Below are 113804 nucleotides of genomic sequence, written 5' to 3' on the forward strand. Positions count from 1 at the left end.
TCGATCGACCTCCTCGCCGAGCACCCCGCCACTTCCGCGTGGCCGCCGGCCGCCCGCGGAGACCTCGACACGGCCCTGAAGATCCTCGACGCCATCGAGCCGGCGGCTCCCCGCACGGGCGCCACCGGCCCCCGCGCGTCCCGTGAGTCGCCCGAGTCCGGCGATGGGCGGTTCGCCCGCGCCCCCCACACCGCCCGCGACCCTCTCACCACCGACGCCCCGTACACCGCCCGCGACCCCTACACCGCCTACGACGCCGTGCGTCTCGGCGCTCCCCTGAGCGCGGTCCGCCTTCTTCCCGCCGGGGGCTGCCTGGACCGGCACGCCCGGGCGCTGGCCCGGGGTGACGGACCCGCGCTCGACCTGGTGGCCGCCGAGCTGGAGGAGCGCGGATTCCTGCTCTTCGCCGCCGAGGCGTACGCGCAGGCGGTACGCGTCCACCGGGACGCGGGCGCGGCCCGCACCGCCCGTACCCGCGCCGTCGCCCTGGCCCGGCGCTGCCAGGGGGCCCGCACACCGGCCCTGTCCGGTCTGGTCCTGGGCGAACTCACCGCACGCCAGCGGCAGATCGTCACCCTCGCCGCGGCGGGCCTGAGCAACCGGCAGATCGCCGAGCGCCTCACCCTGTCCGTCCGGACCGTCGGCAACCACCTCTACGGCGCCTACACCCGGCTCGGCGCGGGCGACCGCGGCGCCCTTCCGTGGCTGGTGGAGCAACCGGCCTGACCACCCCGGGCCCGGGAGGGGAGTCGGGGCCGGGCCCGCTCACGCCGCGCCGAACGCCGTGAACGCCCAGCCCGTCGCCTGGTGCAGCGCGTCGTCCGGCAGCGCGGCACGGGCGTCCCGCAGGGCCTCGGCCAGGGAGAGGCCCGCGCTGACGCCCTTGTGCAGGGCCAGCATCAGCGGGACGACCGCCGCGTCGTTGACGGGTGCGCTGCTCGCCAGCACACCCGCCGTGCCCAGCGGCAGCAACGCCGTGACCAGGCCGAGGAGTTCGTCCGCGCCGACCGAGGCGAGCCGGGCGGTGTCGCAGCTGGAGAGGATGATCCGGTACGGGCTGCGGGCGAGCCGCTCGAAGTCGTGGACGATCAGCGGGCCGTCCGCCATCCGCAGGGACGAGAACATCGGGCTGTCGCCGCGGAACGTGCCGTGCGCGGCGATGTGGGCCAGCGCGGCGCCGTCCAACTCCTGCAGCACACGCGAGACATGGGCGTCCTCCTGCTCCAGCACGACCGGCCTGCCGTACCGCCCGGCGACCTCCGGCACCTCCGCCCCGCAGGACGCCAGCCCCGGGCCCCGCACGAGGACCTGACGCCCGCCCGGGGGCGGTTCGGTGTCCCGCGCGCGCAGCCAGCCGCCCGCCGACGGCGACACACTGACCACCCGCTCCCGCAGCGAGGGCAGCAGCGCCCATGGAACCCGGTGCAGCCGGGCCGGCGGCACCACGACCAGCGGACCCGGGCCCAGCTGCCTAGCCGCCTCGCCGAGCAGCAGTTCCTCCAGCCTGCGTCCCGCCGCCTCCACCACCGGCAGCCTGGCGTCGGCGCCGGGGTGGGCCAGCCGACGCAGCCCGGCCTGGACGTGCTCGGCCTCCCGCTCGGCCTCGGCCAGCAGCCCGCCCGCGAACCGGCGCACCCGCCCGCCTCCGCACAGCAGCACCTGGACCCGCCCGTCCAGCACGGCCAGTTCGACCAGCCGTCCGTCGCCCAGCCGCTCCAGCAGCCGGCCCGGGTCGAGCCGGTCGCCGCCGAAGCGGTCACCGCCCCAGGGCGTGACCCCGCGCATGTGCAGGGTCCGGGAGCGGATCTCCCGCTCCAGGCGGCGCTGTTCGCGTTCCAGCGTCGGCACCGGCCTGCCGTCCATCCGGGCCGCGTCCGCGCGGGCGGCGATCACCCGGAAGGCGGTCAGCCCGCTCAGCAGGGCCGGGTCGGCCGGCGGCCGGGTGGGCGGCGTCGACAGCGCCGTGGCCCGCCACCGCTCGCTCCACACGAGCAACTGCCGTGGCCCGCCCCGCTCCAGACTGACCTCCTGGGCCAGCGCCGCGAGCTCGGCGCCCTGCGCGGTGGCCCGGGCCCTCAGCTCCGAGGCGCCCAGCGTCGTGCGGTGGTCGTCGAGGACGTCGAGCCCGCGCCGGCAGGCCTCCAGCACGCCCCGGCCCGAGCCGGTGGCCCGCGCCCAGAGGGCCTGCGCCGCCCAGCCCGTCATCCGGGCCAGCGGCGGCCCGCTGCGCCGGCTGCGGGCCGCGATCTGGAGGTACCGCTCGGCGTCCGTCGTCCAGCTCAGGTCCAGCGCGATCCGGCCCGCCAGCAGCCACGCCTCCGGTGCGGCGGGCGCCTGGAAGGAGGCCAGCCGCTCGGCGAGCCGGACGGCGTCCGCGACCAGCCGCCCCGAGCCGCGCCCGGTGGCCACCCGCGCCTCGATCAGCACCAGCCGTGCGTGCGTCTCCCACCAGGTGCGCCGCTGCCCCGCGAAGAGCCGCTCGGCCACCGCCGCGCGCGCGATCGCCGTTCCCGGATCGCCCGCCAGCCGCGCCGCCCTCGCGGCCGCCAGCAGCAGCTCCGCCTTGCGCGTGGACTGCCCCCCGATGCCGTCCAGCACGGCGATCGCCGCGTCCGCCTCGGCCAGCGCCTCCGGCGCGAGACCGGCGGCCATCAGGACCTCGCAGCGCCGGATGTTGAGCATGAACGTCGGCGTGCCGAGCTTCGCGTACCGCTCCTCCGCCTCGTCGAGGAGCCGCAGCGCGGCCGGAACGTCCCCGGAGCGGAAGGCGGCGAGCCCCCGGCTCTCCACCGCGTCCGCCTTGTCGTGCTCCTGGCCGGTGGTCTCCCACAGCGCCTCGGCCGCCGTGAAGTCCGCCTCGGCCCGGTCCACCGCCCCGACGGCCAGGTGCACGGTGGCGCGCAGGGTGAGGGCGCGGGCCGTCCAGATGACGTCGTCGGCCTGGCGCAGCACCGGGATCGTCCGGCGCAGGTCCTCCAGCGCCTCCCGATGATGGCCGAGGACCCACAGGGAGTAGGCCCGCCGGTACATCACCCGCGCGCGGGTGTGGCCGGAGCCGCGCTCGACCCCCCGCTCGAAGGCGGCGAGCCCCTGCCGGGTGCGGCCCGCGTGCACCAGCGCCACGCCGAGCGTGCCGAGGACGTCCGCCTCCCGCTCGGCAGAGTCCGCGCGCGCCGCGAGGTCCCGGGCGCGCCGCAGATGGTCCAGGGCGAGACGCATGTCGCCCCAGTCCCGCTGCCAGATGCCGATCACCTGGTGGGCGACCGAGGCGTGCAACGGCGTCGGATCGGTGTCGAGCACTCGTTCCGCCCGCGACAACGCGTCGCCCGGGGCGGCGAACACCATCGGCAGCAGTTCGAGAACCGAGTCGTTTCCCGCTGTCACTCCACGGATGGTAGTGCTCCGGCCTGCACGCCACACCGGTTCGGCACCGTATCCACCAGTAACAATTGGACGTCGTGTCAACGGCATCGGCGTCGCCGGGGGGCGCGCGGCCGCAACCGCACCACCCCCATCCGCCGTCGCACCACCTGTATCAGACGGCCGTCCCGCGGGTCTTGCTGTCGAACCACCGGCTGTAGGGGAGGACATGCCATGGCACCTCAGCGATTCCACGAGCAGTTCGACCATCTCCGACGTGCGCTGCCCGACGTCCCGTTGGCGATGGGACCGGACGACTCCGCCGAGTTCATCTACGAGAAGGGCGTCGTCATCGCGCGCGACGGCGAGGAGGCCCGGGTCGTCGAGGACGCGGTCCGCTCGCACTTCACCGCGACCGAGGGACTGGTCCCGGACCATGTGCGCCGGGCGGGCCCGGAGACCAACCGCTCCGGCATCACCCGCATCCGGGTGGGGGACCCGGGGGAGGGCGGCCGGGGCGCCGACCACACCGTCGCGGGGGCCCTGCGCGCGCTGCGGGAGACGGAGGGGCGGGCCGGCCGGCGTCTGATCAGCCGCAACCACCTGGTGTCGATCGCCGTCAACGCCTGCCCGGGCGACGAGCCGGTGCCCGCCCCGCGCAGCGCCCGGCCCAACCCCGCCCCGGCGGCCCGCGCCGCGGAGGCGGCGGAGGGCGCCGCTCCCGTCGGCGTGCTCGTGATCGACACCGGGCTCACCCACGACTACCGCTCCTACCCGCTGCTGGCCCGTACCGAGGGCGACGCCCAGGTCAGGGAGACCGACGAGGAGGGCATCCTCCAGCAGTACGTCGGCCACGGCACGTTCATCGCCGGGCTCGTCGCGGCCGTCGCGCCGGACACCGACGTCACCGTGCGGGGCACCCTCAACGACGCCGGCGCGATCCTGGAGTCCGAGTTCGGCGAGCGGCTCTTCGACGCCGTCGAGGACGGCTGGCCCGACATCATCAGCCTCTCCGCGGGCACGTCCAACGGCCGGGTGGACGGCCTGCTCGGCGTGGCCGCGTTCATGGAGGAACTCCGGGACCGGCAGACCCTGTTGGTCGCGGCCGCCGGCAACAACGGCAGCGCCGCGCCCTTCTGGCCCGCCGCCTACGCCTCGCTGCCCGAGTACGCCGACGCGGTGCTGTCGGTGGGCGCGCTGCGCGGCGACGGCGCGTTCGGCGCCTGCTTCAGCAACCACGGCCCCTGGGTGCGGGCGTACGCCCCCGGCGAGCGCCTCACCAGCGCCCTCACCGGCTTCGACACCCCCGTCCCGTACGTCTACCAGCACTCCACCTACGAGGCCTGCCGCTACGGCTTCACCTACACCTGCACCTGCCGGTCCCCGCGCCACACCGGTGTGCTGAGCGAGGCGCAGCAGGTCACCCCGGGCAAGCCGGACCAGGTGATGTTCGAGGGCCTGGCGTCCTGGAGCGGCACCTCCTTCGCGACCCCCGTGGTGGCCGGGCTGGTCGCGGCCCACATGACCGCGCACGGGCTGACCGATCCACGGGCCGCCGCCCGCCAACTCCTCGCCACCGGTTCCGAGTTCGCCGAGGTGCGCGGTGCGCACGTGCCGGCCCTGCTCCCGCCCACCTGGGAGCCGGTCCAGGTCGGTCCGGCGTGAGGGCGGCATGACGTCGGACCGGGGCCCCGCCACGGCGTACGATGACAGGCCGTACACGAGGGGTGGGGCCGTGGACCGTACTGATGTCGGCGCGCTCGTCCAGTCCGCCGTCGACGGTGACACGGCGGCCTGGAAAGCGCTGGTGGACGGGCTCAGCCCCTTGGTGTGGTCGGTCGTGCGCGCGCACCGGCTCTCCGACGCCGACGGGCACGAGGTCTACCAGACCGTGTGGTTCCGCTTCGCCCAGCATCTCGGGCGGATCCGGGAGCCGCACAAGGCCGGTTCGTGGCTCGCGAGCACCGCGCGCAACGAGTGCCTGAAAGTGATCAAGAGCTTAAGGCGGCTGACCCCCACCGACGATCCCCTGCTGCTCGACCGGGCCAGTGAGGATCTGACGCCCGAGCAGTCGGTCCTCGACTCGGAGGAGGCGGCCGCGCAGAGCGAGCGGGTGCGGTTCCTGTGGCAGGAGTTCGAAGCGCTGGGCGAGCGCTGCCGACAGCTGCTGCGGGTCCTCATCGCCTCGCCGCCGCCCAGTTATCAGGAGGTGTCGGCCGCCCTGGGCATCGCCGTCGGCAGCATCGGACCGATGCGCCAGCGATGTCTGCGCCGCCTGCGCGCCCGACTCGACGCACGGGGAGCCCTGTGAACGGCATGAACGGCAGCAACGGCATGAACGGCAGGAACGGCAGGAACGACGAGGAGCAGGACGACTTCTTCGGCGAAGTCCCCTTCGTCGACGAGGAGTTCGACCACGACCGGCTGGAGGAGGAGCTCCGCCAGGCAGCCGCCATCCTGGACCCGGTCCCCGCCGAGCTGCGGCGGGCCGCCATCGAGGCCTACGCGCTGCACGACCTGGACGCGCGGATCGCTGAGCTGACGTTCGACTCGTTGGTCGACGCCATCCCGGTCCGGGGAGCGGTGGACGTGCCCCGCATGCTGACCTTCCACACGGGCGGTCTGACGGTCGACGTGGAGGTGACCGACGAGGGGCTGATGGGTCAGCTGCTGCCGCCCCAGACGGCCTCGATCGAGGTGCTGCACGGCCCACGGGCGGGCGCCTCGCTCACCGCCGACGACATGGGGCGCTTCGCCTGCGACGCGCCTCCCGGCGGCCCGTTCGCCCTGCGGCTGCGCACCGCGGCGGAGGTCGTCGTGACGGAGTGGCTGCGGGCCTGACACCCACGGTCCGGGGACCGCCGGGGCCGCCACCGAGAGGCGCCGGAGGCGAGGGACGGGGCTCGGCGGCCTCCGGACGGCGGTGCTCCGCCGTGCGGCGGCCCGGTCGTCCCCGACGACGGGCCGCGGCCCGGCAGCCGACCGGCGGCATGTCCCCGAGGACACGCCGGCGCCGGGTGCGGCGGCCGATCGGCCGGGCGGTCTCCTCCGTGGCGTCGTCCGCCGTCGCCGGGTTCCGGCGGCCGGTCGGGGCGGCGGCGGGTGCGGGGTCAGCGGGTGACGGCGTCCACGAGGGCCGCGAGCGCCGAGGCGAGGCGGGTGAGCCCCGGTCCGGCCGGTCCGCCCGGCTCGGTCATGTACGTGTCCCGCCGGATCTCCACCATCAGCGCGCTCACCCGCGGCTCCTTCCCGTAGTGCGCCAGGGGCACGTACGCCCCGGCGAACGGGCTGTCGAGCCCGATCTCCGCGACCGCCTCCCCGAACGCCTTCCGCGCGGCGGCGAGCAGCTCCGGCGGCGTGTGGAAGGCGTCGGTGCCGAGGCAGACCGGCGGGCGCGGTCCCTCGCCGTGCAGCTCGTAGGGCAGCGGCTTCGCGGGGTAGGAGTGGACATCGACGACCACGGCCCGTCCGACGGCCGCCAGCCGCTCGGCGACGGCGTCGGTCATCGCCTGCGCGTACGGCCGGAAGTAGCGGGCGACGAGCGGCTCGGGGTCGGTGCCCGGCGACCGCAGCACCTCGCGGTGCGTGGTCCGGGTGTACACGGCCCCCATGCCGACGGCCCGCATCTCCTCGCGCTCGTCCGGGAACCGCTCCGGATCGACGACCAGCCGCGACAGCCGGTTCACGAACCGCCAGGGCGTCACTCCCGCCAGCCGGGCCGCCGCCTCGGCGATCTCGGCGGTGTGGGAGTCGGTGATGTGGTCCAGCTCCCGCTCCAGCGCCGCGTCGTCCAGCACGATGTCCGCCCGCACCCCGGCCGGTATCTCCCGCGCCGAGTGCGGCACATGGAGGATCACCGGTGAGTCGGCGGCGCCGGGGAGGAAGGAGAAGGACGACGGTGCGGCAGGGGTCACGAGGCTGCTCCCGGGGACGTTGTCGGTGGCGTGGCGCATGATCAAGATGCCACACCGACCCGCCGGGTGATCTGCACGGCCGCTGCCGTCACGGGCGCAGGCGAAATGGGGACGGCGGACGAGGGACGGCGGGCGGGGGGACGGCCGACGGGGGACGGGGCCGGGGACGTGGCGACCGGGGACGACCGCCCGCCGGACACACGACCGCCCCGGCCGGGAGAGGCCCGGCCGGGGCGGAGGTGGGAGTTCCGGTGCGTCAGCTCAGGGACGCCAGGGCCTCGTTCCAGGTGGTCGACGGGCGCATGAACGCCGCCGCCTTCGCCGGGTCGGGCTGGTAGTAGCCGCCGATGTCGGCGGGCTTGCCCTGGACGGCGTTCAGCTCGTCGACGATGGTCCGCTCGTTCGCCGCGAGGGTCTCGGCGAGCGGGCCGAAGGCCTTGGCCAGGTCCGCGTCGTCGGTCTGCGCGGCCAGCTCCTGCGCCCAGTACAGGGACAGGTAGAAGTGGCTGCCGCGGTTGTCGATGCCGCCGACGCGACGGGTCGGGGACTTGTCCTCGTTCAGGAAGGTGGCCGTGGCGCGGTCGAGCGTGTCGGCCAGGACCTTGGCGCGGGTGTTGCCGGTGAACTCGGCGTACTGCTCGAAGGACGGCACGAGCGCGAAGAACTCGCCCAGGGAGTCCCAGCGCAGGTAGTTCTCCCTGACCAGCTGCTGGACGTGCTTCGGCGCGGAGCCGCCGGCGCCCGTCTCGAACAGGCCGCCGCCCGCCATCAGCGGGACGACCGACAGCATCTTGGCGCTGGTGCCCAGCTCCAGGATCGGGAACAGGTCGGTCAGGTAGTCGCGCAGCACGTTGCCGGTGACGGAGATGGTGTCCTCGCCGCGGCGGATGCGCTCCACCGACAGCTTGGTCGCCTCGACCGGGTTGAGGATCCGGATGTCCAGGCCCTCGGTGTCGTGCTCCGGCAGGTACGCGTTGACCTTGGCGATCAGGTTGGCGTCGTGGGCGCGGGTCTCGTCCAGCCAGAACACGGCCGGGCTGCCGGTGGCGCGGGCGCGGGTGACGGCGAGCTTCACCCAGTCCTTGATCGGGGCGTCCTTGGTCTGGCAGGCGCGGAAGATGTCGCCGGCGGAGACCGTCTGCTCGATCAGCGCGTTGCCGGCCTGGTCGACGAGACGGACCGTGCCGGTGGTCGGGATCTCGAAGGTCTTGTCGTGGCTGCCGTACTCCTCGGCCTTCTGCGCCATGAGGCCGACGTTCGGGACGGAGCCCATGGTCGACGGGTCGTAGGCGCCGTGGGCGCGGCAGTCGTCGAGCACGGCCTGGTAGACGCCGGAGTAGGAGGAGTCCGGCAGCACCGCGAGGGTGTCGGCCTCCTGGCCGTCCGGGCCCCACATGTGGCCGGAGGTGCGGATCATGGCCGGCATCGAGGCGTCGACGATCACGTCGGACGGCACGTGCAGGTTGGTGATGCCCTTGTCGGAGTCGACCATGGCCAGCGCCGGGCCCTCGGCGAGCTCGGCGTCGAAGGAGGCCTTGATCTCGGCGCCCTCCGGCAGGGACTCCAGGCCCTTGTAGATGCCGCCCAGACCGTCGTTCGGGGTCAGGCCGGCCGCGGCGAGCACCTGGCCGTACTGCGCGAAGGTCTTCGGGAAGAAGGCACGCACGACGTGGCCGAAGATGATCGGGTCGGAGACCTTCATCATCGTGGCCTTGAGGTGCACGGAGAACAGCACGCCCTCGGCCTTGGCCCGGGCGATCTGCGCGGTGAGGAACTCACGCAGCGGCGCGACGTGCAGGACGGAGGCGTCGACGACCTCGCCCTCGAGGACCGGGACGGACTCGCGCAGCACCTGGGTGGAGCCGTCGTCGCCGACCAGCTCGATCCGCAGGGAGCCGGCCTCGGAGATCACGACCGACTTCTCGGTGGAGCGGAAGTCGTCCACGCCCATGGTGGCGACGTTGGTCTTGGACTCCGGCGACCAGGCGCCCATGCGGTGCGGGTGGGTCTTCGCGTAGTTCTTGACCGACGCGGGGGCGCGGCGGTCGGAGTTGCCCTCGCGCAGGACCGGGTTCACGGCGGAGCCCTTGACCTTGTCGTAGCGGGCCTGGATGTCCCGCTCCTCGTCGGTCTTCGGGTCGTCCGGGTAGGCCGGCAGCGCGTAGCCCTGCGCCTGCAGCTCGGCGACCGCGGCCTTGAGCTGCGGGATGGACGCCGAGATGTTCGGCAGCTTGATGATGTTGGCCTCGGGCGTCTTGGCCAGCTCACCGAGCTCGCTCAGCGCGTCCGGGATCCGCTGGTCCTCGGTCAGGTACTCCGGGAACACGGCGATGATCCGCCCGGCCAGTGAGATGTCCCGCGTCTGGACGGCGACACCCGCCTGCGAGGCGTACGCCTGGACCACCGGCAGGAAGGAATACGTCGCCAGGGCCGGGGCCTCGTCAGTGTGCGTATAGATGATGGTCGAGTCAGTCACCGGGTGCTCCGCTCCACGTCTGCAACATTGCTCGACATCAAGATATCTCGTGACCGGCGTCGGCTCGACAGGGGTCTCCCCGCGCCCCGGGATGTCCGGATGTTCCGCCGGGGCAACCGGAACGGCCGTTTCGGTGGTCGTGCGGGCAGATCGTCGACCCCGTCCGGCGGCCGGACCGACCGCCCGGCCGCCCCAGCGAAAGCGGACCATGAGATAGCGCGGCAGAGTGACGGCCCCGGTGGCCGCGCTGATCGGCACGACGGCAGTCCTGGCCGGGGGGGGGGGGGCACGGCCTCCGCGGACGCCGGCGCCGGGCCCGGTGACGTCCCGGGGGCGGGGGCCGAGACCCTCGGCGACCCCGTCTTCCCGGCCCTGGGCAACCACGGCTACCGCGTCGGCGCCCACCACCTGAACCTCTCCTACGACCCCGCGACCGCTCTGGTCGACGCCACGGCGACCCTGGAGCTGCGCACTACCTGGGTGGCGTCCTCGTCCTGTACGCCCTGCGGCAGCTCATCGGCGAGGACGCCTTCCACGCGGTCGAGCGGGCCTTCCTGGCCCGCCACCGCGACTCCTCGGCGTCGACCGAGGACTACATCGCCGTCGACCGAGTACTACATCGCCGTCGCCTCGCACACTTGCGGACAGCACGTGTCCGGCTTCCTGCGGGACTGGCTGTACGGCACGACGACACCGAGGATGCCCGGCCATCCGGACTGGACGGTGACCCCGGTGACGCCGGCCCTCACCGCCCCGCGCCGGCCGGCGGACGCGCGTCGGCACGAGAACTCCGCCACGCTCTGACCTCGCGGCCGACGTCCTTGGCCCGCCGTCAGTCGTGCAGGGCTGCCATCCCGCCCTGCACGAGGTCGTCGCCGGTCCGCTGCTGCGGGATGACGACCGTCCCCGACTGCAGCGCCACCGTGCGGGCCGGCGCCGGGATCCGGATGCCCTCCTGGCGGTAACGGCGGTGCAGCCGCTTGATGAACTCGTGCTTGATCCGGTACTGGTCGCTGAACTCGCCGACGCCCAGGATCACCGTGAAGCCGATCCGCGAGTCGCCGAAGGTGTGGAAGCGGATGGCGGGTTCGTGGTCCGGAAGCGCGCCGTCGACGCCGGTCATGACCTCCGCGATGACCTCCGAGGTCACCCGTTCCACATGCTCCAGGTCGCTGTCGTAGGCCACGCCCACCTGCACGAGGATCGTCAACTGCTGCTCGGGACGCATGTAGTTCGTCATGTTCGTCTTGGCGAGCTGCCCGTTGGGGATCACGACGAGGTTGTTGGAGAGGGCGCGCACGGTCGTCTGACGCCAGTTGATGTCCTCGACATAGCCCTCCTCACCGCTGCTCAGCTTGATGTAGTCACCGGGCTGGACCGTCTTGGAGGCCAGGATGTGGATGCCCGCGAACAGGTTCGCGAGGGTGTCCTGGAGGGCCAGCGCGACGGCCAGACCGCCGACGCCCAGGGCGGTGAGCAGCGGCGCTATGGAGATCCCCAGCGTCTGGAGCACCACCAGGAAGCCGATGGCCAGGACCAGGATCCGGGTGATGTTCACGAAGATCGTGGCCGATCCGGCGACCCCGGAGCGCGAGGAGGTCACCGACTGCACGAGCCCGGCGACGACCCGCGCCGCGGACACGGTCACCACGAAGATCAGCAGCACCGTCAGGCTCTGGTTGGCGGTGTGCTGGACGGCCTTCGTCAGCGGCAGCACCGCGGCCGCGGCCGCCGCGCCGGCGGCGATCATCGACCACGGCACCACGGTGCGCAGCGCGTCCACGACGACGTCGTCGCCGCTCCACTTCGTGCGCTTGGCGTGCTTCGCCAGCCAGCGCAGCAGCGTGCGGGACAGGAAGGCGGCCAACAGGCCGGCGGCCAGAGCGATTCCGGCGATGGCTCCGTCGTCCAGGGTCAGGGCGCGGTTCACCGGTCACCTCCGGGAAGTCGGTCCGCGGCACTCGTGGCCGCCGACGGCCGGATGTGAAGTCTCGTCACGATGTCACCTGTTCGGTTCCGGGATGTGCGGTCGCGCCCGCCGTTCGCACCGGGCGCGACCGCTCATCCTGCCGTATCCGGCACGGGAGTTCGTACCCGAGGATCCGGTCGCGGTGGCGGGATCCTGCAGCTCAGACGATTCCCTCGGCCAGTTCGGCCTGCTCGCGGTCCGATCCGTAGGCCGCGGTGGTGGGCGTCCCGTACGAACGGCGGGCCACGTACCACCACACGGTGGCGAGGAGCAGTACGGCGGCCAGGGCCACGGACGCGTAGTTCATCGTGTCCACCGTCACCGGCGACGACTGGGGCAGGCAGAACAGGACCGTCACACAGGCCACCCACACCACGGCGATCCACCCGACCGGGCGGCTCCAGCGGCCCAGATGCCACGGTCCCGGCCGGAAACGGTCCCCGGCGCGCAGCCGCAGCAGCACCGGGATGGCGTACGCGGGCGTGATGCCGATGACGTTGATGGCGGTGACCGCGCCGTACGCCGTGGCCGAGTACAGGGACGGCAGCGCGAGCACGCCCGCTACCACCACCGACAGCCATACGGCCGCGACCGGCGTCTGGGTACGGCTGCTGACCTTGCGCCACAGGTCCGAGCCCGGCAGGGCCCGGTCCCGGCTGAACGCGAAGACCATGCGGCTGGCGGCGGCGACCTCGGCGTTCCCGCAGAACAACTGGGCGGTGATCACCACGAGCAGCAGCGCGCTCGCGCCGTTCGTGCCGAGCCCGTCGAGGAGGATCTGCGCGGGCGGCACACCGGTGTCGGTGGCGCGGGTGGCCGCGTAGTCCTGGATGGCGAAGGTCAGCCCCGCCAGCAGCGCGAAGCCCGCGATCCACGACACCCAGATGGACCGCACGATGCCCTTGGCCGCCGCCACCGAGGCGTTGGAGGTCTCCTCGGACAGATGGGCCGAGGCGTCGTACCCGGAGAACGTGTACTGGGCCAGCAGCAGCCCGATCGCGGCCACGTACACCGGGTGGTGCCAGCCGGTGTCGTTGACGAACTCGGTGAACACGAAGGACGGCGACCGGTGGTGGTCCGGGACGATCCACAGGGCGCCGACGATCAGCGCCACCCCGGCCAGATGCCACCAGACGGAGACGGAGTTGAGGACGCTGACCAGGCGGACGCCGAACAGGTTCAGCACGGCGTGCAGCAGCAGGATCGCCACGAAGATCAGCATCGTCTTCTCCGGCGTCGGCTCGAAGCCCCAGCGCAGATGGCCGAACGCGCCCACGAACAGCGCCGCCCCGTAGTCGATGCCGGCGATCGCGCCCAGCAGGCCGAGCAGGTTCAGCCAGCCGGTGTACCAGCCCCAGCGCCGGCCGCCGAGCCGGTCGGCCATGTAGTAGAGGGCGCCGGACGTCGGATAGGCGCTGGTGACCTCGGCCAGCGCGAGCCCGACGCAGAGCACGAACAGACCGACGCCCGCCCAGCCCCAGAGCATCACCGCGGGTCCGCCCGCGCCCATGCCGAAGCCGTACAGGGTCATGCAGCCGGACAGGATCGAGATCACGGAGAAGCTGATCGCGAAGTTGCCGAACCCGCCCATCCGGCGGGCCAGCACCGGCCGGTAGCCGAGTTCGCGCAGCCGCTGTTCCTCGTCGGGACCGGACACGGCGGGTAAGGCGGGTAAGGCGGGCAGGGCCGCGGGGTCGGGGATGCTGGACATGACAAACCTCCGAGGGGGTCCGGGGACGGGGGGCCGGGCAGGAGCACGGGGGAGGGAAGGGAGGGGGGCGCGCGCGGGGACGCGGACGGCCTCAGGAGCCGGGCCCCCGCGCCGGGGACCGGCTGCGCGTACGGGCCTGGAGGAACACCTGCACGGCCTCGGCGTGACCGCCCGGGGCCGCGACGCGGTAGGCCCAGGGGAGCGGCGTGCAGTACGGGCCGATCGCGTCGAACACCTCGGCCGCGTCGGCGAAGCGGTGCGCACCCCACAGGGCGTGCGCGAGGTGGTTGAGGTCGAGCGGCGAGCGCTCGTCGGGACCGGCGCGGTCGAACCACCCCTCCCGGGCCCGCAGCGCCTCCCGGGTCGCCTCCTCGGCCACCCAGTGCAGGTCGAGGGCGGCGGCGCGCCCGTCGCCGCGCCGGTAGCGCTCCGCCCGGACGTACAGCGGCAGGACGTGCAGCGCGGATCCCGGCGGGGCGGTGTCGGCGACCAGCTGGGCGAAGCCCGCGGCCCCGGCCAGCCGCCCGGAACCCGCCTGCGTGTACAGGAACTGGAGCATGCGGTGGTGCGCCTCGCGGTTGTGCGGGTCACGCCGGCCGGCCTCGTCCAGCAGCCCCCACGGGCCCGGGGGGAGACCCGGCTCGGGCGGCGCCGCCCGGTGCTCCTCCCACAGCAGCTCGCGGTCCAGCTGGGCCAGCGCCAGCAGACACACCCACGGCACCGGGTCCTCCGGCGCCGTCCGGGCCGCGCACTGGCTCAGGTCCCAGGCCTCGATCCACAGCTCGTGCGCCCGCAGACGGCGCTCGCGATGCGCCCGCAGGGCCCGCTCGACGGCGACCCGGGCCTGCATCACCGTGGCCGGCACGCTGTGCGGCTCCTCCGCGAGCCAGGCCCGCACCACGTCCGTGCCGGCCGCCGCGGCCGCCAGCACCTGGGTGCGCCGCGTCCACTGCCACCACGCCGTGGTGTGCTCCAGGAGGACGCGCATCGACAGCCAGCGCCCGGTGCGGACCTCCTGGAGAGCGGCCCGCAGGTCGCCGTCGGGCCCGGCGGGGTCGTACGCGGGCCGCGCTCCGTCCCGCGCCATCAGCCACCCGCCCGCGGGCACGGCGGCGGCACGACGGCAGGGTGGAGTGACAACAGCCCTCCTCAGGGCGGTGGGTCGAGCGGCGGACGGGGAGATCGCGTCGGTCGGCCGTCACTATAGAGGCGGCGCCAACCCCTCACACTCGTTTCTCGCTCGATCCAACTCTCCTTTTGCACAACTGATGTGACTGGCCGTCAGCCAGTCAACGAGGTCCGGTCGCCGCTGGTCGGGGGCCCCTTGACGGAAGCCGGGACCCGACGGCAGGCTGTCGCTCGGTGATCATCCGAGCGATCACCGAGGGAGGCCACGATGACGGGTCCGGTGCTCGCCGTCGACCAGGGCACCTCCGGCACCAAGGCCCTGGTGATCTGCCCCGAACGCGGCGTGATCGGCGCCGGGTTCGCCGCCGTGCACCCCCGCTACCCGTCCGGCGGACTGGCCGAGGTGGACCCCGAAGCGCTCTACGAATCGGTCGTCGCCGCCGGCCGCCGGGCCCTGGCCGAGGCCCGCGAACCCGTCGTGGCCCTCGGCCTCGCCAACCAGGGCGAGACCGTCCTCGCCTGGGACCCGGCCACGGGCCGCCCGCTCACCGACGCCCTCGTCTGGCAGGACCGCCGGGCCGCCTCGGTCTGCGCCGAACTCGCTTCACACGCAGACGAGTTGAACCACCTGACCGGTTTGCCGCTGGACCCGTACTTCGCCGCCCCCAAGATGGCCTGGATCCGCCGTCACCTCACCACCGAGGGAGTCGTCACCACCAGCGACTCCTGGCTCGTCCACCGGCTCACCGGCGCCTATGTCACCGACGCCGCCACCGCGGGCCGCACCCAGCTGCTCGACCTGGACCGCACACGGTGGTCGCCGCGCGCCCTCGACCTCTACGGACTGTCCGGCGAACGGCTCCCGGACATCGTCGACAACGCCCGGCCGGTGGGCACGACCCGCGCCTTCGGCCCGCAGATCCCGCTCACCGGCCTCGTCGTCGACCAGCAGGCCGCCCTGCTCGCCCAGCGCGTCACCACCCCGGGCGTCGCCAAATGCACCTACGGCACCGGGGCGTTCCTCCTCGCCCCCACCGGCGGCACGGCCCGCCGCAGCGCCTCCGGGCTGGTCGGCTGCGTCGCCTGGCGGCTCGGCGGACGCACCGCCTACTGCCTCGACGGCCAGGTGTACACCGCCGCCTCCGCCGTCCGCTGGCTCACCGGCCTCGGTGTCATCGGGGGCGCCGCCGACCTCGACACGGTCGGCGCCACCGTGCCCGACAGCGGCGGCGTCACCTTCGTCCCCGCCCTCGCCGGACTCGCCGCCCCCTGGTGGCGCGGCGACCTGCGCGGCTCCCTCACCGGACTCGGCCTGGACACCGCCCCGGGGCACCTGGTGCGCGCCCTGTGCGAGGGTCTGGCCGCACAGATCGTGGCGCTGGCCGAGGCCGTGGCGGCCGACCTCGGCACGCCCGTGTCCACCCTGCGGGTCGACGGCGGGCTGACCCGCTCGGCCCTGCTCATGCAGACCCAGGCCGACCTGGCGCAGTGTCCCGTCGAGGTGTCCCCGCTGACCGACGCGACCGCCCTCGGCGCGGGCGCCCTGGCCCGCCTCGGCGTCACCCCCGGTCTGAGCGTCGCCGACGCGCTGCCCGACGGCAGGCCCTCGGCCGTGTACGAGCCCCGGGTCCCGGCGGCCGAGGCGGCGCGCCGGCTGGGCGAATTCCGGGCCGCCGTCGGCACGTTGCTGGAGAGGGAGCCGGCGTGACGGTGACCGCCGAGGGACCGCTGCCCACGGCCCCCTACGACGTCGCGATCGTCGGCGCCGGAGTCGTCGGCTGCGCCGTCGCCCGCGAACTGGCCCGCCGGCCCCGTCTGAAGGTCGCCCTCGTCGAGGCCCAGGACGACGTCGGCCAGGGCACCTCCAAGGCCAACACCGCGATCCTGCACACCGGTTTCGACGCGGTGCCCGGCTCGCTGGAGGCCCGCCTGGTCCGCGAGGGCGCAGCCCTGCTCGCCGCGTACGCCGCCGAGTCCGGCATCCCCCTCGAACCGGTCGGCGCGCTGCTCGTGGCCTGGGACGAGGAGCAGCTCGCCGCGCTGCCCGGCCTGGCGGAGAAGGCCGCACGCAACGAGTACAACGACGCGCGCCTGCTCGGCGCCGACGAACTCTACGCGCGCGAACCGCACTTGGGACCCGGAGCGCTCGGCGCCCTGCACGTGCCGGGCGAGAGCGTCGTCTGTCCCTGGACGACCCCGCTGGCGTACGCCACCCAGGCCGTGCGGCACGGGGTGGACCTGCACCTCGGCTCCCCTGTCCGGCACGTGGACCGGCAGGGCGACACGTATGTGATCGGCACCGGCCGGGGCGCCCTGCGCTCCCGCTTCCTGGTCAACGCGGCCGGTCTGCACGCCGACACGCTCGACCGGATGCTCGGCCACGACGACTTCACCGTCACCCCGCGCCGCGGCCAGCTCATCGTCTTCGACACGTTCGCCCGCGCGCTCGTCCGCCACATCCTGCTGCCCGTGCCCACGGCCCTCGGCAAGGGCGTCCTGGTCGCCCCCACCGTGTACGGCAACGTCCTGCTCGGCCCCACCGCCGAGGACCTGGACGACAGACGGGCCACGCACTCCACGGCCGACGGCCTCGCGGGGCTGCGCGCGCAGGGCCGCCGCATCCTGCCCCGGCTCCTCGACGAGGAGGTCACCGCCGTCTACGCGGGACTGCGCGCCGCCACCGAGCACGACGACTACCGCATCACCGCCCACCCCGGCCGGGCCTGTGTCACCGTCGGCGGGATCCGCTCCACCGGTCTGACCGCGTCCCTCGCCATCGCCGCCCACGTCGTCGAACTGCTCGAGACCGAGACCGGCCTCGACCCGGGACCGGTGCGCGCGCTGCGGCCGGTCCGGGCGGACCGGCGGGCGACCGGCCCCGAGTACGGCGTCCTCGTCTGCCACTGCGAACGCGTCTCCCTGGGCGCGATCCGTGACGCCCTCGCCCAGCCGATCCCGCCCCGCACCCTCGAAGGACTGCGCCGCCGCACCCGGGCCCGCGCCGGACGCTGCCAGGGTTTCCACTGCGGGGCGGCCGTGCGGGCCCTGCTGGAGGAGGACCGGACATGACCGCGGAACACCGGGTGGACGTCCTGGTCGTCGGCGCGGGCCCCGCGGGCCTCGCGACCGCCGCCCGGCTCGCCGCCGCCGGAGCGGGCCGCGTCGAGGTGCTGGACCGGGAGCCACGGGCCGGGGGAGCGCCGCGGCACAGCGCGCACGGCGGCTACGGCACCCTGCTGCATCCCCTCACCGGCCCCGCGTACGCCCGGCTGCTGGTCACCGCGGCCCGGCAGGCCGGGGCGAGCGTCCGCACCGGTGTGACGGCCCTCGACTGGGCCGGCCCGCTGGCCCTGCACACCCTCGGCGCCGACGGGCCCGGGACGGTCACCGCGCGGGCGGTCGTCCTGGCCACCGGCGCCCGCGAACGCCCCCGTGCGGCCCGGCTGGTGCCCGGCACCCGCCCGGCCGGCGTCTACACCACCGGCGAACTCCAGCAGGCCGTGCACCTCTACGGCCAGCGGATCGGCACGCGCGCGGTGGTGGTCGGCGCGCAGGACGTCTCGTACGCCGCCGCCGGCACCGTACGGGCCGCCGGCGCCACGGTCGTGGCGATGCTCACCGGACTGCCCGGCCCGCAGACCACCCTGACCCGGGCCGCGGACTCCCGGCTGCGCCACGGCACTCCGCTCCTGACCGGCGCCACGGTCACCGAACTGCTGGGCCGCGGACGCCTGTCGGGGGTGCGGGTACGGCACCGTGACGGCCGTACCGCCGTACTGCCCTGCGACACCGTCGTGTTCACCGGCGACTTCGTCCCCGACCACGAACTGGCCCGGCGCGGCGGACTCGCCCTGGACGCCGGCACCCGCGGCCCGGCCGTCGACGGCACGCTGCGCACCTCACGCCCCGGCGTCTTCGCCGTCGGCAGCGTGCTGCACGCCGTGGAGAGCGCGGCGACCGCGGTCCGTGAGGGCGTCCACGCCGCCGGCGCCGTCCTCGACCACCTCGCGGACGCCGGTCGCCTCGCGGACGCCGGACGCGCCGACGCCGTCCCGCTCCTCGTGGACCCGCCCCTGCGCTGGATCGCCCCGAACCGCGTCACCCCGGGGGACCGGCTCCCCTACGTCCTGCGCACCGCCACGCGACTGGCCCGCCCCGTCCTGCTGGTCACCCAGAACGGGCGCGTGCTGCACCGGGAACGACGGTGGACGGCCGTCCTGCCGCACCGCACCCTGCGTCTGCCGGCCGACTGGACCCACCGCGTCGACCCGCGGGAAGGTCCCGTCCGCGTGAGCGTCCGCCCGTGAGGCCGCCGCGGGCCCGCCGGTGCCTCAGATGACCTTCATCCGCACCAGCGCGCCGAGCGTCAGCGCCCCCGGCACCAGCGGCAGCCACACCGTGATGATCCGGTAGCCGAGCACCACGGCCGTGGCCACCGCCACCGGACCGCCCGCCGCCACCAGCGCCACGATCAGCGCCGCCTCCACCGAACCGATCCCGCCCGGCGTCGGGACCAGCGCGACCGCCACCGTCGCCGCCAGGTACGCCACCGCCATGTGCGCCACCGGCACCGGCAGCCCCAACGCCTGCCCCACCGCGGCCAGACCGGCCGCCTGGAGCACCGGGAACGCCAGCGAGCCGCCCCACAGGGCCAGGGCCCGGGCCGGGCGGGAGTGCACCGAGCGCGCCTCGCCGAGCGCGGTGCGCAGGAAGGAGACGACCGCCGACCGCAGCCGCCGGACGAGGGCCAGCGCGGCCGCCACCACCAGCACGGCCGCCCCGAGCCCGAACAGCAGCGGACCGAACGCGCCTGCGGGCAGCAGGGAGCCGAGCCGCAGCGCGTCGGGGAAGGCGAGCAGCAGCACGGCCAGCAGACCCACCCGGGCCACGCCCTCCGCCAGCAGATACAGCGCGAGGGCGGCGGAGGAGCGGGCCAGAGGCACCCCGCACACGGTCATGAAACGCAGGTTGACCGCGCTCGCGCCCAGCCCGGTCGGCAGCAGGTGGTTGGCCGCTCCGGCCGCGAACTGCGCGGCCAGCAGCCGCCGTCCGGGCAGCCGCTCCACCACCGCGCCCTGCCGGGTGACGGCCGCCGCCACCCATGTCAGGCAGGTCGCGCCGACCGCGGCCAGCAGCCAGGGCCACTGCGCGCTCCGCAACTGCGCGAAGCCCTCGGCGAGTACGGACCGGTTCCGCACCGCGACCACGGTGACGAGCAGGAGCGGCAGCAGACACAGGATCTGACGCACCGGCACACGCCGGACGGGCCTGCCCGGGGGGACGGGAGCGGGAAGGGGAAGGGGCACGGGAACCGCTGTCACACTCGGAGAGGTTCTCCGTACGGCGCCAACGGCGGGTTGCGGAAGCGCGGACGGAACATTACGTACGGTCATCGGGTCCCTCGTCTGATCCTCTGCCTGGTCCGCTGTCCGACGCCCCGGCCGGTCCTTCGCCGCCGAAGATGTGGGGAGAGCCTTGACCTCAAGGTTGCTTGAGGTCCTACGGTCACTCCCATGAGCATGGAGAGCACCGCCTGGACGCAGCTTTACAGCGTCATGAACGCCCGGCAGGAACGCCGCCCCTTCGACCGGGTGACATTGCGCCGCATCGGCGCGTTCGCCCGCCCGCACCGCCGCCGGATCGCCCTGTTCGTCCTGCTGGGGGTGCTCACCGCACTGCTGGCCGTCGCCACTCCCGTCCTCGCCGGCCGGGTCGTCGACGCGATCGTGTCGCACGGCGACGCGGGAGCGGTCGTCCGGCTGTCGCTGCTCATCGCGGTCATCGCGGTGCTGGAGGCGGCGCTCGGCATCCTGGGCAGGAGGCTCTCGGCGACGCTGGGGGAGGGGCTCATCCTGGATCTGCGCACGGCCGTGTTCGATCATGTGCAGCGGATGCCGGTCGCGTTCTTCACACGTACCCGTACGGGAGCGCTCGTCTCCCGACTCAACAACGACGTGATCGGCGCCCAGCGCGCCTTCAGCAACACCCTCTCCGGAGTGGTCTCCAACCTGGTCACCCTGGTCCTCACCCTCGCCGTCATGCTCACCCTGTCCTGGCAGGTCACCCTCCTGGCGCTGGCCCTGCTGCCGGTCTTCGTGATCCCGGCCCGGCGGATGGGCAGCCGGATGGCGGGCATGCAGCGCGAGGCGGCCACGCTCAACGCGGCGATGGGCACCCGGATGACCGAGCGCTTCTCCGCGCCCGGCGCCACACTCGTCAAGCTGTTCGGCCGGCCCGAGGAGGAGTCGGCGGAGTTCGCGGCCCGGGCCGCCCACGTGCGGGACATCGGCGTCCGTACGGCGACCGCCCAGTCGGTGTTCATCACCGCCCTGACCCTGGTCTCCGCCCTGGCCCTCGCCCTGGTCTACGGCCTCGGCGGCCACCTCGCCCTGGACGGCGCCCTCGAACCGGGCGCCGTGGTCGCCCTCGCCCTGCTGCTGACCCGCCTGTACGCCCCGCTGACCTCGCTCGCCGGGGCGCGCGTCGAGGTGATGAGCGCGCTGGTCAGCTTCGAGCGGGTCTTCGAGGTGCTCGACCTGAAGCCGCTCATCGAGGAGAAGCCGGACGCCCGTGAGGTCCCGCCGGGTCCGGTCTCCGTCGAGTTCGACGACGTCCGCTTCGGCTACCCGTCCGCCGACAAGGTCTCCCTGGCCTCCCTGGAGGAGGTCGCCGCGCTCGACTCCCGCGGCGGCGCCGAGGTGCTGCACGGCGTCTCCTTCCACGCCGCTCCCGGCCGGACCGTCGCCCTCGTCGGCTCCTCGGGCGCCGGCAAGTCGACCATCGCCCAGCTCCTGCCGCGCCTGTACGACGTCGACGCGGGCGCGGTCCGGATCGGCGGGGTCGACGTCCGGGACCTGAGCGCGGCCTCGCTGCGGGCCACCCTCGGCATGGTCACCCAGGACGGCCACCTCTTCCACGACAGCGTCCGCGCGAACCTCGCGCTGGCCCGTCCCGAGGCCACCGAGGACGAACTGTGGGACGCCCTGCGCCGGTCCCGCCTCGACGACCTCGTCCGCTCCTTGCCCGACGGCCTCGACACCGTCGTCGGGGAACGCGGCTACCGGCTCTCCGGCGGTGAGCGCCAGCGCATGACCATCGCCCGGCTGCTGCTGGCCCGCCAGCGGGTCGTCATCCTGGACGAGGCGACCGCGCACCTCGACAACACGTCCGAGGCGGCCGTCCAGGAAGCCCTCGCCGAGGCCCTCGCGGACCGGACGGCGATCGTCATCGCCCACCGCCTGTCGACCGTGCGCGCCGCCGACCTGATCCTCGTCATCGAGTCCGGCCGGGTCGTGGAACGCGGCACGCACGAGGAACTCCTGGCGGCCGGCGGCCGGTACGCGGAGCTGCACCGCACCCAGTTCGACCAGCCGGGCATGACCGGGGCGGCGGTGAGCTGAGACGAGGCGCGGGCGGTCCGCCGACGGTCCGCCCCGTCCCCGCGTCGCGTCCGAGGGTCAGCTCTTGGCGAGCAGGTCCGCCGGGAAGGCGCCGGCGGCGAGCGCGGTGCGCACGAAGCCGGCGCCGAGCTCGGTCAGCCGGGCCACGCCGTCCGCGCCCAGGTGCGCGTACGGGGCGCGGTCCAGCCGGTCCGTCTCCCGCTCGATCTCCTGGCGCAGCGCGCGGCCCCGCTCGGTCAGCTCCGCGTCCTCGTCCAGCAGACCGCGCCCGCGCAGCCGGCCGACCGCCGCGTCCCAGTCCTCCCGGCTCCAGCCACGGGTGTCGCGCACCCACTTCGGCGACATGCCCTTGCCGGTCGCCGTGTGGGTGACCATGGCCTCCAGGCCGTCGAGTTCCGCGGCCATCAGCACGGCCAGGTGCCCGTCGCCCCGGTGCTCACGCAGCAGGGTGGCCGCGTGCCAGTACGCCAGGTGCGGTTCCTCGGGGACCGGCAGGTCGGCGTGGGCCGAGTACAGGGGCCGGGCGCCGCGCGAGCAGGCCTCGGTGGCGCGCAGGGCGAGCCGCGCCGCCTCCGCCATCTCCGCGGAGGCGATCACGTCCGGGCCGAGGAGGCGGCGCAGCGTCGTGTCGACGGCGCGCGTGCGCGCGGCCAGGACCTGTCCGGGCGTGGCCGTCTCCCACACGGCGGGCACGTACCGGGCCACCAGCGTGTGCTTGTAGTTGTAGAACGTCGCCGTCACCGCACCCGCCCCTACGGGACCCAACGCGGCCGCCCGGATCGCGAAGTTGACGGCCCGCGGGTGGGTGACGCCGAGCGCGCCCAGCTCCCGGCCCACGTCGGGCGAGAAGTAGTGCGTCGCGTGCAGCGAGTTGAGGGTGCTGTGACAGTGGCGGCCCGCGCGCGGGTCCGGAGCGACGGTGGTCATGGCGGGCACGATACCGACCGGTCGGTAACTTCGCCAGAGCGGTGGCGCGAGGTCGTGCGGCCCGGCGCGCGGGCGCTGTGAAGGGCCCTCGTCCGGGCGGTTCGCCGCACCGTCCCCATAAAGGTTGATCCGTCGCCGATACGGGCGCGGATTGGTCCGGAAAAAGAAATTCCCCGATCGGGTGATCGACCAATCCGGTCCCCGTTCAGGACCGGATTCCCCACGTGACGGACGACGAGAAGAACCGGCGAAATTCCCGCAGTCGGCTGCGGCCCGCGCTCGGCGCGCTCAGCGGCGCCGTCGCGGGATTCGCCGCGCTCGCCTTCGCGGAACTGGCATCCGGGTGGGTGCGTCCGCAGGCCGGTCCGGTCATCGCGGTCGGGGGCGCGGCGATCGACCGGACGCCGGCGGCCGTGAAATCCTGGGCGATCCGGAATTTCGGCACCGACGACAAACTCGTCCTCCAGCTCGGAATCCTTTTCGTCCTCGCTCTGTTCGCGCTCGCTCTGGGTGTTCTCGCGCTGCAGTACCCGCGCGGCGGATCCGCCGGAGTGCTCCTCTTCGGCGTCATCGGCGCGGCGGCGGCGATCAGCCGCCCGGATTCCACCGGCCCGACCGACACCGTGCCCTCCCTGGTGGGCGCGGTCGCCGGGGCGGGGCTCCTGTTCCTCCTGGTCGGCCGCCTCAGGATCCGAGGGTCCGAGGAGGCGCCGACCAGCAGCCGCGGACCGATGCCGGGCGGGCACGGGGCCGCGGAGGGCGACACGTTCCGCGGGCCTGAGTGGGACCGGCGCGGGTTCGTGCTCGCGGCGGGCGCGGCCGCGGCAGCGTCCGCCGGGGCCGGCGCGCTCGGCCGGACGCTGAACGGGGCGAGCGGCCGTGACGCGGTCGCCTCCCGCACCGGTCTCCTCCTGCCCGCCCCGGGCTCGCCCGCGCCCTCGGTGCCCCGCGGCGCGCAGCTGCGGATCCCCGGGATCAGCTCCTTCACGACGCCGAACCGGGACTTCTACCGGGTGGACACCGCACTGGTGGTGCCCAAGGTCGACGCGACCGCCTGGCGGCTGCGCATCCACGGCCGAGGCGTCGCACGACCGGCCACACTGTCCTTCGACGACCTGCTGCGACGGGAGCTGGTGGAGCGCGACATCACGCTCACCTGTGTGTCGAACGAGGTCGGCGGCCCGTACGTGGGCAACGCCCGCTGGATCGGCGTACGGCTGGCCGATCTGCTGGCCGGGTGCGGGGTCGAGCCTCCCTCCGCGGGCGGGCCCGCCGACCAGCTGGTGGCCCGGTCGGTGGACGGCATGACGATCGGCAGTCCGGTCGACGACGTCATGGACGGCCGCGACGCCCTGCTCGCCGTCGGGATGAACGGCGAACCGCTTCCCTTCGCGCACGGCTTCCCGGTCCGCATGGTGGTGCCCGGCCTCTACGGCTACGTCTCCGCCTGCAAGTGGATCGAGGACATCGAGCTCACCACGTTCGACGCGTACGACCCCTACTGGGTCAAGCGCGACTGGGCCCGCAGGGCGCCGGTCAAGACCCAGTCCCGCATCGACACCCCCAAGCCCTTCGCCCGCCCCCGGGCCGGCACCGTCATGGTCGCCGGGGTCGCCTGGGCCCAGCACCGCGGGATCGACCGGGTCGAGGTCCGCGTCGACGACGGCCCGTGGGAAGAGGCCCGCCTCGCGGACGAGGGCTCCCGCGACACCTGGCGCCAGTGGTCCTACCCCTGGCAGGCCACGAAGGGCGGCCACACCCTCACCGTGCGCGCCACCGACCGCACCGGCGCGGTGCAGACCGAGAGACGCGCGCGCACGGTTCCCGACGGCGCGACCGGCCGGCACTCCGTCGTGGTCACCGTCGACTGACCTCCCCGAGCCCACCCTCCCCGAGCCACTGCCCCCGACCACCGACCACCCTTCCACCCCCCATAGGAACGCAGCGTCCGCTGCGGCAATCAACAGGAGAATCACCATGAACACCCGTATCCGCCGTGTCGCCATGACCGTGGCCGCTGCCGCCGTACTGCCGCTCGCGCTGAGCGCCTGCTCGGACGACGGCGGCGATGCGAGCAGCGCCGACTCCTCCGCCACGTCGTCGGCGGCGGCGACCGCCTCCGACGACGCCATGGCCGGCGCCGGCAGCACCGCCATGGCGGACCAGCCGTTCGGCCCCGCCTGTTCGTCGGTGCCCGCGAGCGGGGCAGGCTCCTTCGACGGGATGGCCCAGGACCCGGTGGCCACCGCCGCGTCCAACAACCCGGCCCTGTCCACGCTGGTGACCGCGGTGAAGAAGGCCGGCCTGGTCGACACCCTCAACAACGCCCAGAACATCACCGTGTTCGCCCCGACCAACGACGCCTTCGCCAAGATCCCCAAGGCCACCCTGGACAAGGTCCTCGCCGACAAGGCCCAGTTGACGAAGATCCTGACCTACCACGTGGTGGGCCAGAAGCTCGCCCCGAAGGACCTGGAGAACGGCTCCTTCGACACGCTGGAGAAGTCCAAGCTGACCACCTCGGGCTCGGGCGAGTCCTACACCGTCAACGACTCCGCGAAGGTGGTCTGCGGCAACGTCAAGACCGCCAACGCCAACGTCTACATCATCGACACCGTCCTGATGCCCGCCGGCTGACGGCACATCGGCCGCCGGGCGCCACGTGCGGCGCCCGGCGGCCGCCGTCGTCACGTACCGCCAGGCCCTCCCCACGGCACAGTGCGCACGGCCCGGTCCTTCCCGTACGACCGGCTGCACGGAGACGAGCAGGGGGCAGGCGCGGCAGGGAGCAGGCGCGGATGTGGCGACAGCCGGTCCGCGGCAGCCGGTCCGCGGGGGCCGCGTGGGAGCCTTGAGTACTGCGGCCGCCGTGGGTGCCGCGGCCGAGGCGCCGCGCCCGGCCCGCGGCCCCCGGGGGAGCTAGAGCACGGGGGACGCGTTCCCCGTGACCCCACCTTGCCCGCGATCCTGATCCTGATCCCGACCGTGACCGTGCGGCCCGGAGAGTTCGGCGGCGAACTGCGCCCCGGTCAGCAGGGCGAGGTTGGACAGCCACAGCCAGACGAGGAAGACGACGACGCCCGCGAGCGAGCCGTAGAGCCTGCTGTACGCGTTCAGGCCGGCGGCGTACCAGGCGAAGCCCGCGGAGACCAAGAGCCACAGCGCGGCCGCCAGCACGCCACCGGGCAGGATCCGCCCGCGCAGCCGGGCCGGGGCCGGGCCGGTGTGGAAGACGACCACGACCAGGAGGGCCACCAGGCACAGCAACAGCGGCCAGCGCAGCACGTTCCATGCCAAGGTCACCGTCGCGTCCACGCCGACCACCCGGCCCGCAGCCTCGGCGAGCGGACCCGTCAGCAACAGGACGAGGGAACCGGCGAGGAGCAGTCCCAGCAGAGCGAGGGCGGTCAGCAGGATGCGGGGCGCCTTGCGCCAGGGCGAACGCCGGTCCTCGACCCGGTGCATGTGGTGCAGGGCGCGGCGGAAGACCGCGAGATAGCTGGAGGCCGACCACAGCGCGCTGGCCGCTCCCGCCACCAGCAGCGGCCAGGCCGTACGGTCGGCGCCCAGCGCGCGGGACAGCACGGCGTGCAGGTCGGCGCCGGACTCGGCCGGGGCGTAGGCGGTGACATGCGTGACGAACCCCTCGGCCGTGTCCGGGCTGATGAGCCCGAACGCGAGGACGGTGACCATCATCGCGGGGAGCACGGCCAGGATCGCGTAGTACGTCAGCGCGGCCGCGTAGTCCGTGATGTCGTCGTTCCACAAGGACATCGGCGTACGCCGCAGCGCCGGCCACCAGGCGGCGGGCAGCCGGGGCCGGAGGGTGCGGTGGGTGCCGCCGGTGTACGGGTCAGCGGACACGGCACCTCCGGCAGGTCGGGGGGCCGGTGGGCGTGCGGAGGCGCGCGGGGGAGGGCGCGGCCGCGCCCTCGGCCACGCGCGCGATCATCCCTGCGAACGGTGTGCTCATGTCCCTGCACCTCTCCCCCGGATCCACCCCCGCACACCCGGTGCCGAGCCGCATCTCAGGAATCGGCGGGACGGATGATCTGCCACTCCTGGTCGTCGGTGTTGGAGCAGGTGAAGAGCGTGAGGTGGGCGCCGTTGCCGCCGGTGCTGTAGCCGGCGACGTCCAGGCACGCGTTGTTGCCGGCGTAGTTGCGGATCCAGTAGTTGCCGCTGTCCTGCTTGTCGAGCCACCACAGCTGGTTGTCGGCGGTGGTCCCGGCGCAGGCGTACTCGAGGATCGGCGACCTGATGGGCTTGGCGCCGTAGTCCGGCAGATCCACGCACAGCTGGTCCTCGACATTGCGGATCTGGAAGAGCGCCGAGCCGCCGGGCCCCAGCTTCGGGTACTTCACCTCCAGGTTCCACCGCTGGTCGGGGGCGCTGTCCTCGTCGCAGGTGGCCTGCACCACCCGGCCCGCGGAATCGGTGTCGCCGTCGGCGGGGAGGGCGGCGCACATCTTGGTGGTCGGGTTGCGCAGCATGATGCGGGACGCGGGCAGCACGCTCGGGGTCTTCTTCTTCACCGGTGGCGACGCCGTCCCGCCGCCCCCGCCGTCCTGCGCCGGGGCCGACGCGGCGGGCGGGGCCGCCGACTCGACTGCCGGGGCCGACACCGCGGGTGCCGAAGGCGGCGCCTGGGGTGCCGACGGGGAGGGCGACAGCGTGCTGACGGCGACCTCCTGCAACTCCCGGGCGGTGCTCGTGACCTGCGGTTTGTAGGCGATCCACAGCATCACGAGGGCGATCGTGAGTGCCAGGAGGACGCCGAACATCCTGGTGAGCCAGCCGGGCATGAAACTCCGCTGCACATAGGTGCCCTCGACGGTGAGGGGCGTCACCCCCGACCGCTTCACCGCGAGGGCGTACGGCCGCTCCGTCCTGGACCCGAACCAGATGATCTGCCGAGGCTTCAGCGTGGCCTTCACGAACGCGGCGCGACCGGGCTCGATCTGGAAGTTGCTCGGTCGGATGTCGTACGACAGCTGGTCCCCGTTGTCGCTGCCGCTCAGGGACCCGGTCAGCTTGGTGTTGCCGAGGTTGTCGACGGCCAGCTTCGGCCGCCCCCGGAAACGGCCCTTCACCGTCGGGGGGACGAGCTCGGCCCGCACCTCCGTGAAGGGGGCGATGGTCAGATTCCCCTCGGGGACCGTCGTCGCCTCCGGATGCTCGGTCGGGGTGATCCGGATCGCGTACGGGTTCGGGCCGGCCGTCGCGTCGGGCGTGCGCGGCGGCGCGAACGTCAGCTCCACGGTCCCCGTCGTCCCCGGGAACAGCCGCAGGGAGGCGGGTTCCACCGTGGTCCAGGGCGCGAGGCCGCCGACGGGTTCGAAGCGGTACTCGTCGACCACGTCGCCGGTGTTGCGCAGCCGCAGCCGCACGGTCGTACTGCCACCGGGATCCACGGTGGCCGAGGAGGGTTCGAGGGAAGTCCAAATGCTCACTGCTCGACGCTACGGGGGCGAACACCGTCCGTCAGGAGCCGTGGGGGCAGTCGGAGCTGCCCCGACGGGCACCGGCGATCCCGGAAGCACCCAGGTGAGAGGGGCCTCGAAGCGGTGCGTCCGGCAGACCCTGCGTCGATGCGGCCCACCCGGCCGGCAGGGCCTCGCGTTCGCGGGGCACGGGCAGGGGAGCGGCGGCAGGCCGTGCGGCGACGACGGACCCCGGAAGCGGCGTCTCTCTCCCACGTGGTGCACCGGATCGAACGGCCGGAACCGCCGGACAGCGGTCGGGCGGTGCGGTCGGGTCGCGCGGTCGGGCCGTGCGGTCGGGCCGTGCGGTCAGGCGGTGCGGCAGAACACCGCCTGACCGGCGGGCGCCCCGGCGCGCACCACCGGCACGGGCACGGGCAGCGTCTGCCCCGTGCTGTCGGCGGACGCGACCTGCGAGCGGTTGCGTGCGAAGACGACGAGACGCAGCACCGCGAACCGTGCGGCCCCGGCGAGTGCGGAGGCGGACAAGTAGACGACCTGCTCGAGCATCGTGCCGGGCGCGGCGACCAGTTGCTGCAGGACGAGCATCGCCAGGCAGGTCCCCGCGTACGCGGCCGCCGCGGAACCGGCCGACTGCGCATGCTGACGCCAGGTCGCGCGCTCGCCCGTACCGAAGGTGAAGCGGGCGTGCAGCTCGGTGGCGAGGAGCGTGGAAGCCACGGTGATCAGGGCGTTGGCCAAAGCCCAGGGGATCCACGAGCCGAGGGCCGCCACGGCGAAGCTGGAAGCGATCCCTGTTCCGCCGCCGCAGAGGACGAAGCGGGCGAAGGTACCGAAGGCGCCGGGTGGCGTCTGTCGCAGGCCTTGCGCTGTATCCATGATCCGCCCCCCGGGATCGCTCCTTCGTGAAACGCGCGACTCTCGACCTCGGTGGAGGCCGCGAGCTTGCTGTTTCCTAATACGGAAACGCTACGTTGCATTCACTTGCTGAGCAACAAGTTAATCGCTCGATATGCGCGTATCGGCAGCTAGATGCGCGAAAATCGTTGCAATGACCGATCGTTAACGCAACGAATCCGCCTCCGGATCGTTGCAATGGATTAGCGGTGAACGCTATGCGGTCGGACGAGGCCCTTGGACCCGCGAGCACGGTGACCACCGGCCCGGGCACCGCCCCGCGACCCATGACGGCGGACCCGCGACGCCCGACGGGCGGGGCTGCTTCGGGACGCCGCTGTCAGTGCCGGATGACACCATCCGGCCATGAGCGACGAGTCTTTCCACTGGCACGTCTTCCTGAGGCGTTGGCAGGAGGAGTGGGTCCCGCGCGAGGACGAGGGCGAGGCCCCGGGTGCGGATGACGGCGACGAGGACGTTGCCGGTGACGGCGGCGAAGGCGGGCGGACCGTCGCCCATCCGGGCAGGCCCGGAGCGCGGGAGTCGGCGATCGCGGCCGCCGAGGAGCGGCTGGGGCGGCGACAGCCGCCTTCCTACCGGGAGTTCCTGGCCGTGAGCGACGGATGGCACGTGGAGCAGGCGGCCGGGATCTACGAGCTCGGCGGTGTCGCGGACATCGGCTGGTTCGGCGATCCGTACGACATGACTCCGCTGTACGAGCAGAACCTGGACGACAAGTCGCGCCCCGAGGACGTCCTGCTGGCCGGGATGTGGAAGCGGGCGCTGCGGCTGGAGACGGACTCCGACATGTCGCACGCCCTGCTCGACCCTGGCGACACCGACCGGGACGGCGAATGGGCGCTCTACGTCCACCAAGGCTGGAGCGGTGAATTCCCGCACCGTTACCCGTCGTTCCGCGCCTACATGGAGGCCATGTACCGCGGCTTCCACGCCGACCGGGCCGCGAGACCCGACTTCGTCAACGCGACCACACGCGCACAGGACGCCCACGTGCGGGAGGCCCGCCTGCTGGCTCTGCGCGGACGGCACGAAGAGGCCCTGCGCCTGCTCGAGGAGGCACTGTCTTTCGGTCGGCCGAACAGCGCCGTCCTGCTGAACCAGCTCCGGCATCTGCTGGCCCCGTGCACTCCCCGGGATCACGGCAACCTGTCGGCCGACCCGCGCTACCTGCCGGAGATTCTGCCGGTGGAGGCCATGGAGCCGGCGCGCGGCGCATGGCGGCTGGGCGGGGACGATCACTGGCTCGGCATGATGACCGCCCGAGGCGTCGCCCGGGAGGACGCCGAGGCCGTACTGGGAGCGGTGCGGGACGGCACCCACCGTTACGCGCCTCCCGGCCCCTGGGGCGAGGCCGTCGCCGCGGCCCGGGACGCGGCTCGCTGGGGCGCGACCGACGCGGGGTGGCGGGTGCTGCGGGACGCCCTCCCGCTGTGGGAGGCGCCCGGGCCCTCACTGATCGCCCCGATCGGCCTGCTCGCCGATCCGGTCCTGGGTCCGCTGATCACGCCGGAGCGCGGACGGGAGATCCTTGCGACGCCGCGGTCCGGAGAAGCGGGGTCCGCTCCCGAGCCGGTGCCCGATCTCGACCCGCCGGGCCTCACCTGGCTGACGGAGCCTGCGGCGAACCGGCGTCCGTTCGACGGATACCGCTGTGTCTGGGTGGAGGGGATCGACCCTGCCGGCCTGCCCGCTCTGATAGGCGAGGAGGGCGCCGAACCGAGCGCGCCCGCAAACCCGCGCGAAGCCTTCTGGCGCGCACCCAAGCAGCCCCATGAGCGCGAGGACGTGGAACTCTGGGAGGACCGGGCCCTGGTGGCCGTCGGCCGCACCGCCGAAGCGTGGGCCTTCGCTTTCGACGGCCGATCCCACCACTTGGGCCCGCTGTTCGTTTCCCCGGCTTCGGCCGCCTCCTCGGCCGGCCGCGCGGTGGTGGTGTGGTGCGACCCGAGGCATGCGTCCCGGGGCGAGCGCAGGGCCGCGTTCCACCTGTCGGTGGCCGAACAGGGCCAGGAGCGCTACGCGTTCACGGCGCGGGGTACGGAGATCCAGCGCTCCGGCGCGATTCCCGAGGCGTTGGACCCCGCGCGGCTGTTCTCTCCGCAGGACACGGATCCCGACTGCGAACGGCTGCTGCTGCAGGCCCTGCACACCGAACTCGGCCTGTCGCTGCCCCGCTTCGCCCTGACCCAGGGGCGGCTCCCCACCTTCACGACCCGCTCCTGGACCCGGGCCCCACGCGAGGGCGAGGGATTCGCCTACGCCTACATCAGCTTGGGACACCCCGGGCCCTGACGCCCGCGTGCCTTCATACGTGAACTCGCGTGAACCCGCCTGAACGCGCCAGTGAACGGTGTCGATTCGGGCGGGCCCGGGGACGGAAAGCGGCCCGCGGGTGGACGGCGGGCCCGCCGCAGCCGACCGCTCATGGCCGCCCCACTCAGGCTGATCGCGGGACCTCCGGTCCCCCCGGTCAGGACCTGCGGGACCCGGGGGACCCAGGGGACCCACGTGATCGCCCTGGCGGAGCCGAGCGGCTCCGCCAGGGCAGATGGACGTCACGGCCTTCCGTGCGTTCCCGCCCCCACCTCGCCTTCCGGCGGCGGTCGCCGGGCGTGCCGAGCGGCGGTTGCGGCCGTCGGCAGGGGAGGGCGGGTCGGCCGGGTCAGCGGGTGTAGGTGGTCCGCTGTTCCTTCAGGGAGCCGCAGTTGGAGCCGGTCACCTGGACGTAGGTGTTGGCGATGCCGCCGCCCCAGTCGACGCAGTGGCCCTTGCCGATGACGTAGGACGGCCCTGCGTACGAGGTGTAGCGCCCGTAGTCGTCGTCGCCCTCGTTGGTGTCGGGGACGTAGATCCAGGCGGACATGTCCACTGCGGCGCCGGGGTTGTTGCGGATGGTGACGACGCAGTTGTTGCCGTTGGTGGAGTTGTAGGCGAGGTAGACGGTGCCCAACGAGCCGACGGGCGCGGAGTTCACGGTCTTGTAGCCGCTTCCGCAGACCTTCTGCGGGGTGGTGTTGGGTACGGCGGAGGCGGGTGCCGCCAGAGCGGTGGTGGCCCCCACCGCCAGAGCGGCCAGCGCGGCGGCGCCCAGGATGGAATGAGTGAAGCGCATATTTCCCCCTTGTGTGCTTAGGAGTTGGTTGCTCCTGCCTTATGTGACGGGCTGACCCTTCGGATGGTTGTGCCGGAGTTACTGGTGTTTTCAGTCATAACTCGCGTCGCGATTGGCCGAGTTGGAACGCAACCGGTGACGAATGAGCGATGCGTGCCAGGTAGGCGGGTACGGCTCTACGGTCGAGGCGGGGGATGAGGGGACCGCCGGTGCCGTGCGGGCAGCGAGGCGGGCGCGAGCACGGTGTTCATCGACCCGCCCGAAAGCGCTGGATCGGCGAGAGCCTGGGCGCGTCCGAGCATGATGAGATGCGGCGTCGTGCTTGTGTGGCTGACAGCCGCGTCCCATAACCTCGTAGGTGGAGACGTCGGATGCCAAGGACTTTCCGTGTGAGGAGGCGATGGTGCTCGGTAGGGGCATGCGTGTGTTCACCGGCGCCCTGATCGTGACCTGCGTAGTGCTCGTGGGCTCCAGAGCGCCGAGCGGGCCCCCCTCCGGCACGTCGGTGCCCGCCGAAGCCGCCGGGGACGTCGTTCCGAACCGCGTCATGACGTGGAACATCTGCAACCCCTGCGAGGAGAGCAGCGTCGACCAGGCGGCGGAGATCGCCGCGTACGCACCCCAGGTCATCGGCCTGCAGGAGGCGTGCGTGCGGGACGTCGAGAAGATCCGGGACGATCTGGAGAGTCGCCACGGGCTCGTCTACCACGTCGAGTACGGGACGGTTCTTCAGAGTTGGGGCCGTTGCGGGGGAGTGCCGTGGAATCCCGGGGCCTACGGTGAGGCGATTCTCTCGGCGGCACCCATGACGGACCCCGTCAGCGTGGAGTATCCCGACGGCGGATCCGAGGACCGCGGGTACATGGCGGTCACCACCACCGTGGGCGGCGAACGCCTGCGCGTCTTCAACACGCACCTCGCCGAACGACGTCAAGAAGACGTCCGGGCCGACCAGACCCGCGTACTCGCCGCTGAGATCACCCGGCACAAGCGCGCGATCGTTCTCGGCGACTTCAACGCCGTGCCGACGGCTTCCGAACTCTCCCGGATATGGAAACTGGCAGCGGACGTGGACCCCCGGTGCGGTCCCTCGCTCATCGACGCGTGCAAGCCGACCACCGACTGGCAGAGCAAGTTCGACTACATCTTCCTGCGAGGCATCGTCCCGCTCGAGCACCGGGTGCATCCGAGCCGTTACTCGGACCACCACCTTCTGCAGGCAGACCTGGACACCACATAGACGGACGTCCCGGCCGGCCCGATTGGTGTGCCGCGCCTTGGAGCCGACGATCCGCGCTGCCGGCGGAGGACACAGGAATCCTGGGGGTTCTGCCGGAAGGCAAGGCGCGGTGGTGTGAAGAGATGGGTTTGGGGGCGTTCGGGTGGTTCGCCTCCCGTCCTGCAACTGCCGACCGGGCCGGACCACTCCTGGACACCAAGTGAACGCCCATGGCTGGAGGTTGTATGCAGGAGTGGAAGTACTCTCCGACCGCTGTGACCGTGCCTGAGTTGATCCTGGACCCCTACCGCGTCGGCTTCGACGCGCAGACGACCCTGAGCGGCACGGAATCCGGAGAGCAGTGGGGGGACGAGGACTGGCGCGTGCCGCCCCAGGGACGCGCGGCCGAGGAGCCGTGGCCTGCTCCCGAGCCGAGCCGGTCGCTGCCCTCGGCGATCGCCCCGGCCGACCTGCGCCGCCTGGAACTGCACGCGGCGCTGATCCGAGCGGGAGTCGCCCCCGCGCCAGGGGACCTGCACGCCGTGGAGGCGTTGAGCACCCTCGACGACACCGTCAACGAGGCCGTCCGACGCTGGATCGCCGCCCCCTGAACGGCGGGCACCGCCGAGGGGTTCCGATCGGTCTCCCGGCACCGCCCACCCACTACGACGCCCGCCGGGGGCTTGCCGGGCCCCCGACATAGGGCAATTCCCAGATCCCGACGACGGTCGACTGCAGGTGTGTCTGCAGCGGCCACTGGCCCGGCGGCATGGCACCGGTCGACGTGATGGCCCAGCCGTACGACGCCGAGTACGCCCTCCGCCAAGGGTTGTCAGTGCTGCCGGGTACCCTCGACTGGTTGTCAGCGCGGCCCGACGGGCTTCCGCTCCACCCTGGTGGAGTTTCGAAGGACACGCCCCCACCCGCACGAGTCTCTTCGTGCTGCCCGGGGGAAGTCCTTGTTGTTCCGCGCGTCCGCGAAAACGGTCGCCGTCATGGCGCTCGACGGTTCACTGTTCCTGCACCTCACCGACAATTTCGTCCACATGCACGGCTACCGGCCCGGTACCTCGGAGGTGCGCTCCTGGGAGCGCAGCATCCCCGTGCTCGCCGCCGCGCTCCACGACGCGGGCCTGGGCGATGTGGAGGTCATGCTGGAGTACGCGCTTCCGCTGAACAGCAAGCGCGCCGACGTCGTCCTCGCCGGTATCCATCCGGTCACGGGGGAGCCGTCGTATGTCGTGGTGGAACTGAAGCAGTGGAGCCAAGCCCTTCCCCACGAGGACGACCCCACCCTCTGCCATGTCGACGCCTACGCCCACCCGGTCCTCAACCCGATCGAGCAGGTACGCCGCTACTGCGAGTACCTCGTCAACTTCAACGGTGCGGTGGCCGACCACGGCCACCGGGTCAACGGGGTGGCGTTCCTGCACAACGCCACCGAGTTCGGTGTGACCGGGCTGAGGGAGATCGAGCGTGATGGCCACGGCCTGCTCTTCACCGGGGAGCGCCGGGGCGCCTTTCTCGATCATCTCCGTTCGAGGCTGAGCGACGAGCGCCCGGGGGCCGAGGCGGCGGACGAACTGTGCGCGGGGGTCGCCGTACCGTCGAAGCAGTTGATGTCCGTCGCCGCCGAAGAAGTGCGGGAACGCACGCAGTTCGTGCTTCTCGACGAGCAGCAGGTCGCGTACCGGATGGTGCTCAACGCGGTACAGAAGGCGAAGAACGCCGACCGCAAGGAAGTCGTCATCGTCACAGGAGGCCCCGGCACCGGTAAGAGCGTGATCGCCCTCCAGCTCCTCGGAGAGCTGTATCGCCGCGGCGTACCGGCACTGCACGCCACCGGCTCCCAGTCCTTCACCAAGACGATGCGGAAGATCGCCGGGGCCCGCAAACGGGAAGTCCAGGATCTCTTCAAGTACTTCAACAGCTTCATGAACGCCGAGAAGAACAGCCTGGGCGCTCTCATCTGCGACGAGGCCCACCGCATCCGGGAGACCTCGGCCAACCGCTACACCCGCGCCGAGCACCGGACCGGCAGGGCCCAGGTGGACGAACTCCTGGACGTCGCCTATGTGCCCGTCTTCTTCCTCGACGAGCACCAGGTCGTGCGTCCCGGTGAGATGGGCACCGTCGCCGAGATCAAGGAGGCCGCGGCGAAGCGGGACATCCCGTGCCACGTCGTCCCCCTGGACAGCCAGTTCCGCTGCGGTGGCAGTGACGCCTACCTGCGCTGGGTGGTCCGACTCCTCGGTCTGGAGCCCGGTGGACCGGTCGCCTGGGAGCCCGACGGCCGCATGCAGCTGCGGGTGGCCGAGAGCCCTCGGGAGATGGAGGCGTTCCTGGAGGCGAGGCGAGCCCAGGGCTACGGCGCGCGCATGTCCGCCGGTTACTGCTGGCGCTGGTCGCCGGAGCCGAGGCCCGGCGAGCCGCTGCCGCCCGACGTCGTCATCGGCGACTGGGCCCGCCCCTGGAACCTGCGCGGCGACCGCTCCGTCTCCGGAGCGCCTCCGGCTGCCCTGTGGGCCACCGACCCGGCCGGCTTCGGCCAGGTCGGGTGCGTCTACACCGCCCAGGGCTTCGAGTACGACTGGTCCGGCGTCATCATCGGCCCCGATCTGCTGTGGCGCGGTGACCGCTGGGTCACCGACCGCAAGGCTTCCAAGGATCCGGTGTTCAGGCGTTCCACCTCCGACGCCGACGTGGACCGTCTGATCCGCAACACCTACAAGGTGCTGCTGACCCGGGGCATGGTCGGCACGGTCGTCTGCTCGACCGACTCGGAGACGCGGGCGAAACTGGTGGAACTCGCCGGCGGTTCAGCGCGGGAGTCGGCTCGGGTACAGGCCTGACAGGGGACTGCGCGGCGGGAGAAGTTGCCGGGCGTGTGCTCGGTCGCCGTAGCGGGCGGCGTCGGTCGACTCAGCTCGTAGGGAATGTGGATTTTCGGTGATCCGAAGGTGTTTTGTGCGGTTGACTTCGTCCGTCCCCGCACTGCGCTTCGCCCCGATGTCGGCTGGCAGGCATCGGGGACCCCGCGGTCACCTTCGAAGTGGAGAATCCTCATGAGCATCTACACCGACCCGCTCGTCGACGGTGCAACCCCGATGAGCGAGTACGAGGGGCAGGTGTGGGACACGCTCAACGAGCACTGGCAGCGACGCAACAACCGCCGTGGTCTGCCGAATTGGGCGAGTACCGCGCTCGGTCGTACCGGTGAGGCCGCGGGAAACGCGGCGAGACGGGTCACTGAGGCGGTGCCGGAGGCGGTCGCGGAACCGATCCGTCGCGCAGGCGACGCTGTCGCCGACAAGGCCATGCGACCGGCGCTCGCAGGCGCGGCGGCGATGCTCGAGCTGGTCAACGACTGGGCCATGGAACTCAACGACCCGAAGAACGTCGAGAATCTCGCCCGCAAGCAAGGCTTCGGCCTCGACAGCTTCACCGAACTGAGGCAGCAGGACCTCAAGGTCTGCGACAGGCTGCTGTCCCGCAACACCTTGAGGTGGCGCACCGCCGGCGCGTTCGAGGGCGGTGCCATGGGCCTGCTGGCGATGGTTCCCGTCGCCGGTATCCCTGTCGCGATGACAGCGGACATCCTCGTCGTCCAGGTCCTGAGCACGTCGATCGCGTCGCGCATCGCGTACTCCTACGGCTACGACGCCAAAGACCCCAAGGAACTGGACTTCATCCAACGCCTGGTACAGCGGTCATTCATGGCGCAGGCGGCCAAGGCCAAGCCGTTGCGTGAGACGGCACGAGCGGCGAACGCGGTCAAAGGGCGCGTGAACTGGTCACAGAAGCTCCGTCAGGACCACCGCCTCCTGGCCGCCCTCGAGAAGCTGATGCAGCAGCTGGGCCCGGCCGGCTCCAGGGTGCCGGTGAAGAACGTCGCCAAGGTCGTGCCGTTCGTGGGCGTCCTCATCGGCGCCGGGATGAATTCCGCGGTCCTCGGCAGAGTGGCCGCCGACGCCCAGCGGTACAGCCAGACCCGATTCCTGTGCGACAAGTACGGGCTGCCGCTGCCGGCCGCACTGGCGACCGACCGGGACGAGGACCTTTCGACGGACGCCCCGTGAGCGATGGCCAGCGGCTCCACCATGCAGCCTCCGCGGGTCCCCTCCTGCGGACGGACTGGTGCACTCCGGCGTCGGACGACTGCCGTCCGGCATCGCCGCCGCCGGAGACCCCGAGTGAACCGGCACCTCTCCATGAGCGAAACGGGGGATGCGGCGACCCGGACGATCGCGGAGCGCATGCCGTCGGCGACCGCGTGAGTCGGGTGATCCTGACGACGGTGGACCCTGCCTTGCGGCAAGGCCCGGCGTCTCCGGGCGACCGGCTCACAGCGGATCGCCGACGAGTACCACTTCGGAGCGAGCCGTCGCGATCGCCAGCAGTTCCGTGGCGCTGCGGCTGCCGTCGACCGGAACGGGCGAGTTCATCAGCCGGACGGCAGCGTCGGTCGGCATCGCGGGCGGAATGACGAGCAAGCTTCGGAACCCTTCGAGATAGGAGCAGAGCACGATCACGTTCTTCTCCTGACCGGACGTCAACCACCCTGCGGTGACGGAGTGCCCACGGACGGAGATCCGGTGCGGGAGGTCCGGCCACGGCTCGATCCCCAGAAGGACCCTGGTGATGACGCCCACCCCGTCCATAGCTACCACCAGAACGGCCAGTTCGTCGACGAGACGGTAGGAGTACGGCCACCACGCGCCGTCGCATCCGCCCAGGACGGCTTGGTACGGCGCCAGCGAAAGCCGGACCGGCGGCGACGAGGGGGAGAGACTCCTCGCGTTCGTCGCGGATTGATCAGCAGTCGGTTCCATGAGGTGAACCCGCCTCCGGGCATGGTCCACCGGCCCGGCATCGCTGTTCGCCGAAAACGGCGTCGGCACGGAACCGGCGCACGTCATGCCCTCGGTGACTGCAGCCTACTCCCCACGAACTCCGTCCCTGTCGGGTCAGCACGTCACCACGGAACGCCCGCCCCGCACCGGGCGGAAGCCTGCGGACGTGGGAATGTCCCTGGCCAGGGGCTGCGAGGGCCGGGCCAGGGACACGCAGACGCCTGTCTCCCCGGACAAGGCTGCGCCGCCCCGGGCCGTGTCCAGGGCGTCCAGCGGGTCGCGGTGCGCAGATTCCGGCCCGGCGGCGGTCGTACGCCATTTCCCCAGAGGTCCCCCCGCCCCCGAGGGGCCTCGTCGGCCCGCACGTGCAGCCGACCTCATCTGCGACGCGACCCCATTCCTGGACGCGACGGCGTCGGTGGCGTACGGCGCCGCGGCGATCGTCCTCGTCCTGGCTGCCCTTCTGCGCGAGGCCTGGGGTCCACCCGGCCGGTGACCCCGGCCGTCGCCGCGCCGCCGCCGGCGGTGCCTGTCGCCTCGTACCGGCAGTCGTTCGGCGCGTTCGTTCGCCCACGGGTCGACGGTCGCAGAGGAGCCGCCCGGCCGTGATGCGTGGCCGGGCAGCCCCTCTGCGAGTACGACGGTCACACGGTCTCGGGCACGCCGTTCGGTGCGGGGGCGGGTATCGGCTTGGTGAGGTCGGTGGGCAGCGCCTGGGTGGCGGCCGATGCCGTCTCCCGGGCGAGGAAGGCGCCGAGTTCGCCGATGGTGCTCATGAGGGGGGCGGGGAAGACGACCGTGCTGTTCTTGTCCACGGCGATCTCCACCAGGCTCTGCAGGTTGCGCAGCTGGAGGGCCAGCGGGTGGGCCATCATGGTGTCGGAGGCTTCGCCGAGCGCGGCGGCGGCCAGGGACTCGCCCTGCGCGTTGATGATCTTCGCTCGCTTCTCCCGCTCGGCCTCGGCCTGGCGGGCCATCGCCCGCTTCATGCTGTCGGGCAGTTGGATGTCCTTGAGTTCGACCAGGGTGACCTCCACGCCCCATTCGACGGTGGCGACGTCGAGGATCTCGCGGATGTCGAGGTTGATGCGGTCGGTCTCGGAGAGCGTCTCGTCGAGGGTGTGCTGCCCGACGACCTTGCGCAGGGTGGTCTGGGCGATCTGGTTGATGGCCGCGTTCACGTTCTCGACCGCGATGACCGACTTCACCGCGTCGACCACCCGGAAATAGGCGACCGCCGACACGTCCACGCTCACGTTGTCCCGGGTGATGATGCCCTGGGACTGGATGGGCATGGTGACGATCCGCAGCGACACCCGGTGCAGGACGTCGACGAAGGGGATGATGAGCCGCAGCCCCGGATTCCGGGTGCCCGCCAGGCGGCCGAATCGGAACAGCACTCCCTGCTCGTACTGCTTGACGATTTTCACGGCCATCGCCAGCACCACGGCGACAAGAACCGCGACGACGACCAGGATGAAGATCATGACTCCCATGTGCTGCTCCTCAGGAGGAGGACCACGTCGTTGCCGCGCGAGGTCCCGGGGACGGGGATGGAGCGGCGGTGCGTGAGCCGCGGGGCGCCGGCACGCTGTCCATGCGCCTGGGCCGCCGTGAGAGCCGCGCTGTCACTTCGAGCGGGGGGCGCGGGTCGCGGTACCGGTCGCGGACCCGCCGTACGCCCAGCATCCCTCGTCGCGCGCGGCTGCCGCTTGGGCCGAACGGCCCCGGTGTGCCGCCGGCCGTTCGGGGGCTCCGCCGTTGCCGGCCGGGGGGGGGGGGAGGAACGGTCCACTCCAGGGGGGGTGCCGCTGATGGCTGCCCAGGTGATGACAGACGCCGCGTGCGGGATGAGCCGTGAGGGGGTGCGCGCGTGAGCTGCCGTGACCGCTCACAGATTGACGCTCACCGTGGAGGTTCCCAAGCTGGAGGAGGGGCTTGTGGAAGGGACCACGGCCGTGAGCAGTGGACAGAGTGATCTCCCCGGGCTGCTGACGGCCGCGGAGACGGCGGCACCCGTGGGTGCCGTCGATGTGGTCGCCGAGCACTTGCGGCGGCGTTTCGAGGCCACGAAGATCTCTTTTCTCATCGTCGACCTGACGGGAAAGACGGTCGTGCGGCTGTCCACCGCAGGGGCGGTCGACGGCGGGCGGGAAGCGGAGCGGATTCCCCTGTTCGGCAGCGCCTACGAGGAGGTGGTCTGCACCCAGCGGCTGTACCAGGAGGCGAGCAGCCAGGGACAGCGGGTGATCGTGCCCGTCACCAACCGGGGAGACGCGATCGGGCTGCTGGAGGTGCTTCTGCCGGCCGACGCCGGTGAGGACGTCCTCGAAGGGGTCAAGGAAGCAGCCCACGCCCTGGCCTACATAGTGATCGCCAACGGACGTTTCACCGACCTGTACACCTGGGGCAAACGCTCCCGTCCCCCCACGCTGGCAGCGGAGATCCAGTACCAGTTGCTGCCCCCGTCACTGTCGTGCGAGGCCGCGCAGTTCACCCTGTGCGGGAGCATGGAGCCCTCCGAAGACCTCAGCGGCGACACCTTCGACTTCACCGTGGACCGCGACACCCTGCACGTGTCGGTGACCGACCCCATGGGCCACGACATCGCCGCCGCGCTGGCTGCCACGGTCCTGGTGGCCGCCCTGCGCGGCGCCCGTCGCACGGGAGCCGGTCTGGCCGAACAGGCCCACCGGGCCGACCAGGCCCTGGCCGATCACGGCCAGGGACACGCCACCGGGCAGCTGCTGCGCGTCAACCTCACCACCGGGCGGGCCCAGCTGGTCAACGCCGGCCATCCCTGGCCGCTGCGCGTGCGTGAGGGGACCGCGGAGGAGGTCGTCTGCCTGGTGGACCAACCCTTCGGGCTGTCCGAGTCCGCGCGCCACTCCTACCGCGTTCAGGACGTCGATCTGCGCCCCGGTGACCGTCTGCTCATGCTCACCGACGGCATGCTCGAACGTCATGGGGGGACGGTCGACCTGCCTGCCCTGCTGGAGCGGACCCGGCACCTCCACCCGCGCGAGACGGCGCTGACGTTGACGTCCGCCGTCCGTGAGGCTGCAGGCGGCCGGCTCGAAGACGATGCCACCGTGATGTGCCTGGACTGGCACGGCCCGCAGGAGACCGAGCGGCACGTGAACTCCGGCGCGGACATCCGGCAGGCGTCGGCCGGCCGTACGAAGCCGTGGCCATGAGCCGTCTTGCCCGTCGGCGCATGGTTCGGGGGATTCCCGACCACCTCGCCCGGACCGGGACGGTCCTCCGTGCCTGCCCCCAGGTGACGGCTTCCCGCCGGCTTGCTCTCCGCGGATCGCGGAGGCGGGAAGTCTGTTTGCCCCAGCACACGTTGTCGTGGAAGGTCTTCGAGCCGGAGACATGCCGATGTAGGTCGAGCGTCGACCGGCTGATGGCCAAAGGGGCCGTGTTCCGTGCACCGGAGCGATGCCGATGCCCGACAGTTTGGTGGTGCGTGGGCAGACGTCGTCCGTGTGCAGAGAGGTTTCCCGCATATCTGATAGCTCGTCAGGTAAGACAGCATCCGGTCAGCATGGGTCCCCGCGCGTTCTGGGGCGATCGTCCCCAACAGATGCCTGAGCGAAGGGGGGAGCCCAGGTAGGGAGCCGTCTCGCCTGACCGGAGCGATGTTCCTCACAAATATCTCACGGGGGTGTCGGTGTAAGGTCGGGACCGCCCTTGACCCGCACGAAGCAGGCAGGGAGCCGTCAAACAGGAGTCCAAAGTGCTGCGTACTCTGTTCAAGTCCAAGATCCACCGTGCCACCGTCACCCAGGCCGACCTGCACTACGTGGGATCGGTGACCATCGACGCCGACCTGCTGGACGCGGCCGATCTGCTGCCGGGGGAGCTCGTCCACATCGTCGACATCACCAACGGGGCGCGGCTCGAGACGTACGTCATCGAGGGGGAGCGCGGCTCGGGTGTCGTCGGCATCAACGGGGCCGCCGCCCATCTCGTGCACCCCGGTGATCTGGTGATCATCATCAGTTACGCTCAGGTGACCGACGCCGAGGCGCGGGTCCTGGAGCCGCGGGTCGTGCACGTGGACCGTGACAACCGGATCGTGGCCCTCGGAGCGGACCCGTCGGAGCCGGTACCGGGCTCCGACCAGGAGCGCAGCCCGCAAGCCGTGTCGGTCTGACCGCAGCAGCCAGCGCACGTAGCGCACCGCACCGGGAGTGCCCATGAGCGACATCGAGATCCGCGACGACCGGGCGGCGGGCCGCCTCGAGGCACTCGGCGACGGCGGTGAAGTCGTGGGCCGCATCGAGTACTTCGTCCTGGAGTCGCCCGCGCCCGCCCTGGTGCCGGTGCACACCATCGTGGAGCCGGCCCACGAGGGCAAGGGCATCGCCGGGTCGCTGGCCCGGGAGCTGTACGCCACCTCCGCGCGCGAGGGCGTCCCCGTGGCGCCGCTGTGCCCGTACGTCGTGAAGTGGGCCGAGCGTCACCCCGACGAGGCCCCGGCCGCCGACCCCGAGTTGCTGCGCGCCGCGAAGGACTGGCTGCGCGCGCACCCGGGCCGCTTCTGAGCGACGGGCCCGCGGGTGAGCGACGTTCCCCGCGGGCGGCTCGTCGACGGGGCGCGGCCGGACGGGCCCACCCGGGTGAGTGGCCGCGGCCGCCCCGGGTACGCGGGGGATGAGTCCAGAGCCAAGCCCCGCAACTGGCCGGAGGACAGCATGACGAACCCGTACGCCGACCCCGTCCATCCCGACCCTGTCCACCCCGACCCCGTTCAGCCGGACCCCGTTCAGCCCGGACCGCCGCCGAGCCCGGTACCGGGGCCCCCGGAGCCGTTCCCCAGCCCCGTGCCCGTACCCGAGCCGCCGCCGGGGCCGGACCCGACGCCACCGCCGCGGCCCGGCCCGCCCCCGGGCCCCGCGCCGTCCCCGATCCCGCCGGGCCCTGAACCGGTCCCGAGCCCGGAACCGGGTCCGCCGCTGACCTGACGGGCGCCGGTGGGCGACGGGAGACCGCCGCCCACCGGGACGCCGCTCGCGGTATCCGGAGCGATGCTGGTCGCGGTATCCACCGGGATGCTCATCCAGACGGCCACCGCGGCACCCCCCGGGATGCTTCCCTGGACGCCCACCCGCGCCGCGCCCTTCAGGCCCCCCGGCAGCCTCATCCGGATGCCCACCGCGGCACCCCCTGGAACGCTCCCCCCGACGCCCGCCGCGGCGCGCCCTTCAGGCCCCCCGGCAGCCTCATCCGGATGCCCACCGCGGCGCCCCCCCCCCGGGGATACTCCCCCGGACGCCCGCCGTGCCGCGCCCCTCCTGCCCCCGCGGGGACTACCCCTCCGTCTCCGAGCGGTCGCCGCCCCAGAGGGTGTGGAAGGCGCCTTCGCGGTCCACCCGGCGGTAGGTGTGCGCTCCGAAGAAGTCCCGCTGTCCCTGTGTGAGGGCCGCCGGCAGCCGTTCCGCGCGCAGGGCGTCGTAGTACGCGAGGGCCGCCGCGAAGCCGGGCGTCGGAACGCCCTGGAGGGTCGCGGACACCAGCACCTCACGCCACGGGTCCTGTGCCGCCGTGATCTCCGAGGCGAAGGTCTCGTCGGACAGCAGGCTCGGCAGATCGGCCCGGTTGTCGTAGGCGGCGCGGATCCGGTCGAGGAAGGCCGCGCGGATGATGCAGCCACCTCGCCAGATCGAGGAGACGGCGCCGAGGTCGATGTCCCAGCCGTACTCCTCGCTGCCCGCGGCGATCTCGTGGAAGCCCTGGGTGTAGGACACGATCTTCGAGGCGTACAGCGCCTGCTCCACCCGGTCGGCGAAGGCCTGGGCCTCCGCCTTGCCCAGCGCGGACGCCGTCGGTCCCGCCAGGTCGCGGGAGGCCTCGCGCAGCTTCGCGTGCCCCGACAGCGAGCGGGCGAAGACGGCCTCGGCGATGCCCGACACCGGAACGCCCAGGTCGAGCGCGATCTGGACGGTCCAGCGGCCGGTGCCCTTCTGTTCCGCCTGGTCGACCACCACGTCCACGAAGGGCCGGCCCGTCGCCGCGTCCACGTGGGACAGCACCTCGGCGGTGATCTCGATCAGGTAGGAGTCGAGGCGGCCGGTGTTCCAGGTGCGGAAGATGTCCGCGATCTGGGCGGGCTCGTAGCCGGCCACATCGCGCAGCAACTGGTAGGCCTCGCCGATCAGTTGCATGTCGGCGTACTCGATGCCGTTGTGGACCATCTTCACGAAGTGGCCGGCGCCGTCCGGGCCGATGTGCGTGACGCAGGGCGCCCCGTCCGACGCCTTCGCCGAGATCTTCTCCAGCATCGGACCCAGCGACTCGTACGACTCCGGGGAGCCGCCCGGCATGATGCTCGGGCCGTGCAGCGCGCCCTCCTCGCCGCCGGAGATGCCCGCGCCGACGAAGTGGATGTCCTGCTCGCGCAGTTCGCGCTCGCGGCGGCGGGTGTCGGCGAAGTGCGCGTTGCCGCCGTCGATGATCATGTCGCCGGGTTCGAGCAGCGGGGCGAACTCCCGGATCACCGCGTCGGTCGGCTCACCGGCCTTCACCATGATCACCAGGCGGCGGGGCCGCTCCAGCGCCGCCACGAACTCCTTGGCGGTCTCGGCGGCGATGAACTCGCCCTCGTGGCCGAACTCCTCGACCAGGGCGTGGGTGCGCGCCGCCGTGCGGTTGTGCAGCGCGACCGTGTAGCCGTTGCGTGCGAAGTTGCGGGCGAGATTGCGGCCCATGACCGCGAGTCCCGTGACGCCGATCTGAGCTGAAGTGCTCATACGGTTGGCTCCTCCAGGGGTGTGCCCGTGCATTCGGTCAGTCGTCCTCGGACCATCTTGACGGGTCGGGCGGCCGTATTCCCGTCCGGGGCGTCCGGTGTCCGCCCGCGCGTCGGAGCGGCCGGTTGTCGCCTTGTCATGGCCTGTTCGCCGCCCTTACTTTTGCCCCTCCTGACGCATGTCGAGGGGGATCTCCATGGCCGTACGCGGCCGGCACCGCCGGTATCAGCCGAACAGGATCAACCGGGCCTCACTCACCGTCACGGCGGGTGGTGCCGGTATGGCGCTGCCGCTGATCGGCACCGGAACGGCCCAGGCGGCCGACGTGGACACCTGGAACAAGGTCGCCGCGTGCGAATCGACCAACGACTGGAACATCAACACCGGCAACGGTTACTACGGCGGACTCCAGTTCACGCAGTCCACCTGGGAGGCCTACGGCGGCACGCGGTACGCGCCCCGTGCGGATCTGGCCACCAAGGACCAGCAGATCGCCGTGGCCGAGAAGGTGCTGGACGGGCAGGGGCCGGGCGCCTGGCCGGTCTGCTCGGTGCGGGCCGGACTGAGCCGGGGCGGCGACGCCCCCGACATCCACCCGAACGGCACGTCGGCGAAGTCCTCCGGGTCGTCGTCCCGGCCGTCCTCGCAGGCGGCCCCCAAGACGGCCAAGACGTCGAAGACGTCCCTGGACGACGTACGGCCGCAGAGCACGCCCCAGTCCCGCGCCGGTACCGCGGAGATGTACACCGTGGTCCGCGGCGACACGCTCTCCGGCATCGCGGACGCCGAGGAGGTCAAGGGCGGCTGGCGCGGGCTCTACGCGGCCAACCGGACGACCATCGGCGGCGACCCCGACCTGATCCTGCCGGGTCAGCGGCTCAGTCTCGACGGCCGGGCGGGCGGCGGGACCAAGGCCCCGGGCGCCACCGGGCCCCGGACCCAGCAGCCGAAGACCTCCACGGGCGCCAAGGAGAGCAAACCGGCCAAGAGCACCAAGAAGAAGGACACCGACGGCAAGGCCACGACCGGCCATTCCCTCGTGTCGCCCGTCAGCGCCTCCACCGGGACGCCGTACCACGCGACGGGCTCGTCCTGGTCGAAGGGCTACCACACCGGCGTCGACTTCCCCGTGCCCACCGGCACCACGGTGAAGGCGGTCAAGTCCGGCGAGGTGGTGAGCGCGGGCTGGGCCGGTTCCTTCGGGTACCAGGTGATCATCCGGCACGCCGACGGCCGTTACTCGCAGTACGCCCACCTGTCGGCGATCTCCGTACGGGACGGGCAGTCGGTGGGCGGCGGGCAGCGCATCGGGCGCTCCGGCTCCACCGGCAACAGCACGGGCCCGCATCTGCACTTCGAGGTGCGGACCGGGCCCGGATTCGGGACGGACGTCGACCCGGTGGCGTACCTCCGGGCCGGCGGCGTCAGGATTTGACACGCTCCCGATGCCGGTCCACGACCGGCATCGGGACGTACAGACCTCCGTACAGCGGGGTGTAGAACGACGGAGGCACGTCCCCGCCGGGCGGGTCCTCCTCGCGGCGTTCCTCGCCGTCGACCGCGCTCGGCGTCCGGACCGGCCGTTCCTCCCGCGGCTCGGCCTCCCGGGCCCGCGCCGACCGCACGGCGTCCAGGAGCCGCAGCTCCTCCAGCGCCGCTTCCGCGAGCCGCAGGTCCTCCAGTTCCGCCTCCGCCGGTCGCACGTCCTCCGCCGGAGAGGCGCTCGGCTGCCCGGGGAGCGGGACGCCGTCCGTCGCACCGCCGGTCCTCCCCGTCACCGGGGCTGTGGCCGAGGCCTCCGCCGTGCCGCCGTCCGCCGGGATCCGCGCGGCCGGTAGAGCAGCCGCCGCCGTCTCGGGTCGAGCACCCTGAAGACGCTCCGTCGTGAGCAGGATGAGTCCGCCCGCCGCCACCACGCCGCAGCTCAGGGCGAGCACGGTGCCCGTGGTGCCGTGGCGGAAGGTCTCGCCGAACATCGTGATGCCCACCGCGGCCGCCACCACCGGGTTGACCACCGTGAGGGTGGCCAGCGGGGCCGCGAGGCCCGCGCCCCGGTAGGAGGCCTGCGACAGCAGCATGCCGGACGTGGCGAGCACGCCGATCACAGCCAGCGACGGGACGTCGGCCGTCGAGACGCCGCCGGTCCAGTCGACCGCGACGGTCTTGGTGAACACCGACGACATGCCGAACGCGATGCCCGACGCGGTCGCCAGCAGCATGCTGCGGACCGCCGGGTGCCGGTGGGCGGCCCGCCCGGCCACCATGAGGGTCACGACCGCGGCCGCGGTGATCACGGCCACGCTGACCCGCTGCGGGGTGCTCAGGGACTGCGCGTCGGCGGCCCCCACCAGGGAGAGCAGACCGGCGAGACCGACCGTCGCCATGATCGCGCCCCGCCAGGCCGTCGCCCCGGCCCTGCGGCCGACGAACAGCGCGGCCATGGGCAGGGCGAAGACGATGGTCAGCGCGCCCAGCGGCTGGACCAGGCTGAGGGGACCGTAGGCGAGCGCCACCACGTGCAGGAGTCCGCCGAGACCGTTCAGCGCCACCGCGGCCCACCAGCCCGGACGCCGCAGCGGGGCGTACTCCTCGTGGGGCGAGGACAGCGCGACCTGCTCCTGCACGATCGCTCCCGCCGCGTACGCGACAGCGGAGACGAGCGACAGGACCACGGACAACGCGAGGGCGCTCATGAGCAGCTCCTCTGCGTGAGGCGGGGGCGCTGGGCCCGGCGCGGCGAACGGTCGGCTTCCATAACCAACACGATGCCTTGTCGATCTGTTCCCGTCGTCGTACCTAAGCACGCAATAAGTCCTACTACCGATGGAGTACGGAAGGCCCGCCGTCCTCCCTCAGGCGGGTGACGGACCAGGGATCCCCCTGAGCACGGCCCCTGACGGCCTTGGTACTACTGCACGTCGTGGACCTCGACCCCGATCTCGCCGCACTCCGCCCGCTCGGCCCCTTCTTCGCCCTGCGCACACCGCGCGGCGGCCCGCAGGGGCCCGCCGCGGCGCTGCCGACCCTCGCCCTGGCCTACCGGGCGGTCCCCGGGAGCGCGACGCCGGACGCCCACGGCGATCCGCTGGCCTTCCGGGTCCGCAAGGTGACCCGGGCCCTGAACGCCCCCGAGGACCGGATCGGGGCCTCGGTGGCGCAGCAGGGCCTCGCGGCCCGGCTCTGGTCGGTGACGCTGGCCTGCGCCGTCCTGTACGGGAGCGTCCCCGACCTCGCGCCTGGGCTGCTGCGCTGGGACCCGGACGGGTCCGCCCCGGACGACCTGTGGCTGACAGAGGTGCGGGGCCGGCCGGGGGACGCGGCGACCGTGGCCGCGACGGTCCTCGACGGCCACCTCGGCCCCCTCTCCGCCGCGCTGCGCGCCCGCCACCGGGTGGCGCCGGGCCTGCTGCGGGGCAACGCCGGATCGGCGCTGGCCGGAGCCGCCCGCCAGCTGGGCCTGTGGGCCCGCGCGCACGGCCGCCCCGACGTCGCCGCACGCGCGCGTGTCCTCGCCGCGGAGCTGTTCACCCACCCCCTCCTCGCGGACACCGGGACATCGGCCGGCGCCGCCTTCCGCCGCCGCAGCTGCTGCCTGTACTACCGGGTGCCCGGCGGGGGCGTCTGCGGCGACTGTTGCTTCACACGACCCCCGCGCTCTTCCCCACGCGCCGAGTCTGGGTGACCATGAAGGGAGCTGATCGCCGAGAGTGGGGGTTCCGGGTGCGAGTGGGACTGCTGACCCGGGAGTATCCCCCGGACGTGTACGGCGGGGCGGGCGTCCATGTGGAGTTCCTGGCCCGCGAGTTGCGCCGCCTGGTCGACCTCGACGTGCACAGCTGGGGCGAGGGGCGCACCGAGGGGGTCCAGCGGCATCGCCCCTGGTCCGCGCTGGACGGCGCCAACGACGCGCTGCGCACCTTCTCCGTGGACCTCGCCATGGCGGCGGCCCTCGAAGGCCGCGAGCTCGTCCACTCCCACACCTGGTACGCCAACCTCGCCGGCCACCTCGCCAAGGAGCTGTACGGCGTCCCGCACGTGGTGACCGCGCACTCGCTGGAGCCCCTGCGGCCCTGGAAGGCGGAGCAACTCGGCGGCGGATACGCCCTGTCGAGCTGGGCCGAGCGGACCGCGGTGGAGGCCGCCGACGCGGTGATCGCCGTCTCCGGGGCGATGCGCGAGGACATCCTCGCCTGCTACCCCACGCTCGCCCCGGACCGGGTCCACGTCGTCCACAACGGCATCGACACCACCCTCTACCGTCCCGATCACGGCACCGACGCCCTGACCCGGATCGGCCTCGACCCGGACCGGCCGTTCGTGCTGTTCGTCGGCCGCATCACCCGGCAGAAGGGCGTGCCCCGTCTGCTGCGCGCCGTCCGGGACATCGACCCGGCGGCGCAGGTCGTGCTCTGCGCCGGAGCGCCCGACACCCCCGAGATCGACCAGGAGTTCCGCGACCTGTTCGCCGGGCTCAGCCGGGCCCGTGACGGCGTGCACTGGATCCCGAAGATGCTGCCGCGCCCCGAGGTGATCCAACTCCTCACGCACGCCGCCGTGTTCGTCTGCCCTTCGGTGTACGAACCGCTCGGCATCGTCAACCTGGAGGCGATGGCCTGCGGGACCCCCGTGGTGGCCTCCCGGGTCGGCGGCATCCCCGAGGTCGTCGAGGACGGGGTGACCGGGACGCTCGTCGCGGTGGACGACGACTTCGAGGCGGGCCTCGCGCGGGCGCTGGACGCGGTCCTCGGCGACCCGGCGGCCGGCCGCCGGATGGGCGAGGCCGGGCGGGCGCGCGCGGTGGGGGAGTTCGGCTGGGACGCGGTGGCCCGGCGGACGGTCGGGCTGTACGAGGAGATCGTCAAACAGGCTTAGTTCCCCCGGCCGGGGGCAACCATGGTTTCAACCAGGGTGAGGGGAGCGGCCATGCGTCGTGGTGGGCCTTCGGTGCTCGGGATCGTGCTGGCGGGCGGTGAGGGCAAACGCCTGATGCCTCTCACGGCCGACCGCGCCAAACCAGCGGTCACGTTCGGCGGCACGTACCGGCTCGTCGACTTCGTGCTGTCCAACCTCGTCAACGCCGACATCCTGCGCATCTGCGTCCTGACGCAGTACAAGTCGCACTCGCTGGACCGGCACATCACCACCACCTGGCGGATGTCGAGCCTGCTCGGCAACTACATCACCCCGGTCCCGGCCCAGCAGCGGCTGGGCCCGCGCTGGTACCTCGGCAGCGCCGACGCGATCCTGCAGTCGCTGAACCTCATCTACGACGAACGGCCCGAGTACGTGGCCGTGTTCGGCGCCGACCACGTCTACCGCATGGATCCGCGCCAGATGCTCACGCAGCACATCGACAGCGGCGCGGGCGTGACCGTGGCCGGGATCCGGGTCCCGCGCGGCGAGTCCTCCTCCTTCGGGGTGATCACCCCGGGCTCGGACGGCCTGACGGTCGAGCGTTTCCTGGAGAAGCCGGCCGACCCGCCGGGGCTCGCCGACGACCCGGATTCCGTGTTCGCGTCGATGGGCAACTACCTCTTCACCACCAAGGCGCTCATCGAGGCGCTCCAGCGGGACGCCGAGGACGAGACCTCCGTCCACGACATGGGCGGCTCGATCCTGCCCCAGCTCACCCAGCGCGGCGAGGCCCAGCTGTACGACTTCCACGACAACCACGTGCCCGGCGAGACCACCCGGGACCAGGGCTACTGGCGGGACGTCGGCACGCTCGACGCGTACTACGACGCCCATATGGACCTGATCGCCGAGCGGCCCGCCTTCAACCTGTACAACCGCAGCTGGCCCATCTACACCCACTCGGGTCAGCTCTCCCCGGCGCGTTTCAACGCGGGCGGCATCGCCGGTGAGTCGATCATCAGTTCGGGGTGCCTGATCCGCGGACAGGTCACCCGCTCGGTGCTGTCGCCGGGCGTGGTGGTCGACCCGGGGGCGGTCGTGCAGGGCTCGATCCTGCACGACAACGTGCACGTCGGACGGGGTGCGGTCGTGCGCGGGGCGGTGCTCGACAAGAACGTGGAGGTCCCTCCGGGTGCGACCATCGGCGTGAACCCGGAGCGTGACGCGGAGCTGTACACGGTGTCCAAGGGCGGCGTGATAGCCCTGGGAAAGGGCCAGCGGGTGTCCTGAACTTAATGCGCTGTTAACTGTGTGTAGCTTGATCGTACTTGACCGTAATCGCCCGGGCGCGCTTGACTGATGGCCTCCACTCTTAGCCGACGCGAGGCAAGCCCTTGACTGCTGACGATCTGCTGGCCCCCCTCGACCTGGCCTTCTGGAACCTCGAGTCGGCCGAGCACCCCATGCACCTCGGTGCGCTCGGCGTCTTCACGGCGCAGTCGCCCACCGCGGGCGCCCACGCCGCCGACCTGCTCGCGGCCCGCGCCGCCGCCGTTCCCGGACTGCGCATGCGGATCCGGGACCTGTGGCGCCCGTTCGACCGCTCGGAACGTTTCGACCTGCGCCGCTCGCTCTCCTTCGGCGGCGCGACCCGGGAGGCGGACCCCGACTTCGACCCCCTGCACCACGTCACGCTGCACGCACCCGCCGCCGACTTCCAGGCCGAGGCCGGGCGGCTCATGGAGCGCCCGCTGGAGCGTGGCCGCCCGCCCTGGGAGGCGCACGTCCTGCCCGACGAGGACGGCGACCACTTCGCCGTGCTCTTCAAGTTCCACCACGCCCTCGCCGACGGGCTGCGCGCCCTGACCCTGGCGGCGGCCGTCCTCGACCCCATGGATCTGCCCGCGCCCCGGCCCCGCCCCGCCGAACCGCCCCGCGGCCTCCTGCCCGACGTGCGCAGCCTGCCCGGCCTGCTGCGCGGAGCCGTCTCCGACGTGGGCCGCGCCCTCGACATCGGCGCCTCCGTCGCCGTGCACACCCTGGGCATGCGCCCCACCCCCGCGCTCACCGCCGCGTCCACCGGCACCCGCCGCACCGCCGGCGTCGTCATCGACCTCGACGACGTGCACCGGATCCGCAAGGTCGCCGGCGGCACCGTCAACGACGTGCTGATCGCGCTGGTCGCGGGCGCCCTGCGCCGCTGGCTCGACGAGCGCGGCGACGGCAGCGAGGGCGTCGTGCCGCGCGCGCTCATCCCGGTCTCCCAGCGCCGCCCGCGCACCGCCCACCCCCAGGGAAACCGGCTCTCCGGCTATCTGATGCGGCTTCCCGTCGACGATCCGGACCCGTTGCGCCGTCTCGACACGGTCCGCGCCGCCATGGACCGCAACAAGGACGCGGGCCCCGGCCGGGGCGCCGGCGCCGTCGCCCTGCTCGCCGACCACGTCCCGGCCCTCGGCCACCGGCTCGGCGGCCCGCTGGTGGGCCAGGCCGCCCGGCTCTGGTTCGACATCCTCGTCACCAGCGTGCCCCTGCCCAGCTTCGGCCTGAAGCTGGGCGGGAACCCGGTGACCGAGGTCTTCCCCTACGCCCCGCTCGCCCGCGGCCAGGCCCTCGCCGTCGCCGTGTCCACCTACCGCGGCCGGATCCACTACGGGCTCGTCGCCGACGCCGAGGCGGTCCCCGACCTCGACCGGTTCGCCGACGCCCTGACCGCCGAGGTGGAGACGCTCATCACGGCCTGCGGCTCTTGACGGGAACGGGTTTGGAGGAGCGGCCCGGCGCTCCGTAAAATTCGTCCTTCGAGAGCGGACTCGGTCGGAGCGCCGCACGGGTGATCAGGGAAGCGGCAGCGCGATGACGGTGACAGAGGACGGCTCGACGGCGGTCACGGAGGAGGTCGTGGACGAGGTCGTGTACGGGCCCGGCATCGACCCGGAGCGGCTCGCCGTCTGCCTCGCCGTGCTGGACGAACTCGACAAGCTGGACGTCGACCACCCCGACGCGATCGCCGTGCGCCGGGCCACCGCCGGCGTCTACCGCACCGTGAAGCAGCGCCGCCGCCAGGACCGCCGGGCCGCCAAGACCGCCCACGACAAAGCGGTCACCGAAGCCACCGCGACCGGCTCCGCCCAGCGCATCGACGACGAGACCGAGGGCCTCCTGCCGTCCTCGGTCACGGAGGAGGGCCGGATCGCCGGGATACTCCAGCGCCCGCGCTCCTGCTACACCTGCAAGACCCGGTACGTGGAAGTCGACTACTTCTACCACCAGCTCTGTCCCGAGTGCGCCCGCCTGAACCGCGACAAGCGCGACGTGCGCGCCGACCTCACCGGCAAGCGCGCGCTGCTCACCGGCGGCCGCGCCAAGATCGGCATGTACATCGCGCTGCGGCTGCTGCGGGACGGGGCGCACACGACGATCACGACCCGCTTCCCCAAGGACGCCATCCGCCGGTTCAAGGCGATGGACGACTCGGGGGACTGGATGCACCGGCTGGAGGTCGTCGGCATCGACCTGCGTGACCCGGCGCAGGCCGTGGCCCTCGCCGACCGGGTCGCCGAGGCGGGCCCGCTGGACATCCTCGTCAACAACGCGACGCAGACCGTACGCCGCCTGCCCTCCGCCTACGCCGCCCTGGTCGGCGGCGAGAGCGCCCCGCTGCCCGCCGGCGAGCTGCCCGCCCACCACGTCATCGGCGCCTTCAACTCCGGCGCGGTCGACGGCCTCGCGGCCCTGCCCCTCGGGGCGAGCAGCCTGGACGCGCAGAAGGTCGCCGACCTCGCCCTGGTCGCGGGCAACGCCAGCGTCGCCCGGCACCTCGACGGCACCGCCATCGACGCGGGCGGCCTGGTCCCCGACGTCGTCGACACCAACACCTGGGTGCAGACCATCGAGCAGATCTCCCCGGTGGAGCTGCTCGAGACCCAGCTGTGCAACTACACGGCGCCGTTCATCCTGATCAGCAAGCTCCGCCCGGTCATGGCCGACGCCGCCAGGAAGGCGACCAGCGGCCGTGCGTACATCGTCAACGTCTCGGCGATGGAGGGCGTCTTCGGCCGTGGCTACAAGGGCGCAGGCCACCCGAACACCAACGCCGCCAAGGCCGCGATGAACATGGTGACGCGGACCAGCGGCCAGGAGATGTTCCAGACCGACGGCATCCTCATGACCTCGGTCGACACCGGCTGGATCACCGACGAGCGCCCGCACTACGACAAGCTGCGCCTCGCCGAGGAGGGCTTCCACGCCCCGCTCGACCTGGTCGACGGCGCGGCCCGCGTCTACGACCCGATCGTGCGCGGCGAGCAGGGCGTGGATCTGTACGGGGTCTTCCTGAAGGACTACGCGCCGGGCAAGTGGTAGGGCCGTTCCGGCCCGCCGGCCGGGCGGGGGGCGTGGGGCGGCCGCACGGTTCCCCGCGCCCGGTCGGCGGCGACGTGCGCCCGGCGCACGCGCGTGCCGCCGTCCACCAGCAGGTCCGCGCCCGTGATCCACTGCGCGTCGTCGGAGCACAGCCAGACCACCGCCCGTGCCACGTCCTCCGGTTCCCCGATCCGGCCCAGCGGCAGGGCCGCCGCCAGGTCCCGTTCTCCCGGCTCCCACACGAAGCGGGCCATCTCGGTCCGTACCAGTCCGGGGGAGACGGAGTTCACCCGCACGGACGGGCCCAGCTCGCCGGCGAGCTGCCCGGTGAGGTGGAGGAGGGCCGCCTTGCTGGTGCCGTAGGCGCCGACGCCGGGGCCCACGTGTCCCGCGCCCTCCGTGCAGACGTTGACGACCGCGCCGCCGTGCTCGCGCATCCAGCCCCGCCACGCGCACTGCACCAGCCGCAGCGGCGCCTCGACGTTCACCGTGAACGCCTGCCGCCAGGCGCCGGGATCGGCGTCCATGAGCGGCCCGAGGGGCTGGTTGGTCGCCGCGTTGTTCACCAGCACGTCCAGCCGGCCGAACGCCGCCAGGCACAGCTCCGTCAGCTCCCGGGGATGGGCCGGATCCCCGACGTCGCCGGCCAGTCCGACACCGCCCAGCTCCGCGGCCGCGCGGCGCACCGCGGCGGGATCCCGCGCGCTGACGCACACCCGCGCCCCCGCGGCGGCGAGCGCCTGTGCCACCGCCCGGCCGATCCCGCGCGTGGCCCCCGTGACGACGGCGGCCCTGCCCCGCAACCCGTACGACGACGTCATCGGCGTACCGTCTCATGACGGACCGTCAGTCGACAGCCCCGAGGCGCGAGTTCCGTGCCGCCACCAGTTCCAGCACGGTGCGCCAGTCCTCCAGCACGCCCGCGTCCGGCCCGGCCGCCCGGCCGTCCTCGTCGGCCTGGCGCAGGCTGAGCAGATCGTCGTCGGCCGTCGGCCCGTCCCAGGGGTGCAGCCCGACGAGACGGGAGACCCGGGCGCCGAGCAGCGGGCGTACGGCGTCGGCGGCCCGTTCCGGCCGGCCGGCCCCGTCGGCGGGGCACAGCAGGTGGCCGATCGGGTGGACGAGCCCGGTGAGCTGGAGCTCCTTGTCGGCGGGGCGGCTGCGGCGCAGCAGTGCGGCCGTCCGGAGCGCGTGATCGTGCAGGTCGATGCCGGGCGCACCGCGCTCCGGGGTGTCCCGCACGCCCCGGCAGGCGTACAGCAGGTCCATCAGCTCCTCGACGCTGCGCAGCTCCATGCGCCAGTCCTTCCGCGAGACCGCCGTTGCCGGACGCCAGCAGACCATGGCGTGCTTGCGACCGGACGAACGGCACTTGAACTGCGCGGCGAACTCACGGGCGAATGCGTCGCCTCGTTGGACCGCCACGCCCAGCAATATCCCCCGGACGGGTGAACACAGAAGGTGTATCAGGGTGGAAAAAGGTTCAATTCACCTGCGGTGACATACGGGTGACTTGCCATGGTTACCCCAAATTTTCAGCCCTATCGAGCGGCCACCCGCTCATTTGGTTAATGTGTAGCGGACGGACAGCAGTACGGAGTGCCACCCACACCCACGGTCCGTCATGGGACAGGCCGCTTCACAACGGCTCGCCCTCCAAGAAGTTGCCGGCGCCACCGCGTCCTCGACCGACTTGAGCCAGCCCCGAGGGAGCGTCAGGCGCCGGACCGCAGACTGGCCGGCACGCCCCGAGGGTGACCCGACACATAAGGAGTGCGCGGTGACACCGGAGAAGACGAATCGCGAGCAACGTCCCAAGGAACGCCCGGAGCGGGCCGGCCGTCGGCCCGGCGAGATCGGCAGCCTCGACGTGTGGGCCCGCTCCGCCCCCATCCGCCTGGCGGGCTACGAGGACGACCTCGCCGAGCCCCACATCCTGCCCAGCGTGGACTGACCGCTCGCGGTCGCCCGGCCTGGGCGTGCGCCAGGCACGCCCACGCCGGGCCCACTCGGTCCGCTCAGTCGAGCGGAGCCGTCCGTCGCCACGGACGAAGACCCTCCAACTGCGCCGCCAGCCGCAGCAGTTCGCCCTCCCGCCCCGGCAGGCCCACCAGCTGCACCGCGGCGGGGGCGCCGGACGGCAGCGTGCCGAAGGGGACCGCCATGGCGGGCCAGCCCGTCAGGTTCCACGGCGGCGTCAGCGGCGAGTAGTTCGTGTTCACCAGGACGTTGCGCAGCCAGCCCCGCTCGTGCCACGGCGCCGACTTCGGTGACCGTCGCGCCAGCGCCGGGGTGAGCAGCACGTCGTACTCCGCGAAGAACGGCTCCAGGCGCCGTCGCAGCGCCTCCCGCGCCGAGCCGCCGCGCACCCCGGACAGGAAGCGCCGGCCGACGGCCGCGTGCACCCGGGTGCGCCGGGTCAGCAGCCGCGGGTCGAGGCGCGCCGCGTCCACCGCCGTGCCGGCCGTCCAGTGCGCGAGCGCGGTGAGGCCCAGCGACAGCGGATACGGCGGTTCGGCCCGTTCCGCATGGTGCCCCGCCCGGACCAGCACCCCGGCCGCGTCCCGCGCGGCGCCCGCGTACGGCTCGCTCACCGTGACCCCGGCCAGCGGGCTGCGCACGGAGACGGCGATCCTCAGCGCGCCGGGTTCCCCGGCCGCCGCGACGTCGGTGTCCGCGAGGACCGACAGCATCAGCCGCGCGTCCTCGACCGTCGTGGCCAGCGGCCCGTTCTCCGACATCCCGAACCAGTCGCCCTCGCCGATCCCGGCCGGCACCACCCCGTGGCCCGGCTTGACGGTCACGAGGCCGCAGTTGGCCGCCGGGATGCGCAGCGAGCCCATGCCGTCGTTGCCGAGGGCGATCGGCACCATCCCCGCGGCGACCGCCGCCGCGCTGCCGCCGGACGAGCCGCCCGCCGTGCGGGAGGTGTCCCAGGGGTTGCGGGCGGTGCCGTGCACGCCCTCCGTGGTGCCGAAGACGCACAGCTCCGGCACGTTGGTGAGGCCCACGACCACCGCGCCGGCCGCCCGCAGCCGGGCCACCGTCACATGGTCCTCCTCGGCCGGGGTGTCCGGTGTCGCGGCCGAGCCGACCCGGGTCGACTCGCCCCGCACGCCGAGGTTGTCCTTGACCGCCACCGGCACCCCGGCCAGCGGCAGTCCGGCCAGATCCCCCCGGGCGGCCAGCGCGTCGGCCTCGGCCAGGGCGGCGCGGGCGCGCACCGTGCGGAACGCTCCGATCCGGCCGTCCAGCCGCTCGATCCGCGCGAGATGCGCGGCGACCACCTCGCGGGGCGTGACCTCCTTCGCGCGGACGGCGGCGGCGATCTCGGCGGCGGTCCGGCCGACCCAGCTGGTCACGGGCAGCTCCCTCGGTGTGCGTGGCGCTACTGGCGAGTACGCGAGCAGGTAGGAGAACTCTGCCCCGCCCGGCGCCCCGCGTCGAGAGGCGGACGTGGCTCAGGTCCCCACCTGCCCCCTGAGCCACTCCTCCACCTCGCCGACATGGGAGGCCGCCGCCGCCCGGGCGGCCTCCGGGTCACGGGCGGCCAGCGCGCGGTGGATGGCGGCGTGTTCGCGGCGGGTCCGGGCGAAGGCGCCCTCCTCCTGGTAGCCGCGCCAGACGCGGGCCCGGAAGGTGCGGGAGGAGAGGCCCTCCAGGATCGCCGCCATCGTCTCGTTGCCGGCGGCCTGCGCGATCGCCCGGTGGAACTCCAGGTCGTGCGCGAGGATCTCCTCCGGGTCGTCCGTCGCGTTCATCGCCGCCAGGTGGCCCTCCACGACGGCCAGCTGCTCCGGCGTGATGCGGGCCGCGGCCAGGGCGGTGGCCGTCGACTCCAGGATCCGGCGCACCTGGAGCAGTTCGACCAGACGCGGGCCCCGCGACAGATCGGCCACCACCCCGAACGTCTCCAGCAGGTCCCCCGCCTCCAGCGCGGTGACGTAGATCCCGGAACCGTGCCGGGCCTCCAGCACCCCCAGCACCGTCAGCGCCCGGATCGCCTCGCGCATGGAGCTGCGGGAGATGCCCAGCTCGGCCGCGAGCGCGCGCTCGGTCGGCAGCCGCTGCCCGGGTTTCAGCGCCCCGTCGGTGATCATCGCCTTGATCCGCTCGATGGCGCGCTGCGTCACCGTGCCCTTCGGGACGGCGGTCCCGCTGCGCGGGGTGTCTTCCACGTGGCCCTCTCCTCCTCGCCGGTACGCCGCGCTCCTCGACCGAGATGGTCGGACCACTTGGGCGGGCAACTCGGCAAAAAGCTACCCGGGGGGTGTCGAGAAGCGGAAGTGGTCTGATAAATATTCGGCACGTATCCCGCCGGCGACTTCCGGGCCGCCGACCTCGTGATCCGGAAGGAGAAGGCGGCGTGAGCGACTTCGAAGGGCTGACGGCCCTGGTGACGGGGGGCGGCTCCGGCATCGGCCGGGCCACCGCGGAGCTCCTGGCCGAGCGCGGCGCCCGGGTCGCCGTCCTCGACCTGGACCCGTCGGGGGTGGCGAAGCCCCTGCGCGGATATCTCGCCGACGTCACCGACGACGCCTCCGTGCGGACGGCGGTCGCGGCCGCGGTCGCCGACCTCGAAGGGCTGGACATCCTGGTCAACAACGCGGGCGTCGGCGCGCAGGGCACCGTCGAGGACAACGACGACGCCGAATGGCACCGGGTCCTCGACGTCAACGTGCTCGGCATGGTCCGCGCGGCCCGTGCCGTGTTGCCCCACCTGCGGCGCTCCTCGCACGCGGCGATCGTCAACACCTGCTCCATCGCCGCCACCGCCGGGCTGCCGCAGCGCGCGCTCTACAGCGCGACCAAGGGCGCGGTGTACTCGCTGACCCTGGCCATGGCCGCCGACCACGTCCGCGAGGGCATCCGCGTCAACTGCGTCAACCCCGGCACCGCGGACACCCCGTGGGTCGGCCGGCTGCTCGACGCGGCCGACGACCCGGCCGCCGAGCGGGCCGCCCTGGAGGCCCGCCAGCCCACCGGCCGGCTGGTCGGCGCCGACGAGGTCGCGGGCGCCATCGCCTACCTCGCGAGCCCGCTGTCCGGCGCCACCACGGGCACCTCCCTCGCCGTCGACGGCGGGATGCAGGGCCTGCGGCTGCGCCCGGCGGGCCGGTGAACATGCTCGGGCGCAGCGGAGTCCCGGTCAGTCCGCTCGCCTTCGGCGCCGCCGGCATCGGCAACCTCTTCACCGAGGTCGGCGAGGAGCAGGCGCACGAGGCGGTCACCGCCGCCTGGCAGCAGGGCATCCGCTACTTCGACACCGCGCCGCACTACGGCCTCGGCCTGTCCGAACGCCGCCTCGGCGCGGCCCTGCGCGAGCACCCGCGTTCGCGGTACACGGTCTCCACCAAGGTGGGCCGCCGTCTGGAGGCCGCGGACCGGGGCGGCGACGACCTGGCCGACGGCTTCGCCGTTCCCGCCACGCACCGCCGCGTATGGGACTTCAGCGCCGACGGCGTACGGCGCACCCTGGACGCCAGCCTGCAACGGCTCGGCCTCGACCGGGTGGACGTCGTCTATCTGCACGACCCCGACGACCACGCCGAACAGGCCTTCCGCGAGGGTTACCCGGCGCTGGAGAAGCTCCGCGCGGAGGGCGTCGTCGGGGCGATCGGCGCCGGCATGAACCAGGCGGAGATGCTCACCCGCTTCGTCCGGGACACGGACGTCGACGTGGTGCTCTGCGCCGGCCGGTACACGCTGCTCGACCAGCGGGCCCGGGCCGAGCTGCTGCCCGCGGCCACCGAGCGTGGCGTGTCGGTGGTCGTCGGGGGCGCCTTCAACTCCGGTCTGCTGGCCGACCCCCGGCCGGACGCCACGTTCGACTACGCGCAGGCCCCCGCCGCGCTGCTGGACCGGGCCCGGCGCATGAAGGAGACCGCCGACCGGCACGGCATCACCCTGCGCGCCGCCGCCCTGGCGTTCTGCGCCGCCCATCCGGCCGTGGCGAGCGTCCTGGTCGGCACCCGCTCGGCCGCCGAGGTGCGTGACTGCGCCGAGCAGTTCGCGACCGCCGTTCCTGCGGCCTTCTGGCAGGAACTGCGGGACACCGGGCTGCTTCCCCCCGAGGAGCCGGCATGAGGGTCGCCCTGCACACCAGGGTGCGTGCGGACCGTGTCGCCGCGTACGAGGCGGCGCACCGCGAGGTGCCGAGGGAACTGACGGACGCCGTCCGCGCCGCCGGGGCCACCTCGTGGACGATCTGGCGCAGCGGCGCCGAGCTGTTCCACCTCCTGGAGTGCGAGGACTACGCGCGTCTCCTCGCCGAGCTGGAGGCACTCCCGGTCAACGTGGTGTGGCAGGCGCGGATGGCCGAGCTGCTCGACGTGGTGCACGACTACTCCGACGCGGGCGCGGCCGCGGGCCTGCCCGTCGTCTGGGAGCTGCCGTGACCGTCGACGCGCATCACCACGTCTGGGACCTGTCGGTGCGGGACCAGGACTGGATCGCCGAAGACAGCCCGCTCCGGCGGGACTTCACCGTGGACGAGCTGGCCACGGAGGCCCGCGCGGCCGGGGTCGACCGCACGGTCCTCGTCCAGACGGTCACCGTGGCCGACGAGACCCCCGAGTTCCTGGCCCTCGCGGCCGCGAACGAGCTGATCGCGGGTGTCGTCGGCTGGACCGACCTCACCCGCGCGGACGTCGCCGACGAACTGGCCCGGCTGCGGGAGCTCCCCGGTGGCCGGTACCTCAAGGGCGTCCGCCACCAGGTCCAGGGCGAGCCGGACCCGCGGTGGCTGCTGCGGCCGGACGTGCGCCGCGGTCTCACCGCCCTCGCCGCCGCCGGACTCGTCCACGACCTGGTGGTGCTGCCCCACCAGCTCCCGGCCTGCGTCGAGGCGGCGGCCGCCCTGCCCGGACTCACCTTCGTCCTCGACCACCTGGGCAAGCCGCCGATCGCCTCCGGCGCGCTGGAGCCCTGGGCCTCCCGTGTCCGGGCCCTCGCGGCGCTGCCCAACACGGTCTGCAAGCTGTCCGGCATGGTCACCGAGGCCGACCCCGCGTCCTGGACCGCCGACGACCTGCGCCCCTACGCGGACACGGTGATCGAGGCCTTCGGGCCCGCCCGGCTGATGTACGGCTCGGACTGGCCGGTGTGCACATCCACCGCTTCGTACGGCGAAGTCCTGAACCTGGCACGGGAGTTGACCGACCCGGGCGCGCACACCGAGATCTTCGGGACCACGGCCGTCCGGGTCTACGGCCTCTGAGCCGTCCCCGCCGACCGGGTCGGCGGCAGATACTCCCGCACGTACGTCCGATGCCAGTACGCGCCGGTCTCCCGCAGCTCCCGCCAGGTGGTGCAGCGGTAGCGGAAGAGACGGGCGCGGATGTGGCGCGGCGGCTCGTCGGGCGGGAAGGGGGAGCGGCGCAGCAGCCGCAGCGTGTCGCGGTCGTTCTCCAGCAGCCGTTCCACCAGGGCGGCGAACCACGCCCCGGCGTAGGCGGGGGAGAGCGCCGCGAACCACATCATCCAGTCCAGGCGCAGATGATAGGGGGCGAACTGGCGCGGCCGGTGGCGGGGATCGCCGGGCTTGCCCTTGAACTCGTACTCCCGCCAGTCGGAGTCCTCGCGCGGCACGTCGTCGGGCGTGCCCTCGATCACCACCTCGTAGCGGATCCGGCTCACGCTGCCGAACGCGCCGTAGGTGTTGACCAGGTGCAGCGGATCGAAGGAGCGGTTCATCACCTGGCGGCGGGAGAGCATGTTGACCACCGGGCGGTAGCTGAGGAACAGCAGCAGCGCGGCCGCGGCGAGGACCACGATCTCGTACCAGAGCGGGGTCGCGGGGGCCGACCGGTGGCCGGCGGGCAGTTCGAGCGCGGACACGGCCAGGACGACGGTGATCCAGTTCAGCCAGGCGAAGTTGCCCGACAGCACCAGCCACAGCTGGGTCAGGATCATCAGACACGCGGCCGCCGTCGCGATCGGCTGCGGGGCGAACAGCAGGAACGGCACGACGAGTTGGGTGAAGTGGTTCGCCGCCGCCTCCACCCGGTGCAGCGGTTTCGGCAGATGGTGGAAGAACCGGCTCAGCGGGCCGGGCATCGGCTGGGTCTCGTGGTGGTGGTAGAGACACGTCAGGTTCCGCCAGCAGGCGTCGCCCCGCATCTTGATCAGACCCGCGCCGAACTCGACCCGGAACAGGATCCAGCGCGCCAGGAAGAGCACGACGACCGGCGGGGCCACCTCGTCGTTGCCGAGGAACACGGCGAGGAAGCCCGTCTCCAGCAGCAGGGACTCCCAGCCGAACCCGTACCAGGTCTGCCCCACGTTGACGATCGACAGGTACAGCGCCCACGGCACCAGCCACAGGGCCATCGCCGCCCAGAGGGGCACCAGGGAGTCCAGGCCGGCCAGCAGCGCCGCAGAGACCGCGCAGCCCGTCCAGGCGCAGCCCGCGAACAGGCGGTCGGAGTAGCGCAGGTGGAACAGGCTCGGCGCCCGCCGGAAGGGCACCCGCTCGACGAAGCGGGGCACCGGCAGCATCCCCCGCTCGCCGAGCAGCGCCCGGAACTGGAGGGCGGCCGTCAGGAAAGCGACGACGTAGACACCGGCCAGCGCCCGCTGGAAGACCAGCCGGCTCAGCCAGTACTCGGGTGCGGTGAACCAGTCCACAGCCGTGCGCTCCTTGTCTCCGGTCGGGCCGTGTCACCGTGCGTGGTCGCGTGCTCCGGTTGCGTGACCCTGTCGGGTGAAGCAGACAATAGTGGTCGAATCACCTCCGGGTGAGGGACCGAGACGATGCGGGAGAACGTGGTGCGACTACCCACTGCCCCTCTCCTCACCGCCTGCGCGCTCTCGGCGGCGCTCCTCGTCGCCGGACGCGGTGGTGCGGAGGAGAGGATCACGATGCCGGGCGCGGAGGACGTCGTCCCGGCCGCCGAGGGACGGGTCGTCTCCGGCGACCCCTTCAGCGGCCTGTTCGCCGACCCCTCGGCGGCCGATCCCGGCTCCGGCTCGTCCGGCGCGGGCGCCGACGGCGGTCCCGACGAGGGCCGGGCGTCCGGTGAGGGCCCGGCGTCCGGTGAGGACCTGGGATCCGACCTCGACCGCGGGGTCGACCCCGGCGAGATCGGCCCCGAGACCGTCCCGGAGATCCCCGACCTGCCCGACGGCGGCGGGCTGATCCCCGACGGGCCCGACGAGTCCGACGCGCAGGATCCGTCCGACAGCATCTTCGGCAGCCCCGTCGACGTCGTCATGGGCTGACGGTGGCCGCGGGCCCGGGCTCCCCGGTCGAAGAATCGGGCGATTCCTGGCAAGGTGGGCCCATGGTTGATCGGGGAGCGAGCGCCCTGTCCCTCCCGGACGACTGGCCCGCCCACCCGGATCCGATCCTGGCGCTCAACCGCATGGGCACGTTCGACTGGGACCTGGACTCGGGGCACTTCCACATGGACGCCCGGGCCCACGAGATCTTCGACATGCGGCCCGACGAGTTCGACGGCGACCCCGGGACCCTCGCCGCCCGGGTCCCGCCGGCCGAGGGGATCCGCCTGGACGAACTGGTCGCCCAGGCCATCAAGGACGGCAGCGAGAACTACGGCGCCTACTTCCGCATGCGGCTGCGCGACGGCACCCTGCGCTGGACCCACACCCAGGGCTACATCCGGCGCGACGGGACCGGCCGGCCGCGCCGCATCGTCGGCATCGTGCGGGACGCGACCGACGAGCTCAGCGATCTCGCCGCCCGCCGCGACGAGGCCTCCCTCGACGACGCGCGCCGCGATCAGACCAACGTCGTCCAGCTCACCACGGCGGCCCTGGCGCACGCCCGCACCGTGGGGGACGTCATCGACGTCCTCAAGGACACCCACGGCCTCACCCACCTCGGCGCGACCAGCCTCGTCATGGGGCTCGTCGAGGCCGGCCGGATCCGGCTGATCGCCGAGGGGCCGGAGGGCAGCTTCGTGCCCGGCACCCTGGTCACCCGCCTCGACGAGCCCTACCCGATGAGCGAGGTGGTCCGCACCCTCACCCCGCGCTTCATCGAGTCGCCGGAGGAGTTCGCCGGCGGCTACCCCGTGCTGTGGCCGCACCTCACCGACCTCAAGATCACCTCGGCGGCCTATCTGCCGCTCATCGTGCAGGCCCGCCCGATCGGCGCGATGGGCCTGCTCTACAGCGACCGCCTGGGCTTCACGCAGGAGGACCGCAACATACTCGTCGCGCTCGGCAGCAGCATCGCGCAGAGCCTGCAGCGCGCGATGTTCTACGAGCAGGAGAAGGACATCGCGCAGGGCCTCCAGCAGGCCATGCTGCCGCGCACCATCCCCAGCGTGCCGGGCGCCGACGTCGCCGTCCGCTACCGCGCCGCCACCATCGGCGGATCCCTGGGCCGGGACATCGGCGGGGACTGGTACGACCTGATCCCGTTGCCCGGCGGCCGGGTCGGCGCCGTGATCGGTGACGTCCAGGGCCACGACACGCACGCCGCCGCCGTCATGGGCCAGCTGCGCATCGTCCTGCGGGCCTACGCGGCGGAGGGCCACACCCCGGCCACCGTGATGGCCCGTGCCTCGGTCTTCCTGCACGAACTCGACACCGACCGCTTCGCCACCTGCCTGTACGCCGAGGCCGATCTCTCCACGGGGGTCGTCCAGGTGGTCCGCGCGGGACACATCGACCCGCTGCTGCGCGGCCTCGACGGGACCTGCCGGCGTGTCCCGGTGCCCGGCGGGCTGCCGCTCGGCCTGTCCGCCGAGTTCGGCAGCCTGGAGTACCCGGTCGGCACCGTGGAGCTCGACCCCGGCCACACCCTTCTGCTGTGCACCGACGGGCTGGTCGAACAGCCCGGCACGGACGTCGACGACGGCATGCGGGCCCTCGCCGCCCTGATCGCCGCGGGCCCCGCGGACGTCCGGAAACTGGCCGACCAGCTCATCGAGGTCGCCGAGGAGCGCGGCGGTGACGACGACGTGGCCCTGCTCCTGCTGCGCCGGCGCGGACCCGACGGCCCGCAGTCCGGGAGCCGGCTCCAGCAGCACGTCGCCCCCGGCGACCCCGAGGCCCTCAGCGAGGCCCGGCACATGATCCGCGCCGCCGTCCGCACCTGGGGCGCCCGGGACCGCTCCGACGAGATCGAACTGGTCGCCGACGAACTGATCACCAACGCGCTCATGCACACCGAGGGCGCGGCGATCGTCACCCTGCGGGTGCTCACCGGCACCGAACACCGGCTGCGCGTCGAGGTGGAGGACTCCTCCAGCGCCCTTCCGCGCCGCCGCGAGGCGGGCGAGTCGGGGGTCTCCGGGCGGGGACTGCTGCTGGTGGACCTGCTCACCGACGCCTGGGGCGTGGAGGCCCGGGGCGGCGGCAAGTGCGTCTGGTGCGAGTTCGTGGTGACGGTGCGAACCTGAGCGTCCCGGTTCCGGATGGCACTCTGGACGTATGCCGGAACTCCCCGAGGTCGAAGCGCTGAAGGACTTCCTGGCCGAACACCTCGTCGGCCACGAGATCGTCCGCGTGCTGCCCGTCGCGATCAGCGTGCTGAAGACGTACGACCCGCCCGTCACCGCCCTGGAGGGCCGGGAGGTCACCGCCGTGCACCGGTACGGCAAGTTCCTCGACCTGGCGACCGGTGACGGCCCGCACCTCGTCACGCACCTCGCCCGCGCGGGCTGGCTGCACTGGAAGGACAGACTCCCGGACGGCCCGCCCCGCCCCGGCAAGGGGCCCCTGGCCCTGCGGGTCGCCCTGGAGACCGGCGCGGGCTTCGACCTGACGGAGGCCGGCACCCAGAAGCGGCTGGCGGTGCACGTCGTCCAGGACCCGGGCCAGGTACCCGGCGTCGCCCGGCTCGGCCCCGACCCGCTCGCCGCCGACTTCGACGAGGCCAGGTTCGCGGCGCTCCTCGGGGGTGAACGTCGGCAGTTGAAGGGCGCTCTGCGCGACCAGAGCCTGATCGCCGGCGTCGGCAACGCCTACAGCGACGAGATCCTGCACGTCGCGAAGATGTCCCCGTTCAAACTGGCGGCCACGCTGACACCGGAGGAGACCCACGTCCTCTACGAGGCCCTGCGCACCACGCTCAGGGAGGCGGTCGAGCGCTCACGGGGCCTGGCGGCGGGCCGCCTGAAGGCCGAGAAGAAGAGCGGTCTGCGCGTCCACGGCCGCACCGGCGAACCCTGCCCGGTCTGCGGCGACACCATCAAGGAGGTGTCCTTCAGCGACTCCTCGCTGCAGTACTGCCCCACCTGCCAGACCGGCGGCAGACCACTGGCGGACCGACGGATGTCACGGCTGCTGAAGTAGGCGCTGCCCCGAGGGCGCCGACCCGGACCGTCCCGACCTGTTCGCCGGGGTCCGCGCCGACCCGAAGTGACCTGAACTCACTCCGGGGCGGGGTCAGTGGGCCTCGAGCGTCACCAGGTGCTCGCCGCCCGACGTGCGCAGCTCGTAGCGGGCGATCTCGTCCGGGTGCCAGGCCGCGGCGCCCTGCATGGTGTTCGGGCGGGCGTCGTGCTTGGGGACGCTCCAGCTGGTGACCGTCTGCTCGGAGCCGTCGAGGCCGACGGCGATCAGCCGGCAGGAGCGGGGGCCCGCCCCGTCCTTGACCTCGAGCTCCACATGGCTGCCCCAGGCCTCGTTCTCGGTGGTGACCTGCGCCCACACCCCGGACTTCTCGTCCGTCGCGGCGACCCGTACGGCGCTCTCGCCCTCGGCGCCGGCGCTGCCCGCCATCATCGCGAGCACGGGGCCAGCCAGGGCGACGACCACCGAGGCGGCCACGGCGTACAGCACCCGGCGGCGCACGGCCCGGTGCCGGACCGCCACCTCGGCCAGCAGCCGGTCCAGCAGCTGCGGGCCGGGCCCGGCGAAGGGGTGCACGGCGCGCGGGGTGGCGCGCCGGTAGAGCATCATCTGCCGTGCGGTGGGGCCGAACTCGGTTACCTGTGCCGCACATTGAGGACACTCCATGAGGTGGTCCTCGAAGCGGAAGGCTTCCGCTTCGTCCAGCACGCCGAGCGCGTACGCGCCGACGTCGCGATGCCTTTCCAGGGACCTCATGCCGAAACCTCGTGCCGTTGAGTGCCAGTGGGGTTACTCCTTGCTCCCACCGGTACGCACCCGGCCGACGAATCACTCAAGCCACGTACCGAATCGTGACCCAGATGTTCGGAGCGGTCCGGCCCGCGGATTGGTGTGAATCTAAAAAAGATGAATCGCCAGGTGGCCGAGGGGCAGTCCGAGCTGCCAGGCGGGTGTCCAGACCTTGGGTCCCTCGTCCTCGCCGACCACCGGCGCACCGCCGGGAACCGCGTTGAGATCGGGAGCGAGCAGCTCCGTCTCCTCCAGCCAGCGCCAGGCCGCGGCCGCCAGGTCGAGGTCGGGAGCCGGTCCGTCCGACTCGGCGGCCTCGGCCCTCAGTTGAGACATACGTGTGTCGACCCAGTCCTGCCACGGCTGGTCGTACGCCGTGAGCGAAAGCCACGTCTCCAGTTGAGTGACGACGCGGATGCCGGGCAGTTCGCCGTCGGTGTCGGACAGGAAGATGGTGAGCGCCAGGGCGTCGCGGCCGGCGCGGAACTCGAAGGACGTCGGCGGCATCAGGTCGCCGGTCCGCAGCAGTTCGTCGGCGATGTACTCGGCGTACAACCAGGCCATGGGGACGGTGAGTTCACCGCCGCCGGTACCGTCCGTGCTCTGGTGACCTCTGTGCAGCATCCCTTCCTGCCTTCCTCCGGTGCTTGCGCTCGCCCGTTGCCGGGACGCTGGGGACCCGGTCACCGGGCCCCATCCGGAACACGGATAAGGACACCCGATTACTCGAAGGGGGTCCTCGGCAAGGCGCTTTACGGAGGCTTGACCCAGTCGTCGGTTTCAGCGCAGGTCGGCCGCGTATCCCGGAAGCACCCGGCGCAGGGCGCGCAGCGCGTAGTACGCGCGGGACTTCACGGTACCGGGCGGAATTCCGAGGGCTTCGGCGGCCTCCGCCACACTGGCCCCCTGGAAATACACCAGCACCAGGACTTCACGGTGCTCCGGCGTGAGTGTCTTCACAGCCTCGCGTACGTCGAGCGTGGCGGCCGCCCGCTCGGCGTGGTCGGCGCAGACGGGTGAGGCGTTCTCCAGCACCGCGTCCCCGACCTCGGCGGGGCGCGCCTGCCGGGCCCGCCGCGCGTCGATGGCGAGCCGCCGGCCGACGGTGAGCAGCCAGGGCCGCACGGAGTCGAAGGCGTCGGCGCGCAGGGCCTCGGGGTGCTGCCAGGCGCGTACCAGGGTCTCCTGGACGAGGTCCTCGGCGCGCTGGCGGTCGCCGTCGCACAGCCTCAGCAGCAGCGCGAAGAGCGGCCCGCCGTGCTCGCGCTGGAGTGCGGCGAGCTCGTGCTCGGCGGTCGTCGTCCGGGCGTGGAGGGTGGTTCCGGCGGTCATGGGCGTATGGCACCGCAGTGCGCCGGTTCGGGACAGGGCGCGCACACGGATCTGCGGCGGACGGTCGATCGCGTCGGCGAACGGTTCGACGAACGGTCCGGGCTACGCCGATCGCGGGCATCGCTCCTGGACGAAGGGAGTGCCGGGGCGGACCGCCGCCTCCCATGGATTAGTACTGATCCATGGGTAAATATGACAATTCATGGGAAGTGGGGTGAACCGGTGATCGCCCGCAGACACCAGGTGGCTCTGGCCCTGACGGCGCTCCTCGCCTCGGCCGCCGCCTGCCAGGGCCGGGACCACGGGCCGGGCGAGCGGCCCGGCCGGCCGGCGCCGGCCGCCGCCCGCGGCTTCACGCTCGTCGCCTCCGGCGACATCCTCCCGCACACCACCGTCATCGACCGCGCCCGCTTCGACGCCGGGGGCGCCGGCTACGACTTCCGCCCGATGCTCGCGGGCATCGCACCCGTCGTCTCCCGCGCCGACCTGGCGCTGTGCCACATGGAGACCGTCTACGGCGCGAACGGCGTCTACACCGGCTATCCGGACTTCAAGTCCCCGCCGGAGATCGCCGCGGCCCTGGCCGCCACCGGCTACGACGGCTGCTCCACCGCCTCCAACCACAGCCTCGACGACGGCGCGGCCGGCGTGCGGCGCACCCTCGACGCGCTCGACGCCGCCGGTGTGCGGCACGCGGGGACCGCCCGCACCGAGGCCGAGGGCAACGCCGTCACCCTCCTGCGCGCCGGCCCGGGGAAAGTCGCCCACCTCGCCTACACCTTCGACACCAACGGCCACCCCGCGCCCCAGGGGCAGCCCTGGACCGTCAACCTCCTCGACGAGAACCGGATCCTCGCCGACGCCAAGGCCGCCCGGAAGGCGGGTGCCGACGTGGTCGTCGTCTCCGTGCACTGGGGCACCGAATGGCAGGACGCGCCGGACGAACGCCAGCTCGCCCTCGCCCGTACCCTCACCGCCTCCCGCACGGCCGGCCGGCCCGACGTCGACCTGATCCTCGGGACGCACGCCCATGTCCCCCAGGCCTACGAGAAGGTCAACGGCACCTGGGTCGTCTACGGCATGGGCGACCAGATCGCGGGCGAGATGTTCAACCACCAGGGCGTCCAGGACGCGCGCGGCAACCAGTCGACCGTCGCCCGCTTCACCTTCGCCCCGCCCGCCCGGCCCGGCGGGCGCTGGGAGGTGCGCAGGGCCGAGTTCGTGCCGCAGATGTTCGACATCGACGCCGGCCGGGTGCTCGACCTCAACAAGGCCCTGGCCCAGGGCGCGGGCCTCGAGGGGGTGCGCGACCGGATCAGAGACGTCGTCCTCGGCCGGGGCGCGGCGAAGGACGGGCTGGTGATGGGGAAGTGAGCCGGCGGTAGGCGCACCCCGGGTGGCCGGCGGGCGGTGGCTACGGCACGACCGTCACCGGCCACCGTCCCGCCTTCACCAGCCGTACCGCCACGGACCCCACGATCCGGTGGCCGGCCTGTTCCGAGGCGCCCACCACCACCGCGTCCGCCTTGAGCTCGTCCGCCGCCTTCACCAGCCCGCCGTAGGGGTCGCCGCGGAAGGTGTGGAACTCCCAGCGCACGTCGAATATCCCCCGGGTGCGCTCGGTGGCCTCCCGGATCTGCGCGACCAGGTCCTCGGCGATCTCGTCGGTCGTCTCCGCGACCGGCACCCCGAGCGCCGCGCCCGCCACCAGCACCGGCTGCACGTACACCACGGCGAGCAGCGCGTGCTGGCGCCGGGCCAGGCCACCGGCGTACGCCGCGGCCCGGAGCGAGGATTCGGAGCCGTCCACCCCGACGAGGATGACCTTGGGTCCGTCCGTGCCCCGCTCGAACCGGTGCGCGGGCTGCTGCGCGTGCTGTTCCGTCACGGCCCAGAGGCTATCGGAAGCCGCAGCTCCGGCCGGTGGGCGGGCCGCTCGACGGGCGGTCCGGCCCGGGTGTTCCTAGAGTCGGAGCATGAGTGCCACCGTGCAGACCGCCCCGGCCGAGAGGACCCCGGGCCCGGCACGGCGGCCCGCCGGCCGCTTCCTCGGCCGGGTGCCCGAGGGCTTCGCGGCCTTCTTCGGCGCCCTCGGCCTGCTCTGCGTCCTGCTGGCCCTGATCCCGCCGCTGCGCCGTCTGCTGCGCCCGGTCGTCCGCTTCCTGGACGTGCTGCTCGTCCCGGTCAGCGCCAACCTCGCCTACGCCGTGTTCCTCTTCCTGCTGGCCGCCGCCACCGCCGCGCGCAAGAAGGTCGCCTGGTGGCTGGTCGTCGTCTACCTCGGCCTGCTCGTCCTCACCGACGTCCTCGGCGTGGCCGCCGGCCTGTACGGGCAGTCCGTGCCGTCCCTGGTGGTGTGCGCGCTCGCGCTCGCCCTCCTGGTGGTCGCCCGCGGCGAGTTCTACGCCGCCTCCCGCCGCGCGGCGGTCCGGCGCGCGCTCGCCGTACTGCTCGTCGGACTCGGCCTGGCCGTCCTGGTGGGCTGGGGGCTGGTGGAGCTGTTCCCGGGCACGCTGCCGCCGGGCCAGCGCTTCGGCTGGGCCGCCAACCACGTCCTGGGCGGCCTGGTCTCGACCCGCTCCTTCGACGGCCGCCCGCCGCGCCCCCTCTACTTCCTCCTCGGCCTCTTCGGCGCCCTGGCCCTGCTGAACGCCGCCGCCGTCCTCTTCCGCTCCCAGCGGATGGAGGCGGCCCTGCACGGCGACGAGGAAGCCCGCCTCCGGGCCCTGCTCAAGGCCTACGGCGACCAGGACTCCCTCGGCTACTTCGCCACCCGGCGCGACAAGGCCGTCGTCTTCTCGCCCAGCGGGAAGGCCGCCGTCACCTACCGCGTCGAGGCCGGGGTCTGCCTCGCCAGCGGCGACCCGGTCGGCGACCGCGAGGCGTGGCCGCACGCCATCGCCGCCTGGCTGGACGCCGCCCGCCTGCACGCCTGGGCGCCCGCGGTCATGGGCGCCTCCGAGGACGGCGCGAAGGCCTACGCCCGCGCCGGACTCGGCGCCCTCCAGCTCGGCGACGAGGCGATCCTGCCGGTCGCCTCCTTCGACCTCGGCGGCCGCGAGATGCGGGTCACCCGGCAGGCCGTCAACCGGGTGCGGCGCACCGGCGCCTGCTGCCGGGTCCGCCGCCACTCCACCCTCACCGACCACGAGATGGAGGAGGTCGTCGGCCGCGCGGACGCCTGGCGCGACACCGAGACCGAACGCGGCTTCTCCATGGCCCTGGACCGCCTCGGCGACCCCGCCGACGGCGACTGCCTCCTCGTGGAGGCCCTGGACGACGACGGCCGCCTCCTCGCCCTGCTCTCCTTCGTCCCCTGGGGCCGCGACGGCATCTCCCTGGACCTCATGCGCCGCGACCGCACCGCCCCCAACGGCGTCATGGAGTTCATGGTCGCCGACCTGTGCGCCGCCGCCCCTAAGCTCGGCGTGCGCCGGATCTCCCTCAACTTCGCCGTCTTCCGCTCGGCCTTCGAGGAGGGCGCCCGGATCGGCGCCGGGCCGGTGCTGCGGCTGTGGCGCCGGCTGCTGCTGTTCTTCTCCCGGTGGTGGCAGCTGGAGGCCCTCTACCGCTCCAACGCCAAGTACCACCCCGAGTGGTACCCCCGCTTCCTCTGCTACGCCGACGCCGGCTCCCTGGCCCGGGTGGGCCTCGCCTCCGGCATCGCCGAGGGTTTCGTCTCCGTGCCCTCGCTGCGCAAGCTCTGGGGCAACCGGAACCCGAAGGGCGGGCCGCGCCCCGCCACCACCGAGGGCCTGCCGCCGACGGCGGCGCTCGGCCTCGACGGAGGGGACGAGGCCGGGGACACCGGTCCGGAGGCGGGTCTGCCCGAGCAGGTCCGCGTCCGGCACCGCAAGCTCGACCGGCTGCGGGCCGAGGGCGTCGACCCCTACCCGGTCGGGGTCCCGCTGCGCACCCACGCCCTCGCCGAGGTCCGCGCGGGGGAGACGGTCACCGTCGCCGGCCGGATCATGCGGGTACGCGACTTCGGCGGCATCGTCTTCGTGACGCTGCGCGACTGGTCGGGGGACCACCAACTCGCCCTCACCCGCGAGGCCCTCGGCTCCTTCCGGTCCGACACCGACCTCGGCGACCACATCGTCGTGACGGGCAGGGCCGGGACGAGCGACCGGGGCGAGCCCACCGTCTTCGTCACGTCCTGGCAGCTCACCGCCAAGTGCCTGCGCCCGCTGCCCGACAAGCGCCGCGGCCTCACCGACCCCGAGGCGAAGGTCCGCATGCGCTACCTCGACCTGGTGGCGAGCCCCGCGGCCCGCGACGTCGTCCGCGCCCGCTCGCACGCCGTACAGGCGCTGCGCCAGGGGCTGTTGGAGCGGGGCTATCTGGAGGTCGAGACCCCGATGCTCCAGCAGATCCACGGCGGCGCCAACGCCCGCCCCTTCACCACCCACATCAACGCCTACGACCTCGACCTGTACTTGCGCATCGCCCCCGAGCTGTACCTCAAGCGGCTGTGCGTCGGCGGCCTGGAGAAGGTCTTCGAGATGGGCCGCACCTTCCGCAACGAGGGCGTCTCCTACAAGCACAACCCCGAGTTCACCATGCTGGAGGCCTACCAGGCGTACGCCGACTACGACGTGATGCTCGACCTGGTGCGCGAGCTGATCCAGGGAGCGGCCACGGCCGCCTTCGGCTCGCCGGTCGCCCGCAAGGACGGACGCGAGTACGACATCTCGGGGGAGTGGCCGGTCCGCACGGTCCACGCCGCGATCTCCGAGGCGCTCGGCGAGCCGGTCGACGCCGACACCCCGCTGCCCGCCCTGCACCGGCACTGCGACCGGGCGGGCGTCCCGTACACCCCCGACGACGGCCGGGGCGACGTCGTGCTGGAGATGTACGAACGCCTGGTCGAGGAGAAGACCCGACTCCCCACCTTCTACAAGGACTTCCCCACCGATGTCTCGCCGCTCACCCGGCAGCACCGCACCGACCCGCGGCTCGCCGAGCGCTGGGACCTCGTCGCCTTCGGCACCGAACTCGGCACCGCATACTCCGAGTTGACCGACCCGGTGGAACAACGCCGCCGTCTGACCGAGCAGTCCCTGCTCGCCGCGGGCGGAGACCCCGAGGCGATGGAACTCGACGAGGACTTCCTCGACGCCCTCGAGTACGCGATGCCGCCGACCGGCGGTCTCGGTATCGGCGTCGACCGCCTGGTCATGTTCCTCACCGGCCTCACGATCCGCGAGACCCTGCCGTTCCCGCTGGTACGACACCGCTGAGGGCGCCTCCTTCCACTGTTCGGACCGACGGCCACTGCGCCGGGCGGGTGGAATCGTGCCGCCGGTCCGGTGTCGGTGTGGTGGGTCGGGGGCGCGCCGGGCGACTGATGACTGCATGAAGAAGGATCAGTTGTTCACGCGACGCCGGGCGTTGCTCGCCGGCGCAGCCGCCGTCGGAGCGGTCGGCACGGCCGGGGTGTTCCTGTGGGGCGAGGAGGGCGAGCCGGTCCGCGCCGCCGCCCCCGCCGCGGGCGCCCCGGCGCGCAGCCTGCCGCTGAAGCCCTCCGCCTACCGCCTCCAGCCGCTGACCGGGTACGGCCCGCCGCGCACCGCCCCCGGCCGCACCCCGGTGCGCCACGAACCGCTGCTGAGGATGACCGGCCGCGGCCGCACCATGGTGCTGACGTTCGACGACGGACCCGACCCCCGTTACACCCCCGGCATCCTGGACACGCTGGCCCACTACGACGTGCGCGCGATGTTCTTCGTGTGCGGGGAGATGGCCGCCGACCACCAGGAGCTGCTGGGACGGATGGCCGACGAGGGCCACGTCGTCGGCAACCACACCTGGTCCCACCCCCTGCTGACCGGCCTCACCCGCCGTCAGATCCGCTCCGAGATGGCCCGCACCAGCGAGGTCATCGAGTCGGGCTACGGCGAGCCGCCCCGCTGGTTCCGCGCTCCCTACGGCGCCTGGAACCGGGCCGCCTTCCAGCTCGGCGCCGAGCTGGGCATGGAGCCGCTCGCCTGGACGGTCGACACCCTCGACTGGACCGCCCCCGGCGCCGGCACCATCGTCGAGCGGGTCGAGAAGGGCGCCGCCCCCGGCGTCGTGGTGCTCTCGCACGACGCCGGGGGCGACCGCTCGCAGAGTGTGCGGGCCCTGCGCAGCTACCTGCCGCAGCTGCTGGACTCCGGCTACCACATCACCGTTCCCCACCGGCGGTACACCTGACGCGAGCCCCGCGTCCGCCCGGCCGGGAACCGCTCAGCGGACCTCGGCCAGGCGGGCGAAGGCGACCACGTTCCCGTCGTATCCGTTCGCCTTGGAGAAACCGCCGCCACAGGTGATGACCCGCAATTCGGGGGAGCCCTTGGAGGCGTAGACGCGGTCGCCGGGGAAGTTGTTCTTCTCGAAGACCTCGATGCCGTAGATCTCGAACACCGCCGTCTTTCCGTCGCCCCGCGACACCTCGACGCGATTTCCCTTCTTCAGGGCCCCGAGACCGTAGAAGACGGCGGGGCCCAGTTTGTTGTCGACATGGCCGACGACGACCGCAGTCCCCTTTTCCCCGGGTGAGACGCCACCGGTGAACCAGCCGGCCAGATTGGGGTCCTCCGGCGGCGGCGCGCCCACCCAGCCGTCCGCGTCCAGGCCGACCGACGTGACCGGCGCGTCCACCTGGATGGCGGGGATCCTGACCCGGTCCGGCACGGCGTACGGCAGCGGCGCCGGGGTCCGGCCGAAGGCGCCCGCGGTGCGGCCGTCCGCGGCCGCCGCCGAGGCGGGCTGCGGCGGGCCGATGTCGAACTCCCCCGACCCGTTGCGGATGAGCGCGAGGCCGGTCAGCAGAACAAGCGCTATCACGCCCCACGGGGCGCGCTTCCGCCGCCGCTCCTCTTCTTCCGCCACCTCGGACAGCTCGTACGCAGACATTCGCCATCCCCTTTCGACGCGGCCGTCACCGCGTCCCTTCGCGCATACGAGAACGCTAAGTCCCCGGGCGGGAACCGGCGACGGGGCAGCAGCGAACGGGTGGCGCCGACGTCTTTCGGTGCGCCATCCGAGTTGCCGACGGAAGGAATTTTCTGACGGTCCGTGACCTGCGGCAATATCCGATTGTGTGCATTTCGCTCGGCGTGTCCTCTCACCAGGACGGACCATTCCCGAAATGCGGGCGCGTGCACGGCATCTGAGGGTCGCTTCGGGAGGTGCTTTCTCGCCGACATGCCGGGGACGGGCCCCGGGGCGCCTTCCGCGGAGGATCACATGCGCATCACTCGTCTTCTGGCGGCCTCGGTGGTCTCGGCCGCCGCGGTCGCCTCTCTCGGCGTCAGCGCCCCGGCAGCCGTCGCGCGCGACGGCATGGGCGCCAACCCCAGCAACATCGTGGCGCTGCCCGCCGTCATCGCCCGCGGGGGCCAGATGACGGTCACCGTCGACGGCTGCCCGGGCGGGGGCACCATGACCTCGGCCGCGTTCCCGCAGGCCAACCTGACGCCGATCCACGGCGCCAACCAGACGGCCAAGGGGACGGCGACCATCAACGAGAACGCCCGCCCCGGCACCTACGACATCACCGTCAACTGCTCCGGCCGGACCCTGACCCGCCCGGCCGCCTTCACCGTCATCGGCGGTGTCCGCGGCGGTCTCGGCGGCAGCACCACCACCGGCGCCACCCCGACCGACATGGCCATCGGCGGCGGTCTCGTCGCGGCGGCGGTGGTCGGGGGCGCCCTGTTCTGGATGCGCCGCCGCGCCGAGCGCCGCGCCTGAGGCCGGCCCCGAGGGAGACCGCGCTCGCACGTGACGCAGGCCTTCGCCCCGGTCCCGCCGGGATCCGGGGCGAAGGCCTGCGACGGCGCGGCGGCCGGGGGCCCGGCCGTCAGCCGGCGTCCTCGCCGGCCCGGCGACGCGAGAAGTAGTACGCGGCTCCGACCGAGCCCGCGATGAGCGCGGCGCCCAGCCCGATCTCCTTCAGGTCGAACCCGGCGACGGTGCCGCCCTCACCGGCGTGCACGCCCCGCTGGACCGGATAGAGCGGCATGGGATCGACCGGACGGCCGCCGGTGATCGTCAGTTCCTTGACGGCGCTGATGCCGCCGCAGGCGAACGTCACCCGGTACGAGGCGCCCACCCTGGCGTCCCGGTCGACCGTGACCACCGCGGACGAGGAACCCCGGGGGACGACGACCGCGTCGAACACGCCCGAGGAGACCGTCACGGAGCTCCGGCAGCCGCTGGCGTCGCGGTCCACCTGGAGGGTGACCTGTCCGCCCGCGGCGACCGTCGAGGGCAGCACGCTGTAGCCGTTGGACATGACGTAGTGGTTGTCGTCGTCGCTCGCGACGGCGGCCGGCGCGGAGAAGGTCAGGGCGGTGACGCCCAGCAGTGCGGCCGAAGCGACGCGTATCGCGCGCATGTGGATCCTCCGGTCCCCGAGGAGCAGCTGCGGACCTTTTTCCGCTGATGTGATCAATGCACCTCGATGACCGAAACGCTAGGAACATGTGTGCGCTCCCGCGATCGCAGTCGCGCGAATGGGGCAACCGTGTGGGCCGCCCAGGGGACGCCGTTCCCGCAACCGGGGGACGGCGACGGCGCGGCAGCCGCTGCCGCCCCCCCGTCCCCCGTCTCCGCTCCCGCCCCCGCCCCCGTCCTCCGTCCCCCGCATTCCTTCACGGGGGCAGGGGGTGAGCGGACGTCAGCCGCCGGCGCCGGGGAACAGATGGAGGAACGGTTCCGCCGACGCGGTGATGCCCCGGCTGTAGGGCGCGTCGAAGTCCCAGATGAGGAACAGCAGGAAGGCGATCAGCGCGGAGAACAGCCCGGCCAGCACCAGTTCGCGGGCGGTGCGCCGGATCTGCAGCGCGAAGACCATGCCGATGGTGATGGCGGCGCCGGTCAGCAGTCCGAACCACACCACGCCCGGCATGGTCGCCCCGGTCGACTCGGCGCGGGCGTTGCGGGCCTGGTCCGCGGCGGCCATCTGGTCGAGCAGCGGCTGGTAGGCCTGCGCCTGGAAGTCGGACGCCGGCTCGTAGTCGGTGACGTCCACCCGGACCTGCCGCAGGAGTTCGTCGCCGCGCTTCGTCACCTCGCCGTCGTCGGCCATCGCCTTCCACTCCGTGGTGACGACGTGTCCGACATAGGCGTTGACATCCTCCCGAATGCGGTCACGGGCGTCGGCCGGGTAGACCCGTACCCGCTCCGAGATCTCGTGCAGCGCCTGCGCCTCCGCCTGGACGTGGTCCTGGGCGACACTGCGCGCCTCCCAGACGCCGGCGATGGCCAGGCCCAGGACGATGGCGTACACCACGCCGATCCACATCGTCATGTACTCGATGACGTCCGGGGTCTCCGAGGGGTCCTCGTCCTCGGGCGCCCTGCGGTGCCGTAGGAGGGTGATGACGACCACCACCGCGCAGGCGGCGAGCATCGCGAGGGTGAGAACAAGCCATTCCGGCAAGAGAGGCCTCCAGGATCGGCGCTAGCGCGGTCGCAGCGCGGCGACGGCGATCACCGCGGGCACGGTGATGAGCAGGACGTAGGTGACCGGCGACTGACCGCGGCGGACGGGCCGCTGCTGCTGCGAGGCGTGGTACGCCGGGTAGCTCACCGGGGTCACGGACGGGCGGGGCGTGGGCCTCGGCTCGGGCGTCGGGGTCGGCGCGGGGGCGGGAGGCGGTGGTGGCGGGGGTGTGGGGGCCGGCCGCGGGAGCGGTGCGGCGGGGCGGACCGGCATGGGCGCCGGCGGCTTCGGCCTCGGCGCCGGTGGCCTGGGCGCGGGGGGCGGCGGGGGTGGCGGCTCCGGGGCCGGGGGCGGGGTGGGAGCCGGTGTGGGGGTCGGCGTCGGCTCGGGCGGTGGTTCGGGTTTCGGCGGTGTGGGGGTCGGGGCGGGCTTCGGCGGAGGCTGCGGGCACACCGGGGGAGTCGGCCAGGGGCGACTCCCCGCGACCGCCACCGCCTCGGTGCCGTCCGGGCCGGTCGAGGCGTACGCGCACGCGTCGGCCGCGGCCACCCCGGCCGGGACGGCCGCGAGGATCCAGGCCGCGGTCACCACGGCGAGGGCCCTGGTGACGAGGGCGGATCGGGTCGGTTCGGGTCCATGCACGACGGAGATCATGCGGCGTCCCGTACCGGCCCACGCCGACGCCCGGTGGGGATTGCCCCGAACGGGGGAAGTCCGCGTCCACAGGTTTGCCGCCGGTGCGTTCGCGCTTCCGGCGTGCCGTGCACGTGTGCGATCCGGAGGGCCGGCGGACGCCCGTGTCACAGGCCGCGGAAAGATTTTTGTGCCTGGTTTGAACACAACGACCGTCACCATGCGTACTCAGTGCCGTGCGGCGGCGCAGCAGGGCGCTGCAACACCTTGTGACGATCGGGGAGTTGTTGACGATGAAGACCACCTGGCGGAGCGCCTCACTTGCGGCGAGTGCTGTGGCCGTGCTGGCGCTGACGACGGCGTGCGGTTCTGAGAGCGGCACGTCGTCGAGCCAGAACGTCGGGGCCACGGCTCCGGCCGGTGGCATCGCGGGTGTCGGCGTGGGCAGCGGAGTGGGCACCGGCGTCGGCTCCGGTGCGAGCGCCGGCGCGACCGAGGGAGCCGGCGCCCAGAGCGCCGGTGAGCTGGCCATCTCCGCGAACGACGAACTCGGCAAGATCCTCACCGACGGCGCCGGCAAGACCCTCTACCGCTTCGACGCGGACACCGCCGAACCCCCGAAGTCGAACTGTGACGGCGACTGCGCGAAGGCCTGGCCGCCCGTCTCCGCCGATGACGTCAACGCCGGTGACGGCATCGACAAGTCGCTGCTGGGCGAGGTCACCCGCACCGACGGCACCAAGCAGCTGACCGTGGCCGGCTGGCCCGCCTACTACTACGCCAAGGACGCCAAGGCCGGTGACACCACCGGGCAGGGCGTGGGCAACAAGTGGTTCGCGCTCACCCCCGAGGGCAAGAAGGCCAAGTCCGGTTCCTCCGCCGGCTCCAGCACCGAGCTGGCCGGGCTGTCCGTCCGCAAGGACGCCAACCTCGGCGAGATCGTCGTCGACAAGAACGGCATGACGGTCTATCGCTTCCTCAAGGACAAGGCCTGGCCCGAGCCGGTCTCGAACTGCAACGGCGCCTGCCTGGAGAAGTGGCCGGCCGTCGCGCCCGTCGCCTTCGGCGAGACCGAGGGGATCCAGGAGAAGGGCTACATGAACTTCACCCGGTCCGACGGCACCAAGCAGCAGACGATCAACTGCTCGCCGATCTACACCTTCTCCGGTGACAAGTCGCCCGGCGACATCAACGGCCAGGGCGTGGGCGGCACGTGGTACGCCGTCGCGCCGAACGGAAAGCTGGTCGGAGCGCCGGAGCAGTAGAGATCACCTCCCCAGGGCTGATCCCGCAGCTGCCCCCCGCGCACGACCGTTGGTCCGCCCCCTCCGCGCCGCACGGAGGGGGCGGACCGTTGTGCTTGTCCGTTCCGCCGCGCCCTCGTGCTTGTCGGGCCGCCGCTTCCTGTGCGTAGACTTTCGCCGCCCCGCGGAGAGTTCCGGAACCACCCGGAACTCTCCGGAACCATCCGGGCACCTCACGTAGCCCCTCCGGGGGCGTCGATTCGGCACGTGCCGCAGGCAGTGACCGGGAACGGACGGTCAATTTCCGTTTCCACTCGCCCCTTTGGCGGGCGATCAGTAGCCTCAGCTCGAACACCGGATCGCCTACGCCTTGGAGAGATAGATGGAGCGACCCGCCTGGGCCCCTCGGAGCATCGACATCTCGGTGCCGAGCGTCTCGCGGATCTACGACCACTACCTGGGCGGTTCGCACAACTTCGAGGTCGACCGGGAGGCAGCCCGCAAGGCCATGGAGTTCATGCCGGGACTTCCGAAGATCAGCCAGGCGAACCGGGCGTTCATGCGCCGCGCCGTGCGGTACGCGGCCGACGAGGGCGTCACCCAGTTCCTCGACATCGGCTCCGGCATCCCCACCTTCGGCAATGTGCACGAGGTCGCCCAGGCGGTGAGCCCCGGCGCGCGGGTGGTCTACGTCGACCACGACCCGGTGGCCGTCGCGCACAGCGAGGCGGTGCTGGCCGGCAACGCCGACGCCGACGTCGTGGCCGCCGATCTGCGTAAGCCGCAGGAGATCCTGAACAGCCCGCAGGTCGGGCAACTGATCGACCTGGACCGGCCGGTGGCGCTGCTGCTCGTCGCCGTACTGCACTTCGTGGAGGACGCGGACGACCCGTTCGCGGCGGTGGCCGAACTCACCGCAGCGCTCGCGCCGGGCAGTCTGCTCGTGCTCACCCATGCCTCGTACGAGGGAATCCCCCTGCCGCCGGAGCGGGCCGGGGGCGCGTTGGACGTGTACAAGGACATCCGCAACCCGCTGATCATGCGCTCGCGTGACGAGATCGCGCGGTTCTTCGAGGGGTACGACATGGTGGAACCCGGACTGGTGCCGATGCCGCACTGGCGGCCGGACACGGCGCCGGAGGACGAGGACCCATGGGCCCTCTCCGGTTTCGCCGGCGTGGGGCGCACGGCGTGACCGCCGAGCCGGACGGGCCGGAGGACAGACTGCGGCGGTTCGCGACCATCTGGAGCCGGGCCGTGTTCCCGGTGACCTCGACGTCGCTGACCCGGACCGGACTCGAGGAGGAACTCCTGCCGCTGGCCCGGCGGTTGCGCGGCGCGCTGCTGGAGCGCGCGTTCGACGCCGGCACGGGCAAGGCGGTCGGCGCCGCCCTCGTCGACGCGCACTGCACCGACCCCGAGGCGCTCAGCCGCTCCCTCGACTGCGTCGACGCCTATCTGGTGCTCTACTGCGGCGAGGAGGACCCCCAGGAGGACCTGCGGGCCCGCGCCTCCAGGCTCCAGCACGCCATGGCGGCCGGTTACGCGCAGGCCCTGCGCGAGCGCACCCTCGCCGAGCAGGAGGCCATCGCCCAGGCCGCGTTGCGGGCCCAGGGCGTCGTCGCGCAGGCGCTGCACGCGAGCGAGGCCCGCTTCCGCGCGGTCTTCGAGGGCGCCGCGATAGGGATCGGCATCGCCGACCTGGACGGCAACGTCCTCCAGGTCAACGGGGCGCTGCTGCGCATGTTCGGCGGCTCGGAGCAGACCCTGCGCGGCCGCAAGGTCCAGGACCTGACCCACCCCGAGGACGCGCCCCAGACCTGGAAGCTGTACGACGAGCTGGTGCGCGGCGAACGGGAGCACTACCACACGGAGAAGGCGTTCAGCCGCCCCGACGGAACGGTCCTGTGGACCAACCTGACGGTCTCCCTGCTGCGTGACGCGGACGGCGAACCGCAGTACTCGCTGGCCCTGATGGAGGACACCACCGAGCGCCGGCTGCTCAACCTCCGGCTGCGCTACGAGGCCACCCACGACGCGCTCACCGGCCTGCCCAACCGCACCCTGTTCTTCGAACGCCTGGAGAAGGCGCTCGGCGCCGCCCCGGGGCAGCGCTTCGGTCTGTGCTACCTCGACCTGGACGGCTTCAAGACCATCAACGACAGCCTCGGGCACGCGGCCGGCGACCGGCTGCTCGTCGAGGTCGCCGACCGGCTCCAGTCCTGCGCGACCGCGCCCGGGGAGATGGTGGCGCGCCTCGGCGGCGACGAGTTCGTGGCGCTGACCACCGGCCCCGACACCCGCCGCGAGGTCGACGACCTGGCCGCGCGCATCATGAACGCCCTGATCGCGCCGGTCCGCATCGACGGCCGGGAGCTGACCGTGCGCGGCAGCATCGGCATCGTCGAGGGCCCGGCGGGGGAGCGCAGCGCGGCGGAGGTGCTGCGCAGCGCCGACATCACCATGTACCGGGCCAAGTCGGCGGGCGGCAACCGCTTCGAGCTCGCCGACCCGGAGGCCGACGCCCGCGCGATCACCCGTCACGGGCTGACCACCGCGCTTCCGGCGGCCCTCGACCGCGGCGAGTTCTTCATCGAGTACCAGCCGCTCGTCCACCTCGGCGACGGCAGTGTGCGCGGCGCGGAGGCCCTGGTGCGCTGGCTGCACCCGCAGCACGGGGTGCTCGGACCCGACCGGTTCATCCCGCTCGCCGAGCACACCGGGCTGATCGTGCCGCTGGGCCGCTGGGTGCTGGAGGAGTCGGTCCGCCAGGCCGGCGAGTGGCGGGACCGGGGCGGCGCCACGGGTCCCCTGCGGATCAACGTCAACCTCTCCCCGTGCCAGCTCACCCATCCCGGTCTCGTGCAGGACACCGTCGACATCCTGGAACGCGCGGGGGTCGCACCGGAGGCCCTGTGCCTGGAGGTGACCGAGTCGGCGCTGATCGGCGCCGACGACGATCTGCTCAAGCCGCTGCGCCGGCTCGCCGAGATGGGCGTCGACATCGCCCTGGACGACTTCGGCACCGGCTACTCCAACCTGGCCAACCTGCGGCGCCTCCCGGTGAGCGTGCTCAAGCTGGACCGTTCCTTCACCCAGGGCATGCAGCAGTTCCCGGCGGACCCCGTCGACCTCAAGATCGTCGAGGGGATCGTGTCGCTCGCCCACAGCCTGGACCTCGCGGTCACGGTCGAGGGCGTGGAGACCGGCGCGCAGGCCGAGCAGCTGCGGATACTGGGCTGCGACACGGCCCAGGGCTGGTACTACGCCCGCCCGGGCCCGCCGGACCGGCTGCACGAGCTGGCCCTGGTGGACGCGACGGGGTGACCGGCGACGCGGTTGCGGGGGAGCGGGGGGCACCCACGAGGATGAGCGGGTGACCCACGAGAACGACCGCGTGTCCCGCGGCGAGAACGGCGACGCGTCCTGCGGCGCCCTCGGCGACGTGCGCGACGGCGTGGCCGACGCGGCGCCCCACGGCGTCGGTGACGATGCGCGTGACGGCGTGGACGAGGCGATCGCCGGTGAGCTGGCCCTGATGGACCCCGCCGTGCGCGCCTCCCGAGCCCACTTCGAACGGCTGCTCGACCCCGAGTTCGTCGAGGTCGGCTCCTCGGGCCGCCGCTACACGTACGCGGACATGCTGGCCTGGCTGCCCGACCACCCGGGAGGCTCGCAGGGCGGCCCCCGCTCCCTGCCGTCGGCGATCGACGCCGTCCTCCTGGCGCCGGGCCTGGTCCACCTCACCTACGAGACGGACTTCGACGGCCGGCGCGCCCGGCGCAGCTCGCTCTGGCGCCGGCGGAGCGCGCAGACCGGCTGGCGGATGTACTACCACCAGGGGACACCGGTCCCGCCCGGGGCCGTGTAGCGCGTCAGCCCGCCTGCCGTTCGCGGGCCTCCTCGGCCACCGAGACGGCCGCCCGGACGAGCGCCGCCGTCGCCGTCGAGCGGGACTGCTGGGGCCACGCGACGGCCAGGACGGCGGGAGGGGCGTCCAGGACCGGGCGGTAGACGACGCCCGGCCGGGGATAGCGGTCGGCGACGGACGCGGGCAGCAGGGGGACGACCTCGCCCAGGCCCACCATCGTGAGGAGCTGGGCGAGGTCCTGGCCGCGGCCGCGCACCTCGTCGATGTAGTGCTGCACCTCCTGCGGGCGCAGCCCCAGGTCGGCGACGCGCAACGCGGCGCGGGCGGCGAGCGGATGACGCACGGCGAGGGCGGCGACGCGCGGTTCGGCGGCCAGGTCCTCCGTGTCCAGGCCGGTGCGGTCGTACGGCTCGTGCACCAGGGCCACATCGGCGTCGCCGCGGCGCAGCAGCCGGGGCTGCTCCTGCCAGCCACAGAGCCGGACGGCGACCGGCACCGCCGCCGGGTCGGACGCGTACCGGGCGAGGATCGCCTCCAGCAGCCCGGCGTCCCCGTCGGCCTTCACCGCCAGCGCCAGCCGCGGCTCCGGAGCGGCGGCCCGCCGGGCCCGTCGTCCCGCGGCGTCCAGCGCGGCGAGCGCGAACCGGGCCTCCACCAGCAGGACTTCGCCCGCCGGGGTCAGCGCCACGCTGTGCGTGCTCCGGTCGAACAGGGCCGCCCCCAGCTCCGTCTCCAACTGGCGGATAGCCCGCGACAGCGGCGGCGGCGAGATGCCCAGCCGCTCGGCGGCGCGGGTGAAGTTGAGCTCCTCGGCGACGGCGACGAAGTAGCGCAGCGGGCGGGACTCCATGGCGGCCCTCCGATCGGTATTGCCCTGAGGGTAACAACCGTCAGCAGATCGGTCCTTCAGTCGGGACGCGCGGGGCAGCAGGCTCGGAGCCGTACCCCACACCGCGATCCCTGGAGCAGTTCATGATCGTCCTCACCACCCCGACCGGCCAGATCGGCCGCGAGGTCCTGGCCCGTCTGCTCGACACCGGCAGCCTCGACACCGGCAGCCTCGACACCGACACCGACACCGACACCGGCACCGGCACCGGCGCGCCGCCGGTCCGGGTGATCGTCCGCGACCCGGCCCGGCTCTCCCCGCAGGCCCGCGACCGCGTCGAGGTCGTCCAGGGGTCCCACGCGGACCCGGCCGTCCTCAAGGAGGCGTGCGCGGGCGCGGACCGGATCTTCTGGCTGGTTCCCCCGACGCCCGGCGCCGACAGCGTCGAGGGCCACTTCCGCGCCTTCACCGACCCGCTGTGCGAGGTGATCGGCGGTCAGGGGATCGAGCGGGTCGTCGCCGTCTCGACCCTGGGCCGGGGCGTCGCCGAGAACGCCGGACTGATTTCCGCGTCCCTGGCCATGGACGAGGCGATCGCCGCCACCGGCGTGCACTACCGGGCGCTGTGCCCGCCGGCCCTGATGGAGAACCTGCTGCGCCAGGCGGCCTCGATCCGCGAGGACGGTGTCTGGTCCGAGGCGGTCGAGCGGGACCGCGTCCTGCGCACCTGCGCCACCCGGGACGTCGCCGCCGAGGCGGCCCGGCTGCTGCTCGACGACTCCTGGACCGGGTACGCCGACGTTCCGCTGGTGGGCCCCGACGACCTGACCCCCGAGGGCATGGCCCGGGTCGTCTCGGAGGTGCTGGACCGCCCCGTGCGGGTGCACCAGATCACCGTCGCCGAGCAGAAGGCGCGGCTGAGGGCCTTCGGCGCGACGGAGGCCTGGGCCCAGGGCGTGGCCGACATGGTGGAGGCCCAGAACTCCCAGGGCTTCTACGGCGCCGCACAGCCCAGCACCCCCGCCACCGCGCCCACGAGTTTCCGCCGGTGGTGCGAGGAGACCCTGAAGCCGGTCGTCCAGGGCTGACCCGGCCGGAACGGGTCCCATCGTGGGCGTGGGCGTGGGCGTGGGCGTGGGCGTGGGCGTGGGCGTGGGCGTGGGCGTGGGCGTGGGCGTGCGCCGGGCGCGGCCCGTCCCGGTCGGCGGACCCGCAGGGCCGCGCGGAGCGGGAGATCCGGGAGGACGGCCGACGGAGGGGCGTGCGGGCGTGCCCCTCAGCGTTCCAGCAGCATCCGCTGGAGTTCGCGGGCCGCGCGGGGCGGAGCCACATCGCTGCGGTGGGCGAGGGCGATCGCCCGGTGCAGGCCGGGCCGGGCGAGCGGGGTGACCCGCAGGCCCCGGCCGGACCGGGCGGCCACCATCCGGGGGACGACCGCCACTCCCAGGCCCGCCCGCACGAAACCGAGCACCGCGTCCATCTCCCCGCCCTCCACCGCGAAGTCCGGCTCGAACCCCTCCGCCCGGCAGGCGGCCACGGTCAGCTCCCGCAGGTCGTAGCCGTGCCGGAACATCACCATGCGTTCGCCCTCCAGGTCGGCGATCCGGACGGTGCGCCGCCCGTCACCCGGCTTGGAGGCCTCCGGGGAGGACACCACGACCAGGTCCTCGCGCAGCAGCTCCACCGTCGTCAGGGCCGGGGACGGGGTCGGCAGGGGCAGGACGACCAGCGCGAGGTCGAGGGCGCCGCGAGCCAGCTCCCGGACGAGGTCGTGCGAGCCGCCCTCCTCGATCAGCAGCCGGATGCCCGGATAGCGGTCGTGGAAGGCGCGCAGCACGTCCGGCAGCAGACCCGTGCACAGGCTCGGCGTCGCGCCGAGCCGCACCCGCCCGCTGCGCAGCTGCGCCAGCTCCTGCACCTCGTACCGCGCGGTCTCGGTGTCCGCGAGGATCCGCCGCGCCAGCGGCAGCAGCGCCTCGCCCGCGTCGGTGAGCGTGATGTTGCCGCGCGCCCGCTGGAACAGATCCGCCCCCAACTCCCGCTCCAGCGCCTTGATCTGCTGCGACAGCGAAGGCTGCGCCACATGCACGAGCTCGGCGGCCCGGGTGAAGTGCCGGGTCTCGGCGACCGCCACGAAGTACTGGAGCTGCTGGAACTGCATGACCCCAGCGTACGCCGACGATAGGCACTGCCTATGGAATCGAGGCGGACCATGTCTTGGACCGATGGGGTGGTCCGGCCCTAGCGTCTTGACCCATGGCTCTGGCAACGCGGACGGACCGACGGCCGTCCATGGCGCGCACCGTGTGGGACTCCTCCGTCGGCAAGAAGACGGTGATGGCCGTCAGCGGCATGATCATGCTGCTGTACCTGGTCGTCCACGTCATCGGCAATCTGAAGATCTTCTTCGGCGCGGAGGAGTTCAACCACTACGCCCACTGGCTGCGCACCGTGGGCGAACCGTTCATGCACTACGAGTGGACGCTCTGGCTCGTGCGCGTCGTGCTGGTCGTCGCGGTCGTCGCCCACGCGGTCTCCGCCTACCAGCTGAGCCGCCGCGACATCAAGGCGCGGCCCAGCAAGTACGTGCACAAGAAGCCGCGGGCGAGCTATGCCACCCGCACCATGCGCTGGGGCGGCGTCATCCTGGCCCTGTTCATCGTGTGGCACATCCTCGACCTGACCACCGGCACCGTGCACAGCGGCGGCTTCCAGGAGGGCCACCCGTACCAGAACGTCGTGGACACCTTCTCCACCTGGTACGGCAACGTCGTCTACATCGTGGCGATGCTCGCCGTCGGGCTGCACGTCCGGCACGGCTTCTGGAGCGCCGCCCAGACCCTCGGCGTCGGCAGCCGCACCCGCGACCGCGCCCTCAAGACCGTCGCCGACGTCCTCGCGCTGCTGCTCACGGCCGGCTTCCTCGCCGTACCCGTGGGCGTCATGACCGGAGTGGTGAGCTGAACATGACTGCCTTCTCCGCCTACGCGGACTACCAGACCGGTGAGCCGGTCGTCGACACCAAGGCCCCTTCCGGCCCCGTCGCCGAGCGCTGGGACAAGCGCCGCTTCGAGGCCAAACTGGTCAACCCGGCCAACCGGCGCAAGCACACGGTCATCGTCGTGGGCACCGGCCTCGCGGGCGGCTCGGCCGGCGCCACCCTCGCCGAACAGGGCTACCACGTCGTCCAGTTCTGCTACCAGGACTCCCCGCGCCGCGCCCACTCCATCGCCGCGCAGGGCGGCATCAACGCGGCGAAGAACTACCGAAACGACGGCGACTCCGTCCACCGCCTGTTCTACGACACCGTCAAGGGCGGCGACTTCCGGGCCCGGGAGTCCAACGTGCACCGGCTCGCGCAGATCTCGGTCGAGATCATCGACCAGTGCGTGGCCCAGGGCGTGCCCTTCGCGCGGGAGTACGGCGGCCTGCTCGACACCCGTTCGTTCGGCGGCGTGCAGGTCTCGCGGACCTTCTACGCGCGCGGCCAGACGGGCCAGCAGCTCCTGCTGGGCGCGTACCAGGCGCTGTCCCGGCAGATCGCGGCGGGCAACATCGAGATGCACCCGCGCACCGAGATGCTCGACCTGATCGTCGTGGACGGCCGGGCGCGCGGGATCGTGGCCCGGGACCTGATCACCGGGAAGATCGACACCTACTTCGCGGACGCCGTCGTCCTGGCGAGCGGCGGCTACGGAAACGTCTTCTACCTGTCGACCAACGCCATGAACTCCAACGCCACCGCGATCTGGCGGGCGCACCGGCGGGGCGCGTACTTCGCGAACCCCTGTTTCACACAGATCCACCCCACCTGCATCCCGCGCACCGGCGACCACCAGTCGAAGCTGACGCTGATGAGCGAGTCGCTGCGCAACGACGGCCGGATCTGGGTGCCGAAGGCCAAGGGCGACGACCGTCCGCCGAACCGGATCCCCGAGGACGAGCGCGACTACTACCTGGAGCGCATCTACCCCTCCTTCGGCAACCTGGTCCCGCGGGACATCGCCTCCCGGGCCGCGAAGAACGTCTGCGACGAGGGCAGGGGCGTCGGACCCGGCGGACAGGGCGTCTACCTGGACTTCGCCGACGCCATCGCGCGCATGGGCCGCGAGGCCGTCGAGGCCAAGTACGGCAACCTCTTCGACATGTACCAGCGGATCACCGACGAGGACCCGTACGAGGTCCCGATGCGGATCTACCCGGCGGTGCACTACACGATGGGCGGGTTGTGGGTCGACTACGACCTCCAGACCACCGTGCCCGGCCTGTTCGCGATCGGCGAGGCCAACTTCTCCGACCACGGCGCGAACCGCCTCGGCGCCTCCGCGCTGATGCAGGGGCTGGCCGACGGCTACTTCGTGCTGCCGGCCACCATCAACGACTACCTCGCCCGCAACCCGCACCAGGACGAGGTGACCCTCGAACACCCCGTCGTCCAGGAGGTGGTGGCGGAGACCCAGGACCGTCTCGACCTGCTGCTCTCGGTCGACGGGGACCGCACGCCGGACTCCTTCCACCGCGAGGTCGGTGAACTCATGTGGGAGTTCTGCGGCATGGCCCGCACCGACGCCGGCCTGCGCAAGGCCCTCGAGCGCATCCCGCAGATCCGCGAGGAGTTCTGGCGGCGCATCAAGGTGCCCGGCACCGGCGAGGAGTTCAACCAGTCCCTGGAGAAGGCCAACCGGGTCGTCGACTACCTCGAGCTCGCCGAGCTGATGTGCCTCGACGCGCTGCACCGCGCCGAGTCCTGCGGCGGCCACTTCCGTGAGGAGTCGCAGACCCCGGACGGGGAGGCGGCCCGGCGCGACGACGCCTTCGCCTACGCGGCCGCCTGGGAGTTCACCGGGACGGGCGCGGCCCCGGCCCTGCACCGGGAAGACCTGGTCTTCGAGTACGTCCACCCCACCCAGCGGAGCTACGCATGAGGCTCAACCTGCGCGTCTGGCGGCAGAAGAACGCCGACGCCGACGGCGCCATGTCCACGTACGAGGTGGACGGCATCTCGCCCGACATGTCGTTCCTGGAGATGCTCGACACCCTCAACGAAGAGCTCATCCTGCGCGGCGACGACCCGGTCGCCTTCGACCACGACTGCCGTGAGGGGATCTGCGGCGCGTGCTCGCTCGTCATCAACGGCGACGCGCACGGGCCGGAGCGGACCACGACCTGCCAGCTGCACATGCGGTCCTTCCGGGACGGCGACACGATCGACGTCGAGCCGTGGCGGGCCGCCGCCTTCCCGGTCGTCAAGGACCTGGTCGTCGACCGCAGCGCCTTCGACCGGATCATCCAGGCCGGCGGGTACGTCACCGCCCCGACCGGCGCCGCCCCCGAGGCCCACGCGACGCCCGTGCCCAAGCCGGACGCCGACTTCGCCTTCGAGCACGCCGAGTGCATCGGCTGCGGGGCGTGCGTGGCCGCCTGCCCGAACGGCGCGGCGATGCTGTTCACCTCGGCCAAGGTCAACCACCTCAACGTGCTGCCCCAGGGCGCGCCCGAGCGGGAGACCCGGGTGCTGGACATGGTGGCGCAGATGGACGCGGAGGGGTTCGGCGGGTGCACGCTGGCGGGCGAGTGCGCTACCGCCTGCCCGAAGGGCATCCCGCTGGTGTCCATCACCGGCATGAACAAGGAGTGGCTGCGGGCCACGCGGAAGGTCACGAAGCGGTAAGGCCGCAGGCCGTGGTGAGGAGGGCCGCAGTGCCGTAGTGCGCAGTGCCGTGAAGCGGTCGTCGACCCGGGCCGTGGGACCGTCCGGGCCGGCCTCGCGGGTTCGCGTGCCCGCCCCCCCCGGGCGGCCGGGCCGGCGCCCGCTTCGACCAGAGACGTTCGCCGACAGGGTGCGGACGGGCGGGGCCGGGAGTGGTGCTCATCCCCGGCCCCGTCTCGCGTCCGGCCCCGCCCGGGGCCGGGCGTCCGGCATTCAGCAGCCGCACATCCACGGGCCCCTTTCCGGTCACGCCGAGGCCAGCCGGGCGCGGAAGAAAGCAGGTGCGGATTCCCCGTGCACCGTCCCCGTGCTTCTTCCGCCCCGCGCAGGAGACCTCCATGACCGCCATGCCCGTCGCATCCCCCGCTGCCGCTGCCGCTGCCGCCGCCCCGCCCGGTGGCTCCGGCTACGTCGTCTCGCTCGCCCGTGACCAGGAGGACGTCCGGGCCGCGCAGCGGCTGCGCCACCAGGTGTTCGCCGGAGAGCTGGGCGCCCGGCTCGACGGCCCGGAACCGGGCCTGGACACGGACGCCTTCGACGCGTACTGCGATCACCTGCTGATCCGCGACGACGCCACCGGCGAAGTGGTCGGCACCTACCGGCTGCTGCCGCCCGAGCGGGCCGCGGTCGCCGGACGGCTCTACTCCGAGGGCGAGTTCGACCTCCGCACGCTCGACGCGATCCGGCCCGGCCTGGTCGAGGTCGGCCGCTCCTGCGTGCACCCCGACCACCGCGACGGCGCCGTCATCGGGCTCATCTGGGCCGGCATAGCCCGCTACATGGTGGACCGCGGCCACGAGTGGCTGGCGGGCTGCTGCTCGGTCCCGCTGGCCGACGGCGGCGCCCTGGCGACCGCGACCTGGGACCGGGTGCGCGCCAAGCACCTCGCCCCGCCGGAGTACCGGGTACGGCCGCTGCGGCCCTGGACCCCGAACGGTGGCGGTCCGGCCGCCCGCACCGAGCTCCCCGCCCTGCTGCGCGGCTATCTCCGGCTCGGCGCCTGGGTGTGCGGGGAACCCGCCCACGACCCCGACTTCGGCGTCGCCGACCTGTACGTGCTGCTGCCGATGAGCCGGGTCGACGCGCGCTACCTGCGGCACTTCCTCTCCCTCGTCCCGGCCTGATGAGCGCCTGGCTGCCCGGCGCGCCCTGCACCCCGCGGGCGTGCGTGCAGGCGACGGCGACCCTGACGGCCGTACCGCGGGCCGTGCTGCGGCTCGCCGCCGTGGCCGTGCTGGTCCTGGCCGGGGTGGCGCTGGCGCCGGTCGGCGGGTGGTTCCCGTCCCGCGTGGTGCGGTGCTGGAGCCGGACCGTGGTGCGGGCGGCGGGGGTACGGGTCCGGGCGACCGGCGCGACCCCGCCCGCCGACGGCGGACTGCTGCTGGTCGCGAACCACATCTCCTGGCTGGACATCCCGCTGCTGGCCGCCGTCCGACCGGCCCGGATGCTCGCCAAGGACGAGATCCGCAGGTGGCCGGTGGCGGGCACACTGGTCGCGCGCGGCGGTGTCCTGTTCATCGACCGGGACCGGCTGCGCGCCCTGCCCGGGACGGTCGCCGCGATCGCGGACGCCCTGCGCGCCGGGCGGGCGGTCGCGGTGTTCCCGGAGGGCAGCACCTGGTGCGGCCGCGCCCAGGGCCACTTCCGGCGGGCGGTGTTCCAGGCGGCCCTGGACGCCCGGGCGCCGGTGCAGCCCGTCCGCATCCGCTACCGGGACCGCGCGGGAGCGCCCAGCACCGTGGCCGCGTTCGTCGGCGACGACCCGCTGCTCGCCTCGCTGTGGCGGGTGGTGTCGGCGCGGGGCCTGGTGGCGGAGGTCGAGGTCCTGCCCGCCCTCGCGCCGGACGGCCACCCCGACCGCAGGGCGCTGGCCGCGGCCGCCGGCGCCCTGGTGCTGCACGGCACGCCCGAGCGGCGGGTCATGCCCCGGCCCGGTCGGGCCGGCACCCTGCCCGTCCCGGCGTGCCGGCGCCCCGACCCGCGCGAACCGGGCCCGTCGCATGGCGGTGTCCGCGGTCCCGGCGAGACGCTCCGCAGAGCCGGGGAGACGCCGGAGGCATTGCCGCGAAGTCGGGTGCCGTCAACCCACCTTGATGGGATCATGACGCATCCCGATCCCCGAAGGGAGCGCGCGTGAGCGGAAGCCCGGCCGGCCGGACGGTGCTCGTGACGGGAGGCAGCGGCTTCGTGGCCGCCCATCTCGTCGGGCAGCTCCTGGAGCGCGGTTACCGCGTGCACACCACCGTGCGCGCCACGGCGGACGAGACCAAGCGACGGCCGCTGCGCGCCCTGGGGGACGCCCGTCCCGGCCGCCTCCACCTCTTCGAGGCGGACCTGCTGACGGAGGGCTCCTTCGACGAGGCGATGCGGGGCTGCACGGTGGTCTTCCACGTGGCCTCGCCCTTCCTGATGCCGGAGAAGATCAAGGACGGCCGGCGGGACGTGGTGGAACCGGCCCTGACGGGCACGCGCAACGTCGTGGCCTCCGTCGAACGCACCGAGACCGTCGAGCGCCTGGTCCTCACGTCCACGGTGGGCGCGATCTTCGGCGACTACGCCGACGTACGGGAGATGGACGACCGGACCCTGTCGGAGAAGTACTTCAACACCACCAGCACCGTGGAGAACAACCCGTACCACTACGCCAAGACGGCGGCCGAGCGGGCCGCGTGGGAGGCGGCGGCCGCCCAGAGCCGCTGGCGCATGGTCTCCGTCAACCCCGGCCTGATCCTGGGCCCCTCTCTCACCCCCGGCTCGGACTCGGGCAGCCTCTTCCTCCTGGACGAGCTCTTCAAGGGCTGCTTCTTCTACGGCGCCCCGGACTTCAGCTTCACCACGGCCGACGTGCGCGATGTCGCGGCGGCCCACATCGCGGCCGCCGAACACCCCGAGGCGCACGGCCGTTACATCGTCGCGGCGCAGGAGATGACGTCCTTCCACCAGATGGCGAAACTCCTGCTGAAGCACGACCCCGGCAACCGGCGCCTGCCCCGGACCGCCCTCCCGCACTGGCCGGTGCGGATCCTCGGACCCGCCTTCGGCCTCTCCCAGGCATACATCCGGAGCCACCTCGGCATCCGCTTCCGCGTCGACAACCGCAGAAGCACCGAGGAACTGGGCATCACCTACCGCCCGATCGAGGAGACCCTGGTGGACCACCACCGGGCCTGGCGGGAGCAGCGCGGCTAGGGCGTGCCCAGCACCCGGCGCAGATACGGCGCCGTCGCGCTCTCCTCGGCGTCCGCCACCTCCCGCGGCGTCCCCGTGACCACGATCCGTCCGCCCGCGTCGCCGCCGCCGGGCCCGAGGTCGATCACCCGGTCGGCGCCCGCCACCACGGCCATGTCGTGCTCGACGACGATCACCGTGTGCCCGGCGTCGACCAGGCCGTGCAGCTGCCGCATGAGGACCTCGACGTCGGCCGGGTGGAGGCCGGCCGTCGGTTCGTCCAGGAGGTAGAGCGTGTGGCCGCGGCGGCCCCGCTGCAACTCGGCCGCCAGCTTGATGCGCTGGGCCTCGCCGCCGGACAGCTCGGTCGCGGGCTGGCCGAGACGCAGATAGCCGAGGCCGACGTCGAGCAGGGTGGCGAGGCTGCGGGAGACGGCCGGCACGTCGGCGAAGAAGTCCGCCGCCGACTCCACCGTCAGGTCCAGCACCTGGGCGATGTTCCGCTCCCGGTAGGTCACCTCGAGTGTGCCGGGGTTGTAGCGGGCCCCGCCGCAGTCCGGGCAGGGTGCGTAGGTGCTGGGCAGGAAGAGCAGTTCGACGCTCACGAAGCCCTCGCCCTGGCAGGTCTCGCAGCGTCCTCCCGGCACGTTGAAGGAGAACCGGCCCACGCCGTACTTCCTGGCACGTGCCGCGTCCGTCGCCGCGAAGACCTTGCGGACCACGTCGAACAGGCCCGTGTAGGTCGCCAGGTTCGACCGCGGGGTACGGCCGATCGGCTTCTGGTCGACGGCGACCAGCCGGCCCACGCCGGGCAGGTCCTCCGTGATCTCCCCGACGAGCGTCGATTTGCCCGAGCCCGAGACGCCGGTCACCGCCGTGAACACGCCGAGCCCGAACTCCGCGGTCACCCCGCGCAGGTTGTGCCGGGTCACCGGGCCGACCGCCAGCCGCCCCCGGGGAGAACGGACGGGACGGACGGGCGCGGGAGAGCGGTCGAACAGGAATCGTGCCGTCGCCGACTCCGCGACCGGGGCCAGGTCCGCCACCGGGCCGCTGTGCAGCACCCGCCCGCCGTGCTCGCCCGCCCGCGGCCCCACGTCCACCAGCCAGTCGGCGGCGCGCATCACGTCCAGCCGGTGTTCCACCACGAACACCGAGTTGCCCGCGGCCTTCAGCCGCTCCAGCACCGTGAGCAGGGCCTCGGTGTCCGCCGGGTGCAGCCCCGCCGACGGCTCGTCGAGCACGTAGACGACGCCGAACAGCCCGGAGCGCAGCTGGGTCGCGATCCGCAGCCGCTGGAGCTCGCCCGCCGACAGGGTGGGGGTCGCGCGGTCCAGGCCGAGATAGCCGAGCCCGAGTTCGAGGACGGGCGCGATACGGGTCCTGAGGTCGTCGGTGAGGACCCGCGCCGTCTCGGAGGTCCCTTCGAGGAGCTGGGCCAGTTCCGCCAGCGGCAGCGCGGCCAGCTCCGCGATCGTCCGGCCCGCGAAGGTCACGGCGAGGGACTCCGGCCGCAGCCGGCCGCCCCCGCACGCCGGGCAGGGTGCGGCCGTCAGGAAACGCTCCGCCCTGGCCCGCAGGGTCTGGCTCCTGGAATCCGCGAAGGTCTTCATCACATAGCGGTGGGCGCTCATGTACGTGCCCTGGTAGGGGCGTTGGATGCGGTCCGCGTCCCGCACCGGGTGGACCGTCACCACCGGCTGCTCGTCCGTGAACAGGATCCACTCCCGCTCCCCGGCGGGCAGTTCGCGCCACGGGACGTCGACGTCGTGGCCGAGCGCGTCGAGGATGTCCCGCAGGTTCTTGCCCTGCCAGGCGCCCGGCCAGGCGGCGATCGCGCCCTCCCGGACGGACAGCGACGGGTCCGGGACGAGGGACTCCTCGGTGGCGCGGTGGACCTCGCCGAGGCCGTGGCACTCCGGGCAGGCGCCGGCCGCGGTGTTGGGGGAGAAGGCGTCCGAGTCCAGGCGCTCCGCACCGGGCGGATAGTCGCCCGCCCGGGAGAAGAGCATCCGCAGCGAGTTCGACAGGTTCGTGACCGTGCCCACCGACGAGCGCGAGGTGGGCGCCGAGCGGCGCTGCTGGAGCGAGACCGCCGGGGGCAGCCCGGTGATCTCACCCACCTTCGGCGCACCGACCTGGTGGATGAGCCGGCGGGCGTACGGCGCGACCGACTCGAAGTAGCGGCGCTGGGCCTCCGCGTAGATCGTCCCGAACGCCAGCGACGACTTGCCGGAGCCGGACACCCCGGTGAACACGGCCACCACGTCGCGCGGGACGTCGACGTCCACGCCCCGGAGGTTGTGCTCGCGGGCGCCCCGGACCCGGATGTACCCGTCCTTCGGGGACGGCTCGCCGTCGTGCGGCGCGGACGGGCTCGGCATGGGGGGACTCCGTACGGGTCTCCGGCCGTGCGGCCGGCGCGGTGCGGGACAAACCCCGCAATCCTATGCGGGCGCGTCCGGCGGCGCCCGGTGGGTGGCCCGGGGACGGCGGTCAGGCGCCGCCGCGCCGCGCCCGCACGATCCCGGCGAGCCGCCGGTAGGAGTCCAGCAGGGCGGCACGGTCGTAGGTGCTGGTGGTGACCAGGACCTCCTGCGCCCCCGTCTCCTTCAGCACCGTCTCCAGCTCGTCCGCCACCTGGTCCTCGGTGCCCGCGAGGTGGCCGGCGAGCCCGGACTCGTAGAAGCCGCGCTCCTTCGCGGTCATCGCGCGCAGCTCGGCCTCTTCGGCCGGCGGCAGCGGCGGGAAGGTGCCGTGGGTGCGCGAGTACGCCATCGACCAGGCCTCGGGGACCAGGAGCCGTCGTGCCTCCTGCGGCGTCGCGGCCACGGCGATCGTCCCGGAGATGACCACGTAGGGCTCCGACGCCCAGCGGGAGGGCCGGAAGTGCGCCCGGTAGCGGTCCACCCCGCGCCGCATCCGCTCGCGGTCGCGGAGGTCGCCGATGACCATCGGCAGTCCCGCGCGGGCGGCGATCTCCGCGCCCTCGCCCATGGCCAGCACGAACGGCGGCACGGTCAGCCCTTCCGAGGGCCGGGCGTGCACCCCCGCGGGCGAGCCGCCGAGGAACCAGCCGAGCAGTTCCCCGAGCTGCCCCGCGAAGTCGTCCGCGTCGTCCTTGTCCCGGCCCAGCGCCCTGCGCACCCCGTCGGTGAAGCCCACCGAGCGCCCCAGGCCCATGTCGACGCGCCCCGGGAAGAGGGACTCCAGGACGCCGAACTGCTCGGCCACGACCAGGGGCCGGTGGTTGGGCAGCATCACCCCGCCGGTGCCGACCCGGATCCGGTCCGTCGCGCCGGCCACGGCCGCGGCCAGCACGGTGGGCGCCGATCCGGCGACGCCGGGCACGCCGTGATGCTCCGAGACCCAGAACCGGTGGTACCCCAGCGCCTCCGCCTCCCGCGCCAGCCGCACGGTGTCCCGGAGCGCCTCGGCGGCGGTGTGGCCCTCGCGGGTGCGCGAGCGGTCGAGGACGGAGAAGCGGGTCGAGGCGATCACGGAGCTCATAAGGGGTTCAACACCGCGGGGCCCGCTGGATTCCCCGTACCGCCCCGGGCGTGCGCGGGACGACCCGGCGGGCCGGGCGGTTCAGTCCCCGGGCCGCAGCAGGCCGCGCTCGTACGCCGGGACCAGGCGCCGGGGCACGAGACGGCGGACGCCGTCGACCGTGACCGGCACGAGCTGCGGAGCGCTCGCCTTCCACCGGGCGCGGCGGTGCCGGGTGTTGCTGCGGGACGTCTTCCGCTTGGGGACGGCCATGAAAACCTCCTCGATGGGCTCGGGTGAGCTGCGAGGAAGCTATATGAAAATGGATCCCATGTGCAATTGGCGCCCGCCGGGGGGCGGCCCGGGGCGACCGGCCGGGCCCGGCTGCATAGGGTGGGCGGTGTGACCGACAGCAGCAAGCGGCCAGTCGCCGTCTTCGACCTGGACAACACCCTCGCCGACACCGCCCACCGGCAGCGGTTCCTGGAGCGCGGTCCGCGCGACTGGGACGCGTTCTTCGCGGCCGCCCCGCAGGACCCGCCGATCCCCGAGGGCATCGCGATGGTGCTGGCCCGCGCCGAGGAGTGCGAGGTCGTCTACCTCACCGGCCGGCCCGAGCGCTGCCGGCGCGACACGCTGGAGTGGCTCGCCGCGCAGGGGCTGCCGGAGGGCCGCGTCCACATGCGGCGCAACGACGACCGCAGACCCGCCCGGCGCACCAAGCTGGAGGTGCTGCGCCGACTGGCCCGCGACCGCGAGGTGCGCGTCCTGGTGGACGACGACGAACTGGTGTGCGACGACGCCCGGCGGGCCGGTTTCACCGCCGTCCTGGCGCGCTGGACGGCGCCCTCCGGCACGCTGGAGCAGGCGCAGGAGCGCGAGGGGCGCACCTGAGGGGCGGCCTCGGCCGGGCGGCGCCGTGCGGGAGGGTGCGGCCCTGCGTGCGGGTGCCGGGCCGTCAGGCCGACTCGTCCAGGCGGAAGCCGACCTTCAGACCCACCTGCCAGTGCGCGATGTCGCCGTTCTCGATCTGGCCGCGCACCTGTGTCACCTCGAACCAGTCCAGGTTGCGCAGAGTCTGCGAGGCGCGGGAGATGCCGTTGCGGATGGCGTCGTCGACGCCGTCCGGCGAGGTGCCGACGATCTCCGTGACCCGGTAGGTGTGCTTCGACATCGGGGTGCTCCTCTCGACCGTGACGGCCTCGTCACGTGTGTCACGCGTCACTCCACCGTGCCCCAAGCTGCGGCGGAGCGCGAGGCGTCGGAGCGGACGGGCCCCTTCCGCCGGGCCCCCCTTGACCCTCCGCATTGGTCCATACCAAAATCCTGGACACCCGTGCGAGCGCCGCGCTCGTCCCCCACGTCGGGCCTCTCGCCCTGTCCGCCGGGCAGAACAGGACCCCCGTGAGTCGTCGCCTTCTCGCCCTTCTCTGCGTGTCCGCCTGCCTCCTGACCGCCTGTGGCGTGCTGCCGGGGACCGGGGGACCCGACCGCCGCACGGTCACGGTCTGGCTGATGAAGGACAGCGCGTCGCAGGAGTTCCTCGACCGGTTCACCGAGGACTTCGAAGACGATCACCCGGATCTCGACCTCGACATCCGTATCCAGGAGTGGACCGGGATCGGCGACAAGGTGAAGGCCGCGCTGGAGGACGAGGACGGGACGGGGCCGGACGTCGTCGAGGTCGGCAACACCCAGGTCCCGCAGTACGTCGACGGCCGCGGACTGCTCGACCTGACCCTGGAGTCCACCGTGAAATGGGGCGGGGACGACTGGCTGCCGGGCCTCGCCGAACCCGGGAAGCAGCGGTACCACCAGTACGGCATCCCCTGGTACGCCGCGAACCGGGTCGTGATCTACCGCAAGGACCTCTTCGAGCAGGCCGGCATCACCGCTCCGCCCGCCACCCGCGCCGCATGGCTCGCCGCCACCGAGAAGCTGAACTCGGACGGCAACCAGGGCATCTACCTGGCCGGTCAGGACTGGTACACGCTCGCCGGGTTCATCTGGGACGAGGGCGGCGACCTCGCCACCGAGGACGGCGGCCGCTGGGAGGGCGCGCTCGACACCCCGGCCGCCCTGCGCGGCATGGACTTCTACCGGCGGCTGCAGGCCCTCGGCGCCGGCCCGGTGGCGGCGGACGAGGAACACCCGCCCCAGGCCGGGGTGTTCGCCGGGGGCAAGGTGGCGCAGATCGTGGCCGTGCCCGGCCTGGCCCGTGCGGTGGTGCAGCAGAATCCGGCGCTGGAGGGCGAGTTGGGCTTCTTCCCGGTGCCGGGCAAGAGCGCGGGCAGGCCCGGCGCGGTCTTCACCGGCGGCTCCGACCTGGTCGTCCCGCGCAACACCGACGTGCGCGACGGCGCCGTCGCGGTGGTCGCCGCGCTGACCGGCGCGAAGTGGGACACCGACCTGGCCCGCACCATGAACTACGTCCCCAACAAGGCGAAGCTGGCGAAGTCCGTCGCGGGCGAGGAGGGGGTCGAGGCGATGGCGGCGGGGGCCGCGCAGGGCCGCGCGACCCCCAGCACACCCGAGTGGGCCGCCGTCGAGGCGGACAACCCGATCAAGGACTACATGACGAAGGTGCTCACCGGCGCCGACCCGGCGACCGAGGCCCGGCGCGCCGCCCGCCGGATCACGGAGGCGCTGACGGTGTCCTTCTGACGGCCTCGGCCGGCCGGCCCGGCGCTCCGGTGGGCGGTGCTCAGCGTGCGGTGCTCAGCGACAGCGCGAAGCGGCCCGCGCCGTCCGTCCACCATTGGCTCAACTCCAGTCCAGCGGCGGCCAGTTCCGCGCGCACTCCCTCCTCCCGGAACTTCGCCGACACCTCGGTGCGCAGTTCCTCGCCGGCCGCGAAGTCGACGGCGAGGTCGAGCGCGGGAACCTTCACGGTCTGCGCCGTACGCGCGCGCAGCCGCATCTCGATCCACTCGTCGTCCGCGTTCCAGAGGGCGACATGCGCGAACGACGCGGGGTCGAAGTCGGCGCCCAGTTCACGGTTGACCACGGCCAGCACGTTCTTGTTGAACGCGGCCGTCACGCCGGCCGCGTCGTCGTACGCCCGCACCAGCACCCCCTCGTCCTTGACGAGGTCGGTGCCCAGCAGCAGCGCGTCGCCCGGCGCGAGCAGCGCGCGCACCGAGGTGAGGAACCGGGCGCGCTCGGCGGGCAGCAGGTTGCCGATCGTGCCGCCGAGGAAGGCCACGAGGCGCGGCCCCGGGGTGTCGGGCAAGGCCAGTCCTGCCGTGAAGTCGGCGATCAGGGCGTGCACGTCCAGCCCCGGCCGCTCGGCGATCAGGGCCTGTCCGGCCTGGGTGAGGGCGCTCTCGCTGACGTCGACGGGCACGTACGTGTCCAGTTCGGTCAGCGCGTCGATGAGATGGCGGGTCTTCTCCGAGGAGCCCGAGCCGAGCTCGACGAGCGTGCGGGCCCGGGCCGCCGCGGCGATCTCGCCCGCCCGGTCCACGAGGATCTCGCGCTCGGCGCGCGTCGGGTAGTACTCGGGCAGCTCGGTGATCTGCTCGAACAGTTCACTGCCGTGCGCGTCGTAGAACCACTTCGGCGGCAGCGTCTTCGGGGTCTCGGTCAGGCCGTGCCGGACGTCGGCGCGCAGGGCGGCGCCGGTGGCGTCCTCGGGGAGGGTGCGGGTGATGCGGAACGGGCTCACGTGCCGATCTCCTTGGGTGGTGCGGATGCCGTGTCGGTGCTCGGTTCCTTCAGGGGGGTGAGCAGGACGTCGGCGCGGCTCGCCGCGAGCAGGGTGCGGTCGGGGACCTCCTGCCAGCGCGGATCGTCGTCGTAGGGTTCGGAGGCCACGACCGTGCCCCGGCCGGGCTCCGCCAGATACCAGAGGGTGTCGCCCCAGGCCGTGGCGGTGATGGACTCCCCGTCGGTGAGGAGCAGGTTGAGCCGGGAGCCGGGAGCCGCCGCGGCGACCTCGAGCACCGTGTCCGCCAGTGCCTGGCTCCCCGTGTCACCGGCGCGCAGCCGGGCGAGGACCAGCGCCCAGACGAACGCGGAGTCGTTGCGCGCCTCCATCGACAGCAGGTCCGCGGCGGGCAGCGAACCGGTCAGCGACCCCAGCGAGTCCGGCCAGCCCGCGACCGCCCCGTTGTGGCTGAACAGCCAGGTCCCGGCCGCGTACGGCGCCGCCGCGGCCTCCGCGTCGGCGCCGGCCAGCGTCGCGTCCCGGACGGCGGCCAGCAGCGCCCGGCTGCGGACGACCCGGGCCAGGTCGGCGAAGGACAGGTCCGCCCAGATCGGCCCGGCCCGGCGGTAACGGGCCGGCACCGGGTCCCCTTCGGCGTACCAGCCGACCCCGAAACCATCGGCGTTGACCGTCCCGTACCGCTGCCGCCGAGGCGCCCACGACTGCCGGTGCAGGCTGTGCGGGGGCTCCACCAGAAGCCGCCCGAGCGGTTCCCCTGACCCCAGATACGCGAGGTGACGGCACATCAGACGGACCCCGAACGGGCCGTGCGGAACCCGGAGAAGATCTGCCGCCGGATCGGGTAGTCCCAGTTGCGGAACGTGCCCCGGCAGGCCACCGGGTCCACCGCGAACGACCCGCCGCGCAGCACCTTGTACTCGGGGCCGAAGAACACCTCCGAGTACTCCTTGTACGGGAACATGCGGAATCCGGGGTAGGGAAGGAAGTCGCTCGACGTCCACTCCCACACGTCGCCGATCAACTGCCGCACCCCGAGCGGGGAGGCGCCGGCCGGATAGCTGCCCGCCGGGGCCGGCCGCAGATGGCGCTGGCCCAGGTTGGCGTGCTCGGGGGCGGGGTCGGCGTCGCCCCACGGATAGCGCATCGAGCCACCGGTGGCCGGGTCGAACCGGGCCGCCTTCTCCCACTCCGCCTCGGTGGGCAGCCGCCGTCCGGCCCAGCGCGCGTAGGCGTCGGCCTCGTACCAGCACACGTGCAGCACCGGCTCGTCGGGCGGGACGACCTCGGTGACCCCGAAGCGGCGACGCAGCCACTGCCCGCCGTCCCGGTGCCAGAACAGCGGGGCACGGATGCCGCTGCGGCGGACGTGCGACCAGCCCTCCTTCGTCCACCAGCGCTCGTCGTCGTAGCCGCCGTCCTCGATGAACGCCGCGTAGGCGCCGTTCGTCACCGGGGTGGTGTCGATGTGGAAGGGGGCCACCTCGCGCCGGTGCGCCGGCCGTTCGTTGTCCAGCGCCCAGGGCTCTCCCGAGGTGCCCATGGTGAACGGGCCGCCGGGCACCAGGACCTCGGCCGGGCCGGTGAACAGCGGCACCGGGTCCGGGTCGGGGGCGGTCAGGGCCTGCGGGCCGGTGCGGAGCTGGTGGGTGATCAGCATCGTCTCGTCGTGCTGCTGTTCGTGCTGCGCGATCATCCCGAAGGCGAAGCCGGCCTCCGTCAGCCGGGTGCCGCCGAAGTCGGCGGACTCCAGCACGTCCGTCACCCGGCCGCGCACCTCCGCCGCGTACCGGCGGGCCTCGTCCGGCGGCAGCAGCGGCAGGGAGGGCCGTTCGGCGCGCGAGTGCTCGAAGGCGTCGTACAGGCCGTCGATCTCGGGGCGCATGGCCTCACGGCCGGCCACCGTGCGCAGCAGCCAGAGCTCCTCCTGGTTGCCGATGTGCGCGAGGTCCCACACCAGCGGTGACATCAACGGGGAGTGCTGGGCGGTGAGGTCGGGCTCCTCGACGCACGTGGTCAGCAGGGTGGTGCGCTCGCGGGCCGTGGTGAGGGAGGCGAGCACCCGGGCACGCAGGGTGTCCGCGTCCGGGACGGGGCCGTCGTCCGGGCCGGGGCCGTCGGCGAGCGCCTGCCCGGTGTCCAGGGCGGGGTCGGTCATGTGCGCAGATCCTTCCCGTACGCGCGGGTGTCCGTGCCGCGCAGGCGGTCGAGCAGGTCGTCGGCCGGGGTCCGGCCCCGCAGGACGTAGCGCTCCAGGTAGTCCGACACGGCGTCCGTCACCGCCTCGGTGGCGCCGAGGCGGGGCAGGGCCGCCAGCGCCGTGCCGAAGCAGGCGACGGCGACCTCGTGCAGTTCCGGGTCGGTCATGCCGTCGCGGGCCGCGTCGATCCACAGCGGGTTGTGCGGGGCCGGCAGCGGCTGGGCCCGCTCGGCCAGCGGCTTCACCGCGCGGTAGACGTGCTCGGCGGCCTCCGGGTCGTCGAACAGCGCCGTGGTCACGGCGAGCGGCACGATCCAGCCGTCGTCGCCCGGCTGCGCGTCGATCATGCGCAGCTCCAGGTGGCCGCGTGGCCTGACCGGTGGGAACAGCGTGGTGAGGTGGTAGCCGAGATCCTCCCGGGTCGGTTCTCCGGTCCGGGTCCACTGCCGGAAGGTGAGCCGGTCGGGCACCTCCCACGGCCCGCTGTCGCGCCGGACGCACATCACCGGCGCGTCCAGCACGTGCCGGGCCCAGGCCGTGCGCGGGTCGCCGTCCAGGGCGGGCCCGCCCGCGCGGCCGGCGCCTATCTCCGTCCACAGCAGCTGCCGGGTGGAACGCCAGCCGGTGGGCCGGCCGCCGAGCAGCGGGGAGTTGGCGAAGGCCGCCACCAGGACCGCGCCCAGCGTGTGCGACAGCCACCAGCGCCGCCCGTGCCCCAGGGGGCCGGGCTCCTCGTACCCGGCGTCCAGGCAGACCTGGACGGAGGCCGAGGTGCACATCATGGCGCGGCCCGCCGGGCCGGTGCGGTCGAGGCAGGCCTCCATGGCGTCGTAACGGGGCTCGTGGAGGAACCGGCGGGGTGGGCGCCAGGGGTCCGTGCCGTTGCCGGAGAGTGCGAGACCCTGCTCGGCCAGGACCGCGCGGACGGCGGTCAGATCGGCGGAGACGGTGCCCACGCACTCCATCAGGGAGGCGGCGGGCGGCGAGCTCAGTTCCAGCTGGCCGCCGGGTTCGACGGTGAGCGGTGAGCTCAGCGGCAGGGTGCGCAGTGCGGCGTACGCCGCTTCGAGTCGTTCGGGTGGGACGGGGAGCCGCGGCTCGCGCAGATCGTGGACGAGCCATTCCACTTCGACCCCGACGGTACGGGGTGGCCCGGTCTTGAAACAGATGCCCCTGACCAGGGCCTCCACCTCGGCTTCGGTGAGGGCGCTGCGGGTCGGGGTCTCGTCGGTACAGTCGCTGACTGAGTCGGACATGTCGGGATCCTCCTGAGATTCCACCATGCCACCGGTCCGGCCTCGGTGCGGCCGGACAGGCATCGCTCGTCCCACCCAAAACCCTCGAACGAATCCGCACAAGGGTACACAACCGTACATTCGGGACCGAGTTCGAGCTGTTTTCCAGGCGTTCCCGACCGGTCCTCGGAGTGTTTCCCGGCCCGGAAAACCCTGTTGCACGCCATGTCCAGGATCGCTCACGATGCGTGTATGAGCACGACGGGGGAGACGGACGGGGTGGGGGAGGCCAAGCGGCGCGCGGCCATGGGGTCCACGGGGGTGGCTCCATGAGCGCGCGGCTGCGCGGCATCGCGCGGGAGACGGAGCAGATCGTCGCGGCGGGGCGCTACCGCGCGTCCGACGGGCGCGAGGTGGTTCTCGCCGAGGCGATCGAGGCCGCCCGGGCGGGGACCCGGACGGCGGGTCCGGGACCGGTCGGGGCGCCGGAGAGGCCTTCCGCGGGCGCTCCGGCGCACGCCCTGGGCGGCACGGTCGTCGAGGTCACCGGCGAGAGCAGCCTGGAGGCGGCCCGCCGGCTCGTCGCCGCGGGGCCGGTCGCCGTGCTGAACTTCGCCTCCGCCCGCAACCCCGGGGGCGGCTACCTCAACGGGGCGCAGGCGCAGGAGGAGGCCCTGTGCCGGGCCTCCGCGCTGTACGTCTGCCTGCTGGAGGCCCGGGAGTTCTACGACCATCACCGGGCCCACCGCGACCCGTTCTACACGGACCGCGTCATCCACTCACCGGCCGTGCCCGTCTTCCGCGACGACCGGGGCCGTCTGCTCGACCGGCCCTACGACGTCGGCTTCCTGACGGCCGCCGCCCCGAACGCGGGCGTGGTGCTGCGGACGGCCCCGGAGCGTGCGGCCGAGTTGCCGGGCGCGCTGGCCGTCCGGGCCGGGCGGGTCCTGGAGACGGCCGCCGCGCACGGCTACCGGCGCCTGGTGCTGGGCGCCTGGGGCTGCGGGGTGTTCCGCAACGACCCCGCGCAGGTGGCGGAGGCGTTCCGGGCGCTGCTCGGCCCCGGCGGGCGCTTCGAACGGACATTCGTGCACGTGACGTTCGGGGTACTGGACCGGACGCCGGGAAGCGTGGTGCGGGGCGCCTTCGAGAGGGTGTTCGCCCGGACGGCCGCTCAGGTCCAGCCGTAACGCTCGTGCAGGCGGTGCCGGACCAGGTTGAACCGCATCCGGTCCAGCGCGCAGGCCTCGCGGCGCATGCCGTCCTCGTGCAGCCGCAGCACGCGGTCGACGTCCACCCAGGAGTCCCGGCCGGACCGGTCCCAGGGCCCGCCGCCGATCGGCACCCACTCGCGGTCGCCGTCGTGCCGCTTGCTCGACAGCTGTACGGCGAGGAAGGTCCCGCCCGCCTCCCGGGCGACGACGAGCACCGGGCGGTCCTTGCCCCGGCCGTCGTTCTCCTCGAAGGGCACCCAGGTCCACACGATCTCGCCGGGGTCCGGGTCGCCGTCGTGCGCGGGGGAGTACTCGGTGCGCACCCGCCCGACCTCACGGGGGTCGGCCTCGGTGGTGGCGGAGGGGCCGGAGCGGCCCGGGACGTCTTCATCGGTAAACGCGGTCACGGGGGCACCTTAAGCGGTGCCCCCGTGACCGCGTCGTCAGCGGGTCACTTCTCCTCGACCGGCACATGCTGCGACGGCGGGTTCGCCACCCCGTTGAGGGAGGAAGTGCCGTTCACCGCCTGCCCGTTCTGGTTCATCGAGGACAGCAGCTGACGGGCCAGCCCCAGCCCCGTCCCGCCCATGGTGAGCGCCTTGGCCAACATGTCGGCCACCCCGTCGGCGCCGTTGAGCACCACCATGTTGTCGACGTTGCCGAACGCGGACGCGCCCGCCTGGACGATCTCCGGCCACTTCTCGGCGAGTTGCTGGGCGACCACGGCCTCCTGGTTCTCGGCGAGGGCGGCGGCCCTCGCCTTGATGGCGTCGGCCTCGGCGAGCCCCTGGGCACGGTTGGCCTCGGCCTTGGCGAGACCCTTCGCCTGCGTGGCGGCGGCCTCCGCCTCACCGGTGGAGCGGGTCTCCGTCGCCTTGGCCTCGGCCGCCGAGATCCGGGCGTCGCGCTCGGCCTCGGCCAGCGTCCGCTTCTCGTACGCCTTGGCGTCGGCCGGCTTGCGGACATCGGCCTGGAGCTGCTGCTCGCGCCGCTGCGCCTCGAGTTCGGCCACCCGCGTCTCCTGGACCACCACCTCCTGGCGGGCGGCGGCGTCGGCGAGCGGCCCGGCCTGCCGTGCCTTGGCGTTGGCCTTGTCCTGCTCGGCCTGGTACCCGGCCTTGAGGATCTCGCTGTCCCGGGTGGCCTCCGCCATCCGGCCGAACGCCAGCTGCTCGGCCTCGGTGGCGAGACGGTCGGCCTCGGCCTGCGCGATGCGCGCGTCCCTCCGCACGGCGGCCAGGTGCGGGGCGGAGAGGTTCTTGATGTACCCGGTCGGGTCCTCGATCTCGTGGATCTGGAGGGAGTCCACGATCAGGCCCAGTTTCTCCATCTCCGTACCGCACGCGGCACGTGCCTGTCCGGTCAGCTTCTCCCGGTCGCGGATCATGTCCTCGACCGTCAGTCCGCCGACGATGGCCCGCAGATGACCGGCGAACACGGTGTGCACGCGCTCCGCCATCAGCTTCTGCTGGTCGAGGAAGCGGCGGGCCGCGTTGGCGATCGACACGAAGTCGTCGCCCACCTTGAAGATGACCACGCCCCGCACCTTCAGCGGGATCCCCTGGTGGGTCACGCAGTCCACGTGCAGTTCCGTCTGGTTCAGGTCGAGCGAGAGCTTGCGCACGGCCTGCATCCCGGGCGTCACGAGGGTGCCCCGCCCGGTGACGATGCGGAACCCCATGCCTTCCTCGAGACCCTCCAGCTTGTGCTTCGAACCGGAGATGATGAGCGCCTCGTTGGGTTCCGCGACGCGCCACATCAACTTGAACGCACCGATCAGGACGAGGACGGCGCCTACGGCCGCCCCGACGATGAGACCGACTTCCATGGGCATGCACTCCCCCGGTGCAGGGTGCCCTCGGGGCACCGAACGTAACGGGAGTGTGGGCCCGCGCGCGTGCCGTGTACAGACGGGGCCGAACTGCTGTTGCCCGCTTGGTACATACGGCTCACGGCGGGCATACGCGGCTTCAACCGCCGTACATCGCGGAGACATAGACCGTCCGTGGCGGGAGGTACTCCACCACCGTGACCATCGTCCCCCGCTCGATGCGCTCGGTGCCCGTGGCGGCGTAGGCGAGGAAGTGCTCGGCACCGCCGCGCACCCGGACGATCACCTCGCCGACGAGCCCGGGCCCGACCGTTCCGGTGACCCGCCCCATGAGCCCGACCATCGACGTATCGTCCATGGTCACAGGGTAGGGGCGGAACGCCCCCGCGCCGCACGGCTTTCCACGGTGATCGGCTCCGGCGGCCACATCTCGTGCCAGCGCAGATCCGCCTCCAGTCCGGCGGCGAGCGAGATCAGCAGCGGCTCGCTGTTCGCCGGGCCGAGCAGCTGCGCCCCGACCGGCAGCCCGCCGGGCGCGAGTCCCGCGGGGACGTTGACGCCGGGCCAGCCCAGCACGTTCCACGGCCAGGCATAGGGGCAGGCGGCGATCATCGCGCGGTCGGTGGCGAATCCGCCGAGCTCCAGCATGGCTCCGATGCGGGGCGGGGGAGCGGCCGTCGTCGGCGCGAGGACCACGTCGTACGTCCCGAAGAAGCCACCGATACGGCGGTGCAGGACGGCCTCCGCGCGCCGGGCCGCCCGCAGCGGGACCCCGCCCAGCAGCCGGCCCATCCGGGCGGCGCCCCGGGTGCGCCGGTCGAGCAGCGCGGGGAAGGGGGCCTCGGCGACCCGCTCGGCGATGCCCGCGGTCGCCCGGGGCAAGAAGGCGAGGCCGATCTGCCCGTACGGCGGGTCGGCCTCCTCGACCGTGTGCCCGAGGCCCGCCAGCCGCTCGGCGACGTCGAGGACACGGGCGCGCACCTCGGGCCGGAGCCGGGCGGGCACGGCGGTGAAGGGCGGCTTCAGCGACAGCGCGATCCGCAGCCGGCCGGGGTCGCGTCCCACCGCGGCCGAGGCGTCCACGGCGGGTGGCCGGTGCGGGTCGTGCGCGTGGTTGCCGCCGGCCGCGTCGAGCAGCAGCGCCGCGTCCGCGACCGTGCGGGCCAGCGTGCCGTTGACCGTGATGCCGTGGAAGGACTCGCCGCGCGGCCAGGTCGAGATGCGGCCGCGTTGCGGCTTGATGCCGACCAGATGCGTCCAGGAGGCGGGGATGCGCACCGAACCGGCCCCGTCCGAGCCGAGCGCGGCCGGCACCAGACCCGCCGCGACCGCGGCCGCCGAACCGCCGGAGGAGCCGCCCGGGGTGTGCTCGGTGTTCCACGGGTTGCGGGTCGCGCCGAAGGCCGGGCCCTCGGTGAACGGCCACTGGCCCAGCTCGCAGGTGTTGGTCTTCCCGACGATCACGGCCCCGGCCGCCCGCAGCCGGCGTACCGCCTCGCCGTCCTCGGCGACCACGGGGTGCACGCCCTGGCAGCCGAAGGCGGTCGGTTCGCCCGCCACGTCCATGTCGTCCTTCACGGCGACGGGGACCCCGAGCAGCGGTCGCCGGCCCCCCGTCGCCAACTCCCGGTCGGCCGCGTCGGCTTCGGCGAGAGCCGCTTCGGCCCGGACGATCCGGAAGGCGTTGAGGGTGCCCTGGCTCGCCTCGATCCGGGCGAGGGTCCGCTCGACGAGCGTGCGGGAGGACACCTCGCCCTCGGCGAGCGCGCGGGCGGTGGCGGTCAGGCCTGCGGCACGGTCGGGCGTCATGCGGGCACCTCCGGGACGACGATGTCTACCGCACGGTAACGTCTGGCGGCCCGGCGGTGGAACGGCGCGCGGACGGACCCGGTTCGACCGTCCGCCACAAGGGCGGGGGCCGCCCCGCCACAGTCGTCCCACAGGCATCGCCCGTTCCTGCGCAAGGGATTGACGTGTCCCTGCCCCACCCCTACCTTCTGATCGACTTTCCGAACCTTGTTCGGCATGTCGAACTCTGAGCCGTAGGAGAGCCGCCATGACGACCCGACCCCCCGCCCCGTCCCGTCGTGCCCTGCTGCGCGCGATGGCCGTCCTGCCCGCCACGGCACTCGTGCTCGGCGAGGCGCCCGGCCTGCTCGGCACGGCCCTGGCCGCAGCGCCGGCCGCCGGATCGGCGACCCGCTACACGATCGTGCCGTTCCTCGACAGCAACGACGCAACGGTGAACGTCTACCAGTCCGACGACGCCACCGACTTCCGGCTGGTGCGGGCCTCCGCCTACACCCCGCCCGCCAACCGCATCCGCGACGCGAGCATCTTCAAGCACACCGACGGCTACTACTACGTCACCTACACGACCCACACCTGGCAGGACGCCAGCACCACGATCGGCTTCGCCCGCAGCTCCGACCGGGTCAACTGGACGTTCCTGTACGACTACACCGTCCCGATCACCGGCCTCTCCCGCGCCTGGGCGCCGGAGTGGTTCGTCGACAGCGACGGCAGCGTCAGCGTCATCGTGTCCTGCTCGGTGACCAGCGACGAGTGGATCTTCACCCCGTATCTGCTGAAGGCCACCAACGCGGCCCTCACCGCGTGGAGTTCACCGGTCGCGCTGTCCGGCATCGGGGCGAACCACATCGACACCTGCATCGTGAAGGTCGGCTCGACCTATCACGCGTTCACCAAGAACGAGACGGCGAAGTACATCGAGTACGGCACGGCGTCGAGCCTGACCGGCCCGTACACGATCACCAGGACGGGCGACTGGGCCGGCTGGGGCAGCTACCGTGAGGGCCCGTCCGTCATCCGGCTCGACAACGGCGCCTGGCGGATCTTCTTCGACGGCTACGGCGACGGCGCCTACTACTACAGCGACAGCCACGACTCCTTCGCCACCTGGAGCGCGCCCAAGGCGCTGCCCGGCATCTCCGGCACGGCGCGGCACTTCACCGTCATCAAGGAGACGGTGACCGGCGGGCCCGCTCTCACGAAGAACGCCACCCGCTCCCTGCGGTCCGCCAACTACGGCACCCGCTACTGGCAGGAGCAGTCCGCCCTGCTCAACCTGCCCGTGGTGACCAGCTCCAGCACCACCGCCGAGAAGCAGGCGTCGACCTTCACCGTCGTGGCGGGCCTCGCCGACGCGAACGCCTGCTCGTTCCGCGACGCCGCCGGCAACTACCTGCGCCACTATTCCTTCCGGGGCCGCTTCGACGCCGACGACGGCACGGCATCCTTCGCGAAGGACGCCACCTTCATCCCCCGGACGGGCTCGGCGAGCGGTTCGGTCCGCTTCGAGTCGTACAACTACCCCGGCTACTACCTGCGCCACTACAACTACCAGCTGCGGGTGGAACAGTCGGACGGCACCGACCTGTTCCGCCAGGACAGCTCCTTCGTGGCGACGACCGCCTGGGCCTGAGCCCGTGGACCGGGCCGGGGCGACGGGGACCCCGGCCCGGTGGGCGACCGCTACGACCTCACCGGTGGTGCGGCGACGTCAGGTAGTGCTGCCTGAGGAGTTCCCTGCCGTAGCCGTTGCCGTCGGGCGTGCGCACGACGGAGTGGACGTGCTTCTGCGTCGCGCCGCTGCCCTGGGTGGCGCCGTACGCGCCCGCCAGGGGGCCCGGAGCCTGGCAGTCGACCTCGATCCAGACGGGGGGGGCTGTGGACGCGGACGTAGAAGGCGTCGTCGTCGCCGGTGCCGCCTGCCCAGGTGACGTAGGTGTCGTCGAGGTGCTTGCGGACCTCGGCCAGCGTCACCTCCTGCGCAGCACCTCGACCCCGTCGACGTCGGGCAGCATGCCGTCGAGGACGACGACGTGCGGGGAGCAGTCCCGGGCGATGCGCAGCGCGCCGCGTCCGTCGGCCGCCGAGAAGGACTTCCACCCCGCCTCGGTCACGGCCGCGGACAGCAGTTCGGTGAGCTCGGGCTCGTCGTCGACGATCAGCACGCGAACCGCGCCTGCACGGGTGCCGGGGACGCCAGACATGGCGCGACCCTCTCTCCGTTCGCCATGAGGAGCGTGTGCGTGGGCTGAGCGCGCCATGGGAGGGGCCGACCGGCCGGCGGCGCGGTTCAGTGACGCGGTGACCGGCGCACGGTCAGCACGGCGACGTCGTCGTGGCGGCGGTCGATCCCGGCGTACGCGCGGGCGTCCTCGTGCAGTGCCAGGGGCAGGTCGGTGGGGGAGAGGTCGAGGTGCTTCAAAAGACGCTCGTCGACCGGGTAGAAGCTGCCGTCGCGGGCGCGGGTCTCGGTGAGGCCGTCGGTGGTCAGCACCAGCGTGGAACCGGCCGGGAAGGCGAACCATTCGACCGTCGTGGGTTCGTCGGCCAGTTCGGCGAGCCCGAGCGGGACGCCGGTATCCACCGCCGGTGTGGTGACCGTGCCGTCGTGCATCAACCGGGGCGGGATGTGACCGCAGTTGACGACCTGCGCCTCCGTGCCCGCGTCGACACCGATGATCAGCGCGGTGACGAACCGCTCGTCGTCGCCGGTCTGTTCGGCGTAGGAGTTGTGCCGCACCACCGCGGCGTCCAGGGCGTCGACGAGCGCGGTGAGCGTCGGTTCCCGGTGGGCCGCCTCGCGGAAGGCGCCGATGACGGCGAACGCGGCGCCCACGGCGGCCAGCCCCTTGCCCTGTACGTCCCCGATCAGCACGCGCGTGCCGAAGGGCGAGGCGACGACGTCGTAGATGTCACCGCCGACGAGCCGGTCCTCCTGCACGGGTTCGTAGACGCCGTTGACGAGCACGTCGTCGGTGAGCAGGGGCAGGGGGTGCAGGATGTGCCGCTGCATGGCGGCGGCGGTGGAGCGCAGCCGCAGCATCTCGTGCTCCCGCGCGATGCGCCGGTGGCAGGCGTAGACGGAGGCGGCTCCCAGCGCGAGGGTGAGCAGCACCAGCAGCGCCCGGTCGAGCCACCGGCCGTTGTCGTCGGCCCGTACGAGCAGCGTGAGGGTGACGAACAGGGTGGTCCACGCGGCGACGAACTTCGTCTGCTGGACGGTGCACAGCGCCGACGCCGTGCCCGGCAGGAAGACCAGCAGCCCGAGGAGCCACACCTCGGACCCGGACAGGACGCCGAGCACCTCCACCAGGACCGTCACCGACAGCACACCGACGACCGTCTCGGCGTTGCCCGGGGGCTCGATGGCTCCGAGCGTGTCGGTGGGGCGGATCCGACGGGGACCGGTCATGGGAACTCCCGCGCAGGTGGTGATCTCTCTGTACTTTAGACAGGTGGTCGGCCCGGGCGGGTGGTGGCGCCGGGGCCGGGTTCCCGGCGGTCCCGGACAGGTCCGCCACCGCGTGCGGCGGCGGGAGCGACGCAGCCGCCGGGACGGGCACACCCACGCCGACCACCGTCACCGCCGCTCCCGCGGGGCCGGCGGGACCGTCCGGCAGCCGGGCGGCACGGGTCCGAGCGCGGCGCCCGGCGCGTCGTAGCACCGCCGCTTCCGGTCGGGGGGCGACGCCCGGCCTCACGAGGAGGATCAGCCGGTCGGGAGCGGCCGCACCGTCACGGGCGCGGCCAGGGGCGGCCGCCGATGGCCTCGATGCCGTAGTTGAAGCGCCGCAGATAGCCCGCGAAGGCGGCGATGTCCTCGTCCGGCCAGTCGGTCATGACCTGGTCCAGGATGTCCACGATCCCCTCGCGCTCCGAGTCCAGCAGGCGTGTGCCCTCGTCGGTGAGCCGGAACTTGCGGGCCATGCCGCCCTCCGGGTCGGGGATCCGCTCGATGAGCCCGGCCCGCATGGCCGCCGCGGTCTGCCGGTTGAGGGTGGAAGCGTCCAGCCCGAAGGCCTCGCTGAGCTCGCCGATCGACATGGGCCCCTGGACCCGGATCCGGCTGAGCAGGATGTAGGCGCTGCGCTCCATGAGGCTGTTCTTGCGGCGACCGCCCCGCTGGTTCAGGAACGTGTGGCGGCTGAGCAGCATCTGCTCGTACTCGACCTCGTGCGTCGGCGTCTCCATGTGCCCGACCTCCCGCTTCCGTGCTTCCGCACCATCCTGGCACACCACTGTGCACGCCCCACAGCATGTGCTTGATACACACGACATGTACGATGCACACCCTTCGCTTCCTTCCGCGCAGATCCCTCCCGCGGACCTCACCGCACCTTCCAAGTCGAGGAGTCCCCATGGGCGCCCCCGCTCTCCAGCCCACGGCCCGCCCGGGCGCCGTGGTCGCCACGCTGGCCTTCGCCGGCACCACCGCGGCGATCATGCAGACGCTGGTCACCCCGCTCATCGCCGAGCTGCCGCAGATCCTGGACACCTCGTCCTCGAACGCGGCCTGGGTGATCACGGTCACCCTGCTGGTGGCCGCCGTGTGCGTGCCGGTCGTCGGCCGTCTCGGCGACCTGCTGGGCAAGCGCCGGATGCTGCTCGCCTGTTCCGTGCCGCTGATCGTGGGCTCGGTGGTGTGCGCGTTCGCCTCCGACGTCGTGAC

General features: G+C 73.0%; 99 protein-coding genes and 1 pseudogene (2 of these 100 cut by a window edge). 53 read left to right on the forward strand and 47 right to left on the reverse strand.

What is annotated here, in order from left to right; genetic code table 11:
- Window positions 1–726 carry the final stretch of a LuxR C-terminal-related transcriptional regulator gene (locus J2X68_RS23170; protein ID WP_310434466.1) on the forward strand. The gene continues 1224 nt to the left of window position 1, outside the view, so 726 of the gene's 1950 nt are visible here — the last part of the coding sequence; its start codon lies beyond the left edge, outside the window; it ends in the stop codon at window positions 724–726.
- Between the two features lie 39 nt (window positions 727–765).
- On the opposite strand, the gene J2X68_RS23175 is transcribed toward J2X68_RS23170, so the two are convergent.
- The gene (locus J2X68_RS23175) at window positions 766–3345 is read right to left on the reverse strand and encodes a CHAT domain-containing protein (RefSeq protein WP_310434624.1); all 2580 of its coding nucleotides are present in this window, start codon (window positions 3343–3345) and stop codon (window positions 766–768) included.
- 249 nt (window positions 3346–3594) lie between these two features.
- Between J2X68_RS23175 and J2X68_RS23180 the strand changes: the two genes are divergently transcribed.
- The 3 genes from J2X68_RS23180 (at window position 3595) to J2X68_RS23190 (ending at window position 6201) form a co-directional block, all read left to right on the forward strand.
- Window positions 3595–5025, forward strand: a complete 1431-nt coding sequence (locus J2X68_RS23180) for a S8/S53 family peptidase (protein WP_310434467.1) — start codon at window positions 3595–3597, stop codon at window positions 5023–5025.
- Window positions 5026–5095: 70 nt separating this feature from the next.
- Window positions 5096–5671, forward strand: a complete 576-nt coding sequence (locus J2X68_RS23185) for an RNA polymerase sigma factor (RefSeq protein ID WP_020127476.1) — start codon at window positions 5096–5098, stop codon at window positions 5669–5671.
- Window positions 5672–5694: 23 nt separating this feature from the next.
- Entirely contained in the window at window positions 5695–6201 is a 507-nt protein-coding gene (locus tag J2X68_RS23190) for a hypothetical protein (RefSeq protein ID WP_310434625.1), read from the forward strand.
- Window positions 6202–6470: 269 nt separating this feature from the next.
- On the opposite strand, the gene J2X68_RS23195 is transcribed toward J2X68_RS23190, so the two are convergent.
- Both J2X68_RS23195 and J2X68_RS23200 read right to left on the reverse strand, forming a co-directional pair.
- Window positions 6471–7313: an N-formylglutamate amidohydrolase gene (locus tag J2X68_RS23195; protein WP_310434468.1), complete on the reverse strand. Its 843-nt coding sequence runs from the start codon at window positions 7311–7313 to the stop codon at window positions 6471–6473.
- A 217-nt stretch (window positions 7314–7530) separates the two neighbouring features.
- Complete coding sequence (locus J2X68_RS23200) at window positions 7531–9750, reverse strand: NADP-dependent isocitrate dehydrogenase (protein ID WP_310434469.1); 2220 nt, start codon at window positions 9748–9750, stop codon at window positions 7531–7533.
- A gap of 473 nt (window positions 9751–10223) precedes the next feature.
- Between J2X68_RS23200 and J2X68_RS23205 the strand changes: the two are divergent.
- Window positions 10224–10554, forward strand: a pseudogene (locus J2X68_RS23205) (M1 family peptidase); the annotation flags it as partial.
- Window positions 10555–10582: 28 nt separating this feature from the next.
- Here the strand turns inward: J2X68_RS23205 and J2X68_RS23210 are convergent.
- From J2X68_RS23210 to J2X68_RS23220, 3 genes are all read right to left on the reverse strand, one after another.
- The gene (locus tag J2X68_RS23210) at window positions 10583–11680 is read right to left on the reverse strand and encodes a mechanosensitive ion channel family protein (protein WP_310434470.1); all 1098 of its coding nucleotides are present in this window, start codon (window positions 11678–11680) and stop codon (window positions 10583–10585) included.
- A 199-nt stretch (window positions 11681–11879) separates the two neighbouring features.
- Window positions 11880–13430: an amino acid permease gene (locus tag J2X68_RS23215; RefSeq protein WP_310434471.1), complete on the reverse strand. Its 1551-nt coding sequence runs from the start codon at window positions 13428–13430 to the stop codon at window positions 11880–11882.
- A gap of 91 nt (window positions 13431–13521) precedes the next feature.
- The gene (locus tag J2X68_RS23220; RefSeq protein ID WP_310434472.1) at window positions 13522–14517 is read right to left on the reverse strand and encodes a hypothetical protein; all 996 of its coding nucleotides are present in this window, start codon (window positions 14515–14517) and stop codon (window positions 13522–13524) included.
- Between the two features lie 309 nt (window positions 14518–14826).
- Here J2X68_RS23220 and J2X68_RS23225 point away from each other — a divergent pair, with 309 nt between their 5' ends.
- The 3 genes from J2X68_RS23225 to J2X68_RS23235 are packed head-to-tail and all read left to right on the forward strand — an operon-like array spanning window position 14827 to window position 18865.
- Entirely contained in the window at window positions 14827–16266 is a 1440-nt protein-coding gene (locus J2X68_RS23225; RefSeq protein WP_310434473.1) for an FGGY family carbohydrate kinase, read from the forward strand.
- Complete coding sequence (locus tag J2X68_RS23230; protein ID WP_310434474.1) at window positions 16263–17627, forward strand: FAD-dependent oxidoreductase; 1365 nt, start codon at window positions 16263–16265, stop codon at window positions 17625–17627. The genes J2X68_RS23225 and J2X68_RS23230 overlap by 4 nt, the downstream gene beginning before the upstream one ends.
- Window positions 17624–18865, forward strand: coding sequence for an FAD-dependent oxidoreductase (locus J2X68_RS23235; RefSeq protein ID WP_310434475.1), 1242 nt, complete (start codon window positions 17624–17626; stop codon window positions 18863–18865). Before J2X68_RS23230 ends, J2X68_RS23235 begins: the two co-directional genes overlap by 4 nt.
- Before the next feature lie 24 nt (window positions 18866–18889).
- On the opposite strand, the gene J2X68_RS23240 is transcribed toward J2X68_RS23235, so the two are convergent.
- Window positions 18890–19813, reverse strand: a complete 924-nt coding sequence (locus tag J2X68_RS23240) for a YbhN family protein (protein ID WP_399040611.1) — start codon at window positions 19811–19813, stop codon at window positions 18890–18892.
- 264 nt (window positions 19814–20077) lie between these two features.
- On the opposite strand from J2X68_RS23240, the gene J2X68_RS23245 reads away from it, so the two are divergent.
- Window positions 20078–21958: an ABC transporter ATP-binding protein gene (locus J2X68_RS23245; protein ID WP_310434626.1), complete on the forward strand. Its 1881-nt coding sequence runs from the start codon at window positions 20078–20080 to the stop codon at window positions 21956–21958.
- Window positions 21959–22015: 57 nt separating this feature from the next.
- Here the strand turns inward: J2X68_RS23245 and J2X68_RS23250 are convergent, their stop codons facing one another.
- Window positions 22016–22885: an SCO6745 family protein gene (locus tag J2X68_RS23250; protein WP_310434477.1), complete on the reverse strand. Its 870-nt coding sequence runs from the start codon at window positions 22883–22885 to the stop codon at window positions 22016–22018.
- 224 nt (window positions 22886–23109) lie between these two features.
- Between J2X68_RS23250 and J2X68_RS23255 the strand changes: the two genes are divergently transcribed.
- Both J2X68_RS23255 and J2X68_RS23260 read left to right on the forward strand, forming a co-directional pair.
- Complete coding sequence (locus tag J2X68_RS23255) at window positions 23110–24756, forward strand: sulfite oxidase (protein ID WP_310434478.1); 1647 nt, start codon at window positions 23110–23112, stop codon at window positions 24754–24756.
- Window positions 24757–24862: 106 nt separating this feature from the next.
- Entirely contained in the window at window positions 24863–25522 is a 660-nt protein-coding gene (locus J2X68_RS23260) for a fasciclin domain-containing protein (protein ID WP_310434479.1), read from the forward strand.
- 282 nt (window positions 25523–25804) lie between these two features.
- On the opposite strand, the gene J2X68_RS23265 is transcribed toward J2X68_RS23260, so the two are convergent.
- The 3 genes from J2X68_RS23265 to J2X68_RS23275 form a co-directional block, all read right to left on the reverse strand.
- A complete protein-coding gene (locus tag J2X68_RS23265; RefSeq protein ID WP_310434480.1) occupies window positions 25805–26749 on the reverse strand; it encodes a YihY/virulence factor BrkB family protein in 945 nt (314 codons plus the stop codon).
- 164 nt (window positions 26750–26913) lie between these two features.
- Window positions 26914–28338 carry an RICIN domain-containing protein gene (locus tag J2X68_RS23270; protein WP_310434481.1) on the reverse strand — a complete coding sequence of 475 codons (1425 nt, stop codon included), beginning with the start codon at window positions 28336–28338 and terminating at the stop codon, window positions 26914–26916.
- A gap of 339 nt (window positions 28339–28677) precedes the next feature.
- Window positions 28678–29208 carry a hypothetical protein gene (locus tag J2X68_RS23275; RefSeq protein ID WP_310434482.1) on the reverse strand — a complete coding sequence of 177 codons (531 nt, stop codon included), beginning with the start codon at window positions 29206–29208 and terminating at the stop codon, window positions 28678–28680.
- 384 nt (window positions 29209–29592) lie between these two features.
- Here J2X68_RS23275 and J2X68_RS23280 point away from each other — a divergent pair, with 384 nt between their 5' ends.
- Window positions 29593–31539 (forward strand): SMI1/KNR4 family protein, encoded by a 1947-nt coding sequence (locus J2X68_RS23280; RefSeq protein ID WP_310434483.1) that lies wholly within the window; start codon window positions 29593–29595, stop codon window positions 31537–31539.
- A gap of 370 nt (window positions 31540–31909) precedes the next feature.
- Here the strand turns inward: J2X68_RS23280 and J2X68_RS23285 are convergent, their stop codons facing one another.
- Complete coding sequence (locus tag J2X68_RS23285; RefSeq protein ID WP_310434484.1) at window positions 31910–32359, reverse strand: spore-associated protein; 450 nt, start codon at window positions 32357–32359, stop codon at window positions 31910–31912.
- Window positions 32360–32759: 400 nt separating this feature from the next.
- On the opposite strand from J2X68_RS23285, the gene J2X68_RS23290 reads away from it, so the two are divergent.
- The 4 genes from J2X68_RS23290 to J2X68_RS23305 all read left to right on the forward strand — a co-directional run bounded on the left by J2X68_RS23290 (window position 32760) and on the right by J2X68_RS23305 (window position 37657).
- Window positions 32760–33599, forward strand: coding sequence for an endonuclease/exonuclease/phosphatase family protein (locus J2X68_RS23290; RefSeq protein ID WP_310434485.1), 840 nt, complete (start codon window positions 32760–32762; stop codon window positions 33597–33599).
- Between the two features lie 260 nt (window positions 33600–33859).
- Window positions 33860–34189: a hypothetical protein gene (locus J2X68_RS23295; protein WP_310434486.1), complete on the forward strand. Its 330-nt coding sequence runs from the start codon at window positions 33860–33862 to the stop codon at window positions 34187–34189.
- Between the two features lie 348 nt (window positions 34190–34537).
- Entirely contained in the window at window positions 34538–36430 is a 1893-nt protein-coding gene (locus J2X68_RS23300; protein ID WP_310434487.1) for a DUF2075 domain-containing protein, read from the forward strand.
- Between the two features lie 213 nt (window positions 36431–36643).
- The gene (locus J2X68_RS23305) at window positions 36644–37657 is read left to right on the forward strand and encodes an EcsC family protein (protein ID WP_310434488.1); all 1014 of its coding nucleotides are present in this window, start codon (window positions 36644–36646) and stop codon (window positions 37655–37657) included.
- 264 nt (window positions 37658–37921) lie between these two features.
- Here the strand turns inward: J2X68_RS23305 and J2X68_RS23310 are convergent, their stop codons facing one another.
- Together J2X68_RS23310 and J2X68_RS23315 are read right to left on the reverse strand one after the other, a co-directional pair.
- Complete coding sequence (locus J2X68_RS23310) at window positions 37922–38410, reverse strand: DUF5994 family protein (RefSeq protein ID WP_310434489.1); 489 nt, start codon at window positions 38408–38410, stop codon at window positions 37922–37924.
- A gap of 665 nt (window positions 38411–39075) precedes the next feature.
- Window positions 39076–39927, reverse strand: coding sequence for a slipin family protein (locus J2X68_RS23315; RefSeq protein WP_310434490.1), 852 nt, complete (start codon window positions 39925–39927; stop codon window positions 39076–39078).
- A gap of 462 nt (window positions 39928–40389) precedes the next feature.
- Between J2X68_RS23315 and J2X68_RS23320 the strand changes: the two genes are divergently transcribed.
- From J2X68_RS23320 to J2X68_RS23330, 3 genes are all read left to right on the forward strand, one after another.
- Window positions 40390–41628 (forward strand): PP2C family protein-serine/threonine phosphatase, encoded by a 1239-nt coding sequence (locus J2X68_RS23320; protein ID WP_310434491.1) that lies wholly within the window; start codon window positions 40390–40392, stop codon window positions 41626–41628.
- A 545-nt stretch (window positions 41629–42173) separates the two neighbouring features.
- Complete coding sequence (panD, locus tag J2X68_RS23325) at window positions 42174–42593, forward strand: aspartate 1-decarboxylase (RefSeq protein WP_310434492.1); 420 nt, start codon at window positions 42174–42176, stop codon at window positions 42591–42593.
- A 43-nt stretch (window positions 42594–42636) separates the two neighbouring features.
- Window positions 42637–42984, forward strand: a complete 348-nt coding sequence (locus J2X68_RS23330; RefSeq protein ID WP_310434493.1) for a GNAT family N-acetyltransferase — start codon at window positions 42637–42639, stop codon at window positions 42982–42984.
- 765 nt (window positions 42985–43749) lie between these two features.
- Here J2X68_RS23330 and gndA read toward each other — a convergent pair.
- Window positions 43750–45189, reverse strand: coding sequence for an NADP-dependent phosphogluconate dehydrogenase (gene gndA / locus J2X68_RS23335; protein WP_310434494.1), 1440 nt, complete (start codon window positions 45187–45189; stop codon window positions 43750–43752).
- A 196-nt stretch (window positions 45190–45385) separates the two neighbouring features.
- On the opposite strand from gndA, the gene J2X68_RS23340 reads away from it, so the two are divergent.
- A complete protein-coding gene (locus J2X68_RS23340) occupies window positions 45386–46624 on the forward strand; it encodes a transglycosylase family protein (RefSeq protein ID WP_310434495.1) in 1239 nt (412 codons plus the stop codon).
- Here J2X68_RS23340 and J2X68_RS23345 read toward each other — a convergent pair.
- Window positions 46614–47882: a DMT family transporter gene (locus tag J2X68_RS23345; RefSeq protein ID WP_310434496.1), complete on the reverse strand. Its 1269-nt coding sequence runs from the start codon at window positions 47880–47882 to the stop codon at window positions 46614–46616. The two genes, J2X68_RS23340 and J2X68_RS23345, sit on opposite strands and share 11 nt — an antisense overlap.
- A gap of 209 nt (window positions 47883–48091) precedes the next feature.
- Between J2X68_RS23345 and J2X68_RS23350 the strand changes: the two genes are divergently transcribed.
- The 5 genes from J2X68_RS23350 (at window position 48092) to J2X68_RS23370 (ending at window position 54408) form a co-directional block, all read left to right on the forward strand.
- Window positions 48092–48871 carry a (2Fe-2S)-binding protein gene (locus tag J2X68_RS23350; RefSeq protein ID WP_310434497.1) on the forward strand — a complete coding sequence of 260 codons (780 nt, stop codon included), beginning with the start codon at window positions 48092–48094 and terminating at the stop codon, window positions 48869–48871.
- A 38-nt stretch (window positions 48872–48909) separates the two neighbouring features.
- Complete coding sequence (glgA, locus tag J2X68_RS23355) at window positions 48910–50061, forward strand: glycogen synthase (protein ID WP_310434498.1); 1152 nt, start codon at window positions 48910–48912, stop codon at window positions 50059–50061.
- Between the two features lie 51 nt (window positions 50062–50112).
- On the forward strand, window positions 50113–51333 hold the full coding sequence (gene glgC, locus J2X68_RS23360) for a glucose-1-phosphate adenylyltransferase (protein ID WP_310434499.1): 1221 nt from the start codon (window positions 50113–50115) through the stop codon (window positions 51331–51333).
- A 104-nt stretch (window positions 51334–51437) separates the two neighbouring features.
- Complete coding sequence (locus J2X68_RS23365) at window positions 51438–52796, forward strand: wax ester/triacylglycerol synthase family O-acyltransferase (protein ID WP_310434500.1); 1359 nt, start codon at window positions 51438–51440, stop codon at window positions 52794–52796.
- Between the two features lie 103 nt (window positions 52797–52899).
- Complete coding sequence (locus tag J2X68_RS23370; RefSeq protein WP_310434501.1) at window positions 52900–54408, forward strand: SDR family NAD(P)-dependent oxidoreductase; 1509 nt, start codon at window positions 52900–52902, stop codon at window positions 54406–54408.
- On the opposite strand, the gene J2X68_RS23375 is transcribed toward J2X68_RS23370, so the two are convergent.
- Window positions 54387–55229 (reverse strand): SDR family oxidoreductase, encoded by an 843-nt coding sequence (locus J2X68_RS23375; protein ID WP_310434502.1) that lies wholly within the window; start codon window positions 55227–55229, stop codon window positions 54387–54389. The two genes, J2X68_RS23370 and J2X68_RS23375, sit on opposite strands and share 22 nt — an antisense overlap.
- A 25-nt stretch (window positions 55230–55254) precedes the next feature.
- Window positions 55255–55704: a hypothetical protein gene (locus J2X68_RS23380; RefSeq protein WP_310434627.1), complete on the reverse strand. Its 450-nt coding sequence runs from the start codon at window positions 55702–55704 to the stop codon at window positions 55255–55257.
- 484 nt (window positions 55705–56188) lie between these two features.
- On the opposite strand from J2X68_RS23380, the gene J2X68_RS23385 reads away from it, so the two are divergent.
- A complete protein-coding gene (locus tag J2X68_RS23385; protein WP_107472678.1) occupies window positions 56189–56362 on the forward strand; it encodes a hypothetical protein in 174 nt (57 codons plus the stop codon).
- A 64-nt stretch (window positions 56363–56426) separates the two neighbouring features.
- On the opposite strand, the gene J2X68_RS23390 is transcribed toward J2X68_RS23385, so the two are convergent.
- Together J2X68_RS23390 and J2X68_RS23395 are read right to left on the reverse strand one after the other, a co-directional pair.
- The gene (locus J2X68_RS23390; RefSeq protein ID WP_310434503.1) at window positions 56427–57770 is read right to left on the reverse strand and encodes an amidase family protein; all 1344 of its coding nucleotides are present in this window, start codon (window positions 57768–57770) and stop codon (window positions 56427–56429) included.
- Between the two features lie 99 nt (window positions 57771–57869).
- Window positions 57870–58586, reverse strand: a complete 717-nt coding sequence (locus J2X68_RS23395; protein WP_310434504.1) for a FadR/GntR family transcriptional regulator — start codon at window positions 58584–58586, stop codon at window positions 57870–57872.
- A gap of 188 nt (window positions 58587–58774) precedes the next feature.
- Here J2X68_RS23395 and J2X68_RS23400 point away from each other — a divergent pair, with 188 nt between their 5' ends.
- From J2X68_RS23400 to J2X68_RS23415, 4 genes are read left to right on the forward strand one after another with little or no spacing between them, the layout of a single operon-like run.
- Window positions 58775–59530, forward strand: a complete 756-nt coding sequence (locus J2X68_RS23400; protein ID WP_310434505.1) for an SDR family oxidoreductase — start codon at window positions 58775–58777, stop codon at window positions 59528–59530.
- The gene (locus J2X68_RS23405; protein ID WP_310434506.1) at window positions 59527–60495 is read left to right on the forward strand and encodes an aldo/keto reductase; all 969 of its coding nucleotides are present in this window, start codon (window positions 59527–59529) and stop codon (window positions 60493–60495) included. Before J2X68_RS23400 ends, J2X68_RS23405 begins: the two co-directional genes overlap by 4 nt.
- Window positions 60492–60806 (forward strand): L-rhamnose mutarotase, encoded by a 315-nt coding sequence (locus J2X68_RS23410; RefSeq protein WP_310434507.1) that lies wholly within the window; start codon window positions 60492–60494, stop codon window positions 60804–60806. The genes J2X68_RS23405 and J2X68_RS23410 overlap by 4 nt, the downstream gene beginning before the upstream one ends.
- Window positions 60803–61627: an amidohydrolase family protein gene (locus tag J2X68_RS23415; protein ID WP_310434508.1), complete on the forward strand. Its 825-nt coding sequence runs from the start codon at window positions 60803–60805 to the stop codon at window positions 61625–61627. Before J2X68_RS23410 ends, J2X68_RS23415 begins: the two co-directional genes overlap by 4 nt.
- On the opposite strand, the gene J2X68_RS23420 is transcribed toward J2X68_RS23415, so the two are convergent.
- A complete protein-coding gene (locus J2X68_RS23420; RefSeq protein ID WP_310434509.1) occupies window positions 61615–63036 on the reverse strand; it encodes a lipase maturation factor family protein in 1422 nt (473 codons plus the stop codon). The genes J2X68_RS23415 and J2X68_RS23420 overlap by 13 nt on opposite strands.
- A 141-nt stretch (window positions 63037–63177) precedes the next feature.
- On the opposite strand from J2X68_RS23420, the gene J2X68_RS23425 reads away from it, so the two are divergent.
- From J2X68_RS23425 to J2X68_RS23435, 3 genes are all read left to right on the forward strand, one after another.
- A complete protein-coding gene (locus J2X68_RS23425) occupies window positions 63178–63630 on the forward strand; it encodes a hypothetical protein (RefSeq protein ID WP_310434510.1) in 453 nt (150 codons plus the stop codon).
- A 62-nt stretch (window positions 63631–63692) separates the two neighbouring features.
- Complete coding sequence (locus tag J2X68_RS23430) at window positions 63693–65780, forward strand: SpoIIE family protein phosphatase (protein WP_310434511.1); 2088 nt, start codon at window positions 63693–63695, stop codon at window positions 65778–65780.
- 31 nt (window positions 65781–65811) lie between these two features.
- On the forward strand, window positions 65812–66675 hold the full coding sequence (locus J2X68_RS23435; RefSeq protein WP_310434512.1) for a DNA-formamidopyrimidine glycosylase family protein: 864 nt from the start codon (window positions 65812–65814) through the stop codon (window positions 66673–66675).
- Between the two features lie 93 nt (window positions 66676–66768).
- Here J2X68_RS23435 and J2X68_RS23440 read toward each other — a convergent pair whose 3' ends face one another.
- The 3 genes from J2X68_RS23440 to J2X68_RS23450 form a co-directional block, all read right to left on the reverse strand.
- A complete protein-coding gene (locus J2X68_RS23440; protein WP_310434513.1) occupies window positions 66769–67431 on the reverse strand; it encodes a zf-HC2 domain-containing protein in 663 nt (220 codons plus the stop codon).
- Window positions 67432–67572: 141 nt separating this feature from the next.
- Window positions 67573–68088 carry a hypothetical protein gene (locus J2X68_RS23445; protein ID WP_310434514.1) on the reverse strand — a complete coding sequence of 172 codons (516 nt, stop codon included), beginning with the start codon at window positions 68086–68088 and terminating at the stop codon, window positions 67573–67575.
- 156 nt (window positions 68089–68244) lie between these two features.
- Entirely contained in the window at window positions 68245–68796 is a 552-nt protein-coding gene (locus J2X68_RS23450; RefSeq protein WP_310434515.1) for a sigma-70 family RNA polymerase sigma factor, read from the reverse strand.
- A gap of 222 nt (window positions 68797–69018) precedes the next feature.
- On the opposite strand from J2X68_RS23450, the gene J2X68_RS23455 reads away from it, so the two are divergent.
- The gene (locus J2X68_RS23455; protein WP_310434516.1) at window positions 69019–70170 is read left to right on the forward strand and encodes a CapA family protein; all 1152 of its coding nucleotides are present in this window, start codon (window positions 69019–69021) and stop codon (window positions 70168–70170) included.
- Between the two features lie 40 nt (window positions 70171–70210).
- Here J2X68_RS23455 and J2X68_RS23460 read toward each other — a convergent pair whose 3' ends face one another.
- Window positions 70211–70684: a universal stress protein gene (locus tag J2X68_RS23460; protein WP_310434517.1), complete on the reverse strand. Its 474-nt coding sequence runs from the start codon at window positions 70682–70684 to the stop codon at window positions 70211–70213.
- Window positions 70685–70772: 88 nt separating this feature from the next.
- Here J2X68_RS23460 and lysX point away from each other — a divergent pair, with 88 nt between their 5' ends.
- Window positions 70773–74039 (forward strand): bifunctional lysylphosphatidylglycerol synthetase/lysine--tRNA ligase LysX, encoded by a 3267-nt coding sequence (gene lysX, locus J2X68_RS23465; protein ID WP_310434518.1) that lies wholly within the window; start codon window positions 70773–70775, stop codon window positions 74037–74039.
- Between the two features lie 115 nt (window positions 74040–74154).
- Window positions 74155–74994 carry a polysaccharide deacetylase family protein gene (locus tag J2X68_RS23470; protein ID WP_310434519.1) on the forward strand — a complete coding sequence of 280 codons (840 nt, stop codon included), beginning with the start codon at window positions 74155–74157 and terminating at the stop codon, window positions 74992–74994.
- Window positions 74995–75027: 33 nt separating this feature from the next.
- Here J2X68_RS23470 and J2X68_RS23475 read toward each other — a convergent pair whose 3' ends face one another.
- Window positions 75028–75696 carry a class F sortase gene (locus J2X68_RS23475; RefSeq protein WP_310434520.1) on the reverse strand — a complete coding sequence of 223 codons (669 nt, stop codon included), beginning with the start codon at window positions 75694–75696 and terminating at the stop codon, window positions 75028–75030.
- A gap of 333 nt (window positions 75697–76029) precedes the next feature.
- On the opposite strand from J2X68_RS23475, the gene J2X68_RS23480 reads away from it, so the two are divergent.
- The gene (locus J2X68_RS23480; RefSeq protein ID WP_310434521.1) at window positions 76030–76536 is read left to right on the forward strand and encodes a hypothetical protein; all 507 of its coding nucleotides are present in this window, start codon (window positions 76030–76032) and stop codon (window positions 76534–76536) included.
- 109 nt (window positions 76537–76645) lie between these two features.
- On the opposite strand, the gene J2X68_RS23485 is transcribed toward J2X68_RS23480, so the two are convergent.
- The 3 genes from J2X68_RS23485 to J2X68_RS23495 form a co-directional block, all read right to left on the reverse strand.
- Entirely contained in the window at window positions 76646–77182 is a 537-nt protein-coding gene (locus tag J2X68_RS23485) for a hypothetical protein (RefSeq protein WP_310434522.1), read from the reverse strand.
- 282 nt (window positions 77183–77464) lie between these two features.
- The gene (locus tag J2X68_RS23490) at window positions 77465–78229 is read right to left on the reverse strand and encodes a hypothetical protein (RefSeq protein ID WP_310434523.1); all 765 of its coding nucleotides are present in this window, start codon (window positions 78227–78229) and stop codon (window positions 77465–77467) included.
- A gap of 21 nt (window positions 78230–78250) precedes the next feature.
- Complete coding sequence (locus J2X68_RS23495; RefSeq protein ID WP_310434524.1) at window positions 78251–78379, reverse strand: hypothetical protein; 129 nt, start codon at window positions 78377–78379, stop codon at window positions 78251–78253.
- A gap of 779 nt (window positions 78380–79158) precedes the next feature.
- Between J2X68_RS23495 and J2X68_RS23500 the strand changes: the two genes are divergently transcribed.
- From J2X68_RS23500 to J2X68_RS23515, 4 genes are all read left to right on the forward strand, one after another.
- Window positions 79159–80130 carry an SCO0930 family lipoprotein gene (locus tag J2X68_RS23500; RefSeq protein ID WP_310434525.1) on the forward strand — a complete coding sequence of 324 codons (972 nt, stop codon included), beginning with the start codon at window positions 79159–79161 and terminating at the stop codon, window positions 80128–80130.
- Window positions 80131–80491: 361 nt separating this feature from the next.
- Window positions 80492–81304 carry an SAM-dependent methyltransferase gene (locus tag J2X68_RS23505; protein ID WP_310434526.1) on the forward strand — a complete coding sequence of 271 codons (813 nt, stop codon included), beginning with the start codon at window positions 80492–80494 and terminating at the stop codon, window positions 81302–81304.
- The gene (locus J2X68_RS23510) at window positions 81301–83436 is read left to right on the forward strand and encodes an EAL domain-containing protein (RefSeq protein WP_310434527.1); all 2136 of its coding nucleotides are present in this window, start codon (window positions 81301–81303) and stop codon (window positions 83434–83436) included. The genes J2X68_RS23505 and J2X68_RS23510 overlap by 4 nt, the downstream gene beginning before the upstream one ends.
- 211 nt (window positions 83437–83647) lie before the next feature.
- On the forward strand, window positions 83648–83980 hold the full coding sequence (locus J2X68_RS23515) for a DUF4440 domain-containing protein (protein WP_310434628.1): 333 nt from the start codon (window positions 83648–83650) through the stop codon (window positions 83978–83980).
- Between the two features lie 4 nt (window positions 83981–83984).
- On the opposite strand, the gene J2X68_RS23520 is transcribed toward J2X68_RS23515, so the two are convergent.
- Window positions 83985–84830, reverse strand: a complete 846-nt coding sequence (locus J2X68_RS23520; protein WP_310434528.1) for a LysR family transcriptional regulator — start codon at window positions 84828–84830, stop codon at window positions 83985–83987.
- A gap of 122 nt (window positions 84831–84952) precedes the next feature.
- Between J2X68_RS23520 and J2X68_RS23525 the strand changes: the two genes are divergently transcribed.
- Window positions 84953–85897 carry an NAD(P)H-binding protein gene (locus J2X68_RS23525; RefSeq protein ID WP_310434529.1) on the forward strand — a complete coding sequence of 315 codons (945 nt, stop codon included), beginning with the start codon at window positions 84953–84955 and terminating at the stop codon, window positions 85895–85897.
- 188 nt (window positions 85898–86085) lie between these two features.
- On the opposite strand, the gene J2X68_RS23530 is transcribed toward J2X68_RS23525, so the two are convergent.
- Window positions 86086–86970 carry a LysR substrate-binding domain-containing protein gene (locus J2X68_RS23530; RefSeq protein ID WP_310434530.1) on the reverse strand — a complete coding sequence of 295 codons (885 nt, stop codon included), beginning with the start codon at window positions 86968–86970 and terminating at the stop codon, window positions 86086–86088.
- Between the two features lie 131 nt (window positions 86971–87101).
- On the opposite strand from J2X68_RS23530, the gene J2X68_RS23535 reads away from it, so the two are divergent.
- The 6 genes from J2X68_RS23535 to J2X68_RS23560 all read left to right on the forward strand — a co-directional run bounded on the left by J2X68_RS23535 (window position 87102) and on the right by J2X68_RS23560 (window position 93708).
- On the forward strand, window positions 87102–87773 hold the full coding sequence (locus J2X68_RS23535; protein WP_310434629.1) for a succinate dehydrogenase: 672 nt from the start codon (window positions 87102–87104) through the stop codon (window positions 87771–87773).
- Between the two features lie 2 nt (window positions 87774–87775).
- Window positions 87776–89734, forward strand: coding sequence for a fumarate reductase/succinate dehydrogenase flavoprotein subunit (locus tag J2X68_RS23540; RefSeq protein ID WP_310434531.1), 1959 nt, complete (start codon window positions 87776–87778; stop codon window positions 89732–89734).
- On the forward strand, window positions 89731–90480 hold the full coding sequence (locus tag J2X68_RS23545) for a succinate dehydrogenase/fumarate reductase iron-sulfur subunit (protein WP_310434532.1): 750 nt from the start codon (window positions 89731–89733) through the stop codon (window positions 90478–90480). Before J2X68_RS23540 ends, J2X68_RS23545 begins: the two co-directional genes overlap by 4 nt.
- Window positions 90481–90866: 386 nt before the next feature.
- Window positions 90867–91643 (forward strand): GNAT family N-acyltransferase, encoded by a 777-nt coding sequence (locus J2X68_RS23550; RefSeq protein WP_310434630.1) that lies wholly within the window; start codon window positions 90867–90869, stop codon window positions 91641–91643.
- Window positions 91643–92656 (forward strand): lysophospholipid acyltransferase family protein, encoded by a 1014-nt coding sequence (locus J2X68_RS23555; protein WP_310434533.1) that lies wholly within the window; start codon window positions 91643–91645, stop codon window positions 92654–92656. Before J2X68_RS23550 ends, J2X68_RS23555 begins: the two co-directional genes overlap by 1 nt.
- Window positions 92653–93708: an NAD-dependent epimerase/dehydratase family protein gene (locus J2X68_RS23560; RefSeq protein ID WP_310434534.1), complete on the forward strand. Its 1056-nt coding sequence runs from the start codon at window positions 92653–92655 to the stop codon at window positions 93706–93708. The genes J2X68_RS23555 and J2X68_RS23560 overlap by 4 nt, the downstream gene beginning before the upstream one ends.
- Here J2X68_RS23560 and J2X68_RS23565 read toward each other — a convergent pair.
- From J2X68_RS23565 to rpmF, 3 genes are all read right to left on the reverse strand, one after another.
- Window positions 93705–96071, reverse strand: coding sequence for an excinuclease ABC subunit UvrA (locus tag J2X68_RS23565; RefSeq protein ID WP_310434535.1), 2367 nt, complete (start codon window positions 96069–96071; stop codon window positions 93705–93707). The genes J2X68_RS23560 and J2X68_RS23565 overlap by 4 nt on opposite strands.
- A gap of 112 nt (window positions 96072–96183) precedes the next feature.
- Window positions 96184–97197, reverse strand: a complete 1014-nt coding sequence (locus J2X68_RS23570) for an LLM class flavin-dependent oxidoreductase (RefSeq protein WP_310434536.1) — start codon at window positions 97195–97197, stop codon at window positions 96184–96186.
- A gap of 81 nt (window positions 97198–97278) precedes the next feature.
- A complete protein-coding gene (gene rpmF, locus J2X68_RS23575; protein WP_310434537.1) occupies window positions 97279–97449 on the reverse strand; it encodes a 50S ribosomal protein L32 in 171 nt (56 codons plus the stop codon).
- Window positions 97450–97578: 129 nt separating this feature from the next.
- Here rpmF and J2X68_RS23580 point away from each other — a divergent pair, with 129 nt between their 5' ends.
- Window positions 97579–98070 (forward strand): hypothetical protein, encoded by a 492-nt coding sequence (locus tag J2X68_RS23580; protein ID WP_310434538.1) that lies wholly within the window; start codon window positions 97579–97581, stop codon window positions 98068–98070.
- A gap of 64 nt (window positions 98071–98134) precedes the next feature.
- Here J2X68_RS23580 and J2X68_RS23585 read toward each other — a convergent pair whose 3' ends face one another.
- Window positions 98135–98350, reverse strand: coding sequence for a dodecin (locus J2X68_RS23585; protein ID WP_310434539.1), 216 nt, complete (start codon window positions 98348–98350; stop codon window positions 98135–98137).
- 230 nt (window positions 98351–98580) lie between these two features.
- Here J2X68_RS23585 and J2X68_RS23590 point away from each other — a divergent pair, with 230 nt between their 5' ends.
- Window positions 98581–99840, forward strand: coding sequence for an extracellular solute-binding protein (locus J2X68_RS23590; protein ID WP_310434540.1), 1260 nt, complete (start codon window positions 98581–98583; stop codon window positions 99838–99840).
- 40 nt (window positions 99841–99880) lie between these two features.
- Here the strand turns inward: J2X68_RS23590 and egtD are convergent, their stop codons facing one another.
- Genes egtD through egtA form a run of 4 tightly spaced genes read right to left on the reverse strand, consistent with a single transcriptional unit; the run spans window position 99881 to window position 104299 of the window.
- Window positions 99881–100843, reverse strand: a complete 963-nt coding sequence (egtD, locus tag J2X68_RS23595; RefSeq protein ID WP_310434541.1) for an L-histidine N(alpha)-methyltransferase — start codon at window positions 100841–100843, stop codon at window positions 99881–99883.
- Complete coding sequence (gene egtC / locus J2X68_RS23600) at window positions 100840–101631, reverse strand: ergothioneine biosynthesis protein EgtC (protein ID WP_310434542.1); 792 nt, start codon at window positions 101629–101631, stop codon at window positions 100840–100842. The genes egtD and egtC overlap by 4 nt, the downstream gene beginning before the upstream one ends.
- The gene (gene egtB / locus J2X68_RS23605; RefSeq protein ID WP_310434543.1) at window positions 101631–103001 is read right to left on the reverse strand and encodes an ergothioneine biosynthesis protein EgtB; all 1371 of its coding nucleotides are present in this window, start codon (window positions 102999–103001) and stop codon (window positions 101631–101633) included. Before egtB ends, egtC begins: the two co-directional genes overlap by 1 nt.
- On the reverse strand, window positions 102998–104299 hold the full coding sequence (gene egtA, locus J2X68_RS23610; protein WP_310434544.1) for an ergothioneine biosynthesis glutamate--cysteine ligase EgtA: 1302 nt from the start codon (window positions 104297–104299) through the stop codon (window positions 102998–103000). The genes egtB and egtA overlap by 4 nt, the downstream gene beginning before the upstream one ends.
- Window positions 104300–104607: 308 nt before the next feature.
- Here egtA and J2X68_RS23615 point away from each other — a divergent pair, with 308 nt between their 5' ends.
- Complete coding sequence (locus J2X68_RS23615; protein ID WP_310434545.1) at window positions 104608–105468, forward strand: TIGR02452 family protein; 861 nt, start codon at window positions 104608–104610, stop codon at window positions 105466–105468.
- Here the strand turns inward: J2X68_RS23615 and J2X68_RS23620 are convergent.
- The 4 genes from J2X68_RS23620 to J2X68_RS23635 all read right to left on the reverse strand — a co-directional run bounded on the left by J2X68_RS23620 (window position 105453) and on the right by J2X68_RS23635 (window position 109132).
- Complete coding sequence (locus J2X68_RS23620) at window positions 105453–105899, reverse strand: type II toxin-antitoxin system PemK/MazF family toxin (protein ID WP_171400962.1); 447 nt, start codon at window positions 105897–105899, stop codon at window positions 105453–105455. The two genes, J2X68_RS23615 and J2X68_RS23620, sit on opposite strands and share 16 nt — an antisense overlap.
- A 44-nt stretch (window positions 105900–105943) precedes the next feature.
- Window positions 105944–107326, reverse strand: a complete 1383-nt coding sequence (locus J2X68_RS23625; protein WP_310434546.1) for an SPFH domain-containing protein — start codon at window positions 107324–107326, stop codon at window positions 105944–105946.
- Window positions 107327–107462: 136 nt separating this feature from the next.
- Window positions 107463–107681, reverse strand: coding sequence for a hypothetical protein (locus J2X68_RS23630; protein ID WP_310434547.1), 219 nt, complete (start codon window positions 107679–107681; stop codon window positions 107463–107465).
- A gap of 2 nt (window positions 107682–107683) precedes the next feature.
- On the reverse strand, window positions 107684–109132 hold the full coding sequence (locus J2X68_RS23635; protein WP_310434548.1) for an amidase: 1449 nt from the start codon (window positions 109130–109132) through the stop codon (window positions 107684–107686).
- 247 nt (window positions 109133–109379) lie between these two features.
- Between J2X68_RS23635 and J2X68_RS23640 the strand changes: the two genes are divergently transcribed.
- Window positions 109380–110768 (forward strand): AbfB domain-containing protein, encoded by a 1389-nt coding sequence (locus J2X68_RS23640; RefSeq protein WP_310434549.1) that lies wholly within the window; start codon window positions 109380–109382, stop codon window positions 110766–110768.
- Window positions 110769–110818: 50 nt separating this feature from the next.
- On the opposite strand, the gene J2X68_RS23645 is transcribed toward J2X68_RS23640, so the two are convergent.
- The 4 genes from J2X68_RS23645 to J2X68_RS23660 all read right to left on the reverse strand — a co-directional run bounded on the left by J2X68_RS23645 (window position 110819) and on the right by J2X68_RS23660 (window position 113326).
- Window positions 110819–111109 carry a DUF3500 domain-containing protein gene (locus tag J2X68_RS23645; RefSeq protein ID WP_310434550.1) on the reverse strand — a complete coding sequence of 97 codons (291 nt, stop codon included), beginning with the start codon at window positions 111107–111109 and terminating at the stop codon, window positions 110819–110821.
- A complete protein-coding gene (locus J2X68_RS23650) occupies window positions 111106–111339 on the reverse strand; it encodes a response regulator (protein WP_399040639.1) in 234 nt (77 codons plus the stop codon). Before J2X68_RS23650 ends, J2X68_RS23645 begins: the two co-directional genes overlap by 4 nt.
- A gap of 86 nt (window positions 111340–111425) precedes the next feature.
- Window positions 111426–112547, reverse strand: coding sequence for a PP2C family protein-serine/threonine phosphatase (locus J2X68_RS23655; RefSeq protein ID WP_310434551.1), 1122 nt, complete (start codon window positions 112545–112547; stop codon window positions 111426–111428).
- Between the two features lie 323 nt (window positions 112548–112870).
- Window positions 112871–113326, reverse strand: coding sequence for a MarR family transcriptional regulator (locus J2X68_RS23660; protein ID WP_310434552.1), 456 nt, complete (start codon window positions 113324–113326; stop codon window positions 112871–112873).
- Between the two features lie 167 nt (window positions 113327–113493).
- Here J2X68_RS23660 and J2X68_RS23665 point away from each other — a divergent pair, with 167 nt between their 5' ends.
- On the forward strand, window positions 113494–113804 hold the start of the coding sequence (locus tag J2X68_RS23665) for an MFS transporter (RefSeq protein WP_399040641.1). It continues 1144 nt past the right edge of the window; only the first 311 of its 1455 coding nucleotides appear in the window; its start codon is at window positions 113494–113496; the stop codon falls past the right edge of the window.

The sequence above is a fragment of the Streptomyces sp. 3330 genome, from assembly GCF_031456635.1.
GTDB lineage: Bacteria > Actinomycetota > Actinomycetes > Streptomycetales > Streptomycetaceae > Streptomyces.

Excerpts from the sequence above, each read along its gene's own strand:
- J2X68_RS23175 (WP_310434624.1), bottom strand. The coding sequence starts at position 3,345 with ATGGTGTTCGCCGCCCCGGGCGACGCGTTGTCGCGGGCGGAACGAGTG.
- J2X68_RS23180 (WP_310434467.1), top strand. The coding sequence starts at position 3,595 with ATGGCACCTCAGCGATTCCACGAGCAGTTCGACCATCTCCGACGTGCG.
- J2X68_RS23190 (WP_310434625.1), top strand. The coding sequence starts at position 5,695 with ATGAACGGCAGGAACGGCAGGAACGACGAGGAGCAGGACGACTTCTTC.
- J2X68_RS23195 (WP_310434468.1), bottom strand. The coding sequence starts at position 7,313 with ATGCGCCACGCCACCGACAACGTCCCCGGGAGCAGCCTCGTGACCCCT.
- J2X68_RS23215 (WP_310434471.1), bottom strand. The coding sequence starts at position 13,430 with ATGTCCAGCATCCCCGACCCCGCGGCCCTGCCCGCCTTACCCGCCTTA.
- J2X68_RS23220 (WP_310434472.1), bottom strand. The coding sequence starts at position 14,517 with ATGGCGCGGGACGGAGCGCGGCCCGCGTACGACCCCGCCGGGCCCGAC.
- J2X68_RS23225 (WP_310434473.1), top strand. The coding sequence starts at position 14,827 with ATGACGGGTCCGGTGCTCGCCGTCGACCAGGGCACCTCCGGCACCAAG.
- J2X68_RS23235 (WP_310434475.1), top strand. The coding sequence starts at position 17,624 with ATGACCGCGGAACACCGGGTGGACGTCCTGGTCGTCGGCGCGGGCCCC.
- J2X68_RS23245 (WP_310434626.1), top strand. The coding sequence starts at position 20,078 with ATGGAGAGCACCGCCTGGACGCAGCTTTACAGCGTCATGAACGCCCGG.
- J2X68_RS23250 (WP_310434477.1), bottom strand. The coding sequence starts at position 22,885 with ATGACCACCGTCGCTCCGGACCCGCGCGCGGGCCGCCACTGTCACAGC.
- J2X68_RS23260 (WP_310434479.1), top strand. The coding sequence starts at position 24,863 with ATGAACACCCGTATCCGCCGTGTCGCCATGACCGTGGCCGCTGCCGCC.
- J2X68_RS23275 (WP_310434482.1), bottom strand. The coding sequence starts at position 29,208 with ATGGATACAGCGCAAGGCCTGCGACAGACGCCACCCGGCGCCTTCGGT.
- J2X68_RS23280 (WP_310434483.1), top strand. The coding sequence starts at position 29,593 with ATGAGCGACGAGTCTTTCCACTGGCACGTCTTCCTGAGGCGTTGGCAG.
- J2X68_RS23285 (WP_310434484.1), bottom strand. The coding sequence starts at position 32,359 with ATGCGCTTCACTCATTCCATCCTGGGCGCCGCCGCGCTGGCCGCTCTG.
- J2X68_RS23290 (WP_310434485.1), top strand. The coding sequence starts at position 32,760 with ATGGTGCTCGGTAGGGGCATGCGTGTGTTCACCGGCGCCCTGATCGTG.
- J2X68_RS23305 (WP_310434488.1), top strand. The coding sequence starts at position 36,644 with ATGAGCATCTACACCGACCCGCTCGTCGACGGTGCAACCCCGATGAGC.
- J2X68_RS23310 (WP_310434489.1), bottom strand. The coding sequence starts at position 38,410 with ATGGAACCGACTGCTGATCAATCCGCGACGAACGCGAGGAGTCTCTCC.
- J2X68_RS23315 (WP_310434490.1), bottom strand. The coding sequence starts at position 39,927 with ATGGGAGTCATGATCTTCATCCTGGTCGTCGTCGCGGTTCTTGTCGCC.
- J2X68_RS23330 (WP_310434493.1), top strand. The coding sequence starts at position 42,637 with ATGAGCGACATCGAGATCCGCGACGACCGGGCGGCGGGCCGCCTCGAG.
- gndA (WP_310434494.1), bottom strand. The coding sequence starts at position 45,189 with ATGAGCACTTCAGCTCAGATCGGCGTCACGGGACTCGCGGTCATGGGC.
- J2X68_RS23340 (WP_310434495.1), top strand. The coding sequence starts at position 45,386 with ATGGCCGTACGCGGCCGGCACCGCCGGTATCAGCCGAACAGGATCAAC.
- J2X68_RS23345 (WP_310434496.1), bottom strand. The coding sequence starts at position 47,882 with ATGAGCGCCCTCGCGTTGTCCGTGGTCCTGTCGCTCGTCTCCGCTGTC.
- glgC (WP_310434499.1), top strand. The coding sequence starts at position 50,113 with ATGCGTCGTGGTGGGCCTTCGGTGCTCGGGATCGTGCTGGCGGGCGGT.
- J2X68_RS23370 (WP_310434501.1), top strand. The coding sequence starts at position 52,900 with ATGACGGTGACAGAGGACGGCTCGACGGCGGTCACGGAGGAGGTCGTG.
- J2X68_RS23375 (WP_310434502.1), bottom strand. The coding sequence starts at position 55,229 with ATGACGTCGTCGTACGGGTTGCGGGGCAGGGCCGCCGTCGTCACGGGG.
- J2X68_RS23380 (WP_310434627.1), bottom strand. The coding sequence starts at position 55,704 with ATGGAGCTGCGCAGCGTCGAGGAGCTGATGGACCTGCTGTACGCCTGC.
- J2X68_RS23410 (WP_310434507.1), top strand. The coding sequence starts at position 60,492 with ATGAGGGTCGCCCTGCACACCAGGGTGCGTGCGGACCGTGTCGCCGCG.
- J2X68_RS23430 (WP_310434511.1), top strand. The coding sequence starts at position 63,693 with ATGGTTGATCGGGGAGCGAGCGCCCTGTCCCTCCCGGACGACTGGCCC.
- J2X68_RS23435 (WP_310434512.1), top strand. The coding sequence starts at position 65,812 with ATGCCGGAACTCCCCGAGGTCGAAGCGCTGAAGGACTTCCTGGCCGAA.
- J2X68_RS23440 (WP_310434513.1), bottom strand. The coding sequence starts at position 67,431 with ATGAGGTCCCTGGAAAGGCATCGCGACGTCGGCGCGTACGCGCTCGGC.
- J2X68_RS23445 (WP_310434514.1), bottom strand. The coding sequence starts at position 68,088 with ATGCTGCACAGAGGTCACCAGAGCACGGACGGTACCGGCGGCGGTGAA.
- J2X68_RS23450 (WP_310434515.1), bottom strand. The coding sequence starts at position 68,796 with ATGACCGCCGGAACCACCCTCCACGCCCGGACGACGACCGCCGAGCAC.
- lysX (WP_310434518.1), top strand. The coding sequence starts at position 70,773 with ATGAGTGCCACCGTGCAGACCGCCCCGGCCGAGAGGACCCCGGGCCCG.
- J2X68_RS23470 (WP_310434519.1), top strand. The coding sequence starts at position 74,155 with ATGAAGAAGGATCAGTTGTTCACGCGACGCCGGGCGTTGCTCGCCGGC.
- J2X68_RS23475 (WP_310434520.1), bottom strand. The coding sequence starts at position 75,696 with ATGTCTGCGTACGAGCTGTCCGAGGTGGCGGAAGAAGAGGAGCGGCGG.
- J2X68_RS23480 (WP_310434521.1), top strand. The coding sequence starts at position 76,030 with ATGCGCATCACTCGTCTTCTGGCGGCCTCGGTGGTCTCGGCCGCCGCG.
- J2X68_RS23485 (WP_310434522.1), bottom strand. The coding sequence starts at position 77,182 with ATGCGCGCGATACGCGTCGCTTCGGCCGCACTGCTGGGCGTCACCGCC.
- J2X68_RS23500 (WP_310434525.1), top strand. The coding sequence starts at position 79,159 with ATGAAGACCACCTGGCGGAGCGCCTCACTTGCGGCGAGTGCTGTGGCC.
- J2X68_RS23505 (WP_310434526.1), top strand. The coding sequence starts at position 80,492 with ATGGAGCGACCCGCCTGGGCCCCTCGGAGCATCGACATCTCGGTGCCG.
- J2X68_RS23515 (WP_310434628.1), top strand. The coding sequence starts at position 83,648 with ATGGACCCCGCCGTGCGCGCCTCCCGAGCCCACTTCGAACGGCTGCTC.
- J2X68_RS23520 (WP_310434528.1), bottom strand. The coding sequence starts at position 84,830 with ATGGAGTCCCGCCCGCTGCGCTACTTCGTCGCCGTCGCCGAGGAGCTC.
- J2X68_RS23525 (WP_310434529.1), top strand. The coding sequence starts at position 84,953 with ATGATCGTCCTCACCACCCCGACCGGCCAGATCGGCCGCGAGGTCCTG.
- J2X68_RS23530 (WP_310434530.1), bottom strand. The coding sequence starts at position 86,970 with ATGCAGTTCCAGCAGCTCCAGTACTTCGTGGCGGTCGCCGAGACCCGG.
- J2X68_RS23535 (WP_310434629.1), top strand. The coding sequence starts at position 87,102 with ATGGCGCGCACCGTGTGGGACTCCTCCGTCGGCAAGAAGACGGTGATG.
- J2X68_RS23540 (WP_310434531.1), top strand. The coding sequence starts at position 87,776 with ATGACTGCCTTCTCCGCCTACGCGGACTACCAGACCGGTGAGCCGGTC.
- J2X68_RS23545 (WP_310434532.1), top strand. The coding sequence starts at position 89,731 with ATGAGGCTCAACCTGCGCGTCTGGCGGCAGAAGAACGCCGACGCCGAC.
- J2X68_RS23550 (WP_310434630.1), top strand. The coding sequence starts at position 90,867 with ATGCCCGTCGCATCCCCCGCTGCCGCTGCCGCTGCCGCCGCCCCGCCC.
- J2X68_RS23555 (WP_310434533.1), top strand. The coding sequence starts at position 91,643 with ATGAGCGCCTGGCTGCCCGGCGCGCCCTGCACCCCGCGGGCGTGCGTG.
- J2X68_RS23565 (WP_310434535.1), bottom strand. The coding sequence starts at position 96,071 with ATGCCGAGCCCGTCCGCGCCGCACGACGGCGAGCCGTCCCCGAAGGAC.
- J2X68_RS23570 (WP_310434536.1), bottom strand. The coding sequence starts at position 97,197 with ATGAGCTCCGTGATCGCCTCGACCCGCTTCTCCGTCCTCGACCGCTCG.
- rpmF (WP_310434537.1), bottom strand. The coding sequence starts at position 97,449 with ATGGCCGTCCCCAAGCGGAAGACGTCCCGCAGCAACACCCGGCACCGC.
- J2X68_RS23585 (WP_310434539.1), bottom strand. The coding sequence starts at position 98,350 with ATGTCGAAGCACACCTACCGGGTCACGGAGATCGTCGGCACCTCGCCG.
- egtC (WP_310434542.1), bottom strand. The coding sequence starts at position 101,631 with ATGTGCCGTCACCTCGCGTATCTGGGGTCAGGGGAACCGCTCGGGCGG.
- egtB (WP_310434543.1), bottom strand. The coding sequence starts at position 103,001 with ATGACCGACCCCGCCCTGGACACCGGGCAGGCGCTCGCCGACGGCCCC.
- egtA (WP_310434544.1), bottom strand. The coding sequence starts at position 104,299 with ATGTCCGACTCAGTCAGCGACTGTACCGACGAGACCCCGACCCGCAGC.
- J2X68_RS23615 (WP_310434545.1), top strand. The coding sequence starts at position 104,608 with ATGAGCGCGCGGCTGCGCGGCATCGCGCGGGAGACGGAGCAGATCGTC.
- J2X68_RS23625 (WP_310434546.1), bottom strand. The coding sequence starts at position 107,326 with ATGCCCATGGAAGTCGGTCTCATCGTCGGGGCGGCCGTAGGCGCCGTC.
- J2X68_RS23630 (WP_310434547.1), bottom strand. The coding sequence starts at position 107,681 with ATGGACGATACGTCGATGGTCGGGCTCATGGGGCGGGTCACCGGAACG.
- J2X68_RS23635 (WP_310434548.1), bottom strand. The coding sequence starts at position 109,132 with ATGACGCCCGACCGTGCCGCAGGCCTGACCGCCACCGCCCGCGCGCTC.
- J2X68_RS23640 (WP_310434549.1), top strand. The coding sequence starts at position 109,380 with ATGACGACCCGACCCCCCGCCCCGTCCCGTCGTGCCCTGCTGCGCGCG.
- J2X68_RS23650 (WP_399040639.1), bottom strand. The coding sequence starts at position 111,339 with ATGTCTGGCGTCCCCGGCACCCGTGCAGGCGCGGTTCGCGTGCTGATC.
- J2X68_RS23655 (WP_310434551.1), bottom strand. The coding sequence starts at position 112,547 with ATGACCGGTCCCCGTCGGATCCGCCCCACCGACACGCTCGGAGCCATC.
- J2X68_RS23660 (WP_310434552.1), bottom strand. The coding sequence starts at position 113,326 with ATGGAGACGCCGACGCACGAGGTCGAGTACGAGCAGATGCTGCTCAGC.